This is a genomic window from Vreelandella arctica (assembly GCF_037070215.1).
GTDB classification, from domain to species: domain Bacteria; phylum Pseudomonadota; class Gammaproteobacteria; order Pseudomonadales; family Halomonadaceae; genus Vreelandella; species Vreelandella arctica.
The window spans coordinates 1-95703 of record NZ_JBANSN010000014.1 but is presented as its reverse complement, the minus strand read 5'-3'; the positions used below and the strand labels follow the sequence as shown (position 1 = coordinate 95703).

The 95703-nt window shown below is 54.8% G+C and carries 86 protein-coding genes, 1 tRNA gene and 1 pseudogene; 23 read left to right on the top strand and 65 right to left on the bottom strand.

Annotated elements, in window-relative coordinates; translation table 11 throughout:
• Positions 1 to 647: 647 nt before the first annotated feature.
• The 7 genes from V8L70_RS14050 to pgm all read right to left on the bottom strand — a co-directional run bounded on the left by V8L70_RS14050 (position 648) and on the right by pgm (position 9758).
• Positions 648 to 1256 (bottom strand): hypothetical protein, encoded by a 609-nt coding sequence (locus tag V8L70_RS14050; protein WP_101145295.1) that lies wholly within the window; start codon positions 1254 to 1256, stop codon positions 648 to 650.
• A gap of 371 nt (positions 1257 to 1627) precedes the next feature.
• The gene (locus V8L70_RS14045) at positions 1628 to 2749 is read right to left on the bottom strand and encodes a Fic family protein (RefSeq protein WP_101145296.1); all 1122 of its coding nucleotides are present in this window, start codon (positions 2747 to 2749) and stop codon (positions 1628 to 1630) included.
• Between the two features lie 544 nt (positions 2750 to 3293).
• Positions 3294 to 4544 carry a tyrosine-type recombinase/integrase gene (locus V8L70_RS14040; protein WP_101145297.1) on the bottom strand — a complete coding sequence of 417 codons (1251 nt, stop codon included), beginning with the start codon at positions 4542 to 4544 and terminating at the stop codon, positions 3294 to 3296.
• Positions 4545 to 4676: 132 nt separating this feature from the next.
• A tRNA-Arg gene (locus V8L70_RS14035) sits at positions 4677 to 4753 on the bottom strand.
• Between the two features lie 86 nt (positions 4754 to 4839).
• Positions 4840 to 5787, bottom strand: a complete 948-nt coding sequence (locus V8L70_RS14030) for an AEC family transporter (RefSeq protein WP_101145298.1) — start codon at positions 5785 to 5787, stop codon at positions 4840 to 4842.
• 144 nt (positions 5788 to 5931) lie between these two features.
• Positions 5932 to 7851, bottom strand: coding sequence for a sensor domain-containing diguanylate cyclase (locus V8L70_RS14025; RefSeq protein WP_232774525.1), 1920 nt, complete (start codon positions 7849 to 7851; stop codon positions 5932 to 5934).
• A 320-nt stretch (positions 7852 to 8171) separates the two neighbouring features.
• Positions 8172 to 9758, bottom strand: coding sequence for a phosphoglucomutase (alpha-D-glucose-1,6-bisphosphate-dependent) (gene pgm / locus V8L70_RS14020; RefSeq protein WP_101145299.1), 1587 nt, complete (start codon positions 9756 to 9758; stop codon positions 8172 to 8174).
• 455 nt (positions 9759 to 10213) lie between these two features.
• Between pgm and V8L70_RS14015 the strand changes: the two genes are divergently transcribed.
• Positions 10214 to 10393, top strand: coding sequence for a hypothetical protein (locus V8L70_RS14015; RefSeq protein ID WP_232774518.1), 180 nt, complete (start codon positions 10214 to 10216; stop codon positions 10391 to 10393).
• A gap of 409 nt (positions 10394 to 10802) precedes the next feature.
• On the opposite strand, the gene V8L70_RS14010 is transcribed toward V8L70_RS14015, so the two are convergent.
• From V8L70_RS14010 to V8L70_RS13975, 8 genes are all read right to left on the bottom strand, one after another.
• Positions 10803 to 11777, bottom strand: a complete 975-nt coding sequence (locus V8L70_RS14010; protein ID WP_101145300.1) for a hypothetical protein — start codon at positions 11775 to 11777, stop codon at positions 10803 to 10805.
• 98 nt (positions 11778 to 11875) lie between these two features.
• Positions 11876 to 12868, bottom strand: a complete 993-nt coding sequence (locus V8L70_RS14005; RefSeq protein WP_232774520.1) for a porin — start codon at positions 12866 to 12868, stop codon at positions 11876 to 11878.
• Positions 12850 to 12987, bottom strand: coding sequence for a hypothetical protein (locus V8L70_RS14000; protein ID WP_232774522.1), 138 nt, complete (start codon positions 12985 to 12987; stop codon positions 12850 to 12852). The genes V8L70_RS14005 and V8L70_RS14000 overlap by 19 nt, the downstream gene beginning before the upstream one ends.
• Positions 12988 to 13250: 263 nt before the next feature.
• Positions 13251 to 14039, bottom strand: coding sequence for a ProQ/FINO family protein (locus tag V8L70_RS13995; protein WP_101145301.1), 789 nt, complete (start codon positions 14037 to 14039; stop codon positions 13251 to 13253).
• Between the two features lie 20 nt (positions 14040 to 14059).
• Positions 14060 to 14617: a dihydrofolate reductase gene (locus V8L70_RS13990; RefSeq protein WP_336269763.1), complete on the bottom strand. Its 558-nt coding sequence runs from the start codon at positions 14615 to 14617 to the stop codon at positions 14060 to 14062.
• Positions 14614 to 15387, bottom strand: a complete 774-nt coding sequence (locus tag V8L70_RS13985; RefSeq protein WP_431313222.1) for a thymidylate synthase — start codon at positions 15385 to 15387, stop codon at positions 14614 to 14616. The genes V8L70_RS13990 and V8L70_RS13985 overlap by 4 nt, the downstream gene beginning before the upstream one ends.
• 170 nt (positions 15388 to 15557) lie before the next feature.
• On the bottom strand, positions 15558 to 16355 hold the full coding sequence (gene lgt / locus V8L70_RS13980) for a prolipoprotein diacylglyceryl transferase (RefSeq protein WP_336269754.1): 798 nt from the start codon (positions 16353 to 16355) through the stop codon (positions 15558 to 15560).
• Positions 16356 to 16579: 224 nt separating this feature from the next.
• Positions 16580 to 17746 carry a response regulator gene (locus tag V8L70_RS13975; protein ID WP_336269752.1) on the bottom strand — a complete coding sequence of 389 codons (1167 nt, stop codon included), beginning with the start codon at positions 17744 to 17746 and terminating at the stop codon, positions 16580 to 16582.
• A 209-nt stretch (positions 17747 to 17955) separates the two neighbouring features.
• On the opposite strand from V8L70_RS13975, the gene V8L70_RS13970 reads away from it, so the two are divergent.
• Complete coding sequence (locus V8L70_RS13970; RefSeq protein WP_336269749.1) at positions 17956 to 18738, top strand: NRDE family protein; 783 nt, start codon at positions 17956 to 17958, stop codon at positions 18736 to 18738.
• A gap of 13 nt (positions 18739 to 18751) precedes the next feature.
• Here V8L70_RS13970 and ptsP read toward each other — a convergent pair whose 3' ends face one another.
• Both ptsP and rppH read right to left on the bottom strand, forming a co-directional pair.
• The gene (gene ptsP / locus V8L70_RS13965) at positions 18752 to 21013 is read right to left on the bottom strand and encodes a phosphoenolpyruvate--protein phosphotransferase (RefSeq protein ID WP_336269769.1); all 2262 of its coding nucleotides are present in this window, start codon (positions 21011 to 21013) and stop codon (positions 18752 to 18754) included.
• Positions 21014 to 21101: 88 nt separating this feature from the next.
• Positions 21102 to 21593 carry an RNA pyrophosphohydrolase gene (gene rppH / locus V8L70_RS13960; protein WP_101145336.1) on the bottom strand — a complete coding sequence of 164 codons (492 nt, stop codon included), beginning with the start codon at positions 21591 to 21593 and terminating at the stop codon, positions 21102 to 21104.
• Between the two features lie 214 nt (positions 21594 to 21807).
• Here rppH and V8L70_RS13955 point away from each other — a divergent pair, with 214 nt between their 5' ends.
• Positions 21808 to 22464 (top strand): histidinol-phosphatase, encoded by a 657-nt coding sequence (locus V8L70_RS13955; RefSeq protein ID WP_101145308.1) that lies wholly within the window; start codon positions 21808 to 21810, stop codon positions 22462 to 22464.
• A gap of 95 nt (positions 22465 to 22559) precedes the next feature.
• Here the strand turns inward: V8L70_RS13955 and V8L70_RS13950 are convergent, their stop codons facing one another.
• On the bottom strand, positions 22560 to 23534 hold the full coding sequence (locus tag V8L70_RS13950) for a malate dehydrogenase (protein ID WP_101145309.1): 975 nt from the start codon (positions 23532 to 23534) through the stop codon (positions 22560 to 22562).
• Positions 23535 to 23777: 243 nt separating this feature from the next.
• Between V8L70_RS13950 and V8L70_RS13945 the strand changes: the two genes are divergently transcribed.
• Both V8L70_RS13945 and V8L70_RS13940 read left to right on the top strand, forming a co-directional pair.
• Positions 23778 to 24899 (top strand): efflux RND transporter periplasmic adaptor subunit, encoded by a 1122-nt coding sequence (locus V8L70_RS13945; RefSeq protein WP_101145310.1) that lies wholly within the window; start codon positions 23778 to 23780, stop codon positions 24897 to 24899.
• Positions 24883 to 27945, top strand: a complete 3063-nt coding sequence (locus V8L70_RS13940; RefSeq protein WP_101145311.1) for an efflux RND transporter permease subunit — start codon at positions 24883 to 24885, stop codon at positions 27943 to 27945. The genes V8L70_RS13945 and V8L70_RS13940 overlap by 17 nt, the downstream gene beginning before the upstream one ends.
• 121 nt (positions 27946 to 28066) lie before the next feature.
• Here V8L70_RS13940 and rsd read toward each other — a convergent pair whose 3' ends face one another.
• A complete protein-coding gene (rsd, locus tag V8L70_RS13935) occupies positions 28067 to 28555 on the bottom strand; it encodes a sigma D regulator (RefSeq protein ID WP_101145312.1) in 489 nt (162 codons plus the stop codon).
• A 442-nt stretch (positions 28556 to 28997) separates the two neighbouring features.
• Here rsd and V8L70_RS13930 point away from each other — a divergent pair, with 442 nt between their 5' ends.
• From V8L70_RS13930 to V8L70_RS13910, 5 genes are all read left to right on the top strand, one after another.
• Positions 28998 to 30140 (top strand): ABC transporter substrate-binding protein, encoded by a 1143-nt coding sequence (locus V8L70_RS13930; protein ID WP_101145313.1) that lies wholly within the window; start codon positions 28998 to 29000, stop codon positions 30138 to 30140.
• Between the two features lie 63 nt (positions 30141 to 30203).
• Positions 30204 to 31124 (top strand): branched-chain amino acid ABC transporter permease, encoded by a 921-nt coding sequence (locus V8L70_RS13925; RefSeq protein WP_101145314.1) that lies wholly within the window; start codon positions 30204 to 30206, stop codon positions 31122 to 31124.
• Positions 31117 to 32157 carry a branched-chain amino acid ABC transporter permease gene (locus V8L70_RS13920; RefSeq protein WP_198555984.1) on the top strand — a complete coding sequence of 347 codons (1041 nt, stop codon included), beginning with the start codon at positions 31117 to 31119 and terminating at the stop codon, positions 32155 to 32157. The genes V8L70_RS13925 and V8L70_RS13920 overlap by 8 nt, the downstream gene beginning before the upstream one ends.
• The gene (locus tag V8L70_RS13915) at positions 32150 to 32902 is read left to right on the top strand and encodes an ABC transporter ATP-binding protein (RefSeq protein ID WP_101145315.1); all 753 of its coding nucleotides are present in this window, start codon (positions 32150 to 32152) and stop codon (positions 32900 to 32902) included. Before V8L70_RS13920 ends, V8L70_RS13915 begins: the two co-directional genes overlap by 8 nt.
• Positions 32895 to 33575 carry an ABC transporter ATP-binding protein gene (locus tag V8L70_RS13910; protein ID WP_101145316.1) on the top strand — a complete coding sequence of 227 codons (681 nt, stop codon included), beginning with the start codon at positions 32895 to 32897 and terminating at the stop codon, positions 33573 to 33575. Before V8L70_RS13915 ends, V8L70_RS13910 begins: the two co-directional genes overlap by 8 nt.
• Here the strand turns inward: V8L70_RS13910 and V8L70_RS13905 are convergent.
• The 5 genes from V8L70_RS13905 to V8L70_RS13885 form a co-directional block, all read right to left on the bottom strand.
• Positions 33572 to 34450, bottom strand: a complete 879-nt coding sequence (locus V8L70_RS13905; protein ID WP_101145317.1) for an alpha/beta hydrolase — start codon at positions 34448 to 34450, stop codon at positions 33572 to 33574. The two genes, V8L70_RS13910 and V8L70_RS13905, sit on opposite strands and share 4 nt — an antisense overlap.
• A gap of 27 nt (positions 34451 to 34477) precedes the next feature.
• Positions 34478 to 34978, bottom strand: a complete 501-nt coding sequence (locus tag V8L70_RS13900; RefSeq protein ID WP_101145318.1) for a disulfide bond formation protein B — start codon at positions 34976 to 34978, stop codon at positions 34478 to 34480.
• Positions 34975 to 36618: a glutamate--cysteine ligase gene (gene gshA / locus V8L70_RS13895; RefSeq protein ID WP_101145319.1), complete on the bottom strand. Its 1644-nt coding sequence runs from the start codon at positions 36616 to 36618 to the stop codon at positions 34975 to 34977. The genes V8L70_RS13900 and gshA overlap by 4 nt, the downstream gene beginning before the upstream one ends.
• A 163-nt stretch (positions 36619 to 36781) precedes the next feature.
• Positions 36782 to 39151, bottom strand: a complete 2370-nt coding sequence (locus V8L70_RS13890) for a Tex family protein (protein WP_336269739.1) — start codon at positions 39149 to 39151, stop codon at positions 36782 to 36784.
• An 80-nt stretch (positions 39152 to 39231) separates the two neighbouring features.
• Positions 39232 to 39483, bottom strand: coding sequence for a DUF1127 domain-containing protein (locus V8L70_RS13885; protein WP_336269738.1), 252 nt, complete (start codon positions 39481 to 39483; stop codon positions 39232 to 39234).
• 121 nt (positions 39484 to 39604) lie between these two features.
• Here V8L70_RS13885 and V8L70_RS13880 point away from each other — a divergent pair, with 121 nt between their 5' ends.
• The gene (locus V8L70_RS13880) at positions 39605 to 40465 is read left to right on the top strand and encodes a LysR substrate-binding domain-containing protein (protein ID WP_336269737.1); all 861 of its coding nucleotides are present in this window, start codon (positions 39605 to 39607) and stop codon (positions 40463 to 40465) included.
• On the opposite strand, the gene V8L70_RS13875 is transcribed toward V8L70_RS13880, so the two are convergent.
• The 6 genes from V8L70_RS13875 to yrfG form a co-directional block, all read right to left on the bottom strand.
• Positions 40455 to 41669 (bottom strand): alpha-hydroxy acid oxidase, encoded by a 1215-nt coding sequence (locus V8L70_RS13875; protein ID WP_101145323.1) that lies wholly within the window; start codon positions 41667 to 41669, stop codon positions 40455 to 40457. The genes V8L70_RS13880 and V8L70_RS13875 overlap by 11 nt on opposite strands.
• 50 nt (positions 41670 to 41719) lie before the next feature.
• Positions 41720 to 42217 carry a peptide-methionine (R)-S-oxide reductase MsrB gene (msrB, locus tag V8L70_RS13870; RefSeq protein WP_336269736.1) on the bottom strand — a complete coding sequence of 166 codons (498 nt, stop codon included), beginning with the start codon at positions 42215 to 42217 and terminating at the stop codon, positions 41720 to 41722.
• Between the two features lie 217 nt (positions 42218 to 42434).
• The gene (locus V8L70_RS13865) at positions 42435 to 43988 is read right to left on the bottom strand and encodes a phosphoenolpyruvate carboxykinase (RefSeq protein WP_336269734.1); all 1554 of its coding nucleotides are present in this window, start codon (positions 43986 to 43988) and stop codon (positions 42435 to 42437) included.
• A 309-nt stretch (positions 43989 to 44297) separates the two neighbouring features.
• Entirely contained in the window at positions 44298 to 45173 is an 876-nt protein-coding gene (gene hslO / locus V8L70_RS13860; protein ID WP_176302783.1) for an Hsp33 family molecular chaperone HslO, read from the bottom strand.
• Between the two features lie 98 nt (positions 45174 to 45271).
• On the bottom strand, positions 45272 to 45661 hold the full coding sequence (hslR, locus tag V8L70_RS13855) for a ribosome-associated heat shock protein Hsp15 (RefSeq protein WP_101145327.1): 390 nt from the start codon (positions 45659 to 45661) through the stop codon (positions 45272 to 45274).
• On the bottom strand, positions 45658 to 46350 hold the full coding sequence (yrfG, locus tag V8L70_RS13850) for a GMP/IMP nucleotidase (protein ID WP_176302781.1): 693 nt from the start codon (positions 46348 to 46350) through the stop codon (positions 45658 to 45660). Before yrfG ends, hslR begins: the two co-directional genes overlap by 4 nt.
• A gap of 77 nt (positions 46351 to 46427) precedes the next feature.
• On the opposite strand from yrfG, the gene nudE reads away from it, so the two are divergent.
• Positions 46428 to 47069 (top strand): ADP compounds hydrolase NudE, encoded by a 642-nt coding sequence (gene nudE, locus V8L70_RS13845; protein ID WP_336269732.1) that lies wholly within the window; start codon positions 46428 to 46430, stop codon positions 47067 to 47069.
• A gap of 23 nt (positions 47070 to 47092) precedes the next feature.
• On the opposite strand, the gene V8L70_RS13840 is transcribed toward nudE, so the two are convergent.
• The 16 genes from V8L70_RS13840 to nrdR all read right to left on the bottom strand — a co-directional run bounded on the left by V8L70_RS13840 (position 47093) and on the right by nrdR (position 67031).
• Positions 47093 to 47521 carry a hypothetical protein gene (locus tag V8L70_RS13840; RefSeq protein WP_101145329.1) on the bottom strand — a complete coding sequence of 143 codons (429 nt, stop codon included), beginning with the start codon at positions 47519 to 47521 and terminating at the stop codon, positions 47093 to 47095.
• 2 nt (positions 47522 to 47523) lie between these two features.
• Positions 47524 to 48141, bottom strand: coding sequence for a DUF6036 family nucleotidyltransferase (locus V8L70_RS13835; protein ID WP_336269729.1), 618 nt, complete (start codon positions 48139 to 48141; stop codon positions 47524 to 47526).
• 195 nt (positions 48142 to 48336) lie between these two features.
• Entirely contained in the window at positions 48337 to 49395 is a 1059-nt protein-coding gene (locus V8L70_RS13830) for an oxidoreductase (RefSeq protein ID WP_336269723.1), read from the bottom strand.
• Positions 49396 to 49449: 54 nt separating this feature from the next.
• The gene (ilvD, locus tag V8L70_RS13825; RefSeq protein ID WP_336269722.1) at positions 49450 to 51294 is read right to left on the bottom strand and encodes a dihydroxy-acid dehydratase; all 1845 of its coding nucleotides are present in this window, start codon (positions 51292 to 51294) and stop codon (positions 49450 to 49452) included.
• A gap of 252 nt (positions 51295 to 51546) precedes the next feature.
• Positions 51547 to 53724 (bottom strand): methyl-accepting chemotaxis protein, encoded by a 2178-nt coding sequence (locus V8L70_RS13820; RefSeq protein ID WP_336269721.1) that lies wholly within the window; start codon positions 53722 to 53724, stop codon positions 51547 to 51549.
• Between the two features lie 187 nt (positions 53725 to 53911).
• Positions 53912 to 56077: a methyl-accepting chemotaxis protein gene (locus tag V8L70_RS13815; RefSeq protein ID WP_336269718.1), complete on the bottom strand. Its 2166-nt coding sequence runs from the start codon at positions 56075 to 56077 to the stop codon at positions 53912 to 53914.
• A gap of 191 nt (positions 56078 to 56268) precedes the next feature.
• Positions 56269 to 57393: an RNA-guided endonuclease InsQ/TnpB family protein gene (locus tag V8L70_RS13810; protein ID WP_101145334.1), complete on the bottom strand. Its 1125-nt coding sequence runs from the start codon at positions 57391 to 57393 to the stop codon at positions 56269 to 56271.
• Positions 57394 to 57586: 193 nt separating this feature from the next.
• The gene (gene lon / locus V8L70_RS13805; RefSeq protein ID WP_336269714.1) at positions 57587 to 60094 is read right to left on the bottom strand and encodes an endopeptidase La; all 2508 of its coding nucleotides are present in this window, start codon (positions 60092 to 60094) and stop codon (positions 57587 to 57589) included.
• A gap of 176 nt (positions 60095 to 60270) precedes the next feature.
• Positions 60271 to 61524: a DUF945 family protein gene (locus tag V8L70_RS13800; protein ID WP_336269712.1), complete on the bottom strand. Its 1254-nt coding sequence runs from the start codon at positions 61522 to 61524 to the stop codon at positions 60271 to 60273.
• A gap of 99 nt (positions 61525 to 61623) precedes the next feature.
• Entirely contained in the window at positions 61624 to 62097 is a 474-nt protein-coding gene (locus V8L70_RS13795; protein ID WP_008959669.1) for a phosphatidylglycerophosphatase A family protein, read from the bottom strand.
• The gene (thiL, locus tag V8L70_RS13790; protein WP_336269710.1) at positions 62094 to 63095 is read right to left on the bottom strand and encodes a thiamine-phosphate kinase; all 1002 of its coding nucleotides are present in this window, start codon (positions 63093 to 63095) and stop codon (positions 62094 to 62096) included. The genes V8L70_RS13795 and thiL overlap by 4 nt, the downstream gene beginning before the upstream one ends.
• Before the next feature lie 36 nt (positions 63096 to 63131).
• The gene (nusB, locus tag V8L70_RS13785; RefSeq protein ID WP_101145129.1) at positions 63132 to 63626 is read right to left on the bottom strand and encodes a transcription antitermination factor NusB; all 495 of its coding nucleotides are present in this window, start codon (positions 63624 to 63626) and stop codon (positions 63132 to 63134) included.
• Complete coding sequence (gene ribH, locus V8L70_RS13780; protein ID WP_176302773.1) at positions 63623 to 64111, bottom strand: 6,7-dimethyl-8-ribityllumazine synthase; 489 nt, start codon at positions 64109 to 64111, stop codon at positions 63623 to 63625. The genes nusB and ribH overlap by 4 nt, the downstream gene beginning before the upstream one ends.
• Before the next feature lie 73 nt (positions 64112 to 64184).
• Entirely contained in the window at positions 64185 to 65351 is a 1167-nt protein-coding gene (gene ribBA / locus V8L70_RS13775) for a bifunctional 3,4-dihydroxy-2-butanone-4-phosphate synthase/GTP cyclohydrolase II (RefSeq protein ID WP_336269707.1), read from the bottom strand.
• A 55-nt stretch (positions 65352 to 65406) separates the two neighbouring features.
• Complete coding sequence (gene ribD, locus V8L70_RS13770; protein WP_336269705.1) at positions 65407 to 66573, bottom strand: bifunctional diaminohydroxyphosphoribosylaminopyrimidine deaminase/5-amino-6-(5-phosphoribosylamino)uracil reductase RibD; 1167 nt, start codon at positions 66571 to 66573, stop codon at positions 65407 to 65409.
• Positions 66570 to 67031 (bottom strand): transcriptional regulator NrdR, encoded by a 462-nt coding sequence (gene nrdR / locus V8L70_RS13765; RefSeq protein WP_101145133.1) that lies wholly within the window; start codon positions 67029 to 67031, stop codon positions 66570 to 66572. The genes ribD and nrdR overlap by 4 nt, the downstream gene beginning before the upstream one ends.
• 212 nt (positions 67032 to 67243) lie before the next feature.
• Between nrdR and V8L70_RS13760 the strand changes: the two genes are divergently transcribed.
• The 3 genes from V8L70_RS13760 (at position 67244) to dsbG (ending at position 70793) form a co-directional block, all read left to right on the top strand.
• Positions 67244 to 69010, top strand: a complete 1767-nt coding sequence (locus tag V8L70_RS13760; RefSeq protein ID WP_336269703.1) for a sugar phosphorylase — start codon at positions 67244 to 67246, stop codon at positions 69008 to 69010.
• 119 nt (positions 69011 to 69129) lie between these two features.
• Complete coding sequence (locus V8L70_RS13755) at positions 69130 to 69945, top strand: TlpA family protein disulfide reductase (RefSeq protein WP_101145135.1); 816 nt, start codon at positions 69130 to 69132, stop codon at positions 69943 to 69945.
• Between the two features lie 65 nt (positions 69946 to 70010).
• Entirely contained in the window at positions 70011 to 70793 is a 783-nt protein-coding gene (gene dsbG, locus V8L70_RS13750) for a thiol:disulfide interchange protein DsbG (protein WP_336269700.1), read from the top strand.
• Positions 70794 to 70915: 122 nt separating this feature from the next.
• On the opposite strand, the gene V8L70_RS13745 is transcribed toward dsbG, so the two are convergent.
• The 8 genes from V8L70_RS13745 to V8L70_RS13710 all read right to left on the bottom strand — a co-directional run bounded on the left by V8L70_RS13745 (position 70916) and on the right by V8L70_RS13710 (position 77616).
• Complete coding sequence (locus tag V8L70_RS13745; RefSeq protein ID WP_336269698.1) at positions 70916 to 71785, bottom strand: Rpn family recombination-promoting nuclease/putative transposase; 870 nt, start codon at positions 71783 to 71785, stop codon at positions 70916 to 70918.
• Between the two features lie 159 nt (positions 71786 to 71944).
• Positions 71945 to 72955 carry a c-type cytochrome gene (locus tag V8L70_RS13740; protein ID WP_336269695.1) on the bottom strand — a complete coding sequence of 337 codons (1011 nt, stop codon included), beginning with the start codon at positions 72953 to 72955 and terminating at the stop codon, positions 71945 to 71947.
• Entirely contained in the window at positions 72952 to 73617 is a 666-nt protein-coding gene (locus tag V8L70_RS13735) for a c-type cytochrome (protein ID WP_336269694.1), read from the bottom strand. Before V8L70_RS13735 ends, V8L70_RS13740 begins: the two co-directional genes overlap by 4 nt.
• A gap of 28 nt (positions 73618 to 73645) precedes the next feature.
• Positions 73646 to 74965: an ATP-binding protein gene (locus tag V8L70_RS13730; RefSeq protein WP_336269693.1), complete on the bottom strand. Its 1320-nt coding sequence runs from the start codon at positions 74963 to 74965 to the stop codon at positions 73646 to 73648.
• The gene (locus V8L70_RS13725) at positions 74962 to 75678 is read right to left on the bottom strand and encodes a response regulator (protein ID WP_336269691.1); all 717 of its coding nucleotides are present in this window, start codon (positions 75676 to 75678) and stop codon (positions 74962 to 74964) included. Before V8L70_RS13725 ends, V8L70_RS13730 begins: the two co-directional genes overlap by 4 nt.
• Positions 75679 to 75801: 123 nt before the next feature.
• Positions 75802 to 76221: a DUF6691 family protein gene (locus V8L70_RS13720; protein ID WP_336269690.1), complete on the bottom strand. Its 420-nt coding sequence runs from the start codon at positions 76219 to 76221 to the stop codon at positions 75802 to 75804.
• Between the two features lie 11 nt (positions 76222 to 76232).
• Positions 76233 to 76700, bottom strand: coding sequence for a YeeE/YedE family protein (locus V8L70_RS13715; RefSeq protein ID WP_176302761.1), 468 nt, complete (start codon positions 76698 to 76700; stop codon positions 76233 to 76235).
• A 49-nt stretch (positions 76701 to 76749) separates the two neighbouring features.
• The gene (locus V8L70_RS13710) at positions 76750 to 77616 is read right to left on the bottom strand and encodes an MBL fold metallo-hydrolase (protein WP_101145144.1); all 867 of its coding nucleotides are present in this window, start codon (positions 77614 to 77616) and stop codon (positions 76750 to 76752) included.
• 224 nt (positions 77617 to 77840) lie between these two features.
• Between V8L70_RS13710 and V8L70_RS13705 the strand changes: the two genes are divergently transcribed.
• A complete protein-coding gene (locus V8L70_RS13705) occupies positions 77841 to 79457 on the top strand; it encodes a methyl-accepting chemotaxis protein (RefSeq protein ID WP_336269688.1) in 1617 nt (538 codons plus the stop codon).
• A gap of 304 nt (positions 79458 to 79761) precedes the next feature.
• On the opposite strand, the gene V8L70_RS13700 is transcribed toward V8L70_RS13705, so the two are convergent.
• The gene (locus V8L70_RS13700) at positions 79762 to 80811 is read right to left on the bottom strand and encodes an IS110 family RNA-guided transposase (RefSeq protein WP_336269687.1); all 1050 of its coding nucleotides are present in this window, start codon (positions 80809 to 80811) and stop codon (positions 79762 to 79764) included.
• Positions 80812 to 81072: 261 nt separating this feature from the next.
• Here V8L70_RS13700 and V8L70_RS13695 point away from each other — a divergent pair, with 261 nt between their 5' ends.
• Positions 81073 to 82689, top strand: a complete 1617-nt coding sequence (locus V8L70_RS13695; RefSeq protein WP_336269686.1) for a methyl-accepting chemotaxis protein — start codon at positions 81073 to 81075, stop codon at positions 82687 to 82689.
• A 67-nt stretch (positions 82690 to 82756) separates the two neighbouring features.
• On the opposite strand, the gene V8L70_RS13690 is transcribed toward V8L70_RS13695, so the two are convergent.
• Positions 82757 to 83977, bottom strand: coding sequence for a glycosyltransferase family protein (locus V8L70_RS13690; RefSeq protein WP_101145147.1), 1221 nt, complete (start codon positions 83975 to 83977; stop codon positions 82757 to 82759).
• A 67-nt stretch (positions 83978 to 84044) separates the two neighbouring features.
• Positions 84045 to 84983 (bottom strand): HAD-IIB family hydrolase, encoded by a 939-nt coding sequence (locus V8L70_RS13685; protein ID WP_101145148.1) that lies wholly within the window; start codon positions 84981 to 84983, stop codon positions 84045 to 84047.
• Positions 84984 to 85531: 548 nt separating this feature from the next.
• Here V8L70_RS13685 and V8L70_RS13680 point away from each other — a divergent pair.
• Both V8L70_RS13680 and V8L70_RS13675 read left to right on the top strand, forming a co-directional pair.
• Entirely contained in the window at positions 85532 to 85756 is a 225-nt protein-coding gene (locus tag V8L70_RS13680; protein WP_101145149.1) for a hypothetical protein, read from the top strand.
• Positions 85756 to 86145: a type II toxin-antitoxin system VapC family toxin gene (locus V8L70_RS13675; RefSeq protein WP_101145150.1), complete on the top strand. Its 390-nt coding sequence runs from the start codon at positions 85756 to 85758 to the stop codon at positions 86143 to 86145. Before V8L70_RS13680 ends, V8L70_RS13675 begins: the two co-directional genes overlap by 1 nt.
• 18 nt (positions 86146 to 86163) lie before the next feature.
• Here V8L70_RS13675 and V8L70_RS13670 read toward each other — a convergent pair whose 3' ends face one another.
• From V8L70_RS13670 to iscB, 3 genes are all read right to left on the bottom strand, one after another.
• Positions 86164 to 87168 carry an OmpA family protein gene (locus V8L70_RS13670; protein ID WP_336269684.1) on the bottom strand — a complete coding sequence of 335 codons (1005 nt, stop codon included), beginning with the start codon at positions 87166 to 87168 and terminating at the stop codon, positions 86164 to 86166.
• An 88-nt stretch (positions 87169 to 87256) separates the two neighbouring features.
• Positions 87257 to 87898 (bottom strand): hypothetical protein, encoded by a 642-nt coding sequence (locus tag V8L70_RS13665; RefSeq protein WP_336269682.1) that lies wholly within the window; start codon positions 87896 to 87898, stop codon positions 87257 to 87259.
• The gene (gene iscB, locus V8L70_RS13660; protein WP_336269681.1) at positions 87853 to 88626 is read right to left on the bottom strand and encodes an RNA-guided endonuclease IscB; all 774 of its coding nucleotides are present in this window, start codon (positions 88624 to 88626) and stop codon (positions 87853 to 87855) included. The genes V8L70_RS13665 and iscB overlap by 46 nt, the downstream gene beginning before the upstream one ends.
• A 481-nt stretch (positions 88627 to 89107) precedes the next feature.
• Here iscB and V8L70_RS13655 point away from each other — a divergent pair, with 481 nt between their 5' ends.
• Positions 89108 to 89845, top strand: coding sequence for a hypothetical protein (locus V8L70_RS13655; RefSeq protein WP_336269680.1), 738 nt, complete (start codon positions 89108 to 89110; stop codon positions 89843 to 89845).
• 4 nt (positions 89846 to 89849) lie between these two features.
• Positions 89850 to 90431: a FlgO family outer membrane protein gene (locus tag V8L70_RS13650; protein WP_336269679.1), complete on the top strand. Its 582-nt coding sequence runs from the start codon at positions 89850 to 89852 to the stop codon at positions 90429 to 90431.
• A gap of 206 nt (positions 90432 to 90637) precedes the next feature.
• Here the strand turns inward: V8L70_RS13650 and V8L70_RS13645 are convergent, their stop codons facing one another.
• Together V8L70_RS13645 and V8L70_RS13640 are read right to left on the bottom strand one after the other, a co-directional pair.
• Positions 90638 to 91375 carry a response regulator transcription factor gene (locus tag V8L70_RS13645; RefSeq protein WP_336269678.1) on the bottom strand — a complete coding sequence of 246 codons (738 nt, stop codon included), beginning with the start codon at positions 91373 to 91375 and terminating at the stop codon, positions 90638 to 90640.
• A 12-nt stretch (positions 91376 to 91387) separates the two neighbouring features.
• Complete coding sequence (locus tag V8L70_RS13640) at positions 91388 to 92017, bottom strand: sensor histidine kinase (protein ID WP_336269677.1); 630 nt, start codon at positions 92015 to 92017, stop codon at positions 91388 to 91390.
• A gap of 174 nt (positions 92018 to 92191) precedes the next feature.
• On the opposite strand from V8L70_RS13640, the gene V8L70_RS13635 reads away from it, so the two are divergent.
• Positions 92192 to 92320, top strand: a complete 129-nt coding sequence (locus V8L70_RS13635; RefSeq protein WP_336269676.1) for a hypothetical protein — start codon at positions 92192 to 92194, stop codon at positions 92318 to 92320.
• 104 nt (positions 92321 to 92424) lie between these two features.
• Here V8L70_RS13635 and V8L70_RS13630 read toward each other — a convergent pair whose 3' ends face one another.
• Together V8L70_RS13630 and V8L70_RS13625 are read right to left on the bottom strand one after the other, a co-directional pair.
• Positions 92425 to 92880, bottom strand: coding sequence for a type II toxin-antitoxin system YafO family toxin (locus tag V8L70_RS13630; RefSeq protein WP_336269674.1), 456 nt, complete (start codon positions 92878 to 92880; stop codon positions 92425 to 92427).
• Positions 92852 to 93382, bottom strand: coding sequence for a hypothetical protein (locus V8L70_RS13625; RefSeq protein ID WP_336269673.1), 531 nt, complete (start codon positions 93380 to 93382; stop codon positions 92852 to 92854). Before V8L70_RS13625 ends, V8L70_RS13630 begins: the two co-directional genes overlap by 29 nt.
• 218 nt (positions 93383 to 93600) lie before the next feature.
• Between V8L70_RS13625 and V8L70_RS13620 the strand changes: the two genes are divergently transcribed.
• A complete protein-coding gene (locus V8L70_RS13620) occupies positions 93601 to 95160 on the top strand; it encodes a DUF4214 domain-containing protein (RefSeq protein ID WP_336269672.1) in 1560 nt (519 codons plus the stop codon).
• 429 nt (positions 95161 to 95589) lie between these two features.
• On the opposite strand, the pseudogene V8L70_RS13615 reads toward V8L70_RS13620, so the two are convergent.
• Positions 95590 to 95703, bottom strand: a pseudogene (locus V8L70_RS13615) (IS630-like element ISHsp2 family transposase); the annotation flags it as partial.

Here is a 95703-nt window from a genome sequence, read left to right as displayed (position 1 = left end):
CTTGCTGTTCAATAACTAAACGAACAGCTCGCTCCCGCACTTCCGGGGAATATCGTTTTGGTGAGTTCATAACTCCATCCTCTCAAGATATGGAGTCTCCGGTAAAGACGGGGCGGTTCAGGGTGCTTGTGCTTCCGGTTTTGCGGTTTCCATGGTTTGGCCCTCGTTGCTGTTACGGTCGGTCTGTTGAGTGGTGGTTGCTGGTTGGTTCATCAGGCCCTCCATTGGGCGGTTGGGGTGCAGGGTGAGGATGTGGAGCCAAGGCCCCACGGTTGGGAAAACGTGAGCAAGGCAAAAAGCGCCTGCCAGAAAGGGGGATGGGGCACGGCAAGGAGACAATCAGGAAGTGTTCGCATAACGAACGAAACCACTCCCCTATAATTCCCCTGACTGATTTCAAAAACGCGGGCAACGAGGCAACACCGGTAACACCATTGATTTAATTGGTATTTTTTGGCAACCTGTAGCCGCTTTTTTAAAACGGCAACAGACAAAATCAGGTGCTCTATAGATATAAAGATATGTGTTGCCTTTGTTGCCACCTCTCTTATTAATAGGCAACGGCTGCAAGCCCCGTGGTTGCTGGGTGTTGCCGTTGTAGCCAGTGTTGCCACAGAAACTAGGTTCACGCGTAAAAAGCCTATCCATCATTCGCCCCCTCGCTCTGCATCCAGCTTGTCGGGATCAATGACGAAAAAGCGCGTGCTCCCTCCTCCTGGGAGGCGGTAGTTTTTCTGGCGGCGGCCACTGTCGGTTTTGGCTAGCACGTTGTAGGTTTCCAGGGTGCGTATCACGCGGTCACGGCCATACCCCGCTGCCGCCTCAGTCAGTGAGGCACGGTTGAACAGGTAAAGACGCTTGCCGTCCTCGATCTCGAAGTAACCTGCTCGGTGCTTAATGTTGGAGTTGGGTAGCTCAGCAGCAATATTGGAAAAGCGGCTATCACCGTGCATGGCGATAAAATCCGATAGCGCGCTAAGTATTTGACGATCTTCTGCGTTACCGTCGCCTACCCTGGCGATCCACTCGCGGAATAGCTGGCGGCTTGCGTTGGCGGCGGTGCCTTCTTCCCACGGCAAAATTCCGTAAGTGGTCGCCAGCTCCCCGGCTAGCCCAATGATGGCGAAGCGATCCGCTACCCTGCCCGCCTGGGGGCCTTCAGAGTTGAATCCTTCCCGTACCTCAGCAAACCGCCGATAAAAGTAGTCGGGGTCGGTTTCCTTGAGTATCTGCTCCACGAATGCGGGGCCGATCATGCCGAAGTGGTGCGCTGTGGCCGTGGTCAGCCTTACGGCTCTTTCCGGTTTTCTGTTCCACGTCTTTACGGCGCAACAAGCGATTGCCTAGCGGGATCTGGTTCACCGTTTTGAAGGTGGGTTGGTGTGTGTTGTCGGTCATGGGTTTATGTCCTCGCGGTCTCGTTCCCAGCAAATGCTCCAGTAGCCCGAGTAAGCTTGACGCCCTCGCCAAAACCTTGCCAGCAGGGCCGGGTGTAAGTGGTGCCACTTACACCGAGGTAAAAAATTTTCTCTTGTATAAGCAAAAAAGCCGCTGCGGGGGCAGCGGCTTTAAACTAAACATAAACTACGACTCAATCTTAATTAGCTATTAATAAACAATATATCGCTTAAACACGGACTAGTTTCAGCAAAGGTTCAAAGGAATACATGGCTGGCCGTCGCCCTGATGCCTCCTCGACTGTACGTATTATGTCATTATCTAACATAATTCTAGTAAATCTTGCAGCAGTAGCTGCCGGAATCCCACTTTGCGAAGTAAATTTGTTATTACGAAATACAGGGTTAGTGAAAACAAAATCTAGTGCAGTCACGCTCCATTTTGAAGACAACAACTCAGCAAATAAAATTTTCATTTCTTCATATAACGACCTTATATTTTCAGCAACAGTTAAATTCCGTATTGCCTGTTGCTCTACGGCTTCTAGAAAAAAAGAACACCATTCTTCCCAATCCCCTGTCTCCGATACTCGCCTCATCGTATCAATGTACTCATCCTTATTTTCTTCAAAATATCCACTAATATAAAAATGAGGTGCTGAAATAGTTCCGTACTTCCATAACATCAAAGTTATCAACATCCTCCCAATCCTTCCATTACCATCTTTAAACGGATGTAAGGCCTCAAACTCTATATGCGCCAATGCTGCTTTAACGAGCGTTGGGCTAGGATCTTCATTGATATACTTGAACAATACATCTAATCCATCCTGTAGCCGCTCTGGGCTAACGGGAATGAAAAGTATTTTCTTTTTATTCCTATCAGCCAAATAATTTTGCTCAAGCTTAAACTCCCCCGGTGACTTTGATGCCCCTCTACCAAATGATAAAAGTCGTTGGTGTACTCCTTTAAGCAGCGACTGAGAAACTGGATAGCCATCATTTAGAGCTTTTTGAGCGGCCTTCAACGCCCTTTGGTAAAGTATTGTTTCAATAACTTCAGACCTTACACTAGGTGTACTAGCCGCCTCATTTTCATGATCAGCCTCATATTGCAAGATTTCATCCATAGTACTAACAGTTCCCTCCATTCTAGAAGAGATAACTGCTTCTTGATTCCTTAAAGGGGCAAGCAGTATTTCGCTATTGTGCATGTTTTTTAGCATTTGATCATAGCGTGCAATTGCATCTGTAGCTTTTATAAGTTTGTCTACAAACTTGCCATAATCTATTTTTTGAGGTGGAAATTTATCGTAGTGATAATTTACAGCTTCGTCTAAATTTAACTCCATTTCAATTGCCTCTCAAATTTTCAATTTCTTGAACGCCAAATATAGTACATCATATTTATCAATTTTTGAGAGTCAACATTATTTTCAATACCTCTATGGATGCCTGATCATGAGATGCATGCTTAGCAGAGGTTAGAATCTCATTTTTAGAACTATATGAGACTGTACCTATTTTGACGTGCATCTATGCAAACCTACAGAGCTAGCTTCTCACTTCCAAGAACTTATGAGAACGTAACCAACTTGACGTGCATCTATGCAAACCTACGATGCTAGCTTCTCACTTCTAGAAACTTATGAGAACGTAACCAACTTGACGTGCATCTATGCATACCTACGATGCTAGCTTCTCACTTCTAGAAACTTATGAGAACGAAGCTGTTTTGACGTGCATCTGTGCAAACCTACGATACTAGCTTCTCATTTTTGGAAACTTATGAGAATAAAGCTATCTTGACGTGCATTTGGGCAATCCTACAACGCTAGTTTTCAATCAAAGAAACTTACAGGCCTGTATGTAGCTCGACTTTCATATACTTCTCCCCTAACTCTCTCCTGAAAACAGCCTGCCCCCTTGCCTATCTGTCCCAAATAGATAATCCGCCCAAAATTGCATCATGGCGGGCCTTTGATCCGGGGCCATGTGCTGGGCGTGGGTGTAAACGCCCTCGATCCCTGGCAGCTTGTGCGATAGCTGTAGCTCTATCCATTCTCTTGGGTAACCCAATTCTTTCAAACCGGTGGCCACCACATGGCGGCAGCCATGGGGAACGTGCCGACCCTCATAGCCAAGGCGCTTTAAGGCCATGTTAAAGGCGGCATCGGATATCGGCTTACGGGGGTTGTTTCGACCTGGGAACAGCAGTTTGAAAGTTCCTGTTAGCTTGTGCAGGTAGCGCAACTCATGAACGGCTTGTGTGGGCAAAGGGACTTGATGCGCCCTGCCCATCTTCATACGCTCAGCGGGGATCTTCCAGATTCCGTCTTGTAGGTCGAATTCTTTCCACTCAGCCATGCGCAGCTCACCAGGGCGCACAGCCGTCAGCAGCAATAGCTTCAAGCCAATACGCACCATAGGGCTCTTATCGTAGCCCTCAATATCACGTACAAGTTCGGGCAGTTCTTCCTGAGAAATATGGTGAAAGCTTCCACGCTTATAGGGTTTAAGCGCTGTATTGAGGTCGGTGAGGGGGTTAAAGCTAGCCCGGCCCGTTATGATGGCGTAGCGATAGATATCCCTGCAGAAGGCGTGTAGCCGGCGTCTCTGCTCAAATTTTCCCAAGTCTTCTAGCGCGCGTAGTATCTCAAGCCACTCTAAGGGCAGAATGCTCTCAATGGCGCGATTACCCACCTTTGGGAAAACGTACATTTCCAGCACACGCTTACTATCGTTGGCTCGCTTAGAGGTCTCTTTCCAACGCGGCACCATGCTCGCGTGCCACTCCATGGCCAGCACCTCAAATGTGTTTTGTGCAGCGTACTGTTGCTGCCGCTTATCGTTTTGCTTTTGCTCAACTGGATCGGTGCCTTGAGATATTAAACGCCTTATGTCCGCCCGCTTCTCCCTCGCTTCGGCAAGGCTCACTTCTGGATATTTCCCAAGGCTAATCATGTTGCGCTTGCCATTAGGGCGTGTGTAGCGCAAACGCCACCCACGACGACCATCGGGCCAGATCCTAAGTTCTAATCCTTGGCCATCGTTGAGGGCTAAAATTTTCGTGCTAGGTTTGGTTGAGTTTATCTGTCGAACGGTTAGTGCCATGGCGGTATACCGAGCATCTTCGAATGGGGGCATATACCATTCTGTATACCACTTTGCAGCCGGTTTTGAAAGGAATGCTGGGGAACAATGAGGGCTAAAAAATAATGTCTTTCAGAGTGTTACACATCATTTTTGGCTTTGTCAGGACTTCTCAAGATAGCCCGTTGGCGTCCCTGGCAGGATTCGAACCTGCGACCTGCCGCTTAGGAGGCGGCTGCTCTATCCTACTGAGCTACAGGGACTTAAGCGGAGTACAAACTTGAGGGCGCGTAGTATAACGCGTCCGGTTAGGCAGGGCCAACCGAGTTGGCCCGCTTCAACCTAATTGCTAAATCCAACCAAGCAAACGCAGGGCAAACACGCCCAGCGTGACGGTAATGCTCGCCATCAGTGTGGTAATGGCGATGATATTGGCCGCTAACGCTACATTGCCACCGATCGCTTTTACCATCACAAAGCTTGCCGCGGCCGAAGGGCTGGCAAAAAACAGGAACAGCAAACCCAGCTGTGCTCCAGAAAAGCCCACTAGCCAAGCGGCTGCCGTTGAGACAATGGGCAATATCACCATTTTCATCCAGCTAGCGCTTAGCGCCACCTGACTACTGTCACGCATGCTTGATACAGAGAGCGTAGCGCCGATACAAATCAGCGCCAACGGCAGGGTTAAGGAAGCAAAGTAATCCCCTGAAGTAATCAACCAACTGGGCAGAGGGATAGAGAGAGCTGTAAATGGCAATGCGGCAAAGACCGAGATAATCAGCGGGTTGGTGGCAACATGCTTTAGCAAGCTGCGCCAGTCAGTGGACTGCCCAGGCTGATAGAACGCCAGCACCACCACCGAAAGCGCGTTGTACAACACAATAACCACGCCTAACAGCAAGCTACCCGCTGAAAGGCCGTAGTTACCGTACATACCCGCTGCAAGTGCTAGCCCCACTACACCGCAATTGCCACGGAACGCACCTTGCACGTATATACCGCGATCTTCACGCGCGACACGGTAATGCGCCCATACCCAGCTCAGCAGAAATTGCCCCAGCGTCGCCGCAGCAAAAAACACCATCAGTGAAACATCTAGCGCAACGCTTAGGTCGGCTTTTATCAAACTAAGAAAAATCAGAGTGGGCAGCGTCGCTTTAAAGACTAAGGCTGAGGCAGTTGAGACGAAAGCGCTGTCGATCAATTTCAAGCGCCTAAGGCTCAGGCCGATAAACACCATCGCAAACACAGGCAGCGTGATATCCAGCGTGCGAGCAAAGAGTTCGATTAGGTTCACAACAGTATCTCGATCTGCCTTGATTTTAAAAAACTGGCTTCTAGCAGTAAGTTCAGCACCTGCTTATATTCTACTGTTGGGCAAGTTTTGTCGACTAGTAAGCACGCCACAGGCACACAAGACGGCTTTTGGGGCATGTGGTAACTATTTAAATTGATCGAAGAGTTCCATGACATCATCATCATGACTTTGGGGCATATTGACGACCACCCCATCTCGGCCCTGATCTTTAGCCTTGTAACTCCCGGCATCGGCTCTCTCTAAAACGCTGCTTACACTGGCGTCAACTTCATCAAAGGTGGTGACGCCAATACTGAGCGTCACCATGTACTCTTTCCCTTGGTGAGTCACGGATATCTCCCCCACTGCTTGCCGCAAAGATTCCGCCACTGCCTTCGCCCGAGAAAGGGTACAACTAGGCAGCAGTACACCAAACTCGTCACCGCCCTGACGCGCTACATGGTCGCTACGACGCACCTCCCAGGCGACCACTTGAGCAATACGACGCAGCATTTCATCGCCCAAAGCATGCCCGCCTTCATCGTTGATAGGCTTAAAGTGATCTAAATCGAACAGCAACAGGGCCGAAGGCGTGCTGGTTTTTTGAAAATCGGCAAAAGCTTCTTCAAGGCGGCGCTCAAAACCTCGACGATTCAGCAAACCCGTTAGCGGGTCATGCTCCGCCTCCCAACGCTGAATAGCTTCCTGTTCCCGTCGCTCAGTTATATCTTTCACAACTCCCACCAAACCAAGGGTATGGCCATCTTGGGAAAGCATAACCACGCGAGCATGAATATCCAGCCACAGCAGCTCTTGATCGCTGCGTAAAAAGCGTAACTGACGCACAAAGTCACTGCCGGTACGTAGGCTATGGACCCACATATCCTTGGTACCGGTGATATCGTCAACGTGAATTTGAGTGAGCCATGACTCCATAGCCAGATCAGGAGAAATATTCAGCATCTCAAGCAATGCTGGATTCATGTAAGTGATGTCACCTTTAATATTGGCGACAAACATGCCCTGCGGTGCGGCATTGAGCACTGAGTCAAGAAACGCCTCGCGCTCCTGAAGATTACTGAGCAGTAGCTGCCGCTCCTCTTCTACCCGGTTAAAGGTGGATGCGACTTGCTGCAGTTCCTGCATATTGGTGGCCAGGCTGACGTGCTCTCTGTGGCCCAGCCCCACCTCACCAATCTGTTTTTCCAGATGCTTAAGGGGCGAAAGCTCACGACCTAACAGCCACCACAACAGGGGCAACATCAATACTGCCAGCGACACCCATAGCCACCAAAGTTTCTGGATGAAATTAGCCAGCGGCAATTGCGCTTGCTCAATCGGCAAATAGAAGCCAACGACCCAACCGGCAGGCCACACTTGAGCATAAGACTGTAGCGCTGTTTGGCCATTTAATAATTCGTCAACAACATCACCTTCCCAGCCATCCAAAGCAAGATCCAATCCAGGATTAAATTCCTTGTCAGGTACGCTGGCATTAATCAAGCGGCTGTTAGGGTGATACAAAATTTTTCCGGATGCAGTAGCAACAGCCGCATAGCCACTCTCACCCAAGCGAACCTTGGCCAAGCGACCAAACATTCCGCCTGAATCCAGGCTAAGAATGCCGCCCACGAAACCATCGAACTCACCTTGTTCAGTAAGGCGTGGAACGCTGACTAACACCATAGGCATACCACTAGCTCGCCCTTGAAATGGCTCGCTGACGTAAGGCCGAAGAGTACCGCGCAGCATACGGAAGTATTCAAGCTCGGCCGTGTGAAGCCCTACTCGGCCTACAATAGCAGGCCAGTCAGCTACGATCTCCCCTTCGCGATTAGCAACCACAACTCCCTCAAACCAAGCCAGCAGACCATCATTCTGACGCAGCTGGTAGCGGATCCAGCTCGCATCATCAGTAGCACTAATTATGCCGCTTAAGCGTTCTAATGCCTGAAAGCGCTGTTCAACCTGCTGGGTCACTTCGTCGGCAAGCAGAGTAGCTTCATAACGCAGATGAGACATATTGGCCTCATGCACCATGGTTTTACCCAGTTGCCACGACATGCCGAGCACCAGTGACACCACCAAAAACCAAGTAAGCGCGAGCCCCAGCAGAAGCCGGCTTTTTAATGAGCGAGAGGTGAGTGTTAGTTTCAGTGGGTTAGCCAGAGACACTGGCTAACCTTGATTTATAAAATAACGGCAGCATTTATACCCATTTTCTGTGGTAGGCGGAGCAGTATCGCTCAATCCAATTCAACCACCAACATAACAAAATTCCGACCCGCGCAAACGTTGATACGTATCAACTATAAGCCACTTTTAAAATTAATTTAACTGTGGAGCCTTCTATTTCATGGGTAATAAAACTGACTTTACATCAGCTACTGCAACACACCTGCTAGTAGTGCGGTGGCATTTTCGATCAGCTCGTCCAAGTGCTGTTCGCCTTTGAAGCTTTCGGCATATACCTTGTAAAGTGATTCCGTGCCGCTAGGACGAGCGGCAAACCAACCGTTTTCGGTAGTGACTTTAATACCGCCAATAGCAGCGCCATTGCCGGGTGCGTTGACTAACACCGCAGTAATCGGATCGCCAGCAAGCAGCTTCTCCGTTACGCTTTCTGCAGTCAGGTTTTTAAACGCAGCCTTCTCTTCCGGTGAACAGGGAGTATCCACGCGTTTATAGAAAGGCTCGCCAAAACGCTCGGTGAGCGTGCGGTAATACTCGCTGGGCGTTTTGCCAGTGACCGACATGATTTCTGCTGCCAGCAAACAGAGCACAATGCCGTCTTTATCGGTAGACCACGCTTTGCCTTCACGGGTCAGCAAGCTGGCGCCTGCGCTCTCTTCGCCGCCAAAGGCCAGCCAGCCTTCGTGCAAACCATCTACAAACCACTTAAAACCTACTGGGACTTCATACAGCTCACGCTGGTGGGAAGCCCCTACACGATCGATCATCGAAGACGACACCAGCGTCTTGCCAATCTTCAAGCTAGTGGCCCACTCTGGGCGATGAGTAATCAGGTAATCGATACACACGGCTAAAAAGTGGTTAGGATTCATCAAGCCGTTAGCGTCAACAATTCCATGTCGGTCTGCATCCGGGTCGTTACCAAACGCTATATCGAAGCGATCTTTAATCTTGAGCAGATTGGCCATTGCTGCAGAGCTTGAGCAATCCATACGAATTTTGCCGTCGTGATCCGACGGCATAAACGCAAACTCAGCATCAATCGTAGTATTCACAACCTCAAGATTGAGATGGTAGTGCGCCGCGATTGCCTCCCAAACAGGCAACGCCGTGCCCCCCATCGGGTCGACACCAAGCGTTGGATTTGCCTTCTGAATCGCAGCCATATCCACCACCGTGCCTAATTGAGCAACATAATGAGCGGTGAAATCGTACTCTTGGGCATGGGCGATCGCCTCATCAACCGGCACGGTAGGTACATCTTCAAGCTGACGCAGCAGGTAAGCATTCGCACGCAGCTCAATCCAGCCGGTGGCGTCAGTATCCGCTGGGCCGCCGTGGTGCGGGTTGTACTTGATGCCGCCATCTTCCGGCGGGTTATGCGAAGGCGTGATAATCAGGCCATCCGCAAGCGCTGGCACCGTCTGATCCTGTGGGCGATTATGATGCAAAATTGCCTGGCTAATCAGCGGTGTAGCGGTGTATCCGTGGCCTTTTTCAACAAACACCGACACCCGGTTGGCGGCCAGCACCTGCAGTGCACACTCCCAAGCGGGGCGAGAAAGCGCGTGGGTATCGAAACCCAGGAACAGCGGTCCCTGATAACCCGCTTCGATACGGTAATCGACCACCGCCTGAGTAATTGCATAAATATGTGCGGCATTGAACGTCCGCTCAATGGAGCGGCCACGGTGGCCGGAGGTGCCAAACGTTACGCACTCCTTGGCCTCGTTAGCACTCGGTGTTTCATCAAAAAATGCTTTCGTGACAACATCCATTTGTGTCTCCCTTGATTTAATTAGCAACATATTTATGGGTACGTTTTCCCAAGATAGCTAGCTCAAACATAGCTAGTTTAAGGGCAACTAGGTTAAGAACCACTAGTTTACACACCACAATTTTGAGTGTGTCACAAAGACATAACGTACTGCTTAAAACGACGGTCTCAATATCCAAGCACAACACAATTGAAGGGTGCTCGAACCCGCGACGGTTTTTTTGAACACCTCGGCGTTGACTTCCCGCAGCTGTGCCCTGGCCTTGCCATTACTCTACCGTCACGCTCTTAGCCAGATTGCGGGGCTTATCCACATCGGTGCCTTTTACCAAGGCCACGTGGTAGAACAGCAGCTGAAGCGCCATCACTAGGCTTCACCGCGCTGCCGCCGCGCTGACCCTTCCTATCGCCTGGAGCACCGCCCAAGCCTTTGGGGCCGACCCGCTCCCCTTTGTAATGGCCGTGGCCTACGGCGCCAGCGCCTGCTTTTTAATCCCCTTTGGCTACCAAACTCATTTAATGGTGTATTCACCCGGCCGCTACCGTATCACCGACTTTTTAAAGATTGGCTTACCGGTTAGTGTGACCTATTCGGCAGCGGTATTGGTGATTACACCACTGACGTTTCCGTTTTAAATAGCGCTAGAACGCCTGCTGATTAGATTCACCCATCAGTCGGCGCGCACTATGCCTGATGCAGAACTTCGGGTAGGAGCGGGGTCACCACCAGCCCTATCAGTCAGCGGTTCTGGAGTGAACTGAGGTGATCATCCATTAATGAGCATTCAACCTTGTTCACTTATTTGCTTCAAACAAAACGGCGCAAACGCCATGAGACCGACACCCGGCAGGCGCAGAGAAAGCTGACAATGTCGCGCATCATGGATACTGCGTAGGGCGATACCACCCCAAAGCTCAATCAAAAGCACAAACGCAAGCGGCGACCGAGGTCGCCGCTAATAGATCGTTTTTAAAAGAATTTATCAAGCTATGTGTACTGGGGTCTTCTGGCCTGCCTCCCCCCTTCTGCTGGCTATCTACATGCTCAGTCAATCACTTCGACACGCAATTGGTAGGTCGAATCGCGCCCTTGGATCGACCCGATCCGACGCCCCTCTACCCATACGCTGTACTCACCGGGCGCTAACTGTTGGCTGATAGCAAAATCGCCCGCGACAGCCGTTCCCTGGTCTTGTGCGACCACGTTACCTTGAGCATCCAGTAAACGCGCTTCTAAGCGGTAACTACCTTCGTTGCCTGGAAAGGTAGAGCTGTCAATCTGAACGTTGCTTGGCTCATCGAGCGTAAAGGTGGCAACCTCACCTTCAAAGGCAATCCGCACGTCGGCCAGAATGGTATCGAGCGTATTATCACTGCCGCCTGCGTCATCTGTTTGCTGAGCAAGCGTTTCCGGTGCGGCCTGCTGTTCACTGCCGCGATTGTCGCTGCCAAGAGCCACCGATGCAGCTCCCGGCCTAACAAACACTGAACCCGTGTCGCCTGCCTGACCAAAAATGGCATCATCGCCATCATCAATACCGCTTTCGCCTTGCGCTACGCGATTGCCTGACGCATCCAGCCCTACCACTTGAATCAAATAGCCGTTCGCACCAGAGTTGGTTGATCCCATTTTACGCGCCTCGGTAGCAAGCGTGTATTCACCGGGCTCCAACTCCACGGTCATTTCCAGCCCACCACTACGACCGAAGGCATCTCCCTCTCGAATCACATTACCCTGTTCATCGGTTAGCGATGCAACAATACGATAATCGCTATCCCCCCCCACGGGATTGCTGACTAACTGATACTGCCCGGCATCAGTCACCGTAAAGGTATGGGTTTGCTCGCCACGAAAAGGAAAAGTACGGCTGCGCGCGTCGGTTTGTGAAGAAAAGAACTTGGAAATGTCCACCTGATTAGCAGCCTCAAGACTACGCTGCTCGGCAGGGCTTTGCGCCCATAGCGGTAAACTGGCGGTTACCAGCACTACGCCGAGGCCGATCACATACCGATTGACCATGACTATTCTCCTTTGATACCCAATAAAATCCGCATACAAGAAAGCCGGCCCAAAGGGCCGGCTTCGATCATTACAGCTTTGTTCGCGAGGAACAAGAATTAGAAGCTGTAAACAACACCTGTAGCAACGAAGTCACCTGCGTCTTCTTCACGGTCATAAACGCCGGTTTCCGCCCAAATGTACATGCTGTCGCTGATGTTGTAGTTAGCGCCGATCAGGAACTCATTGTACTCTTCGTCACCGGTAGTACCCGCGTAGTTCTCATCAACAATCCCAGCAGCGTCTTGAGCATCTACAAACTGGTAACCCGCGTAAACATCACCGAAGTTGAAGCCATGACTTGCACTCAGAGCATAACGGTCTACTTCACCGTCATCACTACCTTCTTCGAAATTAGTGCGCTCGTACTTAGCACCTAAAGTCGTAGCACCTAAGCCATATACAGCGCTGAGTGCGTAAGCATCCGCTTCGAATTCTTCACCAGTCGTAGTATTTTCTAGTGTGTAGTTATCCAAAGAGTCGTAAATAGCGGCTAGCTGGAGGCTATCAATGGTGTAACGTACACCGGCGAAGAATGCAGCTTCATCTTCTTGAGTGGCATAAGTACCGTTACCGTTTAGATCATTACCCGACTCACCTTCAGCGTCACCTTTGTATTGAAAACCTAAGCCAAAGTCAAAGCCGCCAAAGCTCGGTGACATGTACTGTACTTTATCGCCTTCACGGTCAATTTTTGCATCGGGATTACCGGTTAAAGTTTTGACCCCATTAGCAACGTCAGTAGAGGAGTCAGAAACATCAGCGAACTCGTAGTTGGTGATTTTGTCTTGTGCCCAGTCATCAATCAGCGGGTCCCAAGAACCTACACGCAAGTCACCAAAATTACCTTTTGCGCCAACGTAGGCTTGGTCGCCATTCTCGATGCCATCTTCAACTTTAGCTTCATCAGCGTCGTGTTCCCACTCAGCCTTCATGTAGGCTGTCAGGTCACGCGAGATCATGTGAGAAGCGTTGATACCAACGGTAGAACCGTTATCGCCCAGTTCATCTTCGGTGCTGCCATCACCAGCTTCTACAGCCGAGTAGGCCAACTGGATGTGCCGTACAGATCAACCTTGGTGCCATCTTCGTTGTAGATAGTCGCGGCTTGGGCTGCTGCGGAGGCGCCCATGGCACCGATGATAGCAGTCGCTAGAAGTGTCTTTTTCATGATTTTAATTCCTTAGCTCGTATACTGTTTCGATCGTTACTGCTCGACTCTTAATAAGTCGGCAGGTGGCTTTTGCGGGCCATGCTCTTTTTCCATCCCCGGTTTTTCCCGGTGGTATGCGGCATGTCCTCAACTAAGCCTTGTTATAGTCCAATGCTCGCAAGGCAAACTCTATACTGGGATCCCAGAGAACGCAATAGAAAAAAACAGTGTTTCTTTACTATTTGCATTTTTTTATGGAACCCCTGCGCTCAGGCCTGGTCTCAGCGCCCTTTGAATTTTTGCTGCAAGCCTAGCAATTTGTCTTCTAAGCTAAGCGGCTTATGCGATTCACTTTTTTCACTTTCAGCCTGCTCTACCGCCACTTGCCGGGGCTTTGGGGCAACAGGTTTTGATTTGGATGGGCTTTTCTTAGGTTGTTCGTTCTCTTTTTTTTCGCCGCGTTTTTCTGATGCATGCTGCGCTGCCTCTTTATCAACCTTACCGGCAGGCTGGCCGTCTAAATCTACCCGCTCAGCGCCTACACGCACGGCTTTTATATAGCGGGGAAGGTTTACGTAGTTGGCCAGTGCGCGACGAATCAGCTTATTGGGCCACTCTTCGCGCTCCGCCAAGTCTTGGTGAATACCTACTTTGAGCGGTTTGGTATGGCCTTTAAAGAACGCTTTTGGATAGCGTTCATACCATTGATTAAGCAGTGCATGCGGCGAAGGTGCTTGGGCAGATTCAGCTGTTTGAACTGTTTGTGCTATTTCGGCAGGCCCCTCTTGTTCGTTATGCTCTGGTACAGCTTGTGGAGCGGACGCTGCTGGTTCAGAGATTGCTTGGTCAGACGCTTCGCTCTTAGTGACCATTGGTTCAGGAGCACCTTCGCGGTGGGATTCAGCGGTGGCCGCCCTCTCCTGGCCTGGCTCGCTTGGCTCTGGAGCATTTTGCAGCGCCAACTGCTGCATTAGCCGCTGGTTTTCTTCGCGCAGGGCTTGCAGCTCAGCTTGTGTGCGTTCAAGACGCGCTTCTAAGTCATCTAAAATATTCATTAAGCTGGCGGCCATAACCTTCTCCTTTGACCTTTTCAGTCGGCGATACGCTCGTAGACCACAAAATCGTAGTTTGGCTGCCCTTCTGCTGGCTGCCCCGCTACGCGCTGTACTTCTTGCCATTCGCTGAGTGCGAAGTCAGGAAACGTGGCGTCGCCTTCTACGTCGATATCCACTTCCGTGATGTAAAGCCGCTGAGCAAAGGGTAGCGCTTGGCGGTAAATCTCTCCGCCCCCCATCACCATGATCTCTTCTGCCGCCTCTATAGTGGCATGCTGGTCGGCCAGTTCCAGCGCTGCGGGCAAGTCGTGGCACACACGTATGCCTTCGTGAGAAAACTCGGCGTTGCGGGTAACCACTACATTAAGCCGGTTCGGCAGCGGCTTGCCAATGGAGGCGTAAGTTTTACGTCCCATCACCAGTGGTTTTGCCTGGGTAATACGCTTAAAGAACTTCAAATCTTCGGGCAAGTACCAGGGCAGCTTGCCGTCGACGCCGATCACGCGGTTTTTTGCCATCGCGACAATCATTGCCACCGGCACTAGGGAGTCAAAGCTATCGTTGTGCATAACCATATCGCTTTCCTGGCTCATACCGCTACCTCGGCTTTGATGTGGGGGTGCGGTTCGTAAGCCTCAATCTCAATATCTTCGAAACGGAACGCGAACAAGTCATCTATTTTTGGGTTAAGTACCAGCTTTGGCGCGGCCTTCGGGGTGCGCGCGAGCTGTTCTTTGGCCTGTTCCAAGTGGTTACTGTACAAGTGCGCATCGCCTAGGGTGTGGATAAACTCACCCGGCTGCAGGCCGGTCACCTGCGCGACCATGGTCAGTAGCAAGGCGTAGCTGGCGATGTTAAACGGTACGCCGAGGAAAATGTCGGCGCTGCGCTGATAGAGCTGGCACGACAATTTTCCATTGGCAACGTAAAACTGGAACAGGCAGTGACACGGCGGTAGCTGCATTTCATCGACCTGGGCTGGGTTCCAGGCGGAAACAATCAAACGGCGCGATTGTGGTGAGGTATGAATTTGCTCCAACACCTTGGCAATTTGGTCAACGCTGCCGCCTTTAGGGTCTGGCCAGCTACGCCACTGGTAGCCGTAAACGGGACCTAGGTCGCCGTTTTCATCTGCCCACTCGTCCCATATCCGCACGCCGTTCTCTTTCAAGTAGGCGATGTTGCTGTCGCCCTTCAGGAACCATAGAAGTTCGTGAATAATAGAGCGCAGGTGCAGTTTTTTGGTGGTGATGAGCGGAAAGCCACGCGATAAATCGAAACGCATTTGATGACCAAACACGGAACGCGTACCCACGCCTGTGCGGTCGTGGCGTTCAACGCCATGCTCCAAAACGGTTTGCATCAAATCTAAATAGGGTTGCTCAAGCGCGGGCGTGGGTACAGTCACAGAATTTCCAAATTAACAGGCGGTTTAGCCGTTTATTCTAGGTGGTGGGGTCATAAGGGGCAATGCGAAGATTGCCCCTCTTTTTAGCCAGTTGGTCGAAACCAACTGGCTAAGCGCTCCTTTATCTACACTTTTTGGATTTTCACATCCACTGGTTGGGAGCGTGACCAGGCAATAACGAATAGGCCCAGGGCAATCATGGGGAGGCTTAGCAGCATACCCATGGTGAACCAGCCAAATGCAAGATAGCCAATATGGGCGTCGGGCATGCGGACAAACTCGACCATAAAGCGGAAAACGCCGTAGCAGACTAAAAACAGCCCGGATAAGAAGCCGCGAGTTGTCGGCTTGGCAGAAACCCACCAGAGAATAGCGAACAGCACGACGCCTTCCAGCAAAGCTTCATAGAGTGCAGAAGGATGACGCGGCTCAGGCCCCATACCGGGAAATGGCATGCCCCAGGGTAGCGAGGTCACGCGCCCCGGCAGCTCGTGATTGATGAAGTTACCTATGCGCCCCGCTCCCAAACCGATGGGTACCAAGGGGGCAATAAAGTCAGTCAGGGTTAAGAAGGCTAGCTGTTTGCGCCGAGCGAATATCCAGGCCGCCAACAGTACGCCGAGTAGGCCGCCGTGAAAGCTCATGCCGCCATCCCATACGCGGAAGACCCACAGCGGGTCGGCTGTCCACTGCCCTAGCCCGTAGAACAGCGCGTAACCTAAGCGCCCACCTGCCACCACCCCGATCGCACAGTAGAAAAGCAAATCGCCGATATCATCATTATTGAGGCCGAGGCGCGATGCCCGCCGACAACCAAGCCACCATGCTGCGACAAAACCCACTACGTACATCAAGCCATACCAATGGACTTGCAGCGGCCCTAAGGAGATCGCCACTGGGTCAATCGTCGGGTAATTAATCATTTACACTCTCTACTCTGACCAAAGGGAATTTTCACTCACGAATCACTAAAGCGCCCACACCATGAGCTAGCGAGCAAGTTTAACGCCTAAGCGTGCAAATGGAACGCTGGTGACAACAATACTGAAAAATGCAAACCACATCTCAACGCCAGCTCCTTACTCCGAGCGACCGCTGCTAGTGTTCATTGATCGAACGCGACGACGAAGTTCATTCAGGACGATGGTCATGCAGAAGGTGTCGGTTTAAGCGTGCCAGGAAACCAATGGCTAATCATTCTGAGAAGAGTTTCAGGTTGGTACGGCTTGGCAAGCAGGTCATCCATACCGGCTGTTAGGCAGGCATCACGCCCGGCGTTGTCGACGTTGGCCGTCAGCGCAACCAGCACGCTTTGGCTACCACTATGGGTGCGCTCATATTCACGCCAGCGCCGCGTGGTCTCAAGCCCATCCAAGGTGGGCATAAAAATGTCCATAAACACCAAGTCGAAAAAGGCGCCCTGCTGGCGTTCAAGTGCCTGCTCACCGCTACTGACGCCTTCGACTTGAAGACCCTGGGTTTCCAGCATTTGCCGCGCCAGCATCAAATTCACTGGCCCATCATCAACCACCAGCACACGTAAATTATCACTACCCTTCACCATACCTTCCTCAGCAGTATGCTGAACAAGGTTAGCCAATAGCGCACGAATATCTGACAGCCGCTCGCTCACATCCATAATATTTTGCCGACAACTATCGGTAATATCGTTTTCGGCCATTGCATTTAAATGCTCAAACAAGCTGTCAGTTTCACGCTGGAGCAGTATCAGATAACCTGATTTTAAACGTGACTCTTCCCGCGCTCTGTCACGCCCCGCCATTAAGTGCTTGAGCTGCTGCTGATGGTGTTGAAGGTCATCGAGTAGCGTTTGTTCATGCTCATGCTGGGTGCTTTTAGTGGCGGCACTAGCCACCTGCGAGTAGTTAATGCGGCGTTTAAGTCCGGCTAGCATTTCGTTAACGCTGGCAAGACGCTGCAGGGGAAGATGAGATTCGTCGGAAGCATCCGGCGAGGAACATTGTTGCTCAAACTGCGCACGTTCAGCGGTGGCGCACAGTATCTGACTGTGCCGTTCAAGCTCAGCGAGCTCTTGCATGAAACGAATATCGTTACGTCGACCACGCGTTTTGAGCAGCATTAGGAAGGCGCCGACATTCAAACTGCTACCAATGAGCAGGGCGGCCATTAACCATAGCAGGGTGCTCCAGGAAGCGTAACTTGGCGACACCCACCAGACCATTGCACCAACTACCAGGCAGAGCACAATCAGTGCCGCTTGCAAAAGCAGTAACGGCCACAACAGCGGCCACACAATGGCGTTCCAAAAGTGCTCCCTTTGATAGCGTTGCATGATCTCGCCTTCCTCTTGGCCGAATGGCCGCTGATAACGTGACCGCTGTTTAACCGCTGAGATACCTGCCACTATGACGGCACTCTCACCCTTTGGGTGATGATTTATACTACTAACCTGATACTGATAGCAGTGTACGTCTACGCTTCGTTACTGTCATGCTGCTCTTGCGTTGAACGTATTTCACCCTTTTCGCCTATGAGTTTGTTATGTGCTTGATATCGTTTGCTTGGCAACCCGGTACGCCGACACCTTTGCGGCTGATGGGCAACCGCGATGAGTTCCATGCGCGCCCTACTGCACCACTTGCGCAGTGGAAAGATAACCCTGCCATTATCGGTGGTCGTGATTTGGAGGCTGGTGGCTCGTGGCTGGCTGCTAAACGTGGCGGTGTCGTAGCAGCCTTGACCAATGTCCGCGATTTACAGCTGAGCGTGCCCCCCGGCGCGCCTAGCCGTGGTGAACTGGTCGCGAACGCTCTGCAGTGTGACGATATTAACGCGTGGCTTACCGCGCTTGGTCAAGGCGGCGCATTGCGCTATGCAGGCTTTAACTTGTTAGTCGCCACGCCACAGCGGCTGTGGCATTTGCACCGTGGTCGTGATCGCCTAGCTTTAACCGATGTGGCTCCCGGCGTGCATGGCCTCTCTAATGCCGACCTTAACTCCCCCTGGCCAAAGCTTTTACATGTGCGTAGCGCACTCGAACATACGCTTTTTCAGCAAGACCCTGTTCAATCCTGGCCTCACATCGTGCAGCGCGCGATGCAAAATCCTCAGGAGGCTGCGGTGGAAGAGTTGCCGGATACCGGTGTGGGGCTCGAACTGGAGCGTCAGTTGTCGGCAGCGTTTATTGTTGGCGAGCGCTATGGCACCCGTGCCACTTCGTGGCTGACGTTAGACACCCAAGGGAACATCGACATTAGCGAGCAGCGCTTCGGACCGCTGGGGCGCTTTGAAGGTGAAACCACCCTGGCGCTTCCCAGCAGCTGAAGACAAACACTCCTTAGTCGCGGGGTGGCATCAAGTGCGACAACTGCCACTCATCCAAACGCTGATCTAAATGGGCATGCACCTGTGCAGGAGTATCCAGCTCCATCACTTCTTTGAGCAGCTGCTGGGCATCGCTAAACGGTACTCGGCGGATTGCCGCGCGTACTTTGGGTAGGCTGGGCGCGTTCATGGAGAGGCTGGTAAAGCCCATTGCCATCAGCAGCAGCGCCCCGGCCGGATCACCGGCTAACTCACCGCATAATGAAATGGGTTTATTCAGCCGCGTGGCGTCGTTGGCAAGTTCAAGCAGCGCACCGAGCAGCGCTGGGTGCAGGGCATCGTACAGACTAGATACCCGCGGGTTGTTGCGATCTACCGCCAGCAAGTACTGGGTAAGGTCGTTGCTGCCCACGGAGAAGAAGTCGACTCGCTTCGCCAGTGCGTCCATTTGGTAAATGGTGGCGGGCACTTCAATCATCACGCCAACCTGAGGCCGAATGACCGTAAGTTCTTCTTCCCCTAGCTCTAAAATGGCGCGATCCAACAGACGCAGTGCCTCATCGACCTCTTCTACGTTGGTGATCATCGGGAACAGCACGTAGAGATTATCGAGATCAATGGAGGCTTTAAGCATGGCGCGCAGTTGCACCATTAGCACTTCGGGGTGATCCAGCGTTACCCGCATGCCGCGCCAGCCAAGGAATGGATTAGCCTCTTCGATGGGGAAATAGGGCAGATCTTTGTCACCACCAATATCCAGTGTACGCATCACGACCGGTAGCGGCGCAAAGCCTTCTAACTGATCGCGATAGAGCCGGGTTTGCTCTTTTTCGCCGGGAAAACGCTCAGTGATCATAAACGGCACTTCGGTACGGTAAAGCCCCACCCCTCCGATGCGGCTTTTCAGCAGCGCAGTGGCATCGACTGCCAACCCGGTGTTCACCATGAGCGGCATGATATGGCCATCGGGCGTGGCGCTGGGCAAATCCTGTTCGTGCTCAAGCAGTTCGCTGAGCGCCTCTTCTTCGGCGATCAGACTGGCGTAGCGGGCTTTAAGTTCAGCCGCTGGGCGCACAAACAGTCGACCACGGTGGCCATCCAACACCACCGGCGCACCACCTAGGCGCGGCAGCGGCAAATCCACCATGCCGAGCACCGTAGGAATACCCATGGCGCGGGCGACAATCGCCACGTGGGAGGTGCTGGAGCCACGCACCGAGACGAGTCCTTTAAGCTTGTCGCGGGGGACTTCACCCAGCATGGCCACGCTAATTTCATCGCCGACCAGAATGGCGTTATCGGGGTAGGTTTCCGGCGTAGAGGGCGTATCTTCCTGCAGGTGGGCGAGCACACGGCGACCCAGATCACGAATATCAGCCGCCCGCTCACGCAGGTAGTTATCGTCAACCCGTTCTAAATACTGTACGTGGCGTCGAACCACATCGGCGAGTGCACCTGGGGCCCACTGCCCTTCACGAATACGCTTTTCGACTTCATCGGCCAACGCCGCTTCACCGAGCATCTGCTGATACACATCAAACAGCGCCAGCTCCTGAGCGGAGATACGGCTGGCCAACCGTTCGGCCGCCGCACGAATTTCGCTGCGGGTTTTGCCAATTGCTTCCTTTAAGCGTGCCACCTCATAATCCAGGTCGCTGGGTACCAAATCAGGCACGCTGTTTAAGTCAGCAGGCGGGGTAATCACCACCGCCTCACCCATCGCCATGCCTGGCGAGGCGGCAACGCCTTTAAACATTGCCTGGCCGCCCGCAAGCGCCGGGCGCATTAGGTTGCCGGTCGCCAACGCATGGGCCAATACACCTGCCAACTGAGCGGCCATGGTGACCAAAAAGGCTTCGTCTTCATCGTCGTAGCGGCGCTTTTCGGCTTGCTGAACCACCAGCACGCCCAGCATATGGCGCTGATGAATAATCGGCACACCCAAAAAGCTGGAGTAGCGCTCCTCGCCGGTGGCTTCAAAGTAGCGGAATTGCGGGTGGGTCTGGGCGTCTTCGAGGTTAAGCGGCTCACTGCGCTTAGCCACTAAGCCCACTAGGCCTTCACCTAATGGCAGTACGACGCGCCCAACAGCCTGGGTGCGCAGGCCAATGGTCTCCATCAATACCAGCGACTCAAGCTCTTTGTCGTAGAGGTAGAAAGAGCACACATCGGTCTGCATCGCCTTACGAATTCGACGTACCATTGTGGACAGCGCGGCATTGAGGTTGCGCGCGCCGTTCACTTCCTGAATCACCCGGCGCAACACCTCAAGCATGGACGTTTTACTTTTCACTGTTATTTGCCTCGCTGAGGAATTTCTTGGCAAACTGCCGCCGCCCTACCTTGGGCAGCGGCGTGTCGCCCTAATCGTCATCCTGTGCCAGGCGCTGAACGCGGGGAGACAATTCTCGCAACGCGCGCCGATACACCTCTCTTTTAAAAGGTACTACCTGCCCTAGCGGGTACCAGTAGCTCACCCACCGCCACCCATCAAATTCAGGTGTTGGGGTTGCCGTCATACAGATTTGGCTTTCCTGGCAACGAATTTTAAGTAAAAACCACTTTTGCTTCTGGCCTATGCAGACCGGACGCGAATGTGTGCGAATCATGCGTCGTGGCAGACGGTAGCGTAGCCAGCCCCGGGTGCAGGCAACAATATCAACATCACCGGCGGTTAAGCCGATCTCTTCGTAAAGCTCACGAAAAAGTGCTTGTTGTGGCGTCTCGCTTGCATTGATGCCCCCCTGGGGAAATTGCCACGCATTTTGTCCTACCCGACGCGCCCAAAGCAGCTGCCCCTGGCTATTGGCAATGATAATGCCAACATTGGGGCGAAAGCCGTCAGCGTCGATCACGGACATCACCTTCATAAATTTTCAGTTGTCCCCATTTTTCCACAAGGGAGACAAACGTATCAATACAATATAACGCTAAGTGATGAATGGCTGCGGCGCGTTGGTGGGAATGAGGTGGCGACTCTGCGATAATCCGCCTCCGCTATTTGCCTAATTAGCGCTTATTTCACCACTACTATTCGCCTACTATCACTGACTAAAAAAGGGGAGCGCCGTGAGTCTGGCCATATTCGATTTGGATAATACGCTGCTATCCATCGACAGCGATCATGCCTGGGGCGAGTTTTTACTCGAACAAGGGGCTGTCGACCCGGTCGCTTACCGGGAAGCCAATGAGCGTTTTATGGCCGATTACAACGCGGGTACGCTGGATATGGCCGCCTTTTTAGAAATGGCGCTTAAGCCTCTAGCCGATAACACTCCTGAGCAGCTTGCTGCCTGGCATCAGCAGTTTATGGTCAGCAAAATCGAGCCCAGCATTCTACCCAAAGCGGAAGAGCTGCTGGCCCGTCACCGCACTAAAGGCGACACGCTGCTGATTATTACCGCCACTAACCGCTTTATTACCGCGCCGATTGCAGAGCGCTTGGGTGTCGATCACTTGATCGCGGTGAATCCGGAAGTGGAACAGGGCCGTTACACGGGGCGTGTTTCTGGCACGCTGAGCTACCGCGAAGGCAAAGTCACTCGCCTGGAGCATTGGCTGAAAGACCAAGACCTGAGCATGGAAGGCGCCTGGTTCTACAGCGACTCGCACAATGACTTACCGCTATTAGAAAAAGTCGAGCACCCCGTTGCGGTAGACCCAGACGACACCCTGCGCAAAGTCGCCGAAGAGCGCCAATGGCGGATTATGAGCTTGCGGGATTGAAGTGAGTATTGAAGCGTAAAAAAACCCCTGAAAGCCATGCTTACAGGGGTTTTTTACGTTGACTGCCGCTCATCTAAAAGCGTCAGCAGGCGCGTTTAACCGAGCAGGTGCTCGACCGCAGCACGCTCTTCGCGCAGTTCTTTCTCGGTGGCTTTCATCTTCTCTTCGCTGAAGGCATCGATTTCGAAGCCTTGAACGATTTCATACTTGCCACCCTGACAGCGAACCGGGTAGGAGTAGATGATGCCTTCTTCAATGCCATAGCTGCCGTCAGACGGAATCGCCATGCTGACGATGCCTTTGGAGCCCAGCGCCCAGTCGTGCATGTGGTCGATGGCGGAAGAGGCAGCAGAGGCGGCAGAAGAAGCGCCACGTGCTTTGATGATGGCCGCGCCGCGCTGTTGCACGGTGGGGATGAAGTCGTTTTCGTACCAGTCGCGCTCAACCAGATCGAATGCTGCTTTGCCGTCGACTTTGCACTGGGCCAGATCCGGATACTGAGTGGCACTGTGGTTGCCCCAGATGATCATGTTTTCGACGTCAGTGACGTGCTTGCCGGTTTTCTGTGCCAGCTGGGTCAGGGCGCGGTTGTGGTCCAGACGCGTCATCGCGGTGAACTGGCCTGCGTCCAGGTCCGGCGCGTTGCAGGAAGCAATCAGCGCGTTGGTGTTAGCCGGGTTACCCACGACCAGCACTTTCACATCACGACTAGCGTGGTCGTTCAGCGCTTTACCTTGAACGGAGAAGATCGCGGCGTTGGCTTCCAGCAGATCTTTACGCTCCATGCCTGGGCCACGCGGACGCGCACCTACCAACAGGGCGAAGTCAGCGTCTTTGAACGCGACGTTCGGGTCATCAGTCGCGACGATGTCTTGAACCAGCGGGAAAGCACAGTCATTAACTTCCATTACCACGCCGTTCAGGGCGTCCATTGCCTGGGGAATTTCCAGCAGCTGGAGAATGACAGGCTGATCCGGCCCCAACATGTCGCCAGCGGCGATGCGGAAAATAAGAGAGTAGCTGATCTGACCGGCGCCGCCGGTAATCGCAATACGTACTGGATCTTTCATCATTGCTCCTTGATAGGTTCGCCTAGGGATGGTTCTCGCCTGAGGGGTGGCTCAACAGAACTCAAGACGCAAAGATGGTATGCCCAGTTGGGCAAAAACTCAATCAGACAAGAGACGACTACCCATTTACCGTACCTACCATTCTCGTCGCGGCCTGCCACTCGCTGCAAAGGCCGAGTTGCGCTATGGTATCTTCGGCTTAATGCCCTCCTTTCTTGTAATGCTAAGGACATGGACGCCCCCATGCGACGAATTCCCTTCTCTTATGCCTTGGCTAGCCTACTGGTGCTGGCGTTGGTGATATGGCTCGCTTTTGGTAATTTTCAGCGTTTTCAGACCACGGCACCGGAAGCTGCCCCCCGTAACGAATCGGGGCCACGGGTCGAAGTGGTAGAACAGCAGAGTACGCCGTTTATTCCCCAACAGATCATTCAAGGCCAGTTGACCGCTGAACGCGAAACCACCCTGCGTGCCAACGTCGCAGGCTTTGTGGCCGAAAAGCCGGTTGCCCAAGGTAGCCGCGTTAAGGCGGGCGATACGCTGCTGGTACTGGATAACGACGCCCTGCCTGAACAACTGCAGCAGGCCCGGGACGAGCTAGCGGTGGCTGAAGCGGAGTATGCCGGGGCACGCAACCTGCGCCAGCGGGAGCTGATTTCGCAGCCCGAGCTTTTGCGCCTGCAGAGTTCTCTCAGCGCCAGCGCCGCCTCGGTGGCCCAACTGCAGAAGCAACTGGATGACAGCCGCCCCAATGCGCCTTTTGATGGTGTGATCGATCGCGTGCAGGTAGAGGTAGGCGACCTGTTACAGCCCGGAGAAGAGTGGGCCCAGTTGGTGGACGACCGCCGCTTGAAGGGCGCCGCCTGGGTGTCTCAGCAGCAGGTAGGCGATTTGAGCGAGGGATTGCCTGTCACCGCACGATTACTCAATGGCGACCACCTTGAAGGCGAGCTGACTTTTATCAGCCACCGCGCAGAAGAGGCCACGCGTACCTTTTATATCGAAGCCACGCTGGATAACCCGGCGGGTAAACGTCTTGCCGGTGGTAGCGCGGAACTGACAATTACGCTGCCGCCCCGCCAGGTGCACACCCTGTCACCCGCCCTGCTCAGTTTGAACAGTGAGGGCCAACTGGCCGTCAAACATCTGGATGAGGACGATCAGGTACAGCAGACCGCCATCGAACTGGTGAGCGCCGATATACAGCGCGCCTATGTAACCGGCCTACCCGACCCGCTGCGCCTCATTACGCTAGGCGCGGGCATGGTGGATATCGGCGAAACGGTGACACCGGTACCTGCTGAAGACGCCATTATTTCGCAACCGCAAGCCGGACAGGAAAGCGTTCATGCGCCAGTTGATTAATGCGGCGCTAGACCACACCCGCACGACACTTCTTCTGTTGGTGAGCCTGCTGCTGGCGGGCATCGCTGCCTGGCAGATGATCCCTAAAGAAGCCAACCCCGACGTCACCATTCCAATGATTTACGTTTCGCTGTCGTTGGAGGGTGTGAGCCCCGAGGATGGCGAGCGGCTGCTGATCCGCCCCATGGAGCAGGAACTGCGCGGCATTGAAGGACTGCGCAAGTTTACCGCCCAGTCCAGCGAAGGCCATGGCTCGATTACGCTGGAGTTCGACCCTGGCTTTGACCCCGATACCGCGCTGACCGACGTGCGTGATCGCGTGGATATCGCCCGTAGCGAGCTGCCTGACGAGGCCGATGAGCCACGAGTCATGGAAGTCAACGTCTCGGAATTTCCGGTATTGACTATCGGCCTCTCCGGGCAACTGGATACCCGCGAACGCATGACGATTGCCCGGCGACTGCAGGAGGAGATCGAAGGCATCGCCGATGTGCTGGAAGTGGACATAGCCGGTGAGCGGGAAGACCTGCTGGAAATCGTCGTAGATCCGCTGGTGCTCGAGAGCTATGGGGTCGATTTCGACACGCTGTTCAACCAGGTGTCGCGCAATAACCGCTTGGTGGCAGCAGGCAGTTTGGATACTGGCGCGGGGCGCTTGGCCTTAAAAGTCCCCGGCATTATTGAGTCCCTTGACGATGTCATGAATATGCCGGTCAAGGTGGATGAGGATCGCGTCGTCACCTTTGGTGATGTGGCGTGGATCAACCCTACCTACAAAGACCCCGAAGGCTTTGCCCGTATTGATGATCAGCTTGCGGTGGTACTGGAAGTTTCCAAACGTGCCGGGGCCAATATCATCGCCACCATTGGCGCGGTACGTGAGCGCCTGGCAGAAGCCGATGATTTATTGCCCGAGCAGCTTCGCTTCACCACTATTCTCGATGAGTCGACCACCGTTGAAAATATGCTCTCCGAGCTGCTCAACAACGTACTCACCGCCGTGGTACTGGTACTGATTGTGGTGGTCGCGGTGATGGGCTGGCGCATGGCACTGTTGGTAGGCCTGACCATCCCCGGCGCCTTCTTGACCGGCATCCTGCTGGTGTGGGCATTTGGGTTTACGCTCAATATCGTGGTGCTGTTTGCGCTGATTTTAGTGGCTGGTATGTTGGTCGACGGTGCGATTGTGGTGAGTGAACTTGCCGACCGCTATCTCCACGATGGTCAAACGCCCCATCAAGCATGGCTCAATGCTGCCTCGCGAATGAGTTGGCCGGTGATTGCCTCGACGGCCACTACGCTAGCGGTTTTTATTCCCCTGCTGTTCTGGCCCGGCGTGGTCGGTCAGTTTATGAAGTACCTGCCCGCTACGGTGATTCTATGCCTGCTGGCATCGCTGGCCATGGCGCTGGTGTTCTTGCCTACCTTAGGGTGCTTGTTTACCCGCACCGACACGAAACAATCAACGGCTAACAATGAAGAGGCCACAACCTCCTTCGGGCGCGGCTATCGCCACCTGCTGACCAGACTGCTTAAGCACCCTGCCTGGGTGCTGCTGGTCACCGTGTTATTGATGGTGTTGCTGTATACCGGCTATGCGCGTTTCAACCACGGTGTCGACTTTTTCCCCAACGTAGAGCCTGATAGTGCCCAGGTATTGGTACGCGCCCGCGGCGACTTCTCCGCCGTGGAGACCGATGCCATCGTCCAGCGGGTAGAGGCGAAGCTATCCGGCATGAGCGAAGTGAGAGCGCTTTATGCGCGCTCGTTTGCAGTGCCTAACGAGCAGATGGGTAGTGATGTGATTGGCATGCTGCAGTTCCAGTTTATCGACTGGCATGAGCGGCGCCCTGCCCAGGCTATTCTGGATGATATGGCCGAGCGCGCTCGGGATATTCCCGGCATTACCCTGGAGTTCCAGGAGCAGGAAATGGGCCCTGGCGGCGGAAAACCCATCGTACTGGAGGTGAGCGCTACGAATCCTGACGTCGCTGATGCAGGCGTTAACCAGTTAGCCCAATTAATGCGTGAACTGGGTGGTTTTACCGACATTCAGGATAACCGCAGCCTACCCGGCGTGGAGTGGCAGGTGAATGTGGACCGCGAAGCCGCGGCGCGCATGGGCACCGATGTCACGACCATCGGTAGCGCGGTGCAACTGCTGACCACGGGCCTGCAGGTGGCGAGCTATCGCCCGCCCGAAGTCAGTGACGAAGTGGATATCCGCGTTCGCCTGCCGCAAAACTGGCGCTCCCTGGATCAGTTAGAGCGCTTGACCATCAACACCCAGCGGGGTCAGGTGCCTATCTCGCACTTTGTGACCCTTGAACCGGCACCCAAGGTGGGCACCCTTAACCGTATCGACGGCCGCCGGGCGATTACCATCGATGCGGATCTCGCTCCCGGCTTTCTTGCCGATGAGCGCCTGCGTGCGCTGCTAGAGGCAGGTCGCGATAGCCTGCCTGACGGCTTAATGGTCAATGTGGCTGGCGAGCAGGAGGATCAGCAGGAGTCGATGCAGTTCCTGGCCAGCGCGTTCATGATTGCTATTGGCCTGATGGCGCTGATTCTGGTCACTCAGTTCAACAGTTTCTATCAGGCGGGATTGGTGCTTTCGGCGATTGTGTTCTCCACCGCGGGTGTGCTGATGGGCCTGCTGATTACCGGCCAAGCTTTCGGCATTGTCATGGTGGGGATGGGCGTGATTGCCCTGGCGGGTATCGTGGTGAATAACAATATCGTGTTGATCGACACCTACAACGAGCTGCGCGGCCAAGGCATGACGCCCGGCGAGGCCGCCCTGGAAGCGGGTTGCTTACGCCTTCGCCCGGTGCTGTTAACGGCGATTACCACGGTGTTAGGTCTGATGCCGATGGTGCTGGGGATCAATGTCGATCTGTTTACCCCTGCCCTTGGCTTTAATGCGCCCTCCGCCCAGTGGTGGACGCAAATGTCGAGCGCCATCGCTGGCGGCCTCACCTTCGGCACCGCACTAACGCTGCTGCTTACCCCCTGCATGCTGGTGATCGGGGGTAAACGGCGATGACACCCAGCCCCTGGAGCCCGACTTGTCGGGCGATCAGGCCATCGTGTAGCACTCACACTCGGCGCTCCGATCCTTGCTGATCGCGCAATGAATTGCGCTCCTACCGGACGATAGTGATTCGTTAAGCGGGGGCTTTGGCGTGCTCGGGGCTATGGGCGGCGTGCAAGCGCGCGATCAGCTGGTCTTCCAGCGCGAAGCGTTCGGTAAGGCCACGCGCCAGACGGTCGATCCAGGCAGGCAAACGGGCAATATTTTGCTCGCAGCTAAGGGTAGAGCCGAAATCGGTATCAAACTCCAGAACCATCTCGGTTGACATTTCCAGACGCTCAAGCAGCTTCTCTGCGATAACCAGCGCAGCATCATCGCCAAAGGCCTGCGCCTCTTCCGACAGCTGAGGATAGATTTCGAAGTGCCCAGCGCTGATGTAATCCATCAATAGCTCGCTGAAGGCATCAATAGGTGATTTGCTCACCGCTTCCAGTTCAGCGTCACATGCCTCTTTCAGCTCAATGAAGCTGACTAACAGCTGACGACGCTGATCCAGCCAGCGGTCGATCAGGGTATGTACGCCTCCCCAGCGCTCCAGGGCATTTTTGCAATCTTCGAGCATGGGGTTTCTCCTTAAACTCACCGATTTAACGACCATTAGCCGGTCTAAATAACGAATAGGCTTAGAGTCGCGCCTCCACCTACCTCTGTCAATCCCAGCGGGTGCGGTTTCCTTGGTACGAAAGGTTCATTAATAATAACCCTTTCTTCTATGCCTACTAACTAGCGTTTTCATGCTAATCGTCATGACTTAACCCTGACTGAAATGATGCTCTCACTTTAGCACCAGCATTGCGAGCAAAGCCGTATGTAAGTATGCCGGGCAAATAACTCACCGGGCCGTCCCTTATGACGACACCACTTTCTCGATAGGCTATAACATGGCTTGTTCTAATCGAGCAGCGACCAAATAGTCGCAGCTTTTGTTGTTCTAAACGATAGTTTTCAGCAAGATAATGTTCGTTAAAAATGCGGCAAGGGTTAATTAAAACAAGGAACTCACTATGAAAATGATATCCCGCTTTGGCCTTGGCTTACTGCTCTCTTCAAGCGTGCTGACCGCGCAAGCTGAAGACGTCAAAATTGGCATGATCACCACCCTTTCAGGCGGCGGCTCGCATCTGGGCGTGGACGTTCGCGACGGCTTCATGCTGGCGCTGGAGCAGTCTGGCCGCGACGATGTGGAAGTGTTGATTCAGGATGATGCTAGACGCCCTGACTTGGCGCGCAGTTTGTCCAATGAATTTATACAGCGTGATGACGTTGATATTCTCACCGGCATCATCTGGTCCAACCTGGCGATGGCGGTGGTGCCTTCCGTTACCCGCCAAGGCACCTTCTACCTCTCCCCCAATGCGGGCCCTTCCGACCTGGCTGGTCGTATGTGCCACGAGAACTACTTCAACGTGGCCTATCAGAACGACAACCTGCATGGCGCCATGGGCGCCTATATGCGCGAACAGGGCTATGAGCGCCCGATCATTATGGCCCCCAACTATCCGGCGGGTACCGATGCGCTCGCGGGCTTCAAGCACCTTTATGAAGGTGAGGTCGTTGGCGAGCTTTACACCCAAATGGGTCAGACCGACTATGCGGCTGAAATCGCCCAGATTCGCGATAGCGATGCCGACAGCCTGTTCTTCTTCTTACCTGGCGGCATGGGTATCTCGTTCATGAAGCAGTGGGAAAGCTCGGGCGTTGACATGCCGATCTTTGGCGCGGCGTTCTCGTTTGATGAAATTCTTATCAAAGCGGTAGGCAGTGCAGCGATTGGTGCACGCAACACTTCGCTATGGGCCTACGACCTGGAGAATGAAGCCAACGACCGCTTTGTAGAGGGCTTCCAAGCCGCCTATGACCGCATGCCGACGCTCTACGCGGCACAAGGTTACGACACCGCCAACCTGATTCTCAGCGCGTTGGAAACTGCCCACCCCGATGACAAAGATGCCTTCCGCGAAGCACTGCGGGCCGCTGACTTTGATAGCGTGCGCGGTGAGTTCCGCTTTGGCCCCAACCAGCATCCCATCCAGGATATTTATGTACGTGAAGTGGTGGAAGGTGATGATGGCGAGCCCACCAATCGCCTGATCGGTGTGGCGATTGAAGATATCCAGGATGTCTACTACGAGCAGTGCGAAATGTAAGCTGGCCTCGGCTGGGTGCGTGCACCCAGCCATTTCTCTTCACCTTCGTCAAGGTTAACCAACGTGTCCGTTACCCTGCTAATCGAGCAACTACTTAACGGCGTTCAGCTAGGCACGATGCTGTTTTTGATGGCCAGCGGCCTCACCCTGGTGTTCGGGGTGATGGGGCTAATCAATCTTGCCCACGGCTCTTTTTATATGGTGGGGGCCTACGCCACGGCGGCGGTCACTGCTTCAACGGGCTCATTTTTAATTGGCCTTGGGGCTGGCATGGCTGCCGCCGCGATGGTCGGCGCGTTGGTAGAGTTGCTGGTGATACGTCGACTTTATCACCGCCCTCACCTTGACCAGGTATTGGCGACCTTTGCACTGATACTGATTTTTTCCGAAGGCACGCGCTGGATTTTCGGTTCGTCGCCGATGCGGCTCAGCCCGCCTTCCTGGCTAACCGGGTTTGTTACCCTGCCCGGCGATACTCGCTATCCCATCTACCGACTAATGCTGATTGGCGTGGGCATTGTTATTTCGATTGCCCTTTACGTTTTGATCTCGAAAACGCGCTTAGGCATGCGCATTCGGGCCGGAGAAAGTGACCGCGAAATGATTGGTGCGCTGGGGGTGAATATTTCAAAGTTGTATACCGTCGTGTTTGCCTTGGGCGCGGGCTTGGCAGGCTTAGCCGGTGCATTGGTTGGTGCGCTGCAGTCGGTTCAAGTAGGCATGGGCGAGCCGGTGCTGATTCTGGCCTTCGTGGTCATCGTGATCGGCGGTATCGGCTCGATCAAGGGCGCGCTGTTCGGGGCGCTGCTGGTGGGGGTTGTCGATACCTTGGGGCGCGTCTACCTGCCGCTGTTTTTCCAAACATTCATGCCGCCTTCCGAAGCCACTGGGGTCGGTTCTTCACTGGCTGCGATGCTGATCTATATCCTCATGGCCGTCATCCTCGCGTTCAAGCCCAAGGGACTGTTTGCTGCCAATGACTAATACCACTTCCCTTTCCAAGAACGCTGCGCCAGTCACCGACGCGGATAGCCACTTCGACCGCAAAGGCCTGGTCCAGATGATTCTGCTCGGCCTGCTGCTGTTACTGCCTGTGGCGGCCTATTTTTTGGGTCACACCTATTACGTCAATCTGGCCTCGCGAGTCACCATCATTGCCATGGCGGCCGTCGGGCTCAACCTGGCAATTGGCTATGGCGGCATGGTGAGCTTCGGTCATGCAGCCTATTTTGGTCTGGGTGGCTATGTGGCAGGCATCAGCGCCTACCATGCCTTCGACTTGACGCCCTTCATGAGCTGGCCCTTCAGCGTGCCGGGCAGCGATAGCCTGTTGGTAGTATGGCTGGCCGCTGTGGTTCTGTGCGCCCTGCTGGCTCTGGCGATCGGCGCCATTTCGCTGCGCACCACCGGGGTCTACTTCATTATGATCACCCTCGCCTTTGCTCAGATGATCTACTACTTTGCCAACTCCTGGCCCACCTACGGCGGTCAGGATGGATTGCCTATTTACATACGCAACACCCTGCCTCTGGTTGATAGCACGGATGCGTTGACCTATTTCCTCATCTGTTTCACCGGGCTGGTGTTTGCGATGGCGCTGACTTCGCGGCTGATGAAATCGCGCTTTGGCGCCGCGCTGACCATGGCTCGGCTGAATGACGTACGACTGGCAACGGCGGGGGTCAGCCCGTATCCCATTCGTCTGGTAGCTTTTGTTATCTCTGCGGCGATTACCGGGCTTGCTGGAGCGCTTTACGCGGACCTGAACGGGTTCGTCAGCCCGTCGATGCTCAGTTGGCACTTCTCCGGCGAGCTAATGGTGATCGTCATCCTGGGGGGTGTGGGGCGCCTTTATGGCCCGCTGGCCGGGGCGGTGCTGTTTGTGATGATGGAAACTTTGCTAGGTGGAATCACCGAGTACTGGCAGCTCTTTTTGGGGCTGGTGCTGCTTGGCGTCGTGCTTTTTGCCAAGCACGGTGTCATGGGTTGGCTGGCAGGGAGTGAGCGCAATGAGTGACGCTATCCTTTCACTGCAAAATTTGCATAAGCGTTTTGGCGCGTTACAGGCGACCAACGATGTCTCGCTGGATCTTAGGCCAGGTGAAATCCATGCCCTGATTGGCCCCAACGGCGCGGGTAAATCGACGCTGATCGGGCAGATTGCCGGTAGCCTGCGCCCCGACGAGGGCCGCGTCTATCTAGCTGACACCGATATCACCACTATGAGCATAGCCGAGCGCGCACGTCTTGGGCTGGGACGGAGCTTTCAGGTGTCATCGCTGGCTGAGCCGCTTTCGGTGATGCGCAATGTGATGATGGGCGTTCAAGCGCTTCAGAGTCACAGTTTTCGGTTCTGGAAACCCGTCGCCAGGGATCAACAGCTGCTAAAGCCAGCTTATGAGGCGCTGGAACGGATGCAGCTCAGCCACCGCGCCTGGACACCGGTATTCGAGCTTTCCCACGGCGAGCGTCGCCAGGTGGAAGTCGCCTGCGCTCTGGCACTTAAGCCTCGCGCCCTGCTGCTGGATGAGCCCATGGCGGGCCTGGGCCCAGAGGGTTCAGCAAAGCTAACCGAGCTGCTCGAGGCACTGAAGCTGGAAGTGCCCATTCTTCTGATCGAACACGATATGGAAGCGGTCTTTCGTTTGGCTGACCGTATTTCGGTGCTGGTCTCTGGCAGCGTCATCGCCCATGGCGACAGCCAGACAATTAAGCAGGACCCGCGCGTTCGGGAAGCTTACCTGGGAGATTCTGATGCTTAAAGTTGCTGATATTGAGACGTTTTATGGCCCTTCCCAGGCGCTATTCGGCGTGACGTTCGAGGTCGCGGCCGGTGAAATGGTTGCCTTGATGGGCCGCAATGGCATGGGCAAGACCACCACTATCCGCTCGATCTTTGGGCTGACCCCAGCTAGCCGCGGCACAATTGTGTTCGAGTCGCAGAACATACGTCGTCTGCCCGCTTACCGCATCGCCAAGGCGGGGCTTGGCTTGGTGCCGGAGGGTCGTCGCTGCTTTCCTAACCTATCGGTACGCGAAAACCTGCTGGTCACGGCCCGCCCGGGCGAGTGGACGCTGGAGAAAGTGGAAACATTATTTCCGCGCCTGGAAGAGCGCCGCGCACAAATGGCCAAAACGCTCTCTGGCGGCGAACAGCAGATGCTGGCCATTGGCCGTGCGCTAATGACCAACCCGCGCCTGCTGGTGCTGGATGAGGCCACCGAGGGTCTGGCACCGGTGATTCGCCAGGAAATCTGGCGGGCGATTCGTCTGCTCAAGGAGCAGGGGCAGGCTACCCTGCTGGTCGATAAGTCGTTAAGCGAAATCCTGCCCATCGCTGACCGCTGCACCATCCTGGAAAAAGGCTGCACGGTGTGGGACGGCAAGCCCGCCGCGCTGGACAGCGCTATTCGCGACCGATACCTGGGTGTTTAGGCGTGAAACGCTTTAATCCACTCAACGAAGCAGTCATCGTTTAGATAGTGCTCAAGAATCGAGAAGTGGTCTACGTCAGGAAGTAGCTGCTGAGTCACTGTTTGGCCTTGCTTGCTCAAATGCTCAGCGTAGCTGCTCATTTGCCACTCAAACTCTTCAGACTCCCCTGCTCCAGCCACCAGCTTAATAGGCGCAGGCACCCGGCACGGCAACCATAACGGGCTGAACTCCTGCACATCGCGACCGCTAAGCTGAAGCTTGGGCTGTAGCCACGACCATGGAAATGGCCGTAGGTCGTATAATCCGCTGATACAGAGCGCGCCGCGAATCAGTTGATTTGGCAACCCAAAGGCACCTTCCCAATCCGTCGACATCAGCATGGCGCAGAGATGCCCGCCCGCCGAATGTCCCGAAATACTTAGCTGTTCCGGATCGACACCCACTTCAGGGGCATGCTTGTAGAGGTAGGCAATCGCGGCCTGACTCTGCCGTACCAGCTCGCTAAAGCGTACCTGCGGGCAGAGCGCGTAGTTAACCACCGCGACAGTGATACCGGCTTTTACCAGATCATCGACAATAAAGCTGAATTCACGATGGCTCAGCGAGCGCCAATAGCCGCCGTGGAAGAACACATGCACCGGGGCTTTTGGATGCTCGTCATGAGATGCATCAGCATGAGGTGCATCGGCATGAAAGATATCCATGCGCTCAGCAAGCGTTGGACCATAAGGCAGATCGAGCGTTGTGCGATGGTTGGCTCTTGATGCTGCGCTGCGCTCACGCCACGCCTTTACCAACACCAACGGGTCTCGCCCCATCATCGGGTCGTAGGCGCGGTCGATCTCTTCCTGAGTCGTGAAATGTCGATAAAGCATGCCGATCTCCTTATAGCTGCCTTACGGCTAACCCCGGCTTTTAAAAAACAGCATCCGTAACGGGGCGATGGCCAGAATGGCAAAACCGATCAGCGTCCAGGCGGGTAGCGAGAGGCCTAACAGCGAGAAATCGATATTAGCGCACTCCCCCGAGCCGGTCAGCACCATGGCCACCACCTCCTGCATGGGCAGGATGTCCATCATGTAATCAAGCCCAGGGCCGCAGGAAGGCACCTCATCGGCAGGCAAGCCTTGCAGCCACACATGACGCCCGGCGATAAAGGCACCGGTGCCTACGGCAGCCAGCGCCAGCACTCCGTAAATTACTTTACCGACCCGCCCGGCCGGGCTATGAATGGCGGCAATGGCAAACACAATGCCCGCCGCGATCACCGCGACACGCTGGAAGATGCATAGCGGGCAAGGCTCAAACCCACCGATATGCTCCAGGCCAAGCGCCACCGCCATCATTAAAACGCAGAAGGCCAAACCGGCCAGGGCAACCGAACGATATGTAGGCAGGATCATTGATGAGCCTCAGATGGCAACGCGGACAAGGCCCGGGACTCGCGCGCCTTGGCGAAATAAGCCTCTAGAAACGCTTCAAAGGTTTCATTATCAGCGGCTTCAATATCGCGCTGCTGCTGGTGCGAGGTTTCAATCAGTTGAGCAAGTAGCGCTTCACGGCTGCGCTGCATAGGTTCTGCTTTCAGCTGCTCCGCCTGCTCCTGGGCCAGGCTAAGCATTAAATCACTTAGCGAGCCGCCGTTCGCTTTGAGCCGTTCGAGCACCTGTGCTGATGGCGTTAGCGAAGGGTCTGCTAGGCGTGGAGCGAGTTCTGCCAGTGCGTCAGCATGAGGGCTTCCCTCTTCGACGGCATCTAATAGGCGGGCGACTTCACCCATCTCGGCAAATATTTGTTCGCCCCATTCACGCACCGACGTCGCTTCACCATGATTAAACAGCTTAAGCGCAGGGTCGCGGCCACGCTCGACTACCCAGCGACGGTTGTCGTCCAAGCGGTCACACTCTTCATCGGAGATCCAGGGGCTGTCGCTGAGTAGGCACCACATCAAGAAGGTGTCCACAAAGCGCATCTGGGTTTCGGTTACGCCGAGAGGGTCGAAAGGATTGAGATCGAGACAGCGCACTTCGATGTACTCCACACCGCGGGCTTCGAGGGCCTGGCTGGGGGTTTCGTTGTGCTTGGCGACACGCTTGGGGCGAATATCACTGTAGTACTCGTTTTCGATCTGCAGAATATTGGCGTTTAGCTGGCGCCATTCGCCATCAACATTAACGCCCATTTTCTCGTAGTCCGGCCATGGCGACGAGATGGCATGACGCAGGGTATTGACGTAATTCGATAGCGAGTTAAAACAAATTTTGAGCTGCGACTGAACCTTGTTTTGATAGCCCAGATCGGACATACGTAGCGTCGTCGCGTAGGGCGCAAAATAGGTGTCGTCGCTGAGTGACTGCAGCTTTTCAGGCACTTTTTTGTCGTCAGGCAAAAAACTTTTATCGATGGCGGGTGAAGCGCCGAAAAGATACAGCAACAGCCAACTATGGCGGCGGAAGTGGCGGATCATGCCGAAATAGCGAGTGGAGCGGTAATCGTTAAATGGGATGTTGGTGGCTTTTTCCAGCTCACGCAGGGCGTGCCACATGTCATCGGGCAACGATACGTTGTAGTGAACGCCGGCAATCGCCTGCATGATGCGGCCGTAGCGCATGTCTAGCCCTTTGCGGTAAACATGCTTCATGGTGCCCACATTGGAGCAGCCGTAATCGGCAATCGGCACGCTGTCATTACCTGAGAGCCGTGATGGCATACTGCCAGGCCAGATCCATTCATCCTGCAGGTGGTGATAAGTAAAGGTATGCAGGTCAGACAGAAACGACAGCGCTTCACTCGGGTCGGAGTAAACCGGCGTGATGTACTCAAGCAACGACTCTGAGTAGTCGGTAGTGATATGCGGATGCGTTAATTTAGAGCCTAAGGCATGCGGGTGCGGCGTTTGGGCAATGTGTCCATTGGCATCAACCCGCAGCCCCTCTTTTTCAAGCCCACGACGCAGGCGGCCCAACCGACCAAGGCGCGCGCTGGGGATTAGGCGTTCAACTTGCGCGGTCAGCGCGGATGGCACAGTGAGTGGTTCAGGCAAGGTGAACACTCCTTGTCAGTAAAGCCCGCTGTGAGCGGACCTTGGTGTAGTCAGGTGGCATCGCCATCATCGCTGTCTCAAAATAGAAAACAGGATATGGCGGCAACCGTGTTTTTTTCAAGATATGGCTTTTTTCAAGGTACAGCTATTTTAAGGCGCGCGACTATTTGCCGCCGCGTGCTTTTAGCAACGCAGCACCGAGCGCGCCCATGGGCGCTTCCGCTTCAGCAGGCTTAGCGCTATGACGCTGGCCGCGAGACGATTTACGGTTTGCATTATGCTGATCCGTAGGCGAGCCATTGTTTTTGTTAGCACCGCCCCTAGTATCGTTTTCAGCCTCCGGCTGATCATCCAGACGCATGGATAGCCCAACCCGCTTGCGGGGAATATCAATGCTCATGACTTTAACCGTCACAATATCCCCCGCCTTGACCACACTGCGTGGGTCGTCGATAAAGCGGTCCGACAGTGCTGAGATATGCACCAAGCCATCCTGATGGACACCGATATCCACAAAAGCACCAAAGTGTGTCACGTTAGTGACCGTGCCTTCGAGCACCATTGAAGGTTTAAGATCGTTAAGTGTTTCGACCCCTTCGCGGAACTCGGCGGCTTTAAATTCTGGGCGCGGATCGCGGCCAGGCTTATCCAGCTCTTTCAAGATATCGCTCACCGTGGGCACACCAAAGCGCTCATCGGCAAAGTCGGCAGGCTTTAACGCTTTTAGCGCAGCGCTATCGCCGATCAAACCGCGAACTTCCCGACCGCTCTGCTTGGCGATTCGCTCTACCAAGGGGTAGGCCTCAGGGTGAACGGCGCTGGCATCCAGGGGGTTGTCGGCATTGTGAATGCGCAGGAAACCAGCGCACTGTTCAAAGGTTTTCGCGCCCAGTCGGCTAACTTCTAGCAGCTCTTTACGGCTCTTGAAGGCGCCCTTGACGTTGCGCTGAGCAACGATATTTTCGGCCAACGCAGCACTTAACCCCGCCACTCGCGAAAGCAGTGCACTGGAGGCGGTGTTCAGATCGACGCCGACAGCGTTTACACAGTCTTCAATCACGACTTCCAGGCTACGCGATAGCTGTACCTGGGAAACATCGTGCTGGTACTGACCCACACCGATGGATTTGGGTTCGATTTTCACCAGCTCGGCCAGCGGATCTTGGAGGCGACGGCCGATGGAGACAGCACCACGCACGGTGACATCCAGATCAGGCATTTCCCGCGAAGCGTACTCGGACGCAGAGTAAACTGACGCCCCCGCTTCCGAGACCATCACTTTACTTAAGCGATACTCAGGCGCCAGGGCTTTAAGCAACTCGCCCGCCAGCTTATCGGTTTCGCGGCTGGCGGTGCCATTACCCACGGCAATTAATTGCACGCCATGCTGTTTCGCTAATTTAGCGAGCACGCTGAGGGACTCGTCCCAGCGGTTTTGTGGCGCGTGCGGGTAGATGGTGGTGTGGTCGACAAACTGCCCGGTGGCATCGATCACTGCGACCTTACAGCCGGTGCGCTGACCGGGGTCGATGGCAAGCGTCACTTTCTGCCCCGCCGGTGCGGCTAGCAGCAGGTCTTTTAGATTTGCCGCGAACACTTCAATGGCGGTGAGCTCTGCCTGTTCACGTAAGCGGCCCAGGAGCTCGGTCTCAAGCGCAGTGTAGAGCTTCACTCGCCAAGTCCAGCGCACCACTTCAGAGAGCCATTTATCCGCCGCACGGCCCTGGTCGCTGATGCCGAAGTGCCTGGCAATCGTGACCTGGGCGGGATGCACTGGGGCTTCCTCTTCACCGGGCAGGCGAATCGACAGGCTCAACACGCCTTCATTACGCGCTCGGAACATCGCCAGGGCACGGTGTGACGGCGCTTTGGAAAGTTTTTCGTCGTGCTCGAAATAATCGGAGAATTTGGCGCCCTCCTGCTGCTTACCCTCCAGCACGCGGGCGCTGAGTTCGCCCTCTTGCCAAAGTCGTTCACGCAGCAGGCCGATCAGTTCGGGGTCTTCCGCGAAGCGCTCCATCAATATCTGCTTGGCGCCATCCAGCGCGGCCTTGGCATCCTCGATGGCAGGGATATCGTCCTCTGCCGGTCGCAGGTAGTTGCCAGCTTCGCTTTCGGGGTCGAGTGTCGGGTCGGCCAACAGCGCATCGGCCAGTGGTTCGAGCCCCGCCTCGCGGGCAATCTGCGCTTTGGTACGGCGCTTCTTCTTGAAGGGTAGGTATAAATCTTCCAGCCGCTGCTTGGTCTCTGCGCCCTCGATACTTGCTTTCAGCGGGCCATCCAGCTTGCCCTGCTCATCAATGGCGGCGATCACCGCGGCGCGGCGCTCTTCCAGCTCGCGCAGGTAGCGCAGGCGCTCATCCAGTTGGCGTAGTTGAATATCGTCCAGCGCACCGGTGACTTCTTTACGGTAACGGGCAATAAACGGCACGGTGGCACCGCCATCCAGCAGCTCTACCGTGGCGGCGACTTGTTCGGGTCTTACGCTTAGCTCGGTGGCTAGGCGGGAAATAATACGCTGATTGACATCCATAAATTGCAACTAACTCATGCAGCATTTTTAAGTGCCAACAAGGTATCACAAACGTGCCATGGCTGGCATGACTTGCGGCATCAACGCCGCCAGCCATGATCATCCCAAAAGGGGCGTCGTGCTTCACGCTGAACGGCTTCGCGGCTGAGGCCAATATCTTTCAACATATCGTCGCTCAAATGGCGCAAGGTATCCCGCTCGCGACGCAATTGGCGCCAGCGATAGAACTTTTCTCCCCAGGTAATTCTTGGTTGTTCCTGTTTAATTGACTGGCAGTGTTCATTCTGTAAAGGACACTGGCTGTGCTCTAAACAGGCTAACGAGCGCTCCATTTCAACCTCCCTTCGCCGCCAACAACGGCGTAGTGAATAAGTGTTGAAGGAAGTATTGAACAGCGCCTAAAATCAATCCAACGAATACTTCTTATACCCAACATCAAAAAGATTGATAACCATGGCCACACTACCCACCATCGATCATGAGCTGTTGCGTACCTTTGTGGCGATTGTCGACCAGGGCGGGTTTACCCGCGCCGCTCAGACGGTAAACCGCACTCAATCCGCCGTCAGCATGCAGATGAAACGCCTGGAAGAGGACGTTATCGAGCGCCAACTTTTCGTGCGCCAGAATCGCCAATTGCTGTTAACCAGCGAGGGCCACACGCTGCTTGGCTATGCACGTAAGATTTTATCGCTGCAGGGTGAGGCACTAACGCTGTTGCGCCAGCCAGATATGGTGGGACGTGTACGCCTGGGCGTGCCGGATGACTATGTCATGCGCTTTCTACCCGGTATTCTGAAGACCTTTTCTCAGGCCTGGCCGTTGGTGGATATCGATGTGCACTGCGCCCCCTCTTCAGTGCTCTCCCAACAGCCGCAAGAGAGCTTGGATCTAATCATAATGACCCGAGAAATAGGCGATGAAATAGGCACGATTTTAAGGCAGGAACCGATGGTATGGGTCTCCGCCGAGAGTCACTGTACCCATTTACAGACACCGGTACCGCTTGCCATATTCGAGGCACCCTGCTTTTGCCGTCGCCACGCTTGTAATGCGCTAGACCGCGCAGGACGAACCTATCGAATTGCTTACAGCAGCCCCAGTTTGGCTACCCTGCAAGCCGTTGTTGGCGCGGGTTTGGCCGTGTCTGCCTGGATGCGAAGCCTGGTCACTGCCGATATGCAGATATTGGGTGTAAAGGAGGGCTTCCCCGAATTACCAGAAGCGTCCATCGTTTTACAGCGCACCTCTTCTACCCAATCACCAATTATCGCCAGCCTAGCAGAGCATATTGTTGAAGGGTTTAGGTTGTGATGGCTGATGTTACTTTACCGGATGAGGGTTGATAGAGGCATGAACGGTCCAACTGGGAAAGCGTGGTCAGCCCTAATAGCGCCATATTGCGCTCGATTTCACGCTCTAAAAGAGTGGCAACATGCTCTACGCCTTCCTGTCCTGCGCAAGCAGCAGCGTAATTAAAGGGGCGCCCCACGAATACAAAATCAGCGCCCAGCGCCAAGGCCTTGATGATATCGGTGCCACGGCGAAACCCGCTGTCGATCATAATGGGGATATCGCTAATGCGACGCTTGATCTCTGGCAACACCTGGAGCGGAGAGATAGTGCTATCCAACTGACGGGCGCCGTGGTTGGAGAGGATAATCCCATCTACCCCGGCTTGGCGGGCACGTACCGCATCCTCGGGGTTTAGCACCCCTTTGACGATCAGCGTGTCGGGCCATAACCGCCGCACCAGATCGAGATAGCCCCAGTCAAAATGGCGACGCCCTGAGAAGTCCCGCGCTGCTTGACGAGAGATCACGGGTGCTCCCCGTTCCGCATGGTTGTTTTCGAAATGCGGCATTCCCTGTTTACAGAGCGTACGAAGAAAGGTATTACACAACCAGCCTGGCCGCATCAACCCATCGATTGCCAAGCGAAGCGTTGGCTCCAAAGGGGATGAAAAACCTGAACGCCGGAAATTATCCGGATTGGGCGGCACAGGGTAATCCAGCGTGACCACCAGCTTCTTGAAACCGGCTCGCTTGATCCGATTGAGCAGAGCTTCGATGCCTTCTGGCGTGCCGGGTAAGTATGCCTGGAACCAGTCGGCACCCTCCACCTTCGCCACCTCTTCCATAGGCACCAGCGATGAACCACTCATGATCATGGGTAAGTTGCGATTCGCTGCTGCTCGCGCTAGCACTAGGTCGCCCTGGTAAGTAGAAAGCGCACTGATGCCCATAGGGGCAATACCGAAAGGCACGGCGTAGCGTTTGCCATAAAGCTCTGTGTGCAGATCAATTTGCGACACATTGACAAACGCCTTGGGCATAAAGCGATAATCATCAAAAGCAGTGAGGTTAGCGCGCTGGGTTCGCCCATCCTCTGCGACATGATCGATATAGCCAAAAATAGGTCGTGGTAGCGCTCTTTTGGCGAGCCGTTCTACGTCGTGCAAGTTATGGATACGGGCAAGTTTTTTTCGAGTCCATCGTTGTTGGAGCCAACCTTTCACACCACCCTCCTACTGATTATTTTAGATTACCCGCCCATCTATCCACTTGCTCACGCTGGCACAAAACGCAGCGCCACTCCGTTATTACACCATCGCAGGCCGGTAGGATCGGGGCCATCTTCAAATACGTGGCCCTGATGGCCACCGCAGCGGGCACAGTGGTATTCAGTGCGGGGCCAAATTAGTTTGAAATCAAGCTCGGTGAGCATATGTCCTTCTACGTGCTCAAAAAAGCTCGGCCAGCCGGTACCGGAATCATATTTCATTTCACTGGTAAACAGTAATAGATCACAGCCAGCGCAACGATACTCGCCCTCCCCCCACTCCTTATCCAAGGGGCTGGAAAAGGCAGGTTCAGTCCCGTGCTTACGGAGCACATCAAAGGCTTCATCGGAGAGTCGCTCCCGCCACTCGGCTTCGCTAAGCTCGAGCGTTTCCAAACCTGGCGCAGGTTCAAGATCTAGCCGTGGAAAGCCAAACGACAGGCTTGGTATGGCACCTACTATGCCGGTGAGTCCCGCTAAGCCTAAGAATTGACGTCTTTTCATGGGTATCACTCCCTTGCTGTTCTGCGAAGAAAGTAGACAATAAAAATGGGACAGTGCCGAAGCGCTGTCCCATTTTGGCGTCAATCGTTTCTAATGGCGATCACTTCTAAGCACTTAGTCGTTCTAACCGTCGACTACTTACACCCGCCAATTGCTTTTCTACTTGCCTCTTTAACGAGCAAACACACCGGTTCAATCATCTACCAGCCGCTAACCATCAGGTTAGTTGGGGGCCCGCTTGGATGATCGCTTCATTAACGCCTTCAAACTTCTTGAAGTTATCGACGAATTTGGTCGCCAGCTCTTTAAGGTGACGGTCGTAGGCATCGCGGTCCTGCCACGTTTCACGCGGGTCGAGCAGGCTTGAATCAACGCCCGGCACGGCAACAGGCACTTGTAGATTGAGCCCATCGATATGCTTGGTGTCGATATCGCGCAGTACACCCGACTGAATCGCGCTGATGATGGCGCGCGTGGTCGGGATAGAGAAGCGCGAACCACCTTCGCCGTAAGCACCACCGGTCCAGCCGGTGTTGACCAAGTAAACCTGAGCATCCTGCTTATCGACACGCTTGATCAGCAGGTCAGCGTACTCACGCGCTGGACGCGGGAAGAACGGTGCACCAAAGCAGGTAGAGAACGTGGCGGCCAAGCCTTCAGAAGAGCCCATTTCAGTGGAGCCCACTTTGGCAGTATAGCCAGACAGGAAGTGATACGCCGCAGCTTCTTTGGAAAGAATCGACACTGGGGGCAATACGCCTGACATATCGCAGGTCAGGAATACAATCGCATTCGGCTCGCCCGCCAGGTTTTCCGCTACGCGCTTTTCAACGTGCTCCAGCGGGTAAGCGGCGCGGGAGTTCTGGGTCAGGCTATCGTCGGCGTAGTCGGGCTCACGACGATCATCCAACACTACGTTTTCCAGCACGGTACCAAACTTGATAGCGTTCCAGATGACCGGCTCGTTCTTCTCGGAAAGATCGATGCACTTAGCGTAGCAGCCACCCTCCATGTTGAAGACGATACCGTCGCCCCAAGCGTGTTCATCATCACCAATCAAGAAGCGTGCCTGGTCAGCGGAAAGCGTAGTTTTACCGGTGCCCGAAAGACCGAAGAAGAGGCAGGTTTCACCATCTTCCCCCACGTTCGCGGAGCAGTGCATCGGCAGCACGTCGGCGGCAGGTAGCAGGAAGTTCTGCACGGAGAACATGGCTTTTTTCATTTCACCGGCATAGCGCATGCCCGCGATAAGCACTTTTTTCTCGGCGAAGTTGATGATCACGCAACCATCAGAGTTGGTGCCATCGCGAGAGGGATCACACTCAAAGCCCGCCACGTTAAGAATGGCCCACTCGTCTTTAGCAGCTTGATTGTAGGCCAAAGGGCGCACAAACATGGTACGGCCAAACAGGTTTTGCCAAGCGGTTTCGGTGGTAACACGAACCGGCAGATAGTGGGTAGAATCACTACCCACATGAAGCTCAGAGACAAAGTGCTCTTGGCTGTTCAGGTATTCATCGACCCGATCCCACAAGGCGTTGAATTTCTCAGCATCAAAGGGACGGTTGACGCTGCCCCAATCAATTTGGCTACGCGTAGAGGGCTCATCAACAATAAAGCGGTCTTTCGGTGAACGGCCGGTACGCAGGCCGGTATTAACTACCAGGGCACCGTTAGCCGAGAGGCGGCCTTCGCCACGTGCCACGGCGCGCTCGATAAGTTCGGCGCTGCTGAGATTGACGTGGGCTTGGGGAGCTTGAGTCGTGGTCATGTCGATTCCTGGGCCTTAAGGCCGTTATATCTCGTTACCGGGCGTCACCGACGCCTTAAATGTCATCCCAGCCTGCTAAATCGGCTGGGCACGCTGAAGTCCGGCGCATTATGGCAAAAAGAAAGCCCCCAGGAAACGGGGGCGAAGATCAAATATCTTGTAGTTAAACTACTACAAAAGCACTACATTTTGTGTTGCAGCGCAGTAAAAATTAAAACGATCGTTTGCAACAGCGGCCAAATTCATTGGTTCTACTGGTCCGCCTAGCGGCACTAAAAAACGCCCGACTGCCCAGCCGCGACTACATACTTAGTGAATCGTAGGCGATGGGGCTTCAGGGTCATCTAACAAAGTTTCAATATCCGCCGCCGTGTAGTGATATTTCGTATGGCAAAAGTGGCATTGGGTGTCGATAGCGCCCTGTTCGTGAAGAATATCTCGCAGTTCTTCCTTGCCTAGCGTGTGCAGTGCATGGCTCATTCGTTCGCGGGAGCAGGTACAGCCAAAGCGCAGGGCTTTGGGTTCAAAAACGCGCACGGTTTCTTCATGGTAAAGGCGGTGCAGCACTTCGCGCTGTTCAAGGCCGAGCAGCTCTTCTGTTTTAATCGTATCGGCTAACTGCACGCTACGGTCCCAGGCATCGACATCCTGGTTTTGTGACTCTTCAGGGAGGCGTTGGAGCAGCAACCCACCTGCGCGCTTCTCATCAGCCGCTAACCATAGGCGGGTTGGCAACTGCTCGGATTGCGTAAAGTAGGCTTCCAGGCAGCCACCTAGCGTCTCCTGATCCAGCGCGACAATGCCTTGGTAGCGATGACCTTCACGGGGGTCGAGGGTGATGACGATTTGGCCCTCACCGACCAGCTCACGGAAAGAGGCATGCTCGCTAGGCAGGTCGGCGTCTTCCGCGATGCGGGCAATCGCCCGCAATTCACCACCGGGATTGGATTCGGCCATCAGTAATGACAGAACGCCGCGGCCGCGCACTTCGATGCTTAGCGTGCCATCCAGCTTAACGGTATCGGTGAGTAGCGCCACGGCAGCTAACAGCTCACCCAATAGCTCATTGACCGCGGGTGGGTAGGCGTGGCGATCCAACACTTCGTGATAGGCGGCCGCCAGGGTGACGATCTCGCCGCGGACATTGGTGTGATCGAACATAAAGCGTTGAATTTGATCGGACATAATTTGGCAACCTACTATAAAGGACGGCGGGTGTTTAGCTGCGACTAATCGTTAACTGGGCTATTGATGCTGCTGCACTGAGTAAATAGCCGCGAGGGCTACTCACCCTGATTGCGTTGGAAACGCTGAATATCGCGGCGCTGCTTTTTATCAGGGCGTTTGAGCGGATGCTGCATCGCCTCGTTAGTGAGGCGCCTTGCTTCAGCTTCCTTGGCACGACGCTGCACACTTGCGTCGGTTTCTGCATAGAGTGTGCGCGCTTCTGGTGCACCGCGTCGTTGATCCGAAAGCGATACCACCTCTACCTCTAATATCTCCCAGCCCTGTGGTACACGAATAAGCGCACCGATTTCCACCTGTTTGCTGGTTTTAGCGCGGCCACCATCGTAGTGAACCTTGCCACCTTCAATGGCTTTTTTAGCCAGTGCGCGGGTCTTAAAGAAACGTGCTGCCCAGAGCCATTTATCTAAGCGTACGCTCTCGCTCATTTAGGCACTCCTTGCGTTTCAGACTGCTGTTCCGGCAGTTGTTCGGGTAACAGATGAGCGAACCGATCAAGGGCTATAAATTCCTGTAGCTCTTTTTCGGGCCGCTGGCTGTCAGGTTGCTTAATGCCCAGCAAATACTTGATACCAAACTCACGAGCGCTTTCAAGCACGCGGGCATTGTCATCGATAAACAGCGTGCGCGCCGGGTCGAAAGGCTCGATTTCCTGCAACGCAAACCAGAACGCCTGCTCCTCTTTGGCGGCGCCCACGTCTTCGGAAGAGACGATGGCGTCCAAGTAGCTTTCCAGGCCGGTGAGGGGCAGTTTCAGGGCAAGGCTGGCGCGATCAGCGTTGGTGGCAAGCACCACCCGTGGATGTGCTAGCTTAAGCCATTTGAGAAAATCCAGTGCGTCACTGCGCAGGCCTATCAGATGTTGGATTTCTCGTTTCAGGGCGACAATATCCACGCCCAGCTCGCGGCTCCAGTACGCTAGGCTGTACCAGTTTAAAGTGCCCTGCTCGCCGATAATACGCGCGCGCAGCGCTTCCTGAGAGGCTTCATCCAGTTGGTGCAATTCGCGGTAGCGCCGCGGTAAATGCTCAAGCCAAAAATGGCTGTCGAAGTGTAAATCCAGCAGCGTGCCATCCATATCAAGGAGGACAGTGTCTATCTCGCGCCAATCAATCATTGCCGCTCCAGTCACGTTAGGAGTAAGCGTGCTATTGTAGCTTAACCGCCTTTTACCAGCCATGGAGGCACATGTTTATGTCTACGTCCCCCCCTACTCGCCCAACCTTTAATCACCCTGAAGATGGCAGCGTTAACCGCTCGGGTTACCAGCAAAAGCCACAGATTCTTGCTCGCAAGCAGATCACCCAAAGCCGTTTATTCCAGATTGAGTCACTGGATCTGCGTTTTTCCAATGGCGAAGAGCGCCAATTTGAACGTTTAACCGGCGCGGACCGAGGCGCGGTGATGATGGTAGCAATGCCTGACCCGGAGCATGTGCTGCTGATTCGCGAATACGCCGCCGGGTTTGAAGATTATGTGCTCACCTTGCCAAAAGGGCTGGTCGACCCCGGTGAAGATATTATCACCGCGGCCAATCGCGAGCTGATGGAGGAGTGTGGCGTGGGTGCGCACCGCATCGAGCCGCTGGTTGAGCTTTCCCTGGCGCCGAACTATATGCGCCATCGCATGCAGGTGCTGCTTGCCACCGACCTTTACCCCAAGCGACTGCCAGGGGATGAACCCGAGCCATTGATTGTGGAAACTCACGCCATTGAGGAGCTTCCTTCACTGCTATTGCGCGAGGATTTTCACGAAGCCCGTGCGATTGCCGCGCTTTACATTGCGCGAGACAGGCTGCGCGAAGAGAAGCGCAATAATGCGACGGATTTGCTTTGAGGCACTCATTGGCTCTACCCCCGTCAAGCGCTTAGACCATGCCGATGCTTTTTAGAATCAGCGTAGATCCGTGTTTGTAGAGGTAACAGTGCCTTGCGAAGTGAAATGGTGGTATCAGTCAGCCCCCATCGCTTGCTAGGAGAATATCTGCCTTGGGGAAGGACATTGTCGTGCCCAATCAACTGATGATGATATTGACGGGTCAATCGTTGTAGATGCTGTGCGGTATCTCGACGGCAGACAGGGTACTGGCTTAGCAATTCAAGCACACAAAGCGAACGCTGAAATGCCTCACAAGGCATTTCTAAACGAAGTATTTCGAGCTCAGCCCACGTTGGCCGATAACCTTTATACCAGATGGAATCTGCAAGTTGCTTGACGTCATCGACTGCGATTTCAAGAGAATGAGCCCCCACTCGATATAGCAGCTTGCGTTTAACAGAAGCTTCCATAACTAGTCCTCGTTACGATAATAATCATCTAGCATCACTTTTAGGTTTCCCAAAATGCGAGTTTCGTCCCCCACATAGTAGCTGATTGCTTCTCGGGCTAACCGTTCAAATTCTTCGATGTCTATATAAGGAAGCTGTAGCAACGTTTGGATATCGCTTTGATCACGGTCACCAAAGCGACCAAGCTTGGTAATTGCTACATCAAGCGCACTCGCAACGTAGACTTCTACGTTGGGGATATTGCTTTGTGTCACTAACCGAATGATGCGATCTTCGTAATCTTCGTGTAAAGGGGCCAGCGTCGCATTGAAACTAGCATCTAGCTCTAGTATTTGTACTACGCCATCTTCATCAGTGAACACATAGGTGTCTTCGTCCAGAAGCGCAACAATATCGGATTTTCTGGCCAAGCCATGAGATGCGACTTCGGCGTCTATATCCGCGCTACCCCGTGCTCGAGAATGAATGTGAACCGCGCAGCCTCCAAATACAATCACTTGAAAAATGCCTTTTTCGCCACTTGCATACACAGACTCAAGCACATGGAAAAACTCAACGAGTGCACGTCCTAACGCTGTTTTGGGCTCGATTATTGGATATTCACCAGGTTCTATCGGCACGTCATCCCCTTCCTCAATAAGCCCAAAACCAACTCTCGCAGTGCTCTCAGCATCAGCCTGTCAAAGCAAAAAGTACACATTTCACCGAATTCCTGAACTACTGCGGAAGCGGCCAACATCCCATAACAAGCTACCAGACGACTCAGTAGCACTAATGGTGGCAGCTTTAGCTCGCGATCGTTATCTCTTACTTATTTAAAGATGATTTTTCAATGTAATCCAGCGCCGCTGGCGGTGGCTGTCCAACCCCGCTTCCAGCAGAGCCATCGAACGCAGGGCGTCGTCGACGCTTACCGGTAGCGGCGCTTTATTACGAATAGCAGCAGTAATACCCTGGTAGTAAGCTAAGTAATCGCCCGGCAGCGTCGGAAGTTCACGGCGCACCAGCGGCGCGTTTTCACCCTCTCCTTCGCGCAGCGTTAACGTGCCATGTTGGCTATCCTCGCCCCACTGCGGTGCGGGCACTTCGCCTGCTTTCAGCCTACCCTCCTGGGGATCCAGGCCGTACTTAACGAAGCTGCCTTGGGTGCCATGAATCCGAAAACGCGGGGTTGGATCGGCAATTAATGTGCCAGCGGCCAAGGTAACGCGAAAGCCTTCGTAATCGAGCAGCGCCAGGAAGTCATCGTCGGCCTGGGCACGGTCACGTAGTGCGTCTAGTTCCAGCAAGATTGCCTGAGGCATGCCAAACAATTCACAGGCTTGGTCCAACAGGTGCGGGCCCAAGTCGTACCAGATGCCACCTCCGGGGGTCGATTTCTCGCGCCAGCGATCACGCACTTCCGGGCGGAAGCGGTCAAAATGTGATTCAAAATTCACCACACGCCCTAGCGTCCCCGCTTCAAGCAACGCTTTAACGGTTAAGAAATCGCTATCCCAACGGCGGTTATGAAATACCGACAAAAGACACTCTTTTTCATCCGCCAACTTTTTGAGCAACTTTCCTTCCGACAGCGTGACCGTGAATGGCTTATCGACCACCACGTGCTTGCCCGCCGACAGCGCCGCTTTCGCGAGCGAAAAATGCGTGTCGTTGGGTGTCGGAATAACAATCAAATCAATATCACTGCGCTTGCAAAGCGCCAACGCCTGGGCCTCTACCTCTACGTTAGGAAGTGACGCCTGCACCTTAGCAGCATCGCTTGAGGATACCGCTACCAAATCCAGGCCCTCCGTGGCCTGAATAAGCGGTGCGTGGAAGGTTTGGCTCGCAAATCCGTAGCCGACTAATCCAACGTTAATAATTGCCTTCATTTGATTCCTTCAATGTTGTGACTGCGACTGATGATTGCCGAGCTTAGTGCCCTATCAATCCAGCTTGCTTAGGTCTCGAACGGCCCCTTTGTCGGCAGATGTGGCCAATAGCGCATAGGCTTTCAGCGCTGGGGTAATCTTGCGGGGGCGCTGTTCAACGGGCTTCCAGGCGGTAGCGCCTTTTGCCTCCATCGCCTCGCGGCGAGCCGCCAGCTCCGCATCGCTCAGGTTGACGTTGATCGTCCGGTTAGGAATATCTATACGGATGATATCGCCCTGCTCAATTAAGCCAATGGCGCCCCCAGCTGCGGCTTCCGGCGACACATGACCAATCGAAAGCCCAGAGGTGCCGCCCGAAAAGCGACCATCGGTGAGCAGCGCGCAGGCTTTTCCTAACCCTTTAGACTTGAGATACGAAGTGGGATAAAGCATCTCTTGCATGCCGGGGCCACCTTTGGGGCCTTCATAGCGGATCACGACGACATCGCCCGCTTTGACCTTATCCGCCAATACATCGGCAACCGCCTGATCCTGGGACTCGACCACATGCGCGGGGCCTTCGAATACCAGGATTGATTCGTCGACCCCGGCGGTTTTCACCACGCAACCATCCAGCGCGATATTGCCATACAGCACGGCCAAGCCACCCTGCTGGGAGAAGGCGTGTTCCAGGTCGCGGATACAGCCCGTGGCGCGGTCGCCGTCGAGGCTCGGCCAGCGGGCGCTTTGGGAAAAGGCGGTCTGTGTGGGAATACCGCCCGGCCCGGCTTTAAAGAACTCAACTACTTCGGCGCTGGGCGAACGCATAATGTCCCACTCATCCAGCGCGGCCTTGAGGCTGTCGCCATACACGGTGGGCACCGAGGTATCCAGTACGTGTGCACGGTCCAGCTCACCGAGAATCGCCATGATACCGCCCGCACGATGGACGTCTTCGATATGGTATTTCTGAGTGTTGGGCGCCACTTTGCAGAGCTGGGGCACTTCACGGGAGAGGCGGTCGATATCCGCCATGGTGAAGTCCACCTCGGCTTCCTGGGCAGCAGCCAGGAAGTGCAGAATGGTGTTAGTAGAGCCCCCCATGGCGATATCCAGCGTCATGGCGTTTTTGAACGCTGCTTTGGAAGCAATGGCACGGGGCAGCAGGTGCGCTTCATCGCCTTCGTAATAGCGTTTGGCCAGCTCAACAATGCGGTGACCGGCGGTTTCAAACAGGCGACGACGATCTGAGTGGGTGGCCAGCACGGTTCCGTTACCAGGCAAAGCCAAGCCTAGCGCCTCGGTCAGACAGTTCATCGAGTTGGCGGTGAACATTCCTGAACAGCTGCCGCAGGTGGGGCACGCGCTGCGCTCGACTTCGGCGAGGGTTTCGTCATCAACGCTGTCATCGGCGGCCATTACCATGGCGTCTACTAAATCAAGGCCATGGTTAAGCAGCTTGGTTTTACCCGCCTCCATGGGGCCACCAGAGACAAAGATAACCGGAATATTCAGGCGCAACGCGGCCATCAGCATCCCAGGGGTAATTTTGTCGCAGTTGGAGATACATACCAGCGCATCGGCACAGTGGGCGTTGCACATGTACTCGACGCTGTCGGCAATCAAGTCACGGCTAGGCAACGAATAGAGCATGCCGTCGTGACCCATGGCGATGCCGTCATCCACCGCAATGGTGTTGAACTCTTTCGCTACGCCGCCCGCTTTCTCAATCTCCCGCGCCACTAGCTGGCCCATGTCCTTTAAGTGAACATGGCCCGGCACAAACTGGGTGAAGGAGTTGGCGACGGCAATAATCGGCTTTTGAAAGTCACCGTCCTGCATACCGGTGGCGCGCCACAGGGCGCGTGCACCGGCCATATTACGACCAGCGGTGGTGGTACGTGAGCGATACTCTGGCATGGCGTCCTCTACTCTCTTAATATCTATCTTTTAATAACCATCGCAAAAGCTTTCTTGGATAAAAGCTTAAAGACAATGCTCTTTTTTTATTCGCCCACAACATAAAAGGCCGTAGGCTAGGATGTCTGAATAATCAACGGCCTTCGATTGTGGCATGAGCGCCACGCAGAGACTAGATGCAGCGACTAGATACAGAGGCTAGATGTAGAGGCTCGAAGTAGAGAGAAAAGCGCCTTCCATGGCGCTAATTCATTAGAACGTTTCCCACGCCTCTTCGGCTGGCTGAGGGGCAGCGGTGCGTTGGGGCAAGTGCCCCTGAGGGGATGCGGCAGCTAAGGGAAGTGTTGGCTGAAAGCCTACTTGCTTAAGCATACGCTCGCGAGCGGTTTCGCTGCTCTCTTCTGCCGCGCCCTCTAACCGGAAGGCGGCGATGACGTTCGCGAGGCTTAATGCTTCGCGGGTGAGGTCCTGAGCGGCGCTGGAAATTGACTGTACCTTGGAAGCGTTCTGCTGGGTGACATGATCCATCTCGGAGACAGCAGTATTGATTTGGGCGATACCGCTGCTCTGCTCATCAGATGCGGAGCTGATCTCTTCCATGATATCGCTGACTTTCATTACTTGAGTCACGACCTGATCAATAGCCGCTTCAGCCTCTTTCACCGCCTGGGCACCACCGCTGATTTCCTGGGAGGAAGAGTCGATTAAGCGGCGAATTTCCCCAGCGGCATCGGCACTGCGCCCCGCCAAATTACGCACTTCATTGGCCACCACGGCGAAGCCACGCCCCTGCTCACCTGCGCGTGCAGCTTCCACCGAAGCATTCAACGCCAGAATATTGGTTTGGAAGGCGATACCATCAATCACGCTAATGATGTCGGTCATTTTATCGGCACTGGCGGCAATACGCTCCATCCGCTCGACAAGCGCCTGCATACGCTCGCCGGTCTCACGGCTAGTGGTAGCATTTTGCATGGCTAGCTGATTGGCCTCGCGGGCGTTTTCGCTATTTTGCTGCACAGTCGCCGTCATTTGGTCCATGCTGGAAGCCGTTTGCTGCAGCGAAGACGCCTGCTGCTCGGTGCGTGACGCCAGGTCTTCATTCTGCTGTTTAATATGTTCAGAAGCAGGTGTGACGACATCAACCTTATTGCCCACTTCAGTAATCAGCCCGGATAGGCTTGCACGCATGGTTTCCAGCGAACTCAACAGCTCACCTAGTTCATCATTGCGCTTTAGGGTGACACGGTTGGCCAGGTTACCCGCAGCAATCTGGAACGTTACTCTGCGCGCTTCATTGAGTGATTTAATCAACGATTTAAGCACCGCCATGCTCAGCCCGACCATCAACACAATACCGAGCAGTAGTACGCCTAACTGGCCGTATAGCAGTACTTGTTGCTGTTGTTCAGCATTTCCCATCAGCGTTTGGGCCGCTGTTCGCTCTTGATCCACCAGCAAATTGACCGTGGCGCTAATGCTTTCAGAGGTCGGTTGGACGGTATCGTTAAAGGCCTCAAACGCAGCAAACCCATTGCCATCCCGGATAGCGGTCAGAGTGACATCAGCACTTTCCATAAAAGTGGCGAGGTGTGCCGTGAGCCCTTCCTGCACGCTCCCTGTTTCTCGCAGCGCAGTGTAGCCTTGCCAGGATTGTTCAATATCGGTACTCATGGTGGCTAATTGCGTTTCTAGCACATCCAGGTCTGCACGGCGGGGATTACGTACGGCAGGTTCAAGTGCTTGGATCGCTTGACTAACACGCTGGTCAATTTGCTGAAGGTCGGTAATACCTTCAAGCCCTGTTTGATTGAGCGTGCGCAACCGTTCCGCGGAACTGGTCAAGCCGTAAACGCCCGCAGCCCCGGCCACCAGCAGCAAAACAATCGCAGCCAGCACCATGCCTATCAGTTTGGCCTGCATGCTATTGAAACTAAAACGCTTTACCCAACCGCGCACGCCAGTGCGGCGCACTGCACCATAATGGAGCGTAAAGCCGCGTGTTTTGCCCTCTTGCATCGCAGCGTAAACGCGCTCTGCCTGGGCAATGGCCTTAGCGTCGGCTTTGCGCCGGATAGAGGTATAGCCCACTACGCGCTCACCATCGAGTAGCGGCGCGATGGTGGTATGCATCCAATACGCCTCTCCGCTTTGGCGACGATTTTTAATCAGTCCTTGCCAGGTTTTTCCCGCCTCAATGGTTTCCCACAAATTCTGAAAAACAGCTTTGGGCATGCTTGGGTGGCGGAACAGGCTATGGGGTTCGCCCATTAACGCTTCTAACGAGTAGCCGCTCACTTCCACAAAGGTTTGGTTGGCGTAGGTGATTCTGCCCTGTAGATCCGAACGTGAGATCAGCACTTCGTCATCGGCTAACTCGTATAAGCCGGATGTTGCCTGCGTCGATGTTGCCTGTTTAGCACTGCGCATTTAGAACCCCTACTTTTTATTGAAGGCTGGTAATGCCATTAGACTCAGCAGAGTTCCCTAGACTGGATCATTTGCTGGCTGGGCCATTTCAATTAGGAGTAATGCATAAAACATGCCACCGCTTAGGGTGGCATGGTATTAAACGAAATGATGAAAATCAGCGACCTAGCATTCTTTATACCGCCTACTAGAACGTTTCCCACTGATCGGCATGGGGTTGTGTTGAAAGGGATTGGGGACGTCGCTGGGAAGGAGCTGGCAAACCGCGGGTTGCTTTGTTTAATGCATGGGTTGCACGCTGCAACTTCGCCCGCGCCTCGTTGATGTTCTCATCCTGGGCACCTTCCAAACGGAATGCGTCCACCACGTTGGCAAGCTCATGAGCCTCAAGGGAGAAATTGTCGGCTGATGCCGCAATCGTCTGAACTTTAGAGGCATTCTGCTGAGTCACATGGTCCATTTCAGCAATCGCCGTGTTTATTTGGCCGATCCCACTGCTCTGTTCGGTGGAGGCGGTACTGATCGCGGCCATCAGTTCACTGACCCGACTAACCTGCTGAGACACCTCTTCAATCGCCCGCTCCGCCTGCTCGACGGCACTGCGGCCCCCGCTTACTTCTTGCGTCGTGCTGTCAATCATCTTGCGGATTTCCTGGGCAGCATCCGCGCTCCGCCCAGCCAGATTACGCACTTCGCTGGCGACTACGGCAAAGCCGCGGCCATGCTCACCGGCACGAGCGGCCTCAACCGAGGCATTGAGTGCCAGAATATTGGTTTGGAAGGCAATGCCATCGATGACGCTAATCATTTCGGTCATTTTTTCAGCGCTCTGGGCAATACGCTGCATGCGCTCCACCAGTTGCTGCATTTGCTGGCCGGTATCTTTGGTGCTAGCAGCGTTCTGTACCGCCAGTTCGGTTGCTTGGCGGGCATTCTCGGTATTCTGCTGAACCGTCGAGGTCATCTCTTCCATACTCGAAGCGGTTTGCTGCAGTGACGATGCCTGTTGCTCCGTACGCGACGAGAGCTCTTCATTTTCAGCGGCGATCTGTTGGATTGCCGGGGTGACGACCGAAACGCGACTTTCCACATCACCCACAATGCTCGATAAGCTAAAACGCATGGTATCCAACGAATAAAGTAACTCGCCCAACTCATCGTTGGTTTGATGATGCCCTCGAGCAGCCAGATTGCCAGCGGCGGTTTGAAAAGTGATATAGCGCGCGCCCGATAAACTGCGCAACACGGATTTCAGTATCATCGCGCTCAGGCCAATCATGACCAGAAAACCAATGGCCAGTAATGTCAGCTGGGCTACCAGCATCTGTTGGCGTCCGCTTTGCGCCTGAGAGACCAACGCTTCAGCATCGGCGCGCACTTGCTCGACCAAGGTGCTGTTTAGCTCACGCAGTGATTCCGTCGTCGGTACCACTATGTCGTTAAAAGCTTCAAAGGCCGCAAACCCGTTGCCTTCTTGAATAGCGACCAGGGTGTTTTCCACACCGGCGTCCCATGTGGTCAGCGCACTATCGAATGCTTGGTTTGCTTCAATCTCAGCCACCTCATCGACATTGTAATCAAGCCATAGCGTATTCAATGAGCGGGTATATTCGCCAATTTCAGCGTTAATGGCGTCAAGATCCGCTTGGCGTGGATTACGTACGACCGGCTCCAGCGTCTCGACCGTTTGCCCAATATAGCGTTCGATGTGCTGTAGGGTAGCTACTTCACCCAGCCCAGAGCGGTTGAGTGTTTCCAGACGCTCACCGGACATCACCAGGGCGTAAACCCCCATGCCTCCTGCAAGGCTTATAAGCAGTAGCGAAGCCACCACCATGCTGGTGAGCTTGGCTTTCAGGCTGGTGAGCTGGAACCGGGTCAGTATGCCGGTTAAGCCTTTGCGACGTAGCGCGCCCTGGGCGAGCTTATAGTGGCGGGACTTGCCCTTTTCACGAATTTCAGCGTAAACCTTTTCCGCCCTGGCCACTGCGTTGGCAGAGGCTTTGCGGCGAACGGAGGTATAGCCTGCAATGCGTTCACCGTCCCGTAGTGGCGCCACGGTGGCATGTACCCAATAGTGATCGCCATTTTTGCGGCGGTTTTTGACCACGCCTTGCCAGGTTTCTCCGGCTTGAATCGTTTTCCAGAAATCCGCATAAGCCGCTTCTGGCATATCGGGGTGACGAAGTAGATTATGCGGAGCGCCGATTAGCTCTTCACGGCTATAGCCACTGACCTCAACAAACGTAGGGTTCGCGTAGGTGACATTCCCTTTTAAGTCCGAACGGGAAATGAGCACCGTTTCTTCGCTCAGGACGTATTCACGTTGGGACACAGGCTGGTTATTGCGCATTAATGCTCCGAAAATTAGATGTTCTTAATTTTACTAAATCAGCCGCTATTATGCGCCATTATGGCTATTGTTGGGTTATAACAAAGTGAACAAATCTGACACTCCCCGCCTGCCGCGCTTCGCGCTATCGGCGAGGGTTCTTGGGTCGCCCCAGAACCTTCCTGCTTCAACACGCCTTCACTAGATAGCGGCTAGGCCGCTATCCCCGCTCCGGTCGCTCCACAGGCTAACCCTGCCAGTCCGGCAGTTTGAATATTCTTCGCGGCGTTAATATCGCGATCTATCGGTTGGCCACAGCCTTCGCAATGCCAGTGACGCTGTGACAACGGTAGCTTTTCGACCTGATGGCCGCAGCCGTGGCACACCTTGCTGCTGGGGAGCCACTGGCTGACCTTCACTACCTGGCGTCCCGCCCAGGCGGCTTTGTACTCAAGTTGGCGGACAAATTCGCCCCACCCCGCATCGCTGATGGCCTTGGCTAGATGACGGTTTTTTACCATGCCGGTGATGTTCAACGACTCGACACACAGCACTTGGTTGTCGTTAATCAGTGTTCGGGTCGCTTTGTGGATTGCATCACGGCGGCAGTCCGCGATCTTGGCATGCAGCCGCGCCACTTTCTGGCGGTATTTTTGACGGTTATTCGAGCCTTTCCGTTTCTTGGCTAACCGGCGTTGCAAGAACGCCAGCTTGGCCTCGTAGCGTTTAAAATGTCGTGGGTTCCCCGACTTTTCGCCTTCGCTGGTGATAAAGAGATCGGTCAACCCAAGATCAATACCCACCATGTTGGGCGTGATTGACAAAGCCTCTGGCGTGACCTCACACAAGCAGCTAATGAAATATCGGCCTGCACGATCGCGGGAAATCGTGATGCTCGACGGCGCACTCGGTAGCGGGCGGCTCCATCGGATCGGTAACGCCACCGTCGACTTGGCGATCGTGATCTCTCCATCGCGATAGCGAAAGGCGGCTTTGGTTAACCGGATCGATTGTCGACCCTCTTTTTTCTTAAAACGTGGGTAGCGTGCCCTGAGCTTGGGATTAAAGAAGTTGTCGAACGCGGCTTTTTGATCGCGGAGGGTTTGTTGCAGGATGACGCTCGATACCTCTTTTAACCATGGATATTCTACCTTCAAGTCAACCAGGCGCTTTTCCGCTGCGGAGTGAGAAACACTTTCCCCATGCTGCTGATACGCCTCAGTGCGAAACGCCAATGTGTTATTCCAGACAAAACGGGCACAGCCGAACGACTGTGCCAACAGCACAGCCTGCTCGGCGGTGGGATAAAGTCGTTCTTTGTAGGCACGCTTTGTCATACTGGATAAATTATCAGCTATCTGGGGTGGTATCAATACAGCACCGCTACGCGGTGCGCGCTTATATCACCGCCCAATCGAAGATGCTTTACGCGCTGAGTGGTAAAAAAAGCGCCGTACTTAAGTAGGGCGCTTTATAAAGGTTATTTTCACTCACCTGTATGAACCACAGGCAGCGTATCGACGACGCAAATTAACGGCCAAACACCACATCGGCTACATTGCGATAGCGTTTGGCAAAGTGCACCGTCATGCCCTCTTTTAGATAGTCCGGCAACTCTTCGTAATCACGTTTATTGGCATCGGGCAGGATCAATTCAAAAATATCACTGCGCCGCGCGGCAATCACCTTCTCGCGAATACCGCCAACCGGCAGTACTTGGCCGGTCAAGGTCAGCTCGCCGGTCATCGCCAGGGGCCGATCAATGGCATGGTGCTTGGCTAGTGACAGCAGCGCAGTGGTCATGGTGACACCGGCCGAAGGCCCATCTTTCGGTGTGGCCCCTTCGGGCACGTGTAAGTGCACAAATGCCGAGTCAAAGAAGTCGGCATCGGCGCCATACTCCTGCAGGTGGCCCAGGGTATAGCTGTAAGCGATATTGGCGGACTCCTGCATCACCTCACCCAGCTTGCCGGTCAGCTTAAAGCCGCGATCCAGGGAGTGTACCTTGCCCGCTTCAATGGGTAGCGTTGCCCCGCCCATGGAGGTCCACGCCAAGCCGGTCACCACCCCTTCGCCAGTCAGCACTTTTTCCTTGCGGAAGATCGGCGCGCCTAAGAACTCTTCCAGATTCTTCACCGATATTTTGACCGTTTCGGGCTCCTCTTCGAGCAGCTTGACGGCCGATTTACGCACAATACGATGCAGCTGTTTCTCTAACTGGCGCACCCCGGCTTCACGGGCATAGCCTTCGATCACTTGCTTTAAGGCCGCATCGGATAAACTGATACGCTTTTTCGTTAGGTTGTCGCGTTTGAGCAGCTTCGGCCACAGGTGATTCTTGGCAATCGCCAGCTTCTCTTCAGCGATATAGCCAGAAAGACGGATTTGCTCCATGCGGTCTAGCAACGGCCCCGGAATCGAATCCAGCGTATTAGCGGTGCAGATAAACAGCACCTTGGAGAGATCCAGGCGCACATCGAGATAGTGATCAAGGAAATCGACGTTCTGTTCGGGATCAAGCACTTCTAGTAGTGCCGAAGCGGGGTCGCCCTGGAAGGACTGCCCCAACTTGTCGATCTCATCGAGCATGATGACCGGGTTCTCGACTTCAACCTCTTTAAACGCCTGCACCAGCTTGCCGGGCATCGCACCGACATAGGTGCGCCGATGGCCTTTAATTTCCGCCTCGTCGCGCATACCGCCTACCGAAAAGCGGTAAAACTGACGGCCTAAGGCTTCGGCAATCGAGCGGCCAATAGAGGTTTTACCCACCCCTGGCGGGCCTACCAGCAGAACAATCGAACCACCGACATCGCCTTTAAAAGTACCTTCGGCCAGAAACTCAATAATGCGTTCTTTAACATCTTTCAGACCGTCGTGGTCGCGATCGAGTACTTGCCGCGCATGGGGTAGATCGAGCTGATCCTGGCTGGTCACTCCCCAGGGTAACGCCGTTAGCCAGTCGAGATAATTACGTGTGGTGCCATACTCCGGTGAGCCGGTTTCCAGCACGCTAAGCTTATTCAGCTCATCATCAATACGTACTTGCACGCGCTCGGGCACGACCAGTGCTTCCAGCCGCGCTCGAAAGGTATCGACATCGTTTTCGCGATCGTCTTTGGAAATGCCTAGCTCACGCTGGATCACCTTGAGCTGTTCGCGCAGGAAGAACTCGCGCTGGCGATCCTGCATTTGCGCGTTGACCTGCTCGCTGATCTCGCCCTGCAGCAGCGCCACATCAATCTCTTTACGCAGCAACGGCAGCACTTTCTGCATCCGCTCTTCCACCGACAGCGTGGCCAGCACATCCTGCAGCTCAGGGCCTTTGGCGGAGGTGATAGCGGCGGCAAAATCGGTCAGCGGCCCCGGCTGGTGCGGGCTAAAGCGGTTGAGGTAGTGCTTGAGCTCTTCACCGTACAGCGGGTTGATCGGCAGCAGCTCTTTAATGCCGTTGATGATCGCCATAGCATAGGCGCGGGTCTCTTCGTTCTCCGCATTAACCGGCTCTTTCGGATAGGTAACTTCCACTAGATAAGGCGGCTCTTTGGAGAGCCAGCGGGTAATTTTAAAGCGCTGCAAGCCCTGAGCGATAAACTGGATCTGATCGTCTTCGCCCTTGAGTTTATGCACCTTCACCGCTGTACCAATCTCAGGAAAACCTTCGTGATCAAGAGAGGTAACGCCCTGCTCACCCACAAACGCCACGCCCAAGGTGTGATGCGGTGTATTACCCACGCGGCGCATGGTCTCTTCCCAGCGCTCACGGTTAACCACCAAAGGCTGAACCTGGGCGGGGAAGAAAGGACGATTATGAATAGGAAGAAGATAAATGCGCTCAGGCAGCATGTCGCTGGCGGGCACTAGGGAATTTACCCGTTCGCCGTCGGAGCGGTACTCTTTGCTGCCCTGCTCTTCAGCATTCTTTTCAGCACGCTCTTCATTATCATTGCGGGGATCATCATCAGTGGATGATGACGGCTGTTCATCAAGTTCCCACTCAAAGTGTTCAGCGTCGTGTTCGTAATCCTGGTCGCTCATGCGTCCTCCAATGAACCGATACCGGCGGTGAGAACCGCCTAGCGTTGTTCATGGAATGCGGGCAGTGCGCCAAAACTTCAACCCTTAGCCCCTGATTTGTGGGAGGCAGCGGTAGCTAGCGACCGGTGCAGCGTCATGCAGCTGAGTGGATAAAGCCAAGACTTTTGGTACAAAACTTAAGGCCATAGCTCTGGCATCGGCCGCCCATTAACACGCCAGACGCCGCGCACTACATCAAACTGCAGTTCACGGGTGCCGAGCGGTAAACCTAACCATAGTGCAGCAACGGTGGGCGCATCATGCCAGGTGAAGTCGCCATCAATACGCTCCAGCCATTTCGCCTGCTCGTCCTCTTCGTCGAGATTCACCACGCTAAGCTCATCCAACGCGCGGGCGTCAAAAAACAGCGCGCCATCCGCATCGAGACGAATGCCGAGCAGTGGGCTGTCAATCGCCACCGTGGGCACGTCTAGGCGCGGCGAGTCACTGAGCATATTCCGAAAATCAGGCTCAAGACGGGCCAGCAACCCTTCAGCCATGGGCAGGCTGGCATCGCCCCAAGCGGCTTCCTGGCGTAAACGACGAATGGCGTGGCGAACCGCATCGGCGTTGATGCGCGAAAGCTCCATCTTTATTCGTCCATTAAGCAACGGCGTTTCGGGCGCTTCTGAGGGAACCATCACCTCCCCCACTTCTAAATCGCCTGTAATGCGTAGTTCGCTTTCGTCCAGCACCATATAGCTATTTAAATCGAGTGGCGCCAGTTGGATGTCATAGGAGGGATAGCTAAGCGTCAGTGTCTCAATATGCAGATGATCGCGCTGGGCAAAGTGGTAGGCACCATCGGTATAGGTGTAGCGGCTTTCAAGTACCGTGGGCCCTAATGCAAGCTGGGCCAAGCCATCGGTCAGCTTTAGCTGATCCAATAACCCACGCAGGCGCCAATCACCAAAGACGCCTTCGAGGCGCAGCCGGCCACCACGCACGGCTAACTCGCGACCATTTTGTTGAATGACAAAAGGCGCCAGGGCAAGGCGTAGTTCACTGCGGCCGCTAAGGGTGTGATAACGCCCCTGCCAACGAGGCACCGAAGGGGCGGTAACCTCCCCCACTGCTTGCTGCAACACGGTATCCAGGCGAGGTAATACCGTGCCTTCTACATCCGTGCTTAAAATGCCGTGGCGAGCGCTATAGCTCAGTTCAAGCCGCCAGGGGCGACCCAATAGCGGTGAAAGTATCAGCCGCCCTTGGGAACTTAGCCAACCCTGGTGGCTCTCAGTTCTGTTGACACGCCATTCGCCCCGCGCTTCCAAATCTACTAGCGCCTGACGCAGGCTACGTTCAAAGAGCACGCTTGAGAGAAGTTGCGCTGCCATCCATACCACGGCGATTATCGCCAGGGTAGGGACAATCAGACGTTCCTTGCGCATGCTGCCTCCTTGGTGCCAACGCACTTAAATGGCGAAAGCTACCGACAATGCCTAGTATCTGTAATACCTAGTATCCGTACCGTTTTCCTAATGAATTTTCTAATGCAGCCAGAACCATAAGTGCATAGTACTCCAGGCGTAGACCCCTGCCATCACATCATCAATCATAATGCCAAAACCACCGGCTACACGGCGGTCAGCCCAACGTATTGGCCAGGGCTTAAAAACATCGAAGATACGAAAGACCACAAACCCCCACAGCGCAGCTTCCCATGAAAAGGGCACCGCGGCCATGGTGAGCCAGTAGCCGACAAATTCATCCCACACAATCCCTGAGTGGTCGTGTACGCCTAAGTCGTGTGACGTCTTATCGCATAGCCAAACGCCAACAACAAAAGCGACAAAACAAATACTTAGGTACCACCCTAAAGGCAAATCCGCCATCATCCAGTAGAACGGAATGGCGGCCAGCGTTCCAAAGGTGCCGGGTGCCCATGGCACCGTGCCGCTACCTAAGCCAAAGGCAAAAAAATGTGTTGGGCGACGCCAGACACTTTTCGGTGCACGATTCATGGCGCGTCCCCACTAAAATGCTGCCAACCGGCATAGCCATTGACATAACTACTCAGATCACTCTGGTCAGAAGCACTAATGCCTAGCGTCTCGCAACAATGACCAATCACCGTTAGCTTCAAGCCTAATGACGCAAGCCGTTGCTGAGCCTTGGTTATATCGTCAGCGTGTAACGTGACGAGCAGTTCATAATCATCACCACCGGAAAGCGCCGCCTTTAGTGCGGCCTCCCGACCCAGCGTGCTTTCCAGCTCTTCTGCCAGCGGTAAAGCGGCTATATTGATGACTGCTCCAACCTGCGAAGCCTCGCGAAGGTGCGCCAGGTCGGCCATTAGGCCATCTGAAATATCCATCGCCGCGGTAGCTAATCCACGCAGTGCCACGCCCGCCGCCAAACGCGGTTCAGGTAGCAAGTAGCGGTGCAGCAATGGGTGCGCCAAGTCACGCTCGCCCTTGTGCCAGAGCGCTAGCCCACCACCCCCGCCGCCTAAAGCACCGGTAACGGCAATCATGTCGCCAGGCTGAGCACCGCTGCGGGTCAGCGCTTCGCCCACTGGCACATCGCCCATCACGGTCACACCAATCGAAAGCGCGCCGGAAGTGACGTCCCCGCCCACCAGCGTGGTGGCGTGTTGCTGGCGGAGTGTATGAAAACCACGCGCGTAGTCAGCAAGCCAAAGATGCGTTGCCTCATCATCGGCAAAGTGGCGCTGATCAAAGGTTAATGCCATCAGGCACCAGCGGGATTTGGCTCCCATAGCGGCCAAATCACTAAGCGCGACCGCCAAGGCACGATGGCCCACCGCGAACGCTGGCGCTTCGCGAGGAAAGTGAACATCCACCACCGAGGTATCAACACTCACGGCCAATTGTTGGCCCGCTTGCGGCATCAATAGCGTGGCGTCGTCTCCACATCCTAGTGTGACGCCATTTGACGCGGTCGACGCCTCCTGCGACGACATGAAATAGCGTCGGATCAAATCAAATTCGGCAAGCACAAAGGCCCCTTAAACGCATTGTCATGACGCTCGCGTTCAGAGACGGCGAGCGCTGACCTCGGCACTACGCAGGCGAATCGCTAGCTTGTCTAGAATGCCGTTCACGTATTTATGGCCGTCGGTGGCGCCAAATGACTTAGCCAGCTCAACGCCTTCGTTAATCACTACACGATAGGGTACTTCCATTCGCCGGGATAGCTCATAAGCGCCTAAGCGAAGAATCGCCAGTTCGACGGCATCGAGATCTTCCAGACGGCGATCTAGCAACGGGGAGATTTCACGATCCAGTTCCGCCTTAAAACGAACGGTGTTATGCAGCAATTCGTGAAACAGCGCTTTGTCGGCGATCTCCATCACCTTGACCCAATTTTCGTGGTCTTCCAGGTCGTCATCGGCCACCTGGCTACGAAACTCGGCTTCAATGGTAGTGATGGATTTACCCGTCATTTGCCACTGATAAAGCCCCTGCACGGTTAACTCACGCGCCGCGTGGCGGCCTTGCTGAGCAGCAGAGGGTTTACGCTCGCTCATTGGGTATCTCCTAACGGCAGCGCGCGTAGCAGTGAGACCATTTCCATGGCGGCCATGGCCGCTTCGGTGCCTTTATTACCGGCTTTGGTGCCCGCACGCTCAATCGCTTGTTCGATCGACTCAACGGTTAATACGCCGTTAGCCACCGGAGTATCAAACTCAAGTTGCAAGTGATTAATCGCTGTGTTGCAGCCGCCCGCTACGTATTCAAAGTGCGGCGTTCCTCCGCGAATCACCGCGCCCAGCGCGATGACGGCGTCAGGCTTCATCACCTTCAGCACGCGCTTGACCGCTAACGGCAGTTCCCAGGCACCCGGCACGTGAACAATATGGATATGCTCAGCATCGACGCCATGACGCGTCAAACTGTCGACCGCCCCTTCCACCAGGCTATCCACCACGTGATGGTTAAAACGTCCGACCACGATGACATAATGTCCATCGACGTCAACAAAAGTACCTTCAACTTGAGAAAGGGAGTTCATCAATTTATTCCTGCTGCTTAGTACTGCTAGATTAGTACTGCGAGATTAGTCCTGCTGGAGTGATCCTGCTGGATCAGTCCTGCTGAAAGGTTGGCTCATCCGCCGTGTCATTAGGCCCCAGACGCTCAACGACTTCGAGATCAAAGCCGGATAGCGCGGAGAACTTCCACGGTGAACTCAATAATCGCATTTTACCCACGCCTAAATAGCGCAGAATCTGCGAGCCGGTGCCAATGGTTAAATAGTTGCCAGCGCCGTCAGAATCACTGGTACGCGGCTGGCGAACGCGATCCAAAAAGATATCCAGTTGATCTTTTAAATCCTGATGGGGGCGACCGTCATCAATCAACACAAACACCCCTGCGTTTGAACTGGCAATCTCCTCCAGCGCCCGGTGGGCATCCCAGCGGCACTGGTCGCCTTTCATCAGGCCCATTACATCGCGCAGCGTATCGGTAAGATGCACGCGAACCGTGGTGGACTCCTCTGGGGTGGGCTGACCGTTCACCAGCGCTAAATGGTGAGCGCCCTGAATGCGATCACGGAAAACGTGCAGCGTCAGTTCGCCATGGGCCGTCATTACCGTTGAGGCTTCCAGGTGATCAATAGTCTGCTCGTTGACGATGCGGTAGTGAATCAAATCCGCAATGGTGCCCATTTTAATGTCGTGCTCTTGGGCAAACGCTTCAAGTTCTGGGCGGCGCGCCATACTGCCGTCGTCGTTCATGATCTCGCAGATCACACCACTGGGATCACAGCCCGCCAGTGCGGCCAAATCACACGCTGCTTCGGTATGCCCCGCACGGCGAAGCACGCCGCCGGGCTCTGCCATCAACGGGAAAATATGCCCCGGCTGAACGATATCAGAGGGCTTGGCATGGGGCGCCACTGCCGCTTGAACCGTGCGCGCGCGATCCGCGGCTGAAATACCGGTGGTAACGCCTTCAGTCGCTTCAATCGAGAGCGTAAATTTGGTGCCAAAGCCGGAGCCATTGTCACGCACCATGAGCGGCAAATTAAGCTGCTCACAACGGGCACGGGTCATCGGCATACAGATAAGACCACGGGCGAAACGGGCCATGAAGTTGATATGCTCGGCCTGCACTTTTTCGGCGGCCATGATGATATCACCTTCGTTTTCGCGATCCTCATCGTCCATGAGAATCACCATTTTGCCCTGGCGGATATCTTCCACCAGCTCGGCGATAGGGGCTAAGCCTCTAGAGGAGGAGTGCGCCATGGAATCTCCAAAAAGTTGTCGCGAAAGGTTGTCGCGTAAGCTGCGATTTTGCGCGTCAGGGTACCTTGGTATCGCCAGTTGCGCTAGTCGCCTGAGGGGAGGCGATAATGCGCCAATCGCGCCCCACCGCCCGCATATCATGAATCGTTAAACGCCGCTGATCCGCCATGCGCGAGATCCCTGGCAGCGCAAACAGCGGTCTGGCTTCGCCACCTAACAGCGTGGGGGCGACAAACAGCTGCAGCTCATCGACCAGTTCTGCATCCAGCATGGCGCCCGCTAAGGTCGCACCAGTTTCTACCAGCAGCTCATTAACCTGTTCACTCTCGGCTAACCAATTCAGCAACAAGGCTAAATCAATGCGGCCATCATTACCGGCAGGCAACACATGCACCTCGGCACCTGCTTTGATTAATCGTTCGCGCTTTTCTGCCATGTGATCAGGCGTGGTTATTACCAAGGTGCGCCCCGGTTCGCTTAAACAGGCGGCCGCCAAGGGCAAGCGTAAATGGGTATCTACTATCACTCGTAGCGGTTGGCGCTGTACCACCTCATCGGCATTGGCAAGCTGAAGCTGCTCAGCACGAAGGGTAAGCCGCGAATCGTCCATAATAATCGATTCGACGCCGCTTAAGATGGCACTGGAGCGCGCCCTCAGCCGCTGTACCTGAGTACGCGCCTCGGGCCCGGTAATCCACTGGGACTCGCCTGACCCCATGGCGGTACGGCCGTCCAGACTCATCGCCATTTTCAACCGTACAAAGGGCTTATGAGTCGACATCCGGGCGATAAAACCAGGATTCAGTGCGCGAGCGTCGCTCTCAAGCAACCCGACCGCCACCTCAATACCCGCCTCTTCCAGCAATTGAATACCGCGACCGCTGACCTGGGGGTTAGGGTCCACCATCGCGATCACGACTCGCGCCACGCTAGCTGCCTTCAATGCTACCGCGCAGGGCCCGGTGCGTCCGGTGTGGGAGCATGGCTCCAGAGTGACATAAGCGGTCGCCCCCCGGGCCAGCTCACCCGCGGCGTTCAAAGCGTGAACTTCCGCATGGGGTTCGCCAGCACGCAAGTGAAAGCCCTCTCCGACGATCTGCTCATCGCGGACAATGACGCAGCCTACCCGCGGGTTAGGGTCGGTAGTGTAAAGGCCTTTGCGCGCCAGCTGCAGGGCACGAGCCATATAACGGTGATCCGCTTGGCTAAATGCAGCACTCATTTTGAAGGCTCTTGAGAAAGCCGATCAATCTCAGCGCGAAATTCGTCCAAATCCTGAAACTTGCGGTACACCGAGGCAAAGCGGATGTAAGCCACATGATCGAGGGTTTTAAGCGCCTGCATCACCGATTCACCAATATCACGGGCGTTAATTTCACGGTCGCCCCGCGCGCGAAGGGTTTGACGTATGCGCTCAACGGCCGCTTCAATGGCTTCCGCGCTGACCGGGCGTTTTTCAAGCGCACGCAGCATGCCCGCCCGGAGCTTGGCTTCATTAAAACTTTCCCGTGAACCGTCTGACTTCACCACCCGAGGCATTACTAGTTCAGCGGTTTCGTAAGTAGTAAAGCGCTCCTGACAGCTCGCACACTGGCGACGGCGGCGCACTTGATCGCCATCGGCTACCAATCGCGAATCGGTCACTCGAGTATCGTTTGCACCACAAAAAGGGCAATGCATAGCGGTCAACCTGTTGTCAGCTCGTGCTGGCGTGCCGCACGAGTTAGCGTGTTATAACCTGTCAATGGATATGCTATTAATGGCGTTTAAACCGATATTAGCTGGCTTAAGCTAATAGTTTTTAGGGTTTAAACGCGCTATCAACCTCGCATTGTAACGATTTGGCACACAAGCTGCAGCGTTTGTGGCAGATTGTTTATCAGGAGCCATCCATGCCCCCCTTTGAGCAGACCGTTCACGGCTACCTCAGCCACCTATACGGGCCTCGCGCTGGCGAAGTGCAGCGCCGCTTAAATCAGCATCTTGAGCACTTTCTGTCGCTTGCCCCGTTTTCATCCGCCCCCGGCGATGCGCCGTCTAAAAACGCACCTTCATGGAGCGAAAAAGATCAGTGGGTGATCAGCTATGGCGACTCCATTATAGAAGAGGGGGTGCCACCACTGGCTGTGCTTAGCGACTTTCTTCAAGCACGGCTGGGTGATCGCATAAGTGGTGTACACGTGCTGCCCTTCTTCCCGTGGAGTAGCGACGACGGTTTCTCAGTCATCCACTATCGAGAAGTAAACAGTGAGCTTGGTGACTGGTCGCATATCCGCGAGCTCGCCGGTCATTACGATCTTATGGCCGATTTGGTGCTCAATCATGTTTCCAGAGAGTCGCTCTGGTTTGTGGATTACCTGAGCGGCAGCCTGCCAGGCCGCGACTACTTTATCGAAGTAGATCCTGACACCGATGTCTCCCAGGTAGTTCGCCCCCGCAGCAACCCGTTGCTGGTTCCTATTTCAACCCGGCGCGGCACTCGTTACCTATGGGCAACGTTCTCCGAAGACCAGCTCGACCTAAACTTTGAAAACCCGGATGTACTGCTAGAATTTGTAGGCATTCTGCTTTTCTACCTGGAGCAGGGTACGCGAATTGTGCGCTTAGATGCAGTGGCTTTCTTATGGAAGCGGTTGGGCACCTCCTCTATTCACCTGCCGGAAACCCACACCGTGGTGCGTTTGCTTCGCGCGATTGTTGATCATGTCGCCCCCGGCACTCTGCTGATTACCGAAACCAATGTGCCGCACCAAGAGAACATCAGCTATTTCGGGCTTGAGCGAATCCCCCAAGGCCCGCCTGATGAAGCGCATATGGTGTATCAATTTGCCCTACCGCCCCTGCTGTTACATACCCTAACCCGTGGCGAAGCCAGCACTATGCAAACCTGGCTGGCTAGTTTGCCTGTGCTACCCGACCACTGCACTTACCTGAACTTTACTGCCAGCCACGACGGCATTGGGGTGCGCCCGCTGGAAGGATTACTGCCTGATCACGAGCGCGATGCACTGCTGGAACTAATGCACAAATTTGGCGGCTTTGTCAGCATGCGCAGCAACCCAGACGGCAGCGACACGCCCTACGAGATCAACATCACCTGGTTTGAAGCCATGCGTGGCACCCGCCGTGGCCCGGATCCATGGCAAATAGCCCGCTTCCTGTGCAGCCAAGCAATCATGCTTAGCCTTCAGGGAATTCCAGCGCTCTATATTCATACGCTGACCGGCACACTCAACGATGTAGAAGGCGTTGAGCGCAGTGGTCGCTTGCGCTCGATCAATCGGCGGCGCTGGCAGCGTAGCGAGCTGGACCTGCTACTGGATAGCCCTTCAACGCCTACCCACGATGTTTTTAACGCCTTAAACCGGCTACTGGATCAGCGCCGTCAAGAGCCCTGCTTCCACCCGACGGCTGCCCAGCGGGTGTTGGAATCGCCACCCGAATTGCTGGCGGTGGAACGCGGCCCACTGCATGACGGGCGTCGCTTGCTAGCGCTGTATAACGTCACTGATCTGCCGCTTCCTTTAGAGAACGTGGGTGAGGCGGTAAACCAAGCGCTGGATCAACACGCATGGCAAGCGCTTGACCCTGCTAATCCCTGGGTGGCTGAAGGTGCCCTTCCGCCTTATGCGGTGCGCTGGTTGGTGGCCACCCGTTAGCCGCGGCGCCTCGCTCGCCTGTTGCGACATAACGCCCCAGGGGCAACTAACATAATCCTTAAATAATCTAGTGCTGCGATGATGCCAGTCCAAGATTACATGAAGGATCGTTATTGGTTATGTTGCAGCAAAGCATCGCCCTTGGCCCGATGGGCTTTAGTATTCACCAGCTATTGATCGGCCTGGCCTTTTTATTGGCACTGCTGGCTGGCGCACTGTTGGGAAGGCGCCATCGGGTAGCCGTCAGCGATACGCTGTTTACCCTGCTGCTGGTTGCCCTTGTCGGCGCGCGCCTGGTTTTCGTCCTGCGTTACTGGGGAGAATACGAGGGGCTACTTGGCCGTCTGGATATTCGAGATGGCGGGTTTGATATCGTCGGTGGCCTTGTCGCGGCACTGGCGTACGCCGGCTGGACACTGTGGCGCTCCCCCCGCCAGCGAGTGCCACTTTCCGGCGCCCTACTGGCGGGCGGCCTTGTCTGGGGGTTGACCGCCGCTAGCGCCACCATGATAGAGCATCAATCCCGGCCGTTGCCGGAGGTGGCGCTGACTACCCGTTCAGGCGAGCCAATCGACCTTCCCCAACTGTCACGCTCGACCCAGCAACCCATGGTGGTCAATTTGTGGGCCAGCTGGTGTCCGCCCTGTATCCGTGAAATGCCGGTGTTTGAGCAAGCACAGAATAATGAACCCGGCATCACCTTTGTGTTCGTTAACCAAGGGGAGTCGCTCGGCCAGATTGACGCTTTCATGGATGAGTACGGTTTTTCTCTCGATAACGTGTGGCAAGATCCACGCAATGCCGTTGGCCAGGCTACCGGCGCCAACGCGATGCCTACCACACTTTACTATGATGCCGACGGCCAACTCGTTAGCTCCCATTTTGGCGAGCTTTCCAGCGCCACCCTGCAGCAAGGATTGGAGCGTTTACGCTGATTGCTGCATGAACCGACCACCTTTTTCGCCTGGCTAACGTCATCTCACACAAACAGGATGTTGCAATGCGCTTGAACCACTACACCACTCTCAGCAGTTTTCTTCTCCTGGCAGGGCTGGGAGGAGTATCCACAGGTTACGCCGATGAACTCCCTGCCCCAGTGCAGGCACTGGCCGACCAGGGCCTGGAAATTCATGGCCAGTTTGACGCCCCTGGCGGTTTGCGCGGCTACGGCGCCAGCGTTCAGGGGCAGGACATGGCCATTTACCTGACCCCGGATGGCGAGCACGCAGTGGTGGGAACACTGATGGATAGCGAAGGTAACGACCTCACTGAGGCACAACTGGACGAGCACGTACGTGCGCCTTTAGAAGCACAGACCTGGCAGCTTCTGAGCGAAAGTCATTGGATTCAGGATGGTGACGTGGATGCCCCTCGTGTGATTTACACCTTCACGGACGCCAACTGCCCCTATTGCCGTCAGCTATGGCAAGACGTTCGCCCCTGGGTAGAGGCCGGTGAAGTGCAGTTGCGCCATATCATGGTGGGTATTTTAGCGCCCGACAGCCCTGGCAAGGCCGCCGCCATACTCGGAGCCGACGACCCGGCGGCTACACTGCATGCTCATGAAAGTGGCCAGGAAGAAATCGACGCCAGTGCCCAACCACGAGAGATCGAAGAACAGGTTTATGCCAATAACCAGCTTTTCGAAGAGCTAGGGCTGTATGCCACGCCCACCTCGGTTTATCAGCGTGAAACAGAAAATGGTAGCGTGCGTCTTGACCGCATTCAGGGTATGCCCAGTGACGAGCGGCTGATCGACATGATGGGCAGTGAAGCGCCATAGGCTTAGCTGCCACCGCCAATTGAGAATGCCGCGTCGCTACGCTCATCAAAATGACATATGAAAGTTCACCACGAGCGTAGCGAAGCAAACTCGACTTTTAAGGACGCAAAATCGGTCACTATTTAATGTTTGAACAGCTCATCAAGATTGTTCGCTACCAAGATTTCATCTGTCCAGCCTTCTAGCTGATGGGCATTAGCAGTCTCCAGTTTCTGAATAACCCACTCAGGCAGATCTCCAAACCGCTTAGTAAGTAGGCGTTGAAGTATACGTTGCGCTTCTTCCCGCCGCGCATCGTTTAGCAGCGATACTTCATCACGCAGCGCCCGTTCACGCACAAAAGCCAAGCGGCGAGTTTCCTCGTCGGCACTGAGCTCGCGGATGCGGCTCATCGCACGTTTAACCGGTTCGTGGGCAACATTCGCCATCGTGAGTTCCTCCTGCCAGTGCTTGAAGAAGGTGATCCAGGCGCGTAGCGGGCCCTCTGGCAAGCCCAGGCGATCCGCCTTGTTCAATTCGATTAGGTTCATTTGCAAAACGTTCCCCAGCGAAACCTTGGGCTGGCGTCCATCGCGCATCTCGAATCGCCAGATCGCTTGCTCGCGCTCGGCGGCTGTTTCCGTAAACAGGTCGAAGTCAAGCAGGTGCAGGCCCACCGAGGCCCGCAGCTCTTGGTAATCTTCCCCGGCGCTCAGCTGGCTTCCCAGCGTGCGGGCCAGATAAAACACCCCCCGCTTGTGCCAGGCCCCGTAACGGCGCACCTGCACCTCGATATTGTAGCAGTTGCCATCCCCATCGCGTGCCAGCACATCGAGAATGATGTACTTGCCGGTAAGCTCTGTCGCCTCGATATTCGGATTCAGTATCTCCACCGAGGCAATGTTGGGCAAATCCGGGCGCAGATCATTGATCAGATCCACCAGCAGATCCGGGGCTTCGGCAAACAGCCGCTTGAAAACGTAGTCGTTGGTGGGGTCGAGTAATTCGCTCATGAGCCCCTCCTTATGTAATACAGGCACTTTACCATAGCGGGACCACAGCGCGGTTTACCCATGACACGGAAATCTAAGAACCTTGATCTTAGTTAGCCTCCCCCGCCAATTGAGATTGCCATGTCGCTGCTCTCCTAACACTGACCTACAGTGAATTTTCTACTCCTCCGACAGATTCTCAAACCTCGGCATGCCTACATTCCAGGGTTTGATATCGCCTTTCTCTCCGAAGTTGTCATGGTCTCCCAGCACATGACCATCATGCTCGCGGGTTTGACCATAGAGTGAACGGCCATGGAACCGTTCCGCGGTCTCGGCGACATCCCCGGTATAGCGAGGATCCTGAGGACGCTCCTGGCTGGTGATGTAATAGGCAATATCCCAGGCCTGTTGATCACTGAGCGAACGAGGCTGGCCAAGCGGCATATTCTGATAGATGAAGCCCGCCATGGTTTCCAGCCTCGCGATGCCGGCTCCCCAGTTATTGGAGCCGTCACCCCAGGGCGCGGGAAACACGTACTCATCATTCTCATAGTGCCCGGCACCATTTTCCTGGTGGCATATCGAGCAGTTTTCCTGGTAGGCAGTTTCCCCTCTAGCATAGCTGGGCTCTTCGGTCGGCTCTTCTGGCGCCGGGAAGCCTCGACCATAAATCGGCTTGTCGGGATACATCGGTGCGCCGGTGGCAAGCCACTGGTGATAGGCACTGAGTGCCAACATTTCATCACTGCCATACTCCGGGGGTACGCCGTTCATGGAGTAGGCAAAGCAGCCTGCGATACGCTCTTCCAGGTTATTCACGTGCTGGTTCTTGCCACGGAAGTCCGGCAGTGTAATGGCCGCTGTCCACACTGGCGCACTGAACGGCACCCGACCTTCCCCCAGATGGCAACTGGAGCAGTTCATGTCATTGAAGACATTCTCACCACGCAATTGCTGCGTATTAGTGAATAGATCGTGACCGTAGCGGATGACTTTTTTCAGTTCCGGATGAATATCAGCACTTTCCAGATCTTCCATGGTGGGCGGTTCGTGGACCAGTTGGTTCAGCGCTGCATCCGCCCGCTCTTCCTGAGCAAAGACACTGGTGGCGTAAACGCTAATACCGATGCCGACCGTCAATGAACAGCCAGTAAGCGCTAAAACGAGAGGGCGTGGGCAGGTTATCATTGTGCTGACTCCTGGTCGGCGGAGGCGGGTTGCGTGGCGTACCAGGCGGATACAGCCTGGATGTCGTCATCACTCATGCGCTTGGCAATGGCACCCATCAGGTTTTGCGGATCGTTGCTGCGTGTATCGTTTTTCCACGCCGTCAATTGAGTGCGAATGTAGCCGGCATGCTGGCCTGCAATGCCTGGGAAGGTATCACCTACGCCCTTGCCCCCAGGCCCATGGCAGCTTTGGCAGGAAACAATGTAGGCGTTCCAATCGCCACGTTCGGCGAGCTGCTGCCCACGGGCCAGCAGCGTCTCATCTGCCTCATCGCCGCCTTGCCCCTGGGTAGCGGGCAGTTGGCTGTAGTAGGCGGCCACATCAGCGATTTGCTGGTCGTTGAGCATATTGGCAAATGTTGCCATCGTCGCGTTTTCACGCCGCCCCGCTTTAAAATCATGTAACTGCTTGGCGATATAGTCGGCATCCAGGCCAGCTAACCGCGGCCAGGACTCCCCATCAGGCACATTCATGCCACTGCCATCTGCCTGGTGGCAGGCGCTACAGCTGGACGCGGCGGCTTGACCGCGCTCCACATTACCCTCCTGGGCCACCGCTCCTGCGGCAATCAGGGTGAGACCTACACAGAGACCAACCCTGCTGACGTATTTGTTATTCATACCGGCTTCTCCCTTGCGTTATCATTTTTTAATTGTCCGCCACTGGCACTATCAGGCGAGCGGTAAACCCGCCCCCCGCCGGGCTGGCGAATGCCACTTCGCCATCGAATCGTTCAGCGATTGCCGCGACAATCGCCAGCCCCAGCCCGCTTCCCTGCTGCTTGCTAGCACGCCAGAAGCGTTGCGTCAGTTGCTTGAGCGTCGCGTCATCGACGCCAGGGCCCTGATCGCTGACGCTGAAAGTAAGAAAGCGCTGCCCGTGCTCCCACTGCGCCTCCAGCGTTACGGGTGTTTCCGATGGCCCATGGTGCAGCGCGTTATCGAGCAAATTGCGTAGCGCGGTAATCGCTAGTTCACGAGGCATGGCCAAAGTGGTCTCTGGCCAATCAGCGGGTACTACAAAGCGGCCGGAGTGACTATGGTGGCAATCCGCCAGGGCGCACTCGGCAACATCGGCAACACGGCTTACCTCGCCATCATCAAACCGCGCACGCCCTTCTACCCGTGCCAGAGTCAGCAGCTGATCAAGAGTCGAGCTCAGCCGTACCACGCCCTCTTCCGCCTGATTTAGCGATGCCTTCGCCGCCTCCCCTTCAACGCGCCGGGCAACTTGCAGGTGAGTCTTGATGGCCGTCAGCGGCGTGCGCAGCTCGTGCGCAGCGTCATTGGTAAAGCGCTGTTCGCGGATAATGGTTTGCTGCACCCGCGCCAACAGCGCGTTAAGCGTTGTAATGAGAGGCCGGATCTCTTTTGGCAAGCCGTAGGTAGCCACCGGGGCCAGCGCATCTGGATGGCGGTTGGCAAGCGACTCTCGCAAGCGTGTCAGCGGTGCCAGCCCACGCCAGATACCTAGCCACAACGCCACCATGCTGCCCACCAGTGCCACCACAAACGGCACCACCGCTACCCGAATAACGCCGCTAAGCAGTATGTTCCTTTCATCCATCCGGTCGGCGGTGGTAATCACGATGCCATTGCGCTCGTAGGTGAAGACCCGCCAGGTCACATCGCCAGCCTGACGATAGGTGTGCCCGCCCTCTCCCGGCGTCAGCACATCGTCCATATCGGCATGGGTGCGCGCCATGACCTCGCCTTGGGGGGAATGCACCTGGCAGGCCAGCCCTTCAATAGAGGGAATGGAGAGCACCGGATGTTCGGCGTCCTCCCATACGTCAAGGGGAAGCTGCAAAACCAGCCCAGCCACCATTCGCGCCGACTGCGCCAGGCGTTGATCCAGGGTTTCTACAAATTTGTCTTCCAGGTCACGCATCAGCCACGCGGCTGCGATACCCCATAGCAACGCCAGGGTTAGCCCCAGGGTGATTAGTAAGCGGGCACGTAAACTCATAGCTGGCCTTTATCTATCTCACACTCATAGGGCGTGCCCGCCAAGTGCACCGCCTCAGGCTTGCCCAGTCGATAGCCAAGCCCGCGCACCGTTTCGATCACCCCGCTCCCGAGCTTGCGGCGCAGATGGTGTATATGCACATTCAGCGCATTGCTCTCGACATCATCATTCATGCCATAAAGGCTGTCTTTGAGCTGATCGGCCGACAGTACGCTGCGCGGCGATTGCAGGAAGGTTTCCAGCAGCACCAGCTCACGGCGAGATAGGGTGATCAGTTGCCCTTCGACATACACTTCGCGGGCGGCGGGATCTAACGCAAGGGCTCCATGGGAAATCATGCCGCTGCTGCGCCCTGCCACACGGCGCAGCAAAGCGTGCAGGCGCGCGACTAATTCATCCAGATCGAAGGGCTTGACCAGATAGTCATCGGCACCGCCCTGCAGGCCATCCACCCGGTCTCGCACGGTATCTCTTGCGGTTAAAACCAACACCGGCACATTGACGCCCTGCTGACGCCACTCGGCCAACAGCTGCAGGCCATCACCATCCGGCAAGCCACGGTCAAGAATGACCACATCACTAGTAACTGTTCGCATCGATTGGCGAGCAGCGTTCAACGTGGAGACGTGGTCGACGACAAAATCGAAGGTCATTAATCCAGAGCGGATACCCGATGCCACCAGCGGGTCATCTTCAATCAGCAAGACGTGCATAATGGTTTCCTTTTTATTACCTCACAGCATGACGGCCACGCATTAACTCAGCGTTAAGAAAACAAAACGCCCTTGCAATAAAGGCAAGGGCGTTAGCAGTAGCAGCCATATAAATCCGACGTATTAACCGAGCCTTTTGGCGGCAAACCACCCCAGCACCATCGTCACCAGCATGGCCGCTAGCGGGAGTGATATGCCGCCGATAGAGGCGATTGCAGGCCCAGGGCAATAGCCGGAAAGCCCCCAGCCAATGCCAAACAGCGCAGCGCCGCCCAGCAACTTGCCATCCAGCTCCTTCTTGGTGGGTAACTGAAAGACGCCGCCCAACAGTGGTGCCGAACGCTTGAATACCAGCCGATAACCGATAAAGGTGGTTACCACGGCCCCGCCAAGCACAAACATCAGCGTCGGATCCCAGGCGCCCGCTACATCTAAAAACCCCAGCACTCGTGCGGGGTCGGTCATGCCGGAAATTGCCAAACCCAAACCAAAAATCAACCCTGCCGCATAACCAGCCGCTGTTTTCATCGCCTTACTGTTCATGACACTCCTGTTCATTGCACACCGCCTAGGCCTAACAGATGGCGCGAGATATAAACGGTCACTAGCGCCGTCAGCAAAAACATACCGGTGGCTGCCATGGAGCGTGGCGCCAAGCGTGCTAGGCCACATACGCCATGCCCACTGGTACAGCCGCTACCAAGCCCCGTGCCCACCCCCACCAACAAGCCGGCCACCAACATCAATCCGACGCCACCGGCTGGCGCGCCAATCACTTCACCCGGGCTCCCCGCCACGTTTCCCAAACCGCCACCTAATGCCATGATCAATAGCGGCCCGCTAATCAGCCCTAAAACAAACGCCACTCGCCAAGCACTATCGCCTTTGGGACGTTGGGTAATTAAGTTACCAACGATCCCACTAATCCCCGCGATACGCCCTAACGTTGCCATTAGCCAGGTGGCGGAAAGCCCAATCAGCAAGCCCCCAGCTAAGCCTTGTAAACCTGCTGTCCAATCCACTGGTGTCTCCCAAGCATTCCGCTTTCACAGGTGAAAAAAATAGAAACGGTTAGAAAAAATTAATCGGCACTTTTAAATAGACCGTGCCATTCTCTTCCGCCGGAGGCAGCGCTCCAGCACGCATATTGACTTGAACCGAAGGAATAATGAGCCGTGGCATGCCTAAGGTGGCATCACGCTCGGTGCGCATCTTCACAAACGCCTCTTCGCTGACACCTTCGTGAACATGCACATTCTCACTGCGCTGTTCTGCTACGCTGGTTTCATGCTGAAAGGTATCGCGGCCGGGGGCTTTATAGTCGTGGCATAAAAACAGCCGCGTCTGCTCGGGCAGCGCCAACACTTTTTGAATAGAGTGATACAGGGTACGTGCATCGCCGCCGGGAAAGTCGCACCGCGCGGTGCCATAATCCGGCATAAAAAGCGTATCCCCTACAAAGGCAGCATCCCCCACTACGTAGGTTAAGCAGGCGGGCGTATGACCAGGGGTATGCAGTACACGGCCCTGTAATTGCCCAATGTTGAACGTATCCCCTTCTTCAAACAGCGCATCAAATTGGCTGCCATCCCGAGCAAATTCGGTACCCGCATTGAACGCCTTGCCGAAGATCTCTTGCACCTTGACTATTTTGGCACCGATGCCGGTTTTGCCTCCTAACTGCTCATGCAGATAGGGGGCTGCCGAAAGGTGGTCGGCGTGCACATGGGTCTCCAAAATCCAGGCGACGTCGAGCTGGTGTTCGCGAACAAAGGCGATGATGTTGTCAGCTGAACGCACATCCGTTCGCCCTGCGGCATAATCAAAATCGAGCACCGAATCTATGATCGCGCAGGCACTGCTATCGGGGTCTTGAACGACATAGCTAAAGGTGTTCGTGGGTTCATCAAAAAAGTGCTTAACGATTGGGCGTTGCATTGCTGCCTCCCATTAGTGGTAATCGCATTCTCATGCTTTAAAGACAGCATAGTGCATTCCAGGTTCTATCGTTAGACTATTTTTGAATATTGCAGCAGCTACTATTCACAAAAGAGAAGTGATACACCCAGCAGCAGATATGAAACATTTCATTAATCTTTGCCTTGTTTAGGCCGATAGGAATAAATAGGGGCAGAACTACTCAATTACAAAAAAGGAAAAACATGACTCGTTTAACAACAACACAAAAACTCTGGGGAACGTTGGGCATCATCTGGATAGCTATGCTGCTCTTGGTAGGTTGGTTAGCCCTTGAGAACCGTCAAACAATTGTCAGCGAACGCCGCGACAGTATTCAGTACGTGGTCGAAAGTGTACAAAACCAAATTGAAGCTCTGCAGGAACGGGTAAACGCTGGGGAGCTCAGTCTTGAAGAAGCGCAGCAGCGCGCCATCGACAATATGTCTAGTGTGAGCTTTGGGGCAGGCGAATACATTTTCTCCTTCAATGACGACTTACTGGTTATTTCCCACCCCAGCCGCGAATCCGGCACTGATATGACCGACTATCTGGACGCCAGCGGTATGGCGCTATACCCAGAGTTACTGCGTGTTGCCCAGGCAGGCGGTGGCCACGTCAATTACTACTCTACTCGCGCCGGTGGCGAAGAACAGTTGCCAAAAACCAGTTACGTAGCACACCTACCCGAATGGGAGTGGTCGCTGGCAACGGGCGTTTATGTTGATGATATCAATGAAGCGTTTATCGCCGGCTTGATTCACTCAATCGGGATACTGCTGATCATTGGCCTGCCGGTAACGCTGCTGATGGGCTGGGTGATCCGCGATGTTTCCCGTCGATTAGGCGGCGACCCCCGCTACGCCGCCAGCGTGGTGCGCCATATCGCCGACGGTGATCTCACACAGGTAACGCAGCTTTCAGCGAAAGATCAGCAGAGTTTACTGTTTGATATTAACCGTATGCGGGAAACCCTAGCCGCTACCATCGGTGATATTCATCAAGGAGCCAATCAGGTCAACAGCGGTGTCGAGCAAATTGTAGGGGTGAACGAAGAGCTTTCGACACGCACCGAAGAACAGGCAGCGTCGCTGGCCGAAACAGCCACCAGCATGGAACAGCTCACGGCCACCGTTAAGCAAAACGCGGAACACGCAGACCATGCGCGCAAACTTGCCACCAGGGCAGCCGACAGTGCTCAGCGCGGCAGCGATTCGATGTCATCCGTTACGACCACGATGGCCACCATTAACGAAAGCGCCACGCAAATGAGCAGCATCGTCAACACGATTGATGGTATTGCCTTCCAAACCAATATCTTGGCCCTGAACGCGTCCGTTGAAGCCGCACGCGCTGGAGAACAAGGGCGCGGTTTTGCGGTGGTGGCCAATGAGGTTCGTCAACTTGCCAGCCGCTCGGCAGCTGCTGCACAAGAGATCAAGACGCTGATCGAAGCATCAGACAGCAAAGTGGTTGAAGGTAGCCGCCAGGTTCGCGACACCGGTGATGTGATTAACAGCATGGTCAATGACATCAAGGAGCTCAGCACACTGGTTCAGGAAATTTCAGCCGCCACCATTGAGCAGAGCAGCGGTATCGAGCAGGTCAACCAAGCCGTCACGCAAATGGATCAAATGACCCAGCAGAATGCCAGCCTGGTGCAAGAGAGCACTCAGGCCACCCAAACCCTGGCCCAGCTAAGCAACCAGCTTCGTCAGTTGGTAGCCAACTTCCGCATTAATCAGTCCACAGAGCATACGCAGGCAAGCTTACCCGCCTCCTCACCTACTCCACAGGCTGCTTATCAGGACAGCGATTTTTAGCATTAGCATTAATATCGCTCGCGATTTTATGTTTGTCATCGCGTATAGGGACTCCTCCCCGGTTGCAAGCGACGATGATGGAAAAACATAAGCCGATGCGTGCGTATAGTCGGTCTCTTGATGGGGACGCTATCCCCTGACCCTGATGAACATCGCGCACCTTCTCTCCTCAACGAGCGGGAGGCTTCTTCAGCCATCGCGATGATCAGGTTTTGAGAAGGTCGGTCTGACCTGTTTTTCATCAATCGTTGCCCGGCAACAAGGTAGTCGCCTCTCGGCGCTTAGGCGCTGGTGGTGCTACCGCTTAGCTCGCCATCAGCGCTGAACCGTCGTTAAACTCTCTACAATAGGACTGTCCGCTGTGCAGAACCGCCCAGGCGGTTCGCACTGTCTTGTTCGCTAACGCGACAGCCGCTTTGTTCTTGCCAACGCGTGCGACCAGCGCGCGTAGCCAACGGCTTTTGGCATCCTGCTTGTCACCCACGGTGTTGATGGCCGAGTGTGCGCCGCGTATCAGGGCGGCTTTCAGCGAGATTTGCCCCGTTCGGCCAATGCCCTTGATCTTCGCGATGCCACCACTGCTGTGTTGTGTCGGCGTTAACCCCAGATAGGCTGATGCTTGGCGACCTTTCTTGAAGGCGTCGCCGTTACCGAGGGCGCTATAGAGCTGGGTGGCGACCACCGGTCCCACTCCCTCAATCGCCAACAGTTGGCGACAAGGCATCACCGCACGGCTCATCTGCTCCACGCGCTTATCCAGTGACTGAATACGCTCGTTGAGTCGATCCAGCTCCGCCATTTGCTCGGCAATCAAGTCACGCATCAGCATCGAAAGCTCGTTATCGGCATCTTCCAGGGCGAGCCAGACACGTTGCTTTAACGCTTTCTGTCCCCGACCGCTGATCACTCCATATTCCTGCAATAACCCATGAACCTGATTGATCAACTGGGTGCGTTGATGAATATACCTTTCCCGAATGCGGTGCAGGCTCTGAATATCCTGTTGCTCGACGCTTTTGAGCGGCACGAAGCGCATATCAGGGCGCAACCCGGCCTCAACGATCGCGAGCGCGTCATTGGCATCGGTCTTGTGCCCCTTGCGAAAGGGCGTCACAAACTGGGGTGAAATGAGCGCAACGCTATGGCCGAGGGCCTGCAGCTGTCGCGCCCAATAATGCGATCCACCGCACGCCTCCATGAACACCCGACAGGCCGGTTGGCGGCGCATAAAATCCAAGACCTGATGCCGTTTAAGCTCTTTGTTGACCTGAGCACGCGGGCGGCGGGTGTCGACAACACACACTTGGAAAACACGCTTTGCCAGATCAATACCTATTGTCTTATGCTTGTTCATGACTCTTCCCCTCCGCATTGAAGTGGTTCAACTATCAATGTAGCTCTTTGAAGCTTCGAGAGGGGAGGAGTCCCTTTCATTGAGCGATATCCCCTCAGTCATGTGCCCCCTCCCCCATATCCTACGAACATAGTGAGCAATCACAACTTATGCTGCCACGGCCATGAACTGTGCCGCAGCGGCATTTATATTATATTTAGCTAAGGTATTGTCGTTTCTAGCCGATAAAAACGTTGCTTACATAAATCGGCTAGGAAAAACATGACACGCTTAACGACGACGCAAAAACTCTGGGGAACGCTGGGTATCATTTGGATTGCCATGCTGTTGTTAGTTGGCTGGCTAGCGTTGGAAAACAGACAAACGATTGAGAGTGAACGACGCGACAGCATTCAATACGTGATCGAGAGCGTGCATAGCCAAATTGAAGCCCTACAAGAACGGGTGGCCACTGGCGAGCTAAGCGAAGAAGAGGCGCAGCAGCGCGCCATCGATAATATGTCCAGCGTCAGTTTTGGCGGCGGTGAATACCTATTTTCCTTCGACGACGACCTACGTATTGTTTCCCACCCCAATCGCCCCCGCGGTGAAGACATGAGCGCTTATCAAGACGCTAGCGGCATGGATCTTTACGCCGCTTTTCGTGAGGCCGCTCAATCCAGCGGGGGTCATGTTGACTACTACTCGCGTCGTATTACCGGCGATGAGCAGGTACCCAAAATCAGCTACGTGGCTTATCTCCCTGAATGGCAGTGGTCAATGGCGGCAGGTGTTTATGTCGATGATATTAACGAAGCCTTCATTGCTGGCCTGATTCGCTCAGTGATCATTCTTTTAATCATCGGCTTACCGGTAACGCTGCTGATGGGCTGGGTGATCCGGGATGTTTCCCGTCGTTTAGGCGGCGACCCACGCTACGCCGCCAGCGTTGTACGTCATATCGCCGACGGTGACTTGACCCAGGTAACCCAGCTTTCAGCGAAAGATCAGCAGAGCTTACTGTTTGATATTAACCGTATGCGGGAAACCCTGGCTGTCACCATCGGCGATATTCATCACGGAGCCAATCAGGTCAATAGTGGTGTCGAGCAAATTGTGGGCGTCAACGAAGAGCTTTCGACACGCACCGAAGAGCAGGCAGCCTCACTAGCCGAAACCGCTTCCAGCATGGAACAGCTCACGGCTACCGTTAAGCAGAATGCAGAACACGCAGACCATGCGCGTACGCTTGCCACCCGCACCGCCGACAGCGCTCAGCGGGGTAGTGATTCGATGTCCACGGTGATCACCACCATGGCGACGATTAATGAAAGCGCCACGCAAATGAGCAGCATCGTCAACACGATTGATGGCATTGCCTTCCAAACCAACATTTTGGCCCTGAACGCGTCCGTTGAAGCCGCGCGCGCTGGAGAGCAAGGGCGCGGTTTTGCGGTGGTGGCCAATGAAGTTCGTCAACTTGCCAGCCGCTCCGCCTCTGCCGCACAAGAGATTAAAATCCTGATCGAAGCGTCGGACAGCAAAGTAATGGAAGGCAGCCGCCAGGTTCAGGCGACCGGCGATGTTATCAATGGCATGGTCGATGACATCAAGCAACTCAGCACACTGGTGCAGGAAATTTCAGCCGCCACCATTGAACAGAGCAGCGGTATCGAACAGGTCAACCAAGCCGTCACGCAAATGGATCAAATGACCCAGCAGAATGCCAGCCTGGTGCAAGAGAGCAATCATGCGACCCAAACGCTTGCGCAACTCAGCACCCAACTGCGCCAGCTGGTGGCCAACTTCCGTATTAATCAGTCCACGGAGCGTATGCAGGCAAGCTTACCAGCGTCATCAACGGCGCCACGGGCTGCTTATCAGGACAGCGATTTTTAATACACGCTAAAAACAAGGCCAGCTACCGATGGGCAGCTGGCCTGTTTTCATTCCGCCGTTTGTGGCGTTAAACCTTACCTTGATTATCCAGTTCGACCGCCTCGTGCATACGCGTGAGGAGGTCGGGCACGGCTGCCTGTACGCGGTTCCAGCTGGGAATAAAGGGCCGTTCTCTAGGGTTATCCAAAAATAGGTTGCCCGCTTCGAGTAGATTACTGGCGAATAGCTCGACCGCTTGCTCCTCACTATGACGGTCAAGGCTCAGGCCGTTCATGGTGGCGTCGTGGTCGTAGGCCTCAATCAAATCCAATGCAAAGCGGTAATAAGTCGCTTTGAGCGTGCGGAAATCTTCGCTGCTAAAGGTAATGCCCTGAGTGGCTAATTTGCGATAGAGCGCTTTTGAGATATCCAAGCTCATGCGGTTTAAGCCGCCATTGGGATCATCTTCGCTAACCGGCTGGTGCTTGTGGTCGTAGGCATCGGCAATATCGACTTGGCAGAGCTGGCGCAGTGAGTAATTGCGCTGCAGTTCCGATAGCACACCGATTTCCAGCCCCCAATCAGCGGGGATACGGATGCCTTCCAGCACTTCGCTACGCATCGCAAACTCGCCCGAAAGCGGGTAACGGAAACTATCCAAGTAGTCGAGGTACGGTAGCGGCCCGCAAACGGTTTTAAGCGCCCGCAGCAGCGGTGTGACTAATAGTCGAGAGACACGGCCATTGAGCTTGCCTTCCGCAATACGCGGGTAATAGCCTTTGCAGAAACTATAATTAAAATTAGGATGAGCGACGGGATACATCAAGCGCGCCAGCAGCCCGCGGTCGTAGGTGAGGATATCGCAATCATGCAGCCCGACCACCGTCGAGCGCCCAGACGACAACATATAACCTGCGCAGTACCACACATTGCGCCCTTTACCTGGCTCCAACGCCCCTAGCCCATGCTCTTCCAATTCTGCATCGAGCGCTTTCAGGCGCGGGCCATCGTTCCATAAAATGCGCGTATGTTGCGGCAGCCGGGAGAAAAATTCACGGGCGAATAAAAACTGTTCTCGGTCGGCGCGATCCAAGCCAATGACTATCTCACTGAGGTAAGGCACCTTAACCAGTTCATCAACAATCGCTGAAAGCGCAGGTCCTTCCAATTCGGAAAAAAGCGACGGTAGAATCAACCCCATCGGCCGCCGTCGGGAAAATTGGCATAGCTCCTCTTCAAGTGCTTCTACTGAACGCTTAGTCAGGTTATGGAAGTCGGTAATAATCCCATTTTGATGAAAGTCACTCATGCGCTTGCCTCCCTGGATTCATGGAACGGTTCTCAACTACTGAACCGTTCTCAAATAACGTCTGTTCTCAAACCACAGCATCACCTTTCTCCGCCGTCGCTAAACGGCGGTCATCTCGCCCCCACCAGTGGGCAACCCCCTCTGCCCAGCCGGCCGGCCCTGTTGCTTCCGTGCGATATAGCGAAGTGTTACGCAGCTCTACGACTAAGTCGTGGCAACCGCGGATGACGACGGCTTGATCAACCGCTTCAAGCATAGAGATATCGTTCGGCCCATCCCCCAGCCCTAATGAAAGAGGCGTGCGACCTCTTAACGCCGTAAAGCGTTTCACCAACCACTCGACTGCGCTGCCTTTATCCGCCGAGCGCCCCATGACATGAAAGAAACGTCCGCCTTGTGTTAGCTGCAGGCCATCCCCTTCCAGTGCAGCGCGAAACGCTTCTAATGCTGAGTCACTGTCTTTCCACAACAGCGGCTCGCTGCCTTCCCGCTGCCGCGCATCACGGGCGCGGGGCTCGTCTAATCCAGTCAGCTCCATGACCTCCTGCACACTCAGCTCACCCATCCGGGTAAATTGAATATCCAAACGCTCGCGCCACACCTTTAAGCGCGCACGAATAAAGCCAATATCCACCCCAGGGTGTTTAATCACAACCCCATCGCGACCGCCACCAGGGCGGTCTAACCGCGCATGGCACCAACCTGGCGGCAAGCCAATCACCGCTCCATTTTCAGCGATAAAAGGCGTACCCGTCAGGCCCAACGCTTCGCGCAGCGGAATCAACTCCGCACGGGTTTTACTGGTAACCGGAATGACCGGCACGCCCATTTGTTTTAAACGAGCAAGCCAAGGCGCGGCGGGGCTGAAATCATAACTATGGTGATCCAGCAGCGAACCATCTAAATCGGTCACGACTAGACGCGGCTGAAACGCAGGGTCTACCGGCGATGGTGACGGAGAAGGCGACGGAGAAAGCGGCGCTGAAAACTGATTGGATTCCGGCATGGCACTACCTCTATTCGGTCTTAGCACATCGTCAAGATAGTAGCTTGCGATGCCCTATGGCGATGACCAACGAGTAATTGGCTTTGAAAAGGATAGCAAGTTATAAGCCAAATCAGAGAAGTGTAGCTTTAGCAGAGGGTTACCGGGATTTTTTAAAATTTAATGTCACGCCACAATCCCAAGCACCAAAAAGAAGCAGCATGAATGCACCAAAAAAACGCATGAAACACATTAGTGCACTTGTCGCGGCGCTACCTATTAAAAGAATGAGGCAGAACATAAAAAAACTGAGACAGCACTTGGCAAGGCCTTATAAATAGCTACACCAAACCTGTACCCACTGGTAATCCTGTACACCCCTCACCTGATGCCAGTGGGCTGCAGTGAGCCAAGCCCTTTCATGCCCGCCTCCCCCGGCGGGTTTTTTTATCAATTTCTCTCTTTATTCTTTACACCTTCCCATGGCTTTACGAATGCAGTGAAGCAATCTAGGGCCTGAATTTCAAATGTGCTATTCTGAATTTCAAAGGTTTTTCTGAGGGTTTGTCATGTACGCCATCGAGTTTGAAGCAGATATCAAAAACGAATACATCCGTCTTCCACAGTTTGAAAAATTGAAAAATCGTCATGTGAAAATTATTGTTTTAGCTGAAGATAGTGCTGAACCTGATCATGAGACAACCATTCAGCGTTATCCAGCCAAAGTGCCGCCCATTGCTTTTAAAGCAGATATTTTAGACACAGTGCCAGACTCAAGCTGGGATTTAACCTAATGCAAGTGCTAGATACCCATGTTTGGCTATGGTGGATGTCTGGCGACGAGCGGCTAAAGCACCACTGGCGTGATGCGATTGAAACCGATGTCAGTGTCGGGGTAAGTGCAATCAGTTTGTTTGAGGTGGCCTGGCTAGTTGAGCACAAGCGCATTGAGCTAGGTTGCGCTCTGGAATGGTGGTTCGAGCAGGCGCTTGACGCATCAAGCATCGCTCTTTTACCCATTACACCCGCCATCGCTGAACGTGCTGTCTCGCTGCCAAGGCATCACAGTGATCCACAGGATCGTATTATCATCGCGACAGCTTTAGATCATCAGGCACAGCTACTGTCGGCAGATTCTAAATTCAAATTTTACGAAGAGTTAGGCGATTTTCTCGTTCGCTGAACACACCCAAACCGACCCTTACTCCACATGAATAACCACCTCAACCCGCCGGTTGCGAGCCCGCCCTTCTGCGCTAGCGTTGCTTTCCAGCGGCCTTGTGGCTGCCAAGCCGACGGCCCGGAGACGCTCAGCATCGACGCCCGACGCTTCCAGCGCCTCAACAATGGCGATGGCGCGCGCACTTGAAAGCGCCCAGTTGGAAGAGAACTCATCGGTGCTAATCGTCTGACTATCCGAATGGCCTTCCACCCATACTTCGCCATCATAGCGCTGAATCGTTTCCAGCAAACTGCCGACTAATGATGACCCGTCGTTGGTTAACTCAGCCGTCGCCGAAGGAAACAGCAATTGATCCTGTACACGCAGGCTAATGCCTTCCGCCACTCGTGATACTTCAACACCTTCCAGGTCGGGCAGATAGGTAGACTCCTCAACGCGTTGGGAAAGCGCTTGGTTCAGGGCAAGCGCACCCGCCACTGACTCGTCGCTGACAACCTGCACATTTACCGGGGGCCGGTCAGTTAACACCACCATGTAATCCGCCAGAGGCGATGAAAAATCATCACTGCCCGCAGGCATTAGCAGTTTAGGGAGGGTAATGGCCGGTTCAACAGGTTTCGGCGCGGCCAACAGCGGCGGTACACCAACGCTAACGCGCCGCCGGGGTAACCGAGACAGCTTAGGCAAGCCAGCCACCCCCAGCGACGCACTCACCGCCATCGGGCTCAGCCCTGCGCCACTCCAGGCGGCACTACCAACGCGCTCAGGCATGGCGTTTGCTAACGACTCAGGCAAAGGGATTTCCAGCGAAGGCGATGACGATTGACTAGCGTCAATTGCTGTATCGCCTGCCAACCACTCTGAATGGTTCGCCCCTGTCGCGGCGATAATGACGACGAAGAGAGCCACCAACAACGTCATGATATCCAGATAGCTAATCATCCAACCGCTATTGCTATCACTTTCATGATAAGCCGACATCAGCGAATCATGGCGCGGTCCGCCGCGGTGATCTTCAAGCATTGGTATTATCGCTCATCAGATTTTACGCGGGATACCTCGTACTTTTAGTGCGAGGAGGGAGAGCGCGTCGCCCGCAGGGCGACTTGGATCACGCCACCGCCTGTCCCGCTCCTCCTGTTAGGTTGATAGAGGGGGTGTGGTGATAGCCGTAGCCATCACCGCGCTGGATCACGGTGCAGTAGTTGTGCGAAACCCCTTGCACCGCACCGTGTTCTGTTTGGATATTGAAGCTGCCGGTTTTACGCACCGCGACACGCCCCGTATGCATTCCGGCTTTCTTGCCGGTGGGCACCAGCGCACGCACCATGTCGCCGGTCTGAAAGCCTCTTACTTGCTTCTGTCGCATCAAAAAGCCGCGTGGGAAGCCGTACTTGTTCAGGCGCGTGCGTTGATAGCTGCCACGCCCCATCGCCTTGATGGTTAAGGTAGGCACCTGCCAAGCGTGAAGCGTGTCAAATGCACCGACACAGGCAGCATCCAGGCCGTGGGTTTTAGGGATGCCCAGTCGCTGGCGGTTGTATTTGGTGCGGCCGCCGCTGCTGACGGCGACCGGCAAATCAGTGGTCTTGAGCGCGGAGAACAGCGCCCAACGGGTCGCGTTGACGGCGCTGGCATCTCTTAATGACTGCTTGAGCTGGCGCTGTACCCGCTCTAGTCGAATGGCAGCGGTGTGGCCATTGGCTTTCAAGCGGCGATGCAGTCCCTTGTCGTGGGCAAAGAAGTCAGCCAATGCCTGGCTGTTCTTGGCCTGATTACAGGGGTGCAGCTCAGCGTTAAGTTGCTGACACGATTCGAACCGCTGCGTGAACGCGGCACCACATGCTCGACTTCAAGTGGTGTGTCTGTGTCGCCACAATACGCACATTCGCGCCCCCACTTTTCCAGTAAATATTCGCGCACCTCGTAGCCCAACAGCGTGCCTTGCTGATACTCGACGCCGCTAATCTCTGGGTTTTCCAACTGTTGCGTGTCAAAGCGCACTAACTCTTGGCAGATGCCGGTGATCGGTGCCAAGCGACTGAGCCGATTTACCCAGGCCATCACGGTGTCAACGCGATGCTGCAGCGACGGTGCCAGCCAACCTTTGGGCTTGGTGCGATTGTTAAAGCGCGGGGCGCGGTAGCGCAGATTCTTCGACCGGCGACGACGCCGAAAGGCAGCGCGCTGCTCCAGCGATTTCTTTATCTGGTACCCACGATGCACCAGCCCAAACAGGCACAGCACATGACGCTGTTCAGTGTCGGTTTCGCGCATCAGCGCCAACCCAGTGGTCTTGCTGCCAGGGTCAATGCCCAGGCGTAGCGGCTGCATGTCTCCGCCCACCCGATCTTTCAGTCGAATGGTAAACGGGTAACGCTTATGCACCACGGCACGACCGCGCCCTAGCAGCAAGCGGGCGCGCTTTTCGCTGCACGGCATCAACGGTTGCTTCTGTTTGTCTATGACGAAAACCGCCATGCGATTTTCTCCTGTGTAAATACCCTTACGGGTCTTGTGTCGCGAGGCGTGCGCCCCGTCTCCCCTCGGGAATGTCGATAACCGGCTCCTGCTGACGATAGCGCTGCCAACAGCGATCAAGACCTTCGGCGTTTTACCTTGCGCCCGCATGATCCTGACCTTTCAGAGCGGCAAGCTGAGGAAGCACTTGCCGGTGAGTTTTGGCGACCTGTTATCAACGTAGCGGGTTGGCTACCGCTCTCCCTGGTCAACCCAGCGTGTTGTCACAAGCTCCCGCCTTCAGGCGGGGGTAGTTGACTCAAGTTTTGAACCTCTTGGCCGATTTAGCTATTTAGATCTAATCATGTATTTTGAACCCAGTACTGTGAACCTAGCACTTAGGACTAGGCACTTAGCGCTAGGTACGTCGAATTAGGCATGGCAAACTAAGCATAGCGAACAGTCTATCAAAAGCCGTTTTGTAGCAAAAAGGAACCCGCAGGTGCGCATCCGTCCCCTATTATGTCGTTTACCCTATTTCATACGTCCTGTTAGCGTGGGGCTGGCGAGCCTAATGCTCAGCGGCTGCTTCTATGCCAATACATCACAAGCGCCCATTGCTACGACTTACCCCTATACCGAGCAGCAACGCATGCAGGCCGCCCATCACTGGGACGTGCTCGCCCGTCACGAAGCTACCAGCATTTTGCAACGTGAGCGCGTTCGAAATCGCGACTTATATATCACAGAAGCCGACACGGGTGACTTACACGCCTACAGCGGCGGCGAATTTGGGCGTGGCTTTCGCACGCTGCTTACCAGTGAGCTGGTTTCACGCGGCGCCAACCTCACTACCGTACCCACTGCCAACAGCGCCAATATCTCCATTGATGTCGAAGTGGTCGAACATCGGGATCGCGATTTTGTACGCCCGCCGGTAGGCGCTTTCACTGCGCTAACCGCTGGCATCGCCGTGGCCACCATTCCCTTTAATCAGTGGAGCGAGCCAGCGCTGGCGTTAATCCCTGCGGGTATGCTCGCCGATACCACCAGCGGTAGTTGGACCTATACCGGTAACGAAGAGATCATTGTGACGACCCAGATTGTTGATGGCGAACGAATTGTCTACTCGTCATCCAACATTTACTACATTAATGCGGGCGATCGTCGTCAATATGCCCCACATCGTGTGCCACAGGCGCCTACCACACCCTCCGTTCCTCTTACTGATACGTGGTAATTTCATGCTGAACACATTCTTTTCTACACTGCGCGCGCACTCTATCACCCGTATTGCTGTCATGAGCATGGCACTACTATTGCTGGCTGGCTGCGGCACGCTGGGTAATGCTAACAACCCTCCTGCGGAACCGGAACCCGACCTTTCTGAATTGGTGCATACCGCTGCCGAACAGATGATCGCTAGCAACCCGGAACTGACGCGCTACAGCCCCATGATTGCCGCTACTTTTGTCAGCATCGACAATTTGAGCCAATCCTCCACGCTTGGGCGGATCAGCTCTGAAATCATGGCATCAGCACTCTCGCGCCAGGGTATGGAAGTCCGCGAAGTCAAAATGCGCGACAGCATGTTTATTGAAGAGAGTGTGGGAGAGTTAATTCTTTCCCGCCAAGTGCAGCGCCTAAGCGCCCAGCACAACGCTCGTTCCATTCTGATGGGCACCTACGCGCAAGGCCAGGACTATGTCTACGTAAGTGCGCGTGTAGTGAGAGCAGGCGACGCTATGGTGCTCGGCAGCGCCGATTTTCGCCTACCGTTAAATAACAACACCCGCAGTTTGTTAGAAGGCCAAGGAGGCTGGTGAGGACTTTGACGCCTAACCATGCTGCTATTTTGAGGGCGGCCTTCCGCTTTACCAGACACACCTCGCCCGACAAGTCGAGCTCTTACAAGGGCTGGGTGCAGCACCAGGTGCTGTAGATTCCAGCACCAATACATCTTCTCTAGAGGGCGATCTAGGCGCAAGGCAGATGTTTGAGGTCTCTAATAATCTCAAATGGCGACATAAGCTCAGCTCACCACAGGTACCGAGCCGCGCCGCGAGACCGGCCCGGGAAATACGTAGCCCACCCCCCGAACTGACTGGATCGGAAGCTTGAACGCCGAGGTCGAAAACTTCCTTCGCAGCCGGGAAACCAGTACATCCAGGCTGCGGTCATCGGGTCCACTCGGTGGCTTCTTCAAGGCGACAAAGAGGTGATCGCGGGACACAGGCTTGCCAGGCACCTCCGTCAGCAGGGAGAGAACGCCATACTCTGCCGCGGAAAGCCGGGCGCGCTCGCCGTCGGGTGAGATAAGTGCCCAGGCCTCGGCATCAAATACCCACTCCTCCGCCATTGGGTCGTTGGGCGTTTCGGCGCCCGCCTCGGCCGTTGCGTCATTTCCAATCCGCCGCCACAGGCTAAGCACCACGGCTTCCAGCTCTCGCATGCTCACCGGTTTGCAAAGATAGCTGTCGGCGCCACGGTCGAGGCCTTCGATGCGTTCTTCAAGCCCCCCACGAGCCGTCACCATAATGACCCCAGCTTTGCTTTCCTCGCGCAGGCGTTTAAGCGCGTCCAAGCCGCTTTCACCGGGCAGGCCCACATCAAGCAAGATGATGTTCGGTGCAAACTCCGAAAGTATGGGCTGCAACGCCTCGATCGAGCCAACCTCATACACCGTCATCCCCCGTTTGCGCAGGTAGCGGGCCACCGGCTGGCGAAAGTCCGGTTCGTCATCCACAAGCGCGATGCGTATTGAGGACATGGGAATCTCCATTTAAGCCTCAAGCACTGGTAACGAGACACAAAACATCGTGCCATGGGTTTGGTCCAATTTAACGCTCCCTTCGTGCAGCGCAACGATGCGCTGCACCAGATGCAGTCCCAGGCCGGCGCCCGGTTTATGCTGAGTGCGGCGTGCGCGATAGAACTTCTCGAACAGGCGCGACACATCAGCAGGGTCAATCCCTGGCCCGTCGTCACGTACGGCTATCTCCACGGTCCTGCCCTCTTGGCGGCACGAAAGCGTGACGCCCTCGGGCGTGGCTGTGTATTTACAGGCGTTATCCAGCAGAGCGGAAAAGGCGATGGGCAGCAAATAGGGGTCGGCATCTACTCGGAGCGGTTCTTCTGCCCCATGTAGAACCACGTTGTACTCCTTGGCCAGTTCGGCCAGCACGGCACCGACATCCAGCTCGCCTGAACGGCGGCTCTGTGAAACGCTTTCCAGCCAATCGTCCGCCAGGCACCCCTCAACCAAGTTTCCTAACCGCCGCGAGGCCCTGTGGATGCGATCCAGTTCCTCGGCTGATTCTTGATCATCTACTGGCAAGTTACAGGCAATGAGATCCGCCGACGCCGCCATGATACCCAGCGGCGTGCGGAATTCATGCGAGACCATAGTCAAGAAGTTGCGGTGAGCTCCCCAGCAAAATACGCTTAACCATTTGTTTTATCTTTATTTATTGCCATTGTGATATTTCCGAACCAACGGGAAACCTCGTTTTCTAAAGGAAACCGCTTAAAAAAGGCTTAAATATTACCTTTACGATGAACCGATCTATATCCCAGGCTCGGTAGCATGGCCACGCCTGCATCTTTGATGACGCCGAGGATTGGCGCTTTGATTTTGATGGATAAATTTTACGCAGTGCTGCTGATAGCTGATCTGGGGCTTGCCTTTGGCGATGAGGTGACGTTGGCGCAGTGATTTGGCGCTAGGAGCGCCCCATACCACTACATGCGGCGTTTTGAGTGCCTTCATAAACGCAACTTTTAACCGCTGTAGATTGCCGGGTAGATGGATGCAAAAGTTCAGTGTCGGTCTTTGAAGTCTTGAGCCAGACGGGCGAGATAGGGGATCGTGCGGTTGTCGCTTGCTTGCTGATGAGCGTTTGGATAGAGAATGGCAAGCAAACAGTAATGGTCTTCTTCCAGTTCGCCTTGCACGTAAACCAAGGCTGCGTCTTGATCCGGTGCGTTCAGCGGACATTTCCGGTCAGCCTGGGGACGCTTTTTAGGAAAGATCGTCGGCGGGACGGCAATGTGGATATGCATCAACCCCGCGCGAAAAGCGCCATAAGGTTGCGTATAGGGCGCATCATTACCGAAGCAATCAGGTACGACTTCCCTACCGGAAGCTATATAGTCAGTGAAACTCTCCAGCAGTTCCTGCTTGAACCCAGGAAAGGTGGTGTCAATACTGTCGAAGTAGTGTTCCGTCTCTGGATGAAACGCCACCTCAATCACCGGACTGCCTCGCTTTCTCACCCAGCTTTTCTGTCATGAGCGTGGCAGCGGCGGCATAGGCTGCCGGAGAAACCGTTGTATCATATGTCTTAGCGATCACTTGCCGCTGTTTGGAAACTTGGGCTGCCAGTGTCATGCGACTACGGGTCTTGGCAATAGAACGGCGAAAACCGCATTGCTCCAACGATACTATGATATCGCTGGGTGTCTCAGAATGATTCATCAAGCGCTTAACTTCGCGTTCGATAGTGCGTAAACGTTCGGCAAGCCCTTCCAGTGAGCGGTAATCCAGCGGGGCATCACCGCTCTCTTCGACCGTCAGAATGTATTGATCAGCATCTTCCACTAGCTGATCGAAGGACACCTGAGCGTTACGAACAAGACGCTGGAAGGTGTCGTCCCCAGGTTTGGTATTTCCCCGGGTATCCGCAATGCGCTGAATAAGCCGACCGGCATTGTTGGCCAGGTCAAAGGCAACATCCAGCAGGTGCTGGACAAGGAGATTGTGGGTAGCCGTTATCATGATCTTTACCTCCCACCGTGAATAGCGTGGCTGTTGATAAATGTATTATACCCGTGTAGACGGCTTGTGTCCGCCATGTCAAAGCCCTTTTATGACCGTCTTCCTCAATAGCCAAGATCCTTGTGGCCTGCAGCCGATGATAAAGGCTCCGTGTTAAACGTTGGAGAGCTTTTTGCCCTTATCAATGAAGCACACATCTTTGAACCAACGATGCCCCGGTGCTCACCACCTCCCCTACCTTGAGCGTGGCCGAGAACGCAACAGCGGTCACCACACTGGCGTCCACGGATGCCGACGGCGACACGCTGATCTACCGTCTGACCGGCGGCACCGACCAGGCACTGTTCGCGTTGGACGCCAACAGCGGGGTGCTGACCTTCACCAGCGCCCCGAACTTCGAAACCCCCGCGGATGCCGATGACGATAACGTCTACCATGTTGATGTGACCGCCGACGACGGCCAGGGTGGCACCACCGCGCAAACGCTGGCGGTCACTGTAACGAATGTGAACGAGTCCTCGCCTAACCCAGACCCTATCCAGGTAGAACCGACCACCCCCGACGAGCCCCAACCGAGTACCCCCTCCGGCCAGCCAACGGTGAGCGAGACGATTACCAATACCAGCAGCCGCAGCGGTACGGCCAAGCTGGTAGAAAACAGTGGCAACGCCAACGAAGTGACCGCGACGCTGCCCGGTGGCGTTAGCCTAGTAAACCAGGGGGCTCGCACAGCGATTGACCCACAGCTAGCGTTGGCCGATTTAATCAACAGCATTGATGCACAGCAACCGGCTAACTTGAGCGCGCAAACCGGTGTGGCCGGGCAGTGGCTCGCTAACCGCCCGGAAGGCACACTGCTGGATATCCGCACGTTGGTCATCAGTGACAACAACGGCAACTCAACCAGTACGCCCATTCAGATTACCGGTATCGGCGACGACGATGGCGCAGGCAATAGCCATCAGGAAGCATTTGTGATCGACGTGCGCTCACTTTCCCAAGGCAACCAGCTCCAGCTCGATAATATCGATTTTGCCAGTATTGTCGGCGCTACGACTATCCGCGGTGGTGCCGGTGACAACGTGGTGATTGGTGATGATGCCAGTCAATACATTGTGTTGGGGGCTGGCGATGACGAGCTGCACGGCGGCGGTGGCAACGACACCATTGGCTCTGAGGGCGGCGACGACCGGTTGTTCGGCGATAGCGGCGACGATGAACTGTTCGGTGGCGCTGGTGCCGACCTGCTGCACGGCGGCAGCGACACCGACACGGTCAGTTATGAGGGCAACCGGGATGACTATGTGGTCACTCAGGAGCACAGCGTGATCACCGTGCAGTCCAAGACAGAACCTGAGGATATCGACACCTTAATTAATATCGAGACACTCACCTTTGCCGACGACGAGTTGGCCTTGAGCTACGATGAAGACTTGGCCTGGATTACCGGGCTTTATGCCCAGGTGCTGGGTCGCCAGGCAGATGTAGAAGGCGTGCAGTACTGGGCACAGCAGAGTGCCAACGGGGTGAGCCGTGCAGATATGGCACTTTCGATCCTGAACTCGGAGGAATCGGGCCGGTTAGTGCAAGAGGACGACGACTATCTAGACTTGCTTTATACAAGCCTGTTGGGGCGCGAAGCAGATGAGAGCGGTAAGGCGTACTGGAGTGAACAAATGGCTGAAGCCACATTAAGTGAGATAGTGGACGGCTTTATGTTCTCAGATGAGATGCGCAGCCACGACCTTGATTCTGTGCAGTGGGACTTCCTTGCCTGAGGTAGTGCCTGATACGAGTAATTAACGACAAGAGCGCCATGTCTGAGAGGTATGGCGCTCTTGTACAAATTTTCAAAAAAGCAGCCAAGCAGCTGCCTTCTCAATAAAGACGCTATCAAAAGTGCTTGCTTAAAGCATGTAACTTAGACCGCGGCAAGCTTGCCAACTACATCTCTGAAACTCAATTTTCAAGCGGAGTTTTCATTCTGCAATGCAACAATAGTCGAGTTCACAATAATACACATTTAGTGCGTTCGAGTACTTGAATTGCAGCTTTATAATAACGCTTAATACGATATAATAAGTTAATCCAACTTTAATAAAGATATACCTTCACTCATAGCATGAAGTAAACACTAATAAAAAAGTGAGCGCTGCTTAGCAAAACAGCACTCAATTTCCAAGGATAATCACTATGCCTCTAAGTGCCTATTCAAAATTAATCGCGTGATCAGTTCCGTAACCACCGAGTAAGCGGTGTACCTCTTCATGTAGACGTTCAAACGAGAGATAGGCACTCAAGGGCAGCCAGGTGTACTTCAT

What these genes read in the sequence shown, in the direction of transcription:
- V8L70_RS14050 (WP_101145295.1), bottom strand. Translation starts at nt 1,256, where the DNA reads ATGATCGGCCCCGCATTCGTGGAGCAGATACTCAAGGAAACCGACCCC.
- V8L70_RS14045 (WP_101145296.1), bottom strand. Translation starts at nt 2,749, where the DNA reads ATGGAGTTAAATTTAGACGAAGCTGTAAATTATCACTACGATAAATTT.
- V8L70_RS14040 (WP_101145297.1), bottom strand. Translation starts at nt 4,544, where the DNA reads ATGCCCCCATTCGAAGATGCTCGGTATACCGCCATGGCACTAACCGTT.
- V8L70_RS14025 (WP_232774525.1), bottom strand. Translation starts at nt 7,851, where the DNA reads ATGTCGTGGCAACTGGGTAAAACCATGGTGCATGAGGCCAATATGTCT.
- pgm (WP_101145299.1), bottom strand. Translation starts at nt 9,758, where the DNA reads ATGGATGTTGTCACGAAAGCATTTTTTGATGAAACACCGAGTGCTAAC.
- V8L70_RS14015 (WP_232774518.1), top strand. Translation starts at nt 10,214, where the DNA reads ATGGCCGTGGCCTACGGCGCCAGCGCCTGCTTTTTAATCCCCTTTGGC.
- V8L70_RS14010 (WP_101145300.1), bottom strand. Translation starts at nt 11,777, where the DNA reads ATGGTCAATCGGTATGTGATCGGCCTCGGCGTAGTGCTGGTAACCGCC.
- V8L70_RS14000 (WP_232774522.1), bottom strand. Translation starts at nt 12,987, where the DNA reads ATGAAAAAGACACTTCTAGCGACTGCTATCATCGGTGCCATGGGCGCC.
- V8L70_RS13995 (WP_101145301.1), bottom strand. Translation starts at nt 14,039, where the DNA reads ATGGCCGCCAGCTTAATGAATATTTTAGATGACTTAGAAGCGCGTCTT.
- V8L70_RS13990 (WP_336269763.1), bottom strand. Translation starts at nt 14,617, where the DNA reads ATGAGCCAGGAAAGCGATATGGTTATGCACAACGATAGCTTTGACTCC.
- V8L70_RS13985 (WP_431313222.1), bottom strand. Translation starts at nt 15,387, where the DNA reads ATGCAAACCGTTTTGGAGCATGGCGTTGAACGCCACGACCGCACAGGC.
- lgt (WP_336269754.1), bottom strand. Translation starts at nt 16,355, where the DNA reads ATGATTAATTACCCGACGATTGACCCAGTGGCGATCTCCTTAGGGCCG.
- V8L70_RS13975 (WP_336269752.1), bottom strand. Translation starts at nt 17,746, where the DNA reads ATGCAACGCTATCAAAGGGAGCACTTTTGGAACGCCATTGTGTGGCCG.
- V8L70_RS13970 (WP_336269749.1), top strand. Translation starts at nt 17,956, where the DNA reads ATGTGCTTGATATCGTTTGCTTGGCAACCCGGTACGCCGACACCTTTG.
- ptsP (WP_336269769.1), bottom strand. Translation starts at nt 21,013, where the DNA reads ATGCTTGAGGTGTTGCGCCGGGTGATTCAGGAAGTGAACGGCGCGCGC.
- V8L70_RS13950 (WP_101145309.1), bottom strand. Translation starts at nt 23,534, where the DNA reads ATGAAAGATCCAGTACGTATTGCGATTACCGGCGGCGCCGGTCAGATC.
- V8L70_RS13945 (WP_101145310.1), top strand. Translation starts at nt 23,778, where the DNA reads ATGCGACGAATTCCCTTCTCTTATGCCTTGGCTAGCCTACTGGTGCTG.
- V8L70_RS13940 (WP_101145311.1), top strand. Translation starts at nt 24,883, where the DNA reads ATGCGCCAGTTGATTAATGCGGCGCTAGACCACACCCGCACGACACTT.
- rsd (WP_101145312.1), bottom strand. Translation starts at nt 28,555, where the DNA reads ATGCTCGAAGATTGCAAAAATGCCCTGGAGCGCTGGGGAGGCGTACAT.
- V8L70_RS13930 (WP_101145313.1), top strand. Translation starts at nt 28,998, where the DNA reads ATGAAAATGATATCCCGCTTTGGCCTTGGCTTACTGCTCTCTTCAAGC.
- V8L70_RS13920 (WP_198555984.1), top strand. Translation starts at nt 31,117, where the DNA reads ATGACTAATACCACTTCCCTTTCCAAGAACGCTGCGCCAGTCACCGAC.
- V8L70_RS13915 (WP_101145315.1), top strand. Translation starts at nt 32,150, where the DNA reads ATGAGTGACGCTATCCTTTCACTGCAAAATTTGCATAAGCGTTTTGGC.
- V8L70_RS13910 (WP_101145316.1), top strand. Translation starts at nt 32,895, where the DNA reads ATGCTTAAAGTTGCTGATATTGAGACGTTTTATGGCCCTTCCCAGGCG.
- V8L70_RS13905 (WP_101145317.1), bottom strand. Translation starts at nt 34,450, where the DNA reads ATGCTTTATCGACATTTCACGACTCAGGAAGAGATCGACCGCGCCTAC.
- V8L70_RS13900 (WP_101145318.1), bottom strand. Translation starts at nt 34,978, where the DNA reads ATGATCCTGCCTACATATCGTTCGGTTGCCCTGGCCGGTTTGGCCTTC.
- V8L70_RS13890 (WP_336269739.1), bottom strand. Translation starts at nt 39,151, where the DNA reads ATGGATGTCAATCAGCGTATTATTTCCCGCCTAGCCACCGAGCTAAGC.
- V8L70_RS13885 (WP_336269738.1), bottom strand. Translation starts at nt 39,483, where the DNA reads ATGGAGCGCTCGTTAGCCTGTTTAGAGCACAGCCAGTGTCCTTTACAG.
- V8L70_RS13880 (WP_336269737.1), top strand. Translation starts at nt 39,605, where the DNA reads ATGGCCACACTACCCACCATCGATCATGAGCTGTTGCGTACCTTTGTG.
- msrB (WP_336269736.1), bottom strand. Translation starts at nt 42,217, where the DNA reads ATGAAAAGACGTCAATTCTTAGGCTTAGCGGGACTCACCGGCATAGTA.
- V8L70_RS13865 (WP_336269734.1), bottom strand. Translation starts at nt 43,988, where the DNA reads ATGACCACGACTCAAGCTCCCCAAGCCCACGTCAATCTCAGCAGCGCC.
- hslO (WP_176302783.1), bottom strand. Translation starts at nt 45,173, where the DNA reads ATGTCCGATCAAATTCAACGCTTTATGTTCGATCACACCAATGTCCGC.
- hslR (WP_101145327.1), bottom strand. Translation starts at nt 45,661, where the DNA reads ATGAGCGAGAGCGTACGCTTAGATAAATGGCTCTGGGCAGCACGTTTC.
- yrfG (WP_176302781.1), bottom strand. Translation starts at nt 46,350, where the DNA reads ATGATTGATTGGCGCGAGATAGACACTGTCCTCCTTGATATGGATGGC.
- nudE (WP_336269732.1), top strand. Translation starts at nt 46,428, where the DNA reads ATGTCTACGTCCCCCCCTACTCGCCCAACCTTTAATCACCCTGAAGAT.
- V8L70_RS13840 (WP_101145329.1), bottom strand. Translation starts at nt 47,521, where the DNA reads ATGGAAGCTTCTGTTAAACGCAAGCTGCTATATCGAGTGGGGGCTCAT.
- V8L70_RS13830 (WP_336269723.1), bottom strand. Translation starts at nt 49,395, where the DNA reads ATGAAGGCAATTATTAACGTTGGATTAGTCGGCTACGGATTTGCGAGC.
- ilvD (WP_336269722.1), bottom strand. Translation starts at nt 51,294, where the DNA reads ATGCCAGAGTATCGCTCACGTACCACCACCGCTGGTCGTAATATGGCC.
- V8L70_RS13820 (WP_336269721.1), bottom strand. Translation starts at nt 53,724, where the DNA reads ATGCGCAGTGCTAAACAGGCAACATCGACGCAGGCAACATCCGGCTTA.
- V8L70_RS13815 (WP_336269718.1), bottom strand. Translation starts at nt 56,077, where the DNA reads ATGCGCAATAACCAGCCTGTGTCCCAACGTGAATACGTCCTGAGCGAA.
- V8L70_RS13810 (WP_101145334.1), bottom strand. Translation starts at nt 57,393, where the DNA reads ATGACAAAGCGTGCCTACAAAGAACGACTTTATCCCACCGCCGAGCAG.
- lon (WP_336269714.1), bottom strand. Translation starts at nt 60,094, where the DNA reads ATGAGCGACCAGGATTACGAACACGACGCTGAACACTTTGAGTGGGAA.
- V8L70_RS13800 (WP_336269712.1), bottom strand. Translation starts at nt 61,524, where the DNA reads ATGCGCAAGGAACGTCTGATTGTCCCTACCCTGGCGATAATCGCCGTG.
- V8L70_RS13795 (WP_008959669.1), bottom strand. Translation starts at nt 62,097, where the DNA reads ATGAATCGTGCACCGAAAAGTGTCTGGCGTCGCCCAACACATTTTTTT.
- nusB (WP_101145129.1), bottom strand. Translation starts at nt 63,626, where the DNA reads ATGAGCGAGCGTAAACCCTCTGCTGCTCAGCAAGGCCGCCACGCGGCG.
- ribH (WP_176302773.1), bottom strand. Translation starts at nt 64,111, where the DNA reads ATGAACTCCCTTTCTCAAGTTGAAGGTACTTTTGTTGACGTCGATGGA.
- ribBA (WP_336269707.1), bottom strand. Translation starts at nt 65,351, where the DNA reads ATGGCGCACTCCTCCTCTAGAGGCTTAGCCCCTATCGCCGAGCTGGTG.
- ribD (WP_336269705.1), bottom strand. Translation starts at nt 66,573, where the DNA reads ATGAGTGCTGCATTTAGCCAAGCGGATCACCGTTATATGGCTCGTGCC.
- nrdR (WP_101145133.1), bottom strand. Translation starts at nt 67,031, where the DNA reads ATGCATTGCCCTTTTTGTGGTGCAAACGATACTCGAGTGACCGATTCG.
- V8L70_RS13760 (WP_336269703.1), top strand. Translation starts at nt 67,244, where the DNA reads ATGCCCCCCTTTGAGCAGACCGTTCACGGCTACCTCAGCCACCTATAC.
- V8L70_RS13755 (WP_101145135.1), top strand. Translation starts at nt 69,130, where the DNA reads ATGTTGCAGCAAAGCATCGCCCTTGGCCCGATGGGCTTTAGTATTCAC.
- dsbG (WP_336269700.1), top strand. Translation starts at nt 70,011, where the DNA reads ATGCGCTTGAACCACTACACCACTCTCAGCAGTTTTCTTCTCCTGGCA.
- V8L70_RS13745 (WP_336269698.1), bottom strand. Translation starts at nt 71,785, where the DNA reads ATGAGCGAATTACTCGACCCCACCAACGACTACGTTTTCAAGCGGCTG.
- V8L70_RS13740 (WP_336269695.1), bottom strand. Translation starts at nt 72,955, where the DNA reads ATGATAACCTGCCCACGCCCTCTCGTTTTAGCGCTTACTGGCTGTTCA.
- V8L70_RS13735 (WP_336269694.1), bottom strand. Translation starts at nt 73,617, where the DNA reads ATGAATAACAAATACGTCAGCAGGGTTGGTCTCTGTGTAGGTCTCACC.
- V8L70_RS13730 (WP_336269693.1), bottom strand. Translation starts at nt 74,965, where the DNA reads ATGAGTTTACGTGCCCGCTTACTAATCACCCTGGGGCTAACCCTGGCG.
- V8L70_RS13725 (WP_336269691.1), bottom strand. Translation starts at nt 75,678, where the DNA reads ATGCACGTCTTGCTGATTGAAGATGACCCGCTGGTGGCATCGGGTATC.
- V8L70_RS13720 (WP_336269690.1), bottom strand. Translation starts at nt 76,221, where the DNA reads ATGAACAGTAAGGCGATGAAAACAGCGGCTGGTTATGCGGCAGGGTTG.
- V8L70_RS13710 (WP_101145144.1), bottom strand. Translation starts at nt 77,616, where the DNA reads ATGCAACGCCCAATCGTTAAGCACTTTTTTGATGAACCCACGAACACC.
- V8L70_RS13705 (WP_336269688.1), top strand. Translation starts at nt 77,841, where the DNA reads ATGACTCGTTTAACAACAACACAAAAACTCTGGGGAACGTTGGGCATC.
- V8L70_RS13700 (WP_336269687.1), bottom strand. Translation starts at nt 80,811, where the DNA reads ATGAACAAGCATAAGACAATAGGTATTGATCTGGCAAAGCGTGTTTTC.
- V8L70_RS13695 (WP_336269686.1), top strand. Translation starts at nt 81,073, where the DNA reads ATGACACGCTTAACGACGACGCAAAAACTCTGGGGAACGCTGGGTATC.
- V8L70_RS13690 (WP_101145147.1), bottom strand. Translation starts at nt 83,977, where the DNA reads ATGAGTGACTTTCATCAAAATGGGATTATTACCGACTTCCATAACCTG.
- V8L70_RS13685 (WP_101145148.1), bottom strand. Translation starts at nt 84,983, where the DNA reads ATGCCGGAATCCAATCAGTTTTCAGCGCCGCTTTCTCCGTCGCCTTCT.
- V8L70_RS13680 (WP_101145149.1), top strand. Translation starts at nt 85,532, where the DNA reads ATGTACGCCATCGAGTTTGAAGCAGATATCAAAAACGAATACATCCGT.
- V8L70_RS13675 (WP_101145150.1), top strand. Translation starts at nt 85,756, where the DNA reads ATGCAAGTGCTAGATACCCATGTTTGGCTATGGTGGATGTCTGGCGAC.
- V8L70_RS13670 (WP_336269684.1), bottom strand. Translation starts at nt 87,168, where the DNA reads ATGCTTGAAGATCACCGCGGCGGACCGCGCCATGATTCGCTGATGTCG.
- iscB (WP_336269681.1), bottom strand. Translation starts at nt 88,626, where the DNA reads ATGGCGGTTTTCGTCATAGACAAACAGAAGCAACCGTTGATGCCGTGC.
- V8L70_RS13650 (WP_336269679.1), top strand. Translation starts at nt 89,850, where the DNA reads ATGCTGAACACATTCTTTTCTACACTGCGCGCGCACTCTATCACCCGT.
- V8L70_RS13645 (WP_336269678.1), bottom strand. Translation starts at nt 91,375, where the DNA reads ATGTCCTCAATACGCATCGCGCTTGTGGATGACGAACCGGACTTTCGC.
- V8L70_RS13635 (WP_336269676.1), top strand. Translation starts at nt 92,192, where the DNA reads ATGGCCACGCCTGCATCTTTGATGACGCCGAGGATTGGCGCTTTGATT.
- V8L70_RS13625 (WP_336269673.1), bottom strand. Translation starts at nt 93,382, where the DNA reads ATGATAACGGCTACCCACAATCTCCTTGTCCAGCACCTGCTGGATGTT.